Origin of the sequence: Actinoplanes utahensis (assembly GCF_016862455.1) — a bacterium.
GTDB classification, from domain to species: domain Bacteria; phylum Actinomycetota; class Actinomycetes; order Mycobacteriales; family Micromonosporaceae; genus Actinoplanes; species Actinoplanes utahensis.
This window is the reverse complement of sequence record NZ_BOMZ01000035.1, coordinates 55,820-160,088: the sequence shown is the minus strand read 5'-3', so window position 1 is coordinate 160,088 and position 104,269 is coordinate 55,820. Positions and strand designations below refer to the sequence as shown.

The window sequence follows — 104,269 nt, the reverse complement described above, 5'->3', positions numbered from 1 at the left end:
CCGGTGGTGGCGTCTCCGGGCGGCTGAAGGGGTCAGCCGGTGGTGGCGTCTCCGGGCGGCTGAAGGGGTCAGCCGGTGGTGGCGTCTCCGGGGCCGCCGAAAGGGTCAGCCGGTGGTGGCGGCGAAGCGCCGGATGGTGATCGCGGCAGCGATCGCCGACAGCAGGAACAGCAGGAACGCCATCCAGCGGGCCATCGGCACCGCGGTCGCCGCGGGTTCCGGCCCGGGCGCGGCCCAGCCGCCGGTGTTGCCGCCCGGCACCTTCGCCGGGACACGGTCCGGCTGCACGCTCTCCGTCGGCGCCGACTGTGCCTGACCGGCGGCCGGCGCGCTGCCGAACCGGGCCACCCCCGGCGGCGGGGTGTTGTCGAGCGGGTTGGTCTCGATGTACGGCACATCCGCGGTGAGAGCCGCGACCGGGTCGATCTGGCCGAAGCCGAACTCGGCGTCCCGGCCCGGCTCGCCCCGGTCCTGCGCGGTCTTGATGATCCGGTTGACCACCTCGCCGGCCGGCATGTCCGGCCACCGGGACCGGATCAGCGCCGCGGTGGCCGACACCATGGGCGCCGCGAAGCTGGTGCCCTGGACCCGCCAGTAACCGTCCGGCCGGGCGCCGACCAGATCGGTCGCGGGCGCGGTCACCACGGTCTCCCGTCCGCGGATGGAGCCGCTCCACAGCCCTTCGCCGTCGCGTTGCATGCCGCCGACCGCGATCACGCCCGGCTCCCGCGCGGGGTACCACACGCCGACCTTCGACGTGGTCGTGGTGGAGGTGCCGGCCGCGTTGCCGGTACAGGCGACCACCACCACGTCCTTGGCGAAGGCGTAGTCGATGGCGGCGGCGAGCGCCGGGCTGGAACCGCTGCCGCCGAGCGACAGGTTCACCACCTTGGCGCCGTGGTCGACGGCCCAGCGCACGCCCTTGGCGACGATCAGGGCGTCGTCGTAGCGGTTCTCCTCGTCGAGCACCCGGATCGGCAGGATCCTGGCTCTGGGGGCGATGCCCACGACCCCGTTCTGGTCGTCGGCGCGACCGGCGATGATCGCGGACACCGTGGTGCCGTGGCCGACCGGGTCGGTGGTGCCGTCACCGTCGCCGCCGACCAGGTCGATGCCGGGGAGCACCTGGCCCTGCAGGTCGACGTGGCTCGCGTCGACCCCGGAGTCGACGACCGCGACCGTGACCCCGGCGCCCTCCGAGTAACCCCAGGCATCCGGCAGGGCGAGCGCTTGGAGATGCCACTGGTCGTTGCGGACCGAATCGCCGCTGAGGCTGATCGGCTCGGCGGGTGCGGCCGCGGCCGCCGTCGCCGGCGTCCCGATGGCGATCATGCCGGCCAGCGCGGCCGCTCCCACGGATGCCGCCCATCGCCGCCGGTCAGGCCCGGTCTGGATGCTCATACTGCTCACGGATGGCGTCGCCATTCTCCAGGCGGATCAGTCGATGCGGTCAGTCGATGGAGGGAGATTACTCCTGCCACCGGCGTGTCGCTGCGGTCTCGAGCCCCTAATCGCACCGGGTGTCTGTTCATTCTCCGCTAATGCTCGAAGGGCGGCTGATGCGCCAACTGGATCATGCGAACTCCCTCACGGCGAGTGACCAGGCGGCCGCGCCCCGGTGGCATCGGGATCGGTTTGACGTTGCCGACGAGCGCCCCCTCGTCCGGTGATCCGGACAGCACCAGACCGGCCGCCGAGTCGTTCTTCAGCTGCTGGAGGATCCCCCGGTACATCGACGAGCTGGCGCCCGCGGTCCGGCGGGTCACGATCAGGTGCAGGCCGATGTCCCGGGCGAAGGTCAGGTACTCCATCAGCGGCTCCAGCGGGTTGGTGGCTCCGCTGGACACCACGTCGTAGTCGTCGACCAGGATGAACAACTCCGGCCCGGACCACCACGAGCGGTCCCGCCGCTGCTGGACCGTGACACTCGGCCCGGGCTTGCGCTCGGCCATGTACGCCGCCACCGACCGCATCAGCTTCTCGGTGTGCCCGTGCTCCATGCCGTACCCGATCCGATGGTCGGACTCGGGCAGGTCGAGCAGGCTGTTCCGGTAGTCGACGAGCATGATCCGGGCCTGATCCGGGCGGAACCGGCTGGTCAGCGTGGTGGCGATGGACCGCAGCAACGACGTCTTGCCGGACTCCAGGTCGCCGTAGACCACCAGGTTCGGCTCGGTGGCGAAGTCGATCTCGACCGGCTTGAGGTCCGCCTCGTTGATGCCGATCGGGATGCGCAGGCCGTGACCGCGCTCGGCGTGCAGATCGGCGTACGGCACCAGCATGGGCAGCAGCCGCACCCGCGGGGCCGGCGCGCCGTCCCAGACCGCCGCGACCGCCTTGACCAGGCCGGCGGTGTCCCCGAGGGTGCTCACCTCGGGCCGGACCGTCAGCAGGTGCAGGCCCTTGTTCCGGTCGGTCGGGTGCTGGACCATGCCACGGCCGGGCTTGCCCTCCGGCACGTCCAGAGCGGCCCGGCGGCCCGCGACCGACTCGCTCGGGTCACCGAGCCGCAGCTCCAGCCGGGAACCGAACAGGTCGCGCACCGCGGCCCGGAAGTCCAGCCAGCGGGAGGTCGCGGCGACCAGATGGATGCCGTACGACAGACCACGGGTGGCCACGTCGGTCAGGATCGGCTCCAGCTCCTCGAACTCCTTGCGCAGCGTCCCCCACCCGTCGACCACGATGAACACGTCACCGAACGGGTCGTTGGCCGGCCGGCGGCTCCGGTACGACGCCATCGAGTCCACACCCAGATCGGCGAACCGGGCCTCCCGCTCGGTGAGCAGGGTGGTGATCTCGCCGACCGTACGCCGAACCCCCGCGGTGTCCAGACGCCCGAACACCCCGCCCACGTGCGGCAGATCCCGCAGCGTGCCGAGCGACCCGCCACCGAAGTCCAGGCAGTAGACCTGCACCTCGGCCGGGGTGTGGGTGAGCGCCAGCCCGCAGATCAGCGTCCGCAGCGCCGTCGACTTGCCGCTCAGCGTGCCGCCGACCACCGCCAGGTGACCGGCCGCCCCGGCCAGGTTCAGCCACATCACGTCCCGCAGCTGCTCCCGCGGCTTGTCGATGATCGCGATCGGCACCTGCAACCGGGCCCGGATCGACGGGTTGGTGAAGGTCAGGCCGCGGCCCGGGACCACGGCGACCGGGCCCACCAGCTCGTCCAGCATCGCCGACTCGTCCAGCGGGGGCAGCCACACCTGGTGCGCCGGCGGGCCCTGCCCGACCAGCTTCTCGATGACCACGTCGGCCAGCTTCGGCCCGTCCTCCTGCTCCGGCGCCGGCTGTGGCTCGGGCGCGGCGACCGGGGCCGCCACGTACCGCGTCGACCAGGCCTGCACCCGGGGACCGTCGTGCCGGGCCGACCCGCGGGAGCGCCCGGCCCGGCGGACCGTCCCGCCCACGTAGGCGGCCTTAAACCGGGACATCGGCTCGGTGCCGAACTTCAGATAGCCGTTACCGGGGGCCTTGGGCAGCTCGTACGCGTCCGGCACACCGAGCACCGCCCGGGACTCCAGCGCCGAGAACGTCCGCAGACCGATCCGGTACGACAGGTGCGTGTCCAGACCCCGCAGCCGGCCGTCCTCGAGCCGCTGGCTGGCCAGCAGCAGGTGCACGCCGAGCGACCGGCCGAGCCGCCCGATCTGCAGGAAGATCTCGATGAAGTCCTGCTTCTCCTTGAGCATCTCGGTGAACTCGTCACAGACGATGAACAGCGTCGGCAGCGGGGCCAGCGGGGCGCCGCCGGCCCGGGCCCGCTCGTAGTCGTACAGGCTGGCGTAGTTGCCCGCCTTGGCCAGCAGCTCCTGCCGCCGCGACATCTCACCCTCGAGCGCGTCGGCCATCCGGTCCACCAGCGGCAGCGCGTTCTCCAGGTTGGTGACCACGGCCGCGGTGTGCGGCAGCTGATCCATCGACGCGAAGGCCGCGCCGCCCTTGAAGTCGATCAGGATGAAGTTGAGCTGCTCCGACGAGTGGGTCGCGGCGAGCGCCAGCACCAGGGTCCGCAGCAGCTCCGACTTACCCGAACCGGTCGCGCCGATGAGCAGGCCGTGCGGGCCCATGCCGTCCTGCGCCGACTCTTTGATGTCCAACTCGACCGGCAGCCCGTCGGAGCTCACCCCGATCGGCACCCGCAGCCGGTCCCGGTCCGGCCGGGCCGGCCAGCCGTGCGTCACCGAGAAGTTCTCCACGTCGCCGATGCCGAGCAGCTCGGGCAGGCCCGCCTCGGTCTGGGTCGGCGTCCCGCTGACCGGGTCGACCGTGGTGGCCAGCCGCAGCGGCGCCAGCCGCCGGGCCACCGCCTCGGCCTCCGCGACGGTCAGGCCGTCGGCCCGGCCCGCCTCGCTCTCGTGATCCATCGTCCAGGTGCCGAGCACCCCGTCCGCCCGCACCTGCAGGACCAGCGTCGACCGGTCCAGCAGCCGGGGTGGGACGGTGTCCAGGTCGAGCACGGTCAGCCCGTCCAGCGCGTCGTCGAGCCGGGTGTTGGCCGGCTCCGCGCCGTCGATGACGACCAGCACGTGCGGGGTGCTGCCGGCGCTCTCACCGGGATGGAACCGGGGCCGGTTGCCCAGCACGTCCTCGAGCATCCGGGCCAGCTCCAGCTCGTCCTCGGCGACCAGCCGGACCGCGCCGAGCGCGTCGGTGCGGGACGGGTGCCGAGCGTGCGGCAGCCACTTGACCCACTCCCAGTGCGCCCGGGCGTCCTGCCCCGCGCAGACCGCGATCACCAGGTCCTCCGGGGCGTGGAAGACCGCCAGCTGGGTCAGCACCGCGCGGACCAGCGCACGCGGCCCCTCCGCGCCGGGCGCCTCACCACGCAGGAAGATCCGGGAGAAGCCGCGCAGCGACATCGCCACCGGCAGATCGGGAACCACCGAATACGCGTCCAGGAACCGGCGCAGGGCGCCCGCGGTCATCGGCTCCAGCTCGTCCAGCGGCCGGGTCACCGGTGGGATCAGCGGGGTGGCGAGCGTCTGCGGGCCGAGGCCGACACGAACCACACCGAAGTCCGGATCGGCCGCGCGCCGCTCCCACACCCGGTGGCTGTCCACGGTGGACCAGAGCCGCTCCGGATCGGGGTGCCGGTAGATCAGGCCGGTCCGCTGCAGCCGCGCCGTCTCCCGGACCCGCTTGCGCAGCGAGGCGAGATGGCGCAGGTACTCCCGGCGGGCGGCCATCATCTCGGCCTTGCGCGGGCCGCCCGAGGCGCCGAACGAGGTCACCAGCATGGCCAGCGAGGAGATCCCGAAAAGACCACCGATCACGTACGAGAAAGCGCCGCGCTGCCCCTGGCCCATCATCATCGCCATGGCCATCGTGCCGCCCAGCATCGGCAGCGCCATCAGCCACTGCTGCCAGCGGCCGGTCACCTGCTCCGGAATCTCCGGCGGCGCCTCCACCACCAACTGGTCGGACGGGATCTCCGGGGCAGGCCGACGGGCTGCCCGCTTGATCACCACGGTGCCCATCCCGCCTCCTGAAAAATGTCCGGCTCGGCAAGCCCCGCGGATCTCGGGACTTCACGACCGGCCCATGCTAGGTAAAGTTCCGTCGATCCCGCAGCCTCGCCCCCGCCGGATGTGGACAACACCCGGGTCCAGGTTGTGGACGGACGGAAGGATTTATTGGTGAGCGTCGGTCTGGCCCGCGTGACTATCAGCGCGCCGCAACGTCGGGTCGACGTGGCCCTGCCCGAACAGGTGCCCCTGGCCGAGTTGCTGCCGGAGGTGCTGCGTTACGCCGGCGAGGGTCTCGCCGACGAGGGCGAGCGCCACGGCGGGTGGGTGCTGCGGCGTGGCGACGGCCTTCTGCTGGCCACCGGCCAGGGCTTACACCCCCAGGGGGTACGCGACGGCGAGGTGCTCCACCTCGTTCCCGCCGGAGAGGCGTGGCCCGAACTCGAATACGACGACGTGGTCGAGGCGATCGCCGAGGGCGCCCGTCGTCGCGGCGGCGTGTGGACCCCCGCCGCCAGCCGTACCGCGACCCTGGCCGCCGCCGCCGTGCCGCTCGCGCTCGGGCTGCCGGCCCTGCTCTCGACCGGCGCGAAAGGCCACTATCCGGGCTTCGCCGGTCTCGCCGTTGCGATCCTTCTCACCCTGGTCGCCACGGTCGCGTCCCGCGCGTTCGGTGACGGCCGCGCCGGTGTCGCCCTCGGCGGCTACGCGCTGCCCTACGCCTTCGCCGGCGGCGCCACCCTGATCACCTCCTACGGCGACGACGGCGTGCTGGCGCCGGTGCGCTGGCTGGGCGGGCCGGAGCTGCTCGCCGGCTCGGTCGCGATCCTGCTGGTCTCGGCGATCGCCGGGGCCGGTGTGGCGGCCGGGGCCCGGATCTTCACCGCCGGCGTCACGGTCGGTCTGCTGGGCGCGGTCGCCGCCGCCACCGGGCTGTTCACCGACGCGGCCGGCGGTGCCGCGGTGCTGATCTCGGTGCTGGTCTGCGGGATCGGGGTGCTGCCGCTGCTCGCGGTGCGGTTCGGGCGGACCCCGCTGCCCCCGGTCAGCCTGCCGCCCGGCACCGACACCCCGTCCAGCGGGGACGCCACCCGCCCGGCCGTCGACGCGGTGCGCAAACTGCCCGAGCGAGCCGCCGTCTTCGCCGCCGTGACCCGTACCGATGAACTGCTCGCCGGCATGCTGCTGGGCTGGGCCGTGCTGGCCGTCGGCGCGTTCGCGGTGCTCGCCACCGACGGCTCGCTGGCGTCCCGAATCCTGATCGCCGTCAGCGGGGCCGCGCTGCTGCTGCGCTCGCGTCTGTTCGTCACCCGCCGCCACCGGGCGCCGGTGCTCGCCGCCGGACTGGCCGGCGGCGCCGCCCTCGGCGCCGACCTGCTCACCGGCGCGGGCGGTGCGCTGCCCGCGGTGATCGCGGGCGCGTTGGTGATCGCCCTGCTCACGGTTCTTGCCGGAGCGCGGTACGCGGACAAGCCGCCCTCGCCCTACCTCGGCCGTGCCGCCGACATCATGGACGCGCTGATCGTCGTCTCGGTCATCCCGGTCGCCTGCGCGGTGACCGGTCTCTACAGCGCCGTCTCGGGCATCGGCTGATCCAGGATCCTGTGACCTATCTCTCCTTCGGGCGAGTCCGCAAACGACCGCACCTGCGAGGCGTGAGCCCCGCAGGTGCGGTCGTCAGCGGTTCGCTTTTCGGTTCGCTCTCGGTCTCGCTGCCGGCTTCGCCTCGGCTTCGATCCGCCTCGGTCTCGCCAGAACGTGCGCTCAGTGCTCGTGCTCTCCCTCGGCCTGCGCGGCCTCTTCACGCTTGAACGAGGCACGGATCTCGGCCTCCGCCTCGATCCGGCCGGTCCAGGTCGCGCCCTCGACCGACTTGCCCGGCTCCAGGTCCTTGTAGACCTGGAAGAAGTGCTGGATCTCCAGCCGGTCGAACTCGCCCAGGTGGTGGATGTCGCGCAGGTGCTCCTGGCGCGGGTCCTCGAACGGCACGCAGATGACCTTGTCGTCGCGGCCCTTCTCGTCGGTCATCCGGTACATGCCGATCGCGCGGGCGCGAACCAGACAGCCGGGGAAGGTCGGCTCCTGAATCAGCACCAGGGCGTCCAGCGGGTCGCCGTCCTGGCCCAGGGTGCCCTCGATGAAGCCGTAGTCCGCGGGATACTGTGTCGCGGTGAAGAGGGTCCGGTCCAGCCGGATACGTCCGGTCTTGTGGTCCACCTCGTACTTGTTGCGCTGCCCCTTGGGGATCTCAACCAGAACGTCGAAATCCATTATTCGCTCCCCTTTTGCTTGCCCGCTGGAATAGACCGGTCCGCCGGGCAGGGAAGTGGGGCTTGGAAGCAGGGCCCGCAGGATCCGCGCGCGACGGTGTGCCGGATGTCGCTAGTCTCCCCTAAGTCTGACGCCACGGGCGAGGAGGGGCGTGTGACGAGGCAAGATTCACATGACGGTCCGAAGGAACACGGCGTGTCGAGTTCGCAACCCGGCACGGAAAAGGGTAAGTCGGCCATGCAGTCGTCGGCCGCATCTTCCGCGTACCCTCACAATCCGGTCATCCCGGAATCCGCACCCCCGGGTGACCCGCGGCTGCCGTTCCCCTGGCAGGCGGACGATCCCGCATCTCCACCGTCGGGCGTCCCCTCCGGTGGATCGCCCCAACCCACGTCCGCGTCTTCACCGGCGCAGCCGAGCGCGAGGACGGTCGAGCCCAACCCGGATTCCAGCCCGGCCCCGCCGTCGGTCGGCCAGCCCTCCGCCGGCCGCCCCATTCCGGCATCGGCCCCACCTGCCTCGGTGCCCCCGGCGGCTTCGCAGGGATCTCAGCCCTCGCCTTCCACGCCTCCCACCCGGCCGGACAGCTTGGCGACCGCGCCCTCTCCGGTCGGCCCCAAGCGCGGGGGCATGCCGGTCACCGGTGGCAGGCCGGTCACGCCGACAGCCCAGGGACAGGCCGCTTCGACCACAGGCAAACCCTCGGTGCCCGGAAACGATCAATCGGGAGCGAGCCGTCCGTCCACGTCGCCGGGCCAGCCGATCACGCCGCGATTCGCCCCCGCTCCGCCCGAAGCTTCCGGACAGGCGCCGCCCGCCGGCCCCACCCTGCCAGGTTCCTCCGCTGGGCAGAGCCGTCCGGTGCCGCCGACGCCCTCAGGCGCCCCGCGGACTGCTGGAGCCGGTCAGGACCCGGGTTCTCAGCAGTTCGGACCTGGCCAGGCATCCGTCCCGCCCGAATCCGGACCGGGTGCCGGCCGAGCTGTGCCGACGTCCGGAGAGGTCGTGCAGACCTCCGCTCCTGGAAAGGGAGACGGCTCTCGTGGGCCGAGCGCTGCCGGGCCGAACGCCGCACAGCCGAAAAATCCGCAGGTGACAGCTCCGAACCAGGGCAGCGCCTCGTCGTCTGCCTCCGGCCAATCGGCCCCGCGTCCGCCGGCTCCACGCCAGGCCCCGGCTTCCGGCCAGCCGGCTGGGGAGGCTCCTGCCGCCGGGCAACCGAGTACGCAGGTTCCAACTACCGGACGACAGGGTGGGCAGGCTCCTGCTGCCGGCCAACCGAGTACGCAGATTCCCACTACCGGACGACAGGATGGGCAGGTTCCGATCGGCGGGCAGCAGAATGTGCAAGCTCATGCGGCTGGGCAGGCCGGGGGGCGTGCCGCTGTTCCGCAGCAGAGCGGAGCGCATGCGCCCGTTCCAGGCCGGCCTGAAACGCATCTTCCCGATCAGGGGCATGCGGCTGTTCCAGAGCAGCAGCCTGTTGTCGGGCGGTCGGCTCCGCCGAGGCAGAACGCCGGTGTGGGGCGCGTGAGCATGCCGGGCGCAGACGAGCAAGCCACGTCGATTGCTGTGGGCGATTCCGGCGAAACGAAGTCATCGGGCCGTACCACCGCGCAGCCGGAACCGTTCCCGGGCCATGCCGGTGGACGACCCGCGGAAGCACCTCGATTCGGTGTTCCGGCTTCGGACCAGACGCTGCCGACTTTCGCTGGTCCCTCCGGCGGCCCCGGAGCGGCAGTTCGCGCCGATGTTCCGGCCGGTGACTACCCGCCGAGCGGTCCGGGACCGATCGGGAACTGGCCGGGAACGCATCTCGGCCAGCCCTCCGCGCGCGGTTCTCAACCGGCTGGGCCTTCCGACCCGACCGGCGTACCGATGGCTGCTTCCGACGCGGCTCGTCCTTCCGACAGCGGTGATGCATCCGACGCGGCTCGTCCTTCCGATGCCGGTCGCCCGGCCGGTGGCGGCCCCAGCGCTGATCCGAGTCGATCGGCAGACCCGGACCGCACTGCCAACTTGGGGGTGGTGTCCGGCCGCTCGCCTGATGCCGGGGCGGACCCCGATCGAACGGCCAACTTCGGCACTGTTCAACGCCGTGCGGCCGACCGTGGCGCGGACCGGGGTCACCAGGGCGACGCGGGAGCGGACCCTGACCGCACCACGAACTTCGGGGCGGTACCCGATCGCCCGGCTGGCGCCGGGGCGGCGCCAGCTCGTTCGGCTGATGCCGGGGTGGGCCCGGATCGAACGGCCGATTTCGGGACCGTTCCCCACCGTGCGGCCGATCGCGGCACGGACCCAGGCCGCCAAGGCAGCACGGGAGCGGACCCTGATCGCACCGCGAACTTCGGGGCGGGTCCCGACCGGACGGCCAACCTCGGGGCTCTCTCGGACCGGGCTGGTGGTTTCGGGGCGCCTGCGGGAACCGTGAGCGGCACCGCTGGGTCGGCCGGGGTTCCTGTCGCCGGTTCGGCGTCGGGTGGGGGGCGCCCTGCTGATCGAGGACAGGCCGCGAGCAGTGGCGGTGGTTCCGGGGCGGCTGCCGGCCGTACCCCCGATCAGAACCCTGCCGCCAACCTGGACCGGACCGCAGACCTCGGCCGCGCGGCCGACCCGGACCGGACGGCCGTTCTGGGGAAGTCCGCGAGCGGCCGCCCGCCCGGAAGACCGTCGGCGGGCAGCAACTCAGCCGGAGGACCGGCTACGGGTAGTGCGTCGGTCGGTGGGTCGGCTACGGGTAGTGCGTCGGTCGGCGGCTCGGCTACGGGTATCGCGTCGGCGGGGAAGGCTGCGCTGGGACCGCTGGGGATGGCCAGGGCTGGACAGCTGGGCGGGCCCGGAGCTGTACAGACGGGTTCGGAGCCGAGGGACGGCGGCTCGTCGGGACGGGCGTCGGTGCCGGTCGGCGCCGCGCGCGCGGCGGTTCCGCAGGCGCCTCCGGCGGCTCCGGTGGCGCGGCCCGGGACTGCCGAACCTCCGGTGGAGGTGGGAACGCGTCGGAAGACCCGTACCAAGGTGGTCTCCGCAGTCGTGGTCTTGATCTTGTTGGCGATGGTCGCGGTGGTGGGCGTCGTGGTCCGCCCGGGACCGGTCGACGGCTGGCTGGACGCGCTGAGCGGGAAACCCGACGCGACGCCGACACCTGCCGCGACCACGCCGGAGCCGACCCCGACGCCGGTTCTGGCGGCCGCGGGATCGGATGGTTCCGCGCCTGACCCGGCGACCGTCAAGAAGGCACTGGATCCGCTGGTGGGCGCGGCCGCGCTCGGCACGACGGTGCACATCCAGGTGGTCGACGTGGCAAGCGACACGGTTCTCTACGAGCGCAACGCCGACAGGATGAACACCCCGGCCTCGACGACGAAGGTGCTGACCGCGGCGACCGTGCTGGCCGCCCGTGGCCCGGCGCACCGGTTGGAGACGCGGGTGGTGGCCGGCAGCAGGCCGGGCGAGGTGGTGATCATCGGCGGTGGTGACGCCTCGCTGGCGGTGGAGGAGGACGACAAGGACCTCTTCCCGGGCGCGGCCCGCCTGGACGATCTGGCGGCGCAGGTGAAGAAGGCGCTGGGCGGTACCAAGGCGACCCGGGTGGTCGTCGACACCTCGCTGTTCAAGGGGCCGGAGACGGCGAACGGCTGGAGCGCCTGGGACGTCTCGCCGGGTGGGCAGGTGGCCCGGATCCAGTCGCTGATGACGAACGCGGGCCGGGTCGAGCCGGTGCACAACGAGTTCGGCGGGGATCCGCGGTACTCGGATCCGGCGCTGTCGGCCGGGAAGCTGTTCGCCGAGATGATCGGCGTGTCCGGTACCGCGGTGAGGAAGGGCACGGCCCCGGCCGCCGGGAACGCCGCGACCCCGGCCGCGTCGGCGCCCGCGGGGACGGCGTGGACACCGGGTGCGGAGCTCGGCAAGGTGCAGTCGCCGCCGCTGGTGCAGATCGTCGACTGGATGCTGCAGCAGAGCGACAACGTGCTGGCTGAGGCGCTGGCGCGGCAGGTGGCGCTGGCGGCCGGCCAGGAGGCGAGTTTCGCCGGTGCGGCCGCGGCGATGAACGCCAAGCTGACCGAGTTGGGCCTGCCCGGCGACCAGGCCCGGCTGAACGACGCCAGCGGGCTCTCCAACCGGAACGGCATCACCCCGGATCTGCTGGTCGAGACGTTGAAGCTGGCGGCCGGCGGTCAGCACCCGGAGCTCAGCAACATCTTCAATGGGCTGCCGGTGGCGGGCTGGTCGGGGACCCTGGAGACACGGTTCGCGACGCCGAGCGCCAACGAGACCGCGCAGGGCATCGTCCGGGCCAAGACCGGCTCGCTGAGCGGGGTGAACACGCTGGCCGGGGTGCTGGTCACCAAGGAGCGGCAGGTGCTCGCCTTCGCGATCATGGCGAAGGGCGGGGCGGACTCGATCACCGCCCGGCAGGCCCTGGACAAGATCGCTGCTCGGCTGGTGGCCTGCGGCTGCTGAGCCCGCACTCCGGGGTTTCACCTGAGTGTGGGCTGGAGCCGCGCGGGTACGGTGGGCTGCATGGCGCAGTTCGTTGACTGGGATCTGGCCGCCGCGACCGCGGGCGCGCTGTCGAAATCGGGGCCCGCGGTGACCTACGAGGAGGCCACCCAGGTGGTCTCCGAGTTGCGGGCGCTGACCGATGAGGCGGCCGGGCACGTGGCCGCCTACACCGGCTTGAGTTCGCAGGTGGAGGTGCCACCGGTCCGTGTCGTCGACCGCCGCGACTGGGCGAAGGTGAACATCGCCGGTCTGCAGCGCGTCATCGGCCCGCTGGTGTCCCGGCTCTCCGGTGACAAGGAGCCGAGCCCGTGGGCCGACGCGATCGGCTCCCGGGTGACCGGGGTGCAGGCCGGCACGGTGCTGGCTTATCTCTCCGGCCGTGTCCTGGGGCAGTACGAGGTGTTCTCCAGCGAGCCCGGACAGCTGCTGCTGAACGCGCCGAACATCGTCGAGGTCGAGCGCAAGATCGATGCCGACCCGCGGGATTTCCGGCTCTGGGTCTGCCTGCACGAGGTGACCCACCGCACCCAGTTCACCGCCGTCCCCTGGATGCGCGGCTATTTCCTCGGTGAGGTGCAGGCGTTCGTCGACGCCTCGCAGGGTGGGGAGCACGTTCTGGAGCGGCTGCGCCGCGGGGTGGCGACGCTGTCCGACGCTCTGCGTGACGAGGAGAGCCGCGTCTCGGTGCTGGACATCGTGCAGACGCCCGCCCAGCGTGCCGTGCTGGACCGGCTGACCGCCCTGATGACCCTGCTCGAGGGGCACGCCGAGTTCGTGATGGACGGGGTCGGCCCCGAGGTGATCCCGTCGGTCGAGTCGATCCGGGCCAAGTTCAACCGGCGCCGCGAGGGCGGTAACCCGCTGGAGAAGGCGGTGCGCCGGGTTCTCGGCATCGAGGTCAAGATGCGGCAGTACGCGGAGGGCCGCAAGTTCGTCCACGGCGTGCACGAGCGGGTCGGCATGGACGGCTTCAACAAGATCTTCGAGTCTCCGCTGACCCTGCCGCGCCTGGACGAGCTCGGTGACCCGGACGCCTGGGTGACGAGGGTGCACCACTGACCATGGCCAAGATCCCGCCGCCGGTGGCGGCAGTGCGCATGGCGGTGCGCCGGGGTCTGGCCGATCTGCCCGAGGACGCCCTGGTGCTGGTGGCGTGTTCGGGCGGGGCTGACTCGCTGGCACTGGCCTCCGCGGCCCGGTTCTCCGGCCGCCGGGTGGGGCTGGTCACCGTCGACCACGGTCTGCAGGAGGGTTCCGAGCGGCGTGCCCGTTCGGTGGCCGCGTGGGCCCGGGATGCCGGGTTCGACCCGGTCCGCATCGAGACGGTCTCGGTCGCCGGGCTGCCCGGTGGTCCCGAGGCGGCCGCCCGCACGGCCCGTTACGCGGCTCTCGCCTCGGCTGCCACGGAGCTCGGGGCGTCCGCGGTGGTGCTCGGCCACACCCGGGACGATCAGGCGGAGACGGTGCTGCTGGCGCTGGCCCGTGGCGGCGGCCCGCGCGGGCTGTCCGGGATGCCGTGGCGGCGTGGGATGTTCCGCCGGCCGCTGCTGGACGTGGCCCGGGCCGACACCCGTAAGGCGTGTGCCGCGCTGGGCCTGGCGCCCTGGGAGGATCCGCACAACACCGATCCGGCGTACGCCCGATCCCGCGTCCGTGCCTCGGTCCTGCCGGTGCTCGTCGACGCGCTCGGCACCGGTGTTCTGGCCAACCTGTCCCGCACGGCCACGCTGGTGGCCGCCGACAACGCGGCCCTGGACGAGTTGTCCGCCGCCGCCCTGGAGTCGGTCCGTTCGGCGGCCGGGCTGTCGGTGCCGGCGCTGGCCGGGCTGTTGCCGGCGATCCGCAGCCGGGTGCTGCACCGTTGGGCGCGTGAGCTGGGCGCTCCGGGCGGCGCTCTGGCCTTCGGGCATGTGACAACGCTGGAGGCCCTGGTGTCCGGTTGGCGGGGTCAGGGGCCGGCTCATCTGCCGGGTGGGATCCTGGTGGCCCGCCGATCGGATGACCTCGTACGAGTGGATCCGGCCTTTATCAGTTGAGCTTTCCGGTTCGGAATCCGGCCCCGTTCGCCGAACGGTAACTTCCATGCGGCAGGCTTAGTGCCATGGCTGATGGCTCTTGGTACGACGCCGACATCGACCACGTGATCATCTCGGAGCAACAGATCCGGGACAAGATCGACGAACTTGCCAAGCAGGTGTCCGCGGACCACGCTGACGCCGAGGACGGCATCCTCTTGGTCTGTGTGCTGAAGGGCGCGGTCATGTTCATGGCCGATTTCGCCCGTTCGCTGGGCCGGCACGGTCCCTCGACCGAGATGGAGTTCATGGCCGTCTCGTCGTACGGGCAGGGGACGACCTCCTCGGGCGTGGTGCGGATCCTGAAGGATCTGGACCGGGACATCGCCGGCCGGCACGTGCTCGTCGTCGAGGACATCGTGGATTCCGGACTGACCCTCTCCTGGCTGATGAAGTACCTGGAGTCGCGGGGGCCCGCGAGCGTCGAGGTGGTGGCGCTGTTCCGCAAGCCGGACGCGGTCAAGGTGCAGGTTCCGGTGCGTTACGTGGGCTTCGACATCCCGAACGAGTTCGTGGTCGGTTACGGCCTGGACTTCGCCGAGCGGTACCGGGAAGTGCCGTACGTCGGTGTTCTCAAGCCTGAGGTGTACGCCCGTAGCTGAACCGCTTTCTCAGCGTGTTCTCAGTATTGGTTCATTATGTGCGTTTTTGCACCTGTACCGCCGAGATTTAACGGCCCGTACGCGTAGTTCGCCCTGCGGGCTCACGGGTTCGTAAGCGGCACCTACGGTGTACGGTCGAGTGACCGATGGCGTGGTGTCACGAGCGCTGGAGGGGCTGGGACCCGGTTCATCGCCCGAAAAGGGGGGTAACGGTTCCCGGCAGCCGCCGGTGGGCGGTTGACGTTGAGGTGACCAGGACGCCGATCAGGAGGGTCCGGGCGCTTGGCGCCCGACAACAGTATGGAACGTACGCGTTTCTTCCGCCGCCCGGTGGTCTGGATCATTCTGGTGATCATCGGCGTAGTCGCGCTGAGCTCAGTCTTCACCAGTGGTCCGAGCTACCAGAGGGTAGACACTTCACTCGCGCTTGACCGTCTGAACCAGCCCGGTATCGAGAAGGTCGTCCAGAAGGACAAGGAGCAGACGCTCCAGATCGATCTCGCGAACGCCGAGCAGTTCGGTGACAACAAGGCGACCAAACAGATCGAGACCCAGTACCCGTACGAGCTCACCGATGAGATCTGGGCTCAGGTCGACCAGGCCAAGAAGCAGAACCGGATCTCCGGCACGGTCGATGCCACCGTCTCCGGTGACAACATCCTGCTGAGCATCCTGATCAACCTGCTGCCGATCGCGATCCTCGTGGTCCTCCTGCTGCTGTTCATGTCGCAGATGCAGGGTGGCGGGTCGCGGGTGCTCAACTTCGGCAAGTCCAAGGCGAAGATGATCACCAAGGACACGCCGAAGACGACGTTCGCCGACGTGGCGGGCTCGGACGAGGCGGTCGAGGAGCTCCAGGAGATCAAGGACTTCCTGCAGAACCCGACCAAGTACCAGGCGCTCGGCGCGAAGATCCCGAAGGGTGTCCTGCTCTTCGGCTCTCCGGGTACCGGCAAGACGCTGCTGGCCCGCGCCGTCGCCGGCGAGGCCGGGGTGCCGTTCTACTCCATCTCCGGTTCCGACTTCGTCGAGATGTTCGTCGGTGTCGGCGCCAGCCGGGTCCGCGACCTCTTCGAGCAGGCCAAGTCGAACGCTCCGGCGATCGTCTTCGTCGACGAGATCGACGCGGTCGGCCGGCACCGTGGCGCCGGCATGGGCGGTGGCCACGACGAGCGCGAGCAGACGCTCAACCAGCTGCTCGTCGAGATGGACGGCTTCGACACCAAGGGCGGCGTGATCCTGATCGCGGCCACCAACCGGCCCGACATCCTCGACCCGGCGCTGCTGCGCCCGGGCCGTTTCGACCGGCAGATCCCGGTGGACAACCCGGACATGGAAGGCCGCAAGGCGATCCTGCGGGTGCACGCCAAGGGCAAGCCGTTCACGCCCGACGTCGACCTCGACTCGGTGGCCCGCCGCACGCCCGGCTTCTCCGGCGCCGACCTGGCCAACGTGATCAACGAGGCCGCGCTGCTGACCGCGCGTAACGAGAAGCGCGCGATCTCCAACGAGTTCCTCGAAGAGGCGATCGACCGGGTCATCGCCGGCCCGGAGCGCAAGACCCGGGCGATGAGCGACAAGGAAAAGAAGATCACCGCGTACCACGAGGGTGGACACGCGCTGGTCGCCTACGCCCTGCCGCACTCCGCCCCGGTGCACAAGGTGACGATCCTGCCGCGTGGCCGATCGCTGGGCCACACGCTGGTGCTGCCGACCGAGGACAAGTACACCCAGACCCGCGCCGAGATGATCGACACCTTGGCGTACGCGCTGGGTGGCCGGGCCGCCGAGGAGCTCGTCTTCCACGAGCCCACCACCGGCGCCGGCAACGACATCGAGAAGGCGACCGGCCTGGCCAAGGCCATGGTCACGCAGTACGGCATGAGCTCCAAGCTGGGCGCCGTGAAGTACGGCAGCACCGGTGACGAGCCGTTCATGGGCCGCAGCATGGGGCACGAGAAGTCGTACTCGGACGCCGTCGCCGCCGACATCGACGCCGAGGTCCGCGCGCTGATCGAGCTCGCCCACGACGAAGCGTGGGAGATCCTCGTCGAATACCGCGACGTGCTCGACAACATGGTGCTTGAGTTGATGGAGAAGGAGACCATCACTCAGGACGACATGAACCGGATCTGCGCCCGGGTGGCCAAGCGCCCGCCGATGTCGCCTTTCAACGGCTTCGGCAAGCGGCTCCCCTCCGAGGCGCCGCCGGTCCTCACCCCCGCCGAGCGTGACAAGCTCAAGGCGCAGGCCGAGGCGGACGGGCAGATCGCGGTCGGGCACAACCCGAACGCGAACGGTGCGGAAGGCAGCAACTTCAATCAGTAAGTCAGACGAACTCGACTACCTCGCCGCCCGGCTGGTCGACGGCAAGCTCACCGGTACCCCGGTCGAGCAGGCCGTCGACCTCGGGCGGATCGAGAAAGCGGTCCGGGAGATCCTCATCGCCGTCGGCGAGGACCCGGACCGCGACGGCCTGGTCCGCACCCCGGCCCGGGTCGCACGGGCCTACGCGGAGCTGTTCGCCGGCCTTCGCGTCGACCCGGCCACCGTGCTCACCACCAGCTTCGAAGCCGACCACGAGGAACTCGTCCTGGTCCGCGACATCGAGTTGCAGAGCATGTGCGAGCACCACCTGCTGCCGTTCAAGGGCGTGGCGCACATCGGCTACATCCCCGGCACCGACGGGCGCATCACCGGCCTGTCGAAACTGGCCCGGCTCGTCGAGGTCTTCGCCCGCCGCCCGCAGGTCCAGGAGCGGCTCACCTCACAGATCGCCGACCTGCTGATGGCGCAGCTCGGCGCCCGCGGCGCGATAGTCGTCCTGGAGTGCGAGCACCTCTGCATGGAGATGCGCGGCATCCGCAAGGCCGGCGCCCGCACGGTCACCTCCGCCGTCCGCGGCGGCTTCCAGACCGACGGGAAGGTCCGCGCCGAGGCGATGGCGTTGATAAACGCCCGCTAGACGTCAGCTCCGGCCGGCTGCCGGTGCTGTCCCGCGAGCTGCGAGACGGCACCGACAGCCGGCCGGAGCTTTTTCAGATCATGCTGCGGAACTGGTTCGCCGAGTCGACAGCCGCATGAGTGAGCTGCACCGCCTCGTCCAACCGGGTCCGCGCCTGCTCCAGATGCGCGATCGCGGCGGCCGCCGCCGGATGGAACGAACCCACCGCCGTCACCCGCATCCGCGCCAGCGCCTGATCGAGCTCGTTGGCGGCGGCCTGGATCCCGGCGATGGTGCGCTGGGCGCCGTCCACCGTGGCCGCCACGTTGACCTTGACCTCTTCGACGTTCGCCATCGGGTCTCCCTCAGCTGAGAAGTTTCTCCAGGCCGGTCCACGCGCAAGTGAGAAGGACCGGCGTCAGGCAGACGATGAGGCCCGCCACCGGGGTACGGTCCGCCTTCGCGTCCTCGTCGCCGTAGACGAACCCGATCGTCGCCCAGCCCAGCCCGAACGCCAGCAGAGGCATGCCGAGCCCGCAGAGCAGCATCAGATTCGACGTCGAACCCGGCTCCGCCACCAGGAACAGCAGCACCTGCACCAGCAGCACCGCGATCGCGAACGGCCCGTACACCACCAGGTTGCGCGTCACCGGCCGATTCGGTCCGCCCGGACCGGGCCCGATGAAGGCGGCGTCCGCGGCGTCCGCGGTGGCCCTGGCCTCCCGCAGCGCCGCCAGCACGGCAGGCGGCCCACCGGCGACCCGCTCCATCGCGACGGCCTGATCGGCCGGCTGCGGCAGCAGTTCGCTCTCCGGGACCCGGAAGTCGCGGGTCAGCCTCGCCCGCTGCGGGGAGAGCCGGGCCCGTACCGAGGAGAGCTCCTGCCGGGCGGACGCCACCGTCGCCGCATGCTCGCCCGCCATCATGCTCGCCGCCCGGCGCACCGCGTCCAACTGCTGCGCGGCGGCCAGATAGTCGTCCCACGGTCCCGGCGCCGGCGGTCCGCCCTGCCCCGGGATGACTCCATGGTGTTCGGCCTGCTCGGTCACGGCTCGTCACGCTCCGCGGGATCGACAAAGGGCACCACCGTCACGGTGCGGTCGGTGTGCCGGTCGTGCAGCAGCGCCCGGTTCGCCCGGGGCTGCCAGTCCACCGGCCGGCCCAGCATCAGCGACACGTCGGACTGCGGCACGTTCAGGAACATCAGGCCGGCGACATCCTCCCGGCCCATGCTGCCGCCGATCTCCTCGCTGAACCGGCGCACGCCACGCCACCAGGACAGCAGGTGCGCCCCACGGCCCGGACCGTCGCGCAGCAGCTGCCGCAGACCGGTCAGCGTGCCCGCCGGGGCCGCGTCCATCCCGAACACCACCCGGTAGCCGGGCCGCTCCGGATCCAGCTCAGCGGCCAGCCCGGCGGCGTCGACGAGCTCCACGTCCTGCCGGCGCCCGATCTCGGCGGCCAGCGCGGCCGCCACCGCGTCGCCCTCGGCGACCAGTGAGGCGATCACGAACCGGGCCGTCCGTGGCGCGTGGCAGGCCGCCAAGCTCCGGGCCGCCGCGTCCAGCACCTCGGCGCCGACCGGCTGCGAGCCCAGGATCGCCAGGTGCCGGCCGGGCGACGAGTCGAGCGGGAAGGTCGCCGTCGACAGCGCCACGTCGATCACCCGGCCCACCAGCGCGGCCGGCCGGCCCAACCGGCCCGCCAGGGCCGCCCGATAGGTCGGGTCGTCGGCCAGATGCTGCTCCGCGTAACCGGCGAAGACCAGCGGCTGCTGCGCCTCCGGGTCGCGGGCGCCCCACAGCCGGTGCCGCAGGTCGCTCAGCAGCGTCTGGTCGGCGTGCGGGTCGGGGAACCGGACCACCCGCTCGTGCCCGCGGGTCGCCCCGCGCGGCCCGCCCAGACCGCCCGCCGTGTTCACCACCGCACTGCCGATCGGCAGGCCGGCTGCCGAATCGTTGGTGGGCTCCAGCACGTCACCGCCGCCGGGCAGCGCGATCCGCACCGGGAACTGGCCGAAGATCGAATCCCGTTTCGCGTAGAGCGCCTCCACGCCGAGCACGGTCTGACTGGCCAGGACCAGGTGGATACCGTACGACCGGCCCTTGCGTGCCAGCGACTCCAGCAGCGCCACCGCCTCGGCGGCCATCGGATCGTTGCCGGCGAGCAGCACCTGGAACTCGTCGATCACGCACAGGACGCGGGGCAGCGGACTGTCCCGCCCCTCCTCGGCCGCGACCGCCCGCAGATCGGCGAAACGCGACACACCGGCCCGCTTGTACGCCAGCGAACGGCGGCCCATCTCGGCATCGAGCTCACGCAGGACGGCCAGACCGTACTCCCGGTCGGACTCGACGCCGACGGCCCGCGCATGCGGCAGCCACGTCCGGTCCCGCTGAGTCGGGACGAACTCGGCGAACGACACGCCCTCCTTGAAGTCCAGCAGGTAGAGGGCCAGCTGATCAGGACCGTAGCGGGCGCCCAGCCCGTACAGCACGTTGATCAGGAAGGCGGTCTTGCCGCCGCCGGACCGCCCGCCCAACATCCAGTGCGGGGTCAGGTCGTTGAACCGCAGCACCAGAGGCACATCACCGTGATGCCCCACCACGGTCTCCACCCCGGCCGCCGCGTCCTGCGACCACAGCTCCTCGGCCGGCTCGGGCAGCAGATCGGCCAGCGTGACCCGGGACGCCTCGGCGGAGTCGGCGGCCAGCTCCCGGCAGACCGCGTCGATCAGGTGCGGCGGCGGATCCTCGTCGAGGAAGACCGGCGCGTTCAGCCACATCGTCTCCGGCGCCGCACCGAACGTGCCACCTGGCGGGTCGCCGACGATCGCGTACGGGTTTCGCACCGACAGGGCGGTCGTCCGCGGCAGCGGCGCCTGGGTCGTCTCCGCGGTCAGCGGAGGCGGCGGCCAGCCGGCCACGATCAGATGCAGGCCCGAATCCGGGCCCTGCTGGGCCAGCGCGGCGATCCGCCGCAACTCTTCGCCCTCGGTCATCTCCGGCAGGCTGGCGATCACCACGAGCAGGCTGCGGTCACGCTGGGCCCGCCGGCCCGAACTCGTCCCCGCCCGCGCCGGGCGCAGCCATTTCTCCGCCTCGGACAGCACGTCACGCAGGCCCTGCCGATCGGTGGCCGGCGGCGACATCAGCCCGGCGTCGGCCAGCTCCTCGAACGGCGCGAACACCGCGCCGCCGCCCACCCCGTCCACCGCCCGCACCAGCAGCGTCCCCGGCGGGGAAGCCGCCAGCAGCCGCAGCAGCAGCGACCGCAGCAGACCGAACACCCGCCGATCGGTCGCCGTCGCGTCGACTGTCAGATGGCCGGCGCCGAGCAGCGGCACCACCGCCGGGAACCGCACGTCGTCGAGCGGCTGCGCCAAACCCACCCGGACGAACCGCGGCGGCACCGTGCCACCGAGCGGCGCGACCGGCGACAAAGCGTCGAGGGTCGCACCAAGCCAGCCGGGCGCCAACTGGGCTGCCGCAGCCCGCAACCGGTCGGCGAGACGATGCTGCTCGCGAGGGTCGGCAGCGGCCGGCGCGAACGCCTCCAAAGCGACAGCGGCCGCATCCGCCGTCGCCACCGCCTGCCGGTGCAAAGCAGCGGCCTGCCGGACCCGCAGAGTCGAATCCGCCACTGCCGTCACCTCCTGTCCGCGGAATAAAACCTATCCCAGACCTGTGCGGTCGCCGCGTTGCGTCCCCGGTCCGACTTTCGTGCCGCATCCGTCCAATCTCGACCACATCGAGAACGCACCGTGTCGGTTTGAACTCGAAGCGTGCAACAGCGGTATTCGCACGCACAGGGATCCACACGATGGGAGGCCGAGGTGGACGTTCACCCCGAGCATGAACGATCCCCCCGGGAGACGGATTACATCGCCTCCACGGGTGAAGGCGCCGACGGGCTGGTCCGCATCGAACTCGACGGCGCCGGCCGCCTGTGGGACGTCGTCCTCGATCCACAGGTCACCGCACTGCCTGTGGACGAACTCCGTACCGCTCTCTTCGACGCGATCACCGAAGCCCAGACCGGCCTTCCCGCCCAGGGCGCCTTCGAGGCCGCGGTCACCGAGGCGACAAGCGCGGCGCAACGCCGCTTCGGCGAGATCTCCGAGGCCTTGCAGGATCTCTCACGGCAGGCGGGAGCGCGGCGATGACAAACCCGGCTGCGGTACGGCTCAAGCTCGACCCCGACTCGGTTGCAGCCTGCGGGCGTGCCCTGGCCGGGGTGGCGCAGCAGATGGCCGACGACGTGACGGCACTGGAATCCACGGTGGCCGGCCCGGACAACCCGTGGGGTGGTGACGAGAGCGGAAGCGTCTTCGCCCTGGCCTATCAAGGGGTGCTGGGGCACGCGCTGCAGGCGCTCGGATCGTACGTCCAGGAAATGGGGGAAGCCGCCCTCACCCTGACCGCCCAGGCCCGGGCCATCGCCGCCACCGACACCTTCTCCGCCGCCTCCCTCGCCTCTCCCGCCCTCACCTCCGAACCCGCCGCCTCCCTGGCCTCTCCCGCCCTCACCTCCGAACCCGCCGCCTCCCTGACCTCTCCCGTCCTCGCCTCCGACGGCTCGGAGTCCGCCGCTTCCCTGGCCGATCCTGCTCCTGCCGCCGCCACGTTCGACGGCTCCGATTCCGCTGCCGTGCCGGCCTTCCCGGGAGGCACGACATGACGATCGAACTGCCCGCGGAACTCACCGAGCCGCTGGAATGGATCGGTTTCACCTGGCCCCAGGCCGACGAGGACCGGCTGTACGCCGACGGCCGCGCCTGGATCGAACACGGCACCCGCCTGCGCCGCCACGCAGCCGTTGCCGACGCCGCCGCCCGCCGGGTGTGGCTGGAGAACGAAGGCGCCTCCGTCGAAGCCTTCGAACGCTGGTGGAACGGGCCAGACGGCCCCGGCCGGCACCTCGACGACGCCGCCACCGCCGTCGAACTGATCGGCGCCGGCCTGATCGCGATGGCCGCGGTCACCGTCGCCACCAAGACCGCCTACCTCGCCCAGCTGGCCCTGCTCGCCTTCCAGGTCGGCCAGGCCATCGCCACCGCCACCGTCACCGCCGGCGCCACCCTCACCGAGATCCCGATCTTCATCGGGGCCACCCGGATCGCCTGCCGCCAGATCCTGCACCGGGCTCTGCAGCAGGTCGAAGGCGAAATCGCCCAGATGTTCAAACAGGCCGCCGACCTGCTGCGCACCGCCGGCACCAAGACCGCCGCCCGCCACGCCGGCGACCTGGCCAAACACTTCGGCCAGAACTCCGAGTTCCACCGCCTGATGCGCGAAGTCGAAAAAGCCGACATCCGCAGCCCCACCAACGGCGCCAACTTCTACTCCGGCAAAACCGACGACAAGATCCCGATGCGGGTCTTCGCGGAGAAACACACCGACGGCGTCACCAGAGTGACGATCGAGCAGACACCCGGCGGACGCCGATTCGACGACATGCTGCTCTTCGAGGACGGGTCACCGATCCGGACCGGGCAGGCCGAGGACGTATGGAAACGACTCTCCGGAAGGTACGCCGAAGGGGCGCAAGGGGAGGTGACGGCGTGGTCGCACAATCCGCGCACCGACGGCATCTGGAACACGGTCGAACGGCCGGCCTTGGAACGGAACCCGGCAGTGACGAGAATCAACGTCATCGACCCGGACGCATGACAGGCAGGTGAGGGCGGAAAATGGGTGTTCACCAGATCAAGAGTCAGTCGGCGCGAACCGACACCGGGGTGACCCTGTCGAGCGTCGACCGGGAGACGATGCGGGCCGACTACCGCGGACGCCGCATGATCGTGCCGGTGGACCGGGGACTGCGAAGCTACGGGGTCTACCTGGGCCGGGTGCCGGTCTGGGACGACGGCGAGCCGATCACCGCCGAAGACCTTGCGGTCGTCAAGAACGGCATGGCAGAGGTTCTCAGGCACTGGGGCAAGGACACCGAGTTCGTCGTCCCGGACGGCGCGGACGGGTGAGGTCGATGCCGAATGGATGCTGAGAAGGGGCGGACTCCGGAGACGCTCGCAGCTCCTGATCATGGAAAACGCGTCGAACGAACTACTGTCGTACACATGGGACCGCAACCGCCTGAAACCGAAGCCGGCAGCCAGCCCGCGACGCCCCCACCCGGCGGCGGAAACTCGGCTGCTCCCGGACCGTCGGTGACTCTGCCGGGCAGCCGGCGGAGGCGCTTCCAGAGCCGTCGCGCTCGCCTTGTTTTGGCCCTCACCGGCGGCATCCTCACCATGCTGTGCCTCGGTGGCGTCGGCGCCTTCACCCTTCTCTACGACGAGGCCACCGCTATTCAGCGGACCGCCCCGGACGCCGTCGTGAACGAATTCCTAGGTGCCTACCTCAGGAATGAGGACGATGCTTCGGCCTCGCTATATCAGTGTGGTTCTGGTGGGGATTTCACCCAGATCGCTGCTTTCAGGAACGACACCCGTGACCGGGAGACGAGGTTCTCTACCGGTATATCGGTTGCCTGGTCGATCGTCGGAATGGAAGTATCTGGCACAACAGGTCATATCGACGTCAATGTTAATCGGACTCTGTCCAGCGGTGTCGGTCGGGACGGCAGCAAATGGAGGATCGCCGTCGTGGATCAGGACGGTTGGCGGGTGTGCGGAGCGATGAGGACGGCCTGATTCGCTATTCGACCCAGATCAGATGTGCGGGAACCTCGAGGGTTCGAGGTAATTTGCCACTCCACGCCCACCTGTACCAATCGAGCTCCTGAGCGACCCGCACAGCGACAGTGCCGTCTTCGCTCACGTGCGATTCGGTGACCGCACGCAGACCGCGTCGCTCTGCACCGTCGGCCATAATCTGCGTTACCCGGCGTCCGGTCAGGGAGTCGGCATCGATGGCGGCGACCGGCGGCCGCCGAGGTGGCTCGTCGAGTGAGACCAACTGGTTGACCTTCGCTCCAGGTGTGCTCGTCCCGGCGAATCCCAGTTCCTCGACCCAGACCCGTTCCACCGGAACCAGCGCCGCGAACACTTCGGTCCGTTCGGCCTCGGCCCGGTACCATTCCGCCTCGGGCATCACCGGAACGTAAGTCCGACTGCCCTGTACAACTTTCTCATCGGCCCGGAGATCGCCACGCCAGCCGAACCCGGGAAGCCCGACGAGAACACGGCGTCCGCGCAATTCGCCGGCCATCGTCGCAGGCGTCGGTACTATAGGGCGCGGCGACTCCAGCGCACTCTCGCTGCGGCCGCTGAACGGGTCGGGCATCATTCCGCCGCTCATTCTTCTCTACCCAGCGGTGCACCCGTCTTCTGCATGAACTGAACCGGGTCCACCGCGCCATGGCGCGATCGGTCGTTGTTGAGATGCACCTCGAAGTGCAGGTGGGGGCCGGACGAGTTGCCGCTGCTGCCAACCCGGCCGATCATCTCACCGGCGGCGACCTGCTGGTTCTCGCGCACGAGCGGTCGTTGCACCAGGTGACAGTAACGCGTCATGACGTTGCCCGCATGGATGATCTCCACCATCCACCCGCAGCCGCCCTTACCCGGGTAGCCGTCCACATTGCAGGTCTGCCGCCCCCGGAAGTCCTCGTCGCATTTCACCATCGACACCACACCGCTTGCGGCTGCGAGGATCGGCCGGTGCTTCTCGACGCTCAGGTCGACACCCTGATGAGTGGGACGTGATGCGGTGCGGAAACCGGAGCCGACCGGCGCCTTGAGCGGGACGGTCCATCCGGATGCCGCGACCTTCCCCGCGGATGCGCATTCCATGCTCAGCGAGTCGCCCACCGCGTTGGCGGCGCCGTCTGCCAACTGGTTGACGATCTGGGTGGCTATCGGCTCGTGCTTTGCGTACGCGTCGGGATAAGCGCTGATCTGCACCTTCTGCGCGGCCCGGGTCAGCGGAAGCTTGTCCCAGCCCTTGATCGTCCTCAGCTTCTGGTAGAACTTGGTGCTCGAGTACACCGGGTCCCGTACCTGCGCCGGGGTACCCCATCCGGAACTGGGCCGCTGCTGGAACATGCCTTGCGAGTCGTGGTCGTTCTTCTTGCCGAGGTGACCGAGATTGGTGAGCTGTGACTCCTGCATCGCGGTAGCCACGGCGATCACCCAGGCTCGCGGCGGCATCTTCAGGCTCTTGCCCACATTGATGATGATGGCCGCGTTGCGGATCTGCTCCGCACTGTATTGCTGGATTCGCGGCAACTCGGCGTCCGGATCAACCGGGCCACCCTGACCGCAGTTGAACGAGGTGCTGATGAGTTGTTCGCCCTCGTCGTCAGCCCTGTTCAGCAAGAGGACGGTGACGCCGCCGCAGCAGCACAGAAGCAGTAGCGAGACGACGGAGGCGACCAGGACGACGATCTTCCGAGGACGCGACATGCTCACGCCGGCTCCCAGTCGATGCCGTCGACCAGCCATTTGCCGTCGGGCGCCACGAGCCGAAGAACGAGTTCGCCGGAATCCATCGTGACGTTCGCGTTGACCAGAGTGGAGTTGATCGTGACCAGGGTCGGCCTTCCGACCACCCGTTCTGCCGGCACCCCGGCAGGATCGACATCGTGCAACTGGTCAGCGAGGCTCTTGGTCGCATTGGGCTGGAGCCGGCTCAGCCACTTCTTGGCGGTGATGCCGTCGTTGCCCACCCAGGCCGACGCGAACGCGTAGGCCACCGCCTCCGGCTGCGCTCCTCCGGGGCTGGTCCGAGGAGTCGGCGGCGGCTCGGACGAGAGCACACTGTCGTCATCCGAGGGATCAATGCTGATCGCGGGTATCGGCTTGCTGTTGCCCAGAGGCGGGTCTGTTCGCCCGTCGGAGAAGAGCCGCCCGATGCCGACCACCGCCAAGACGATGGCGCCGATGACGAGGGCGATACCCCAGCGGGAGCGAAAAATTCCGTTAAGGCCGCGTTCGATCAATCGAGGCATCGCTCACCGAGCCTCAGAACGTACCCGCGGGCTGGCCGGCTCCTCGACGGTCGAGCGAGTCTCCGGCCGATAGATCGAATACGACGCAGGCCGTTCCGCGACGTCCGGCTCCACCCAATCGGAACTGGTGCGTGCACGTGCCGGGGCGTGACGGTCCGGCCGCGGCCGCGGCGGCGCAGTCGGCGAATCGTCGTCCGTGCCGCTGATCTCCTTGCCGTCCGGCCGAGTCGGCGAGCCGGCAGGAAGGAGATTTGTGTTCGGAGTGCGGGATGTAGCAGCGTGTGCGGGATCCTCCAGCCGAGCCTCCGGACGAAGGTTCCGTTGTTCCAAAGGCCGGTTGCCCCTGCCGAACACCGGTTGTTGAATATTTCCGTCCTCGGCGGCGTCAAGCCGGGATGCCTCACGCATGTCTCGGAAGAATCGACGATGCCAAGACCCACCAGTAGCGATAGCGGCTGCACCGTCCTTACCGCCGAGTTGTGTGATCCGGCGGTAAGGACGCAGAAGCAACCAGCCGACGACGCCGCACAAGCCCACCAGAACCACCTGCAACCAGCCCGCCAGGCTGCCGGTGTTCATGATCAGATCTACGGCGAACAGATAGATGGCTGCGCCGGTGCCGAAGATGGCGATGTTGAACAGTGCGGCAACGACGGCGTTCCCCAGCCGTCGGATGCCTCCACTCGCGGGCCGCAGGAGACCGATGGTGCCCAGGATGGGTGCTGCAATGACAGCCCATCGGAACACTAGGAAGCCAAGTAGGACAAGGAGTGACGCGGTGATATCGAACAGCCCATACATGAAAGCGGCGAGCATCGCGATGAACCCGGCGCCGATTCGTTCCATTCCTTTGGCGCCCTGAAGGTATTCGTACGCCTCGGGGTCCTCGGACTTGATCTGCTCCGCGACCTTCATCCACTGCTTATTCTTAAGGTCTAAGGTGCCGTCCCGTGTCGCCGGGAACTGGCGAATCTGTTGCACTTCTTCCCACTTCAGAGAACGTGCGTCGTACAGCGCTTCGCCGTACTTCTTAGCCGTCACGCTGTCTGCGGAACCGAGAATGCCGCGCAGCCAGTTCCGATAGAGCAAGGTCTCGGTTGCGGTGTCGCTGGCCCGCACCGCAGGAGGGCGCTTATCGGCGCATGCATCGGGTCCGAGCGGACACTCCCCGGCCTGCTGTTTGGGCTGCGGTCCCACGGCGTCGTGGACTACTCCGAGCGAACTGATGAGGGTCTGGTCAGCCATCTTCGCGGATTGCACCGGCCATGCGGCGATCGCTGTGACGACGACCATGATGAAGATTGCCCAACCCGCTGTAGTCGTCGCCGCACCCATCTCCGCCTGACGCGACCGCCAGAGCAGGTAGAGGCCGACCACCGCGAGGGTCACGACACCGAAAACGCTGAAGACCTTCTCGTAAACAGCCTTGGTGGCTTGGTCCACCAAGGGGTCGGCCCAGCCCCAGAGCGTCGCCGGGTCCCAAGCCCTTTCCCTAAGCGCGTTCGATGCCCCAACGACCGCCGTAGCGATCATGAACTCGCCGTTGGCGATGGTGTTCTCGAATTTCTGGTCGGCATCGACGACTGTGGCCGCGCAGCCATTCTCGGAGTCGTAGATCGTATAGCTGTAGCCGGCGTATCCGTAGTCGCTGTAGAGGCCAGGGAAACTGTCGTTGGTCGAGGAGGAAGGGCGTTCGGCGAACCACCCGGCGAGGCCGGAGTCTGGAGTGTTCGGAATAGGAGGGTCGAGGCAGTCCGCGCGCTGGCCAACGACATCCGTGAGACGGTCGACGCAGGCTTTGAAGTCCTGCTGCCACTCCTCGACGCTGCAGGCGCCGCCGGGGGCTTGGGCAGGTGGGGCGGCGGACGCGCTGGACGGTGTGGCCACGGCCCAGGCTATCGAAGCCACGACCAGCACGAACAATGTCGTGAGGAATGCCAACCCCCGCCGCACCATCTCAAACCTCCAGGTCGGACGGGAGAGGCACAACCGTCGGTGGCGCCACCCCCGGTGTCGTGTCCAGGTGTTCGAGCAGTCCGTCGACGTACGAGACGTCGACGCGCACTTTCTGAACCCGCCCGTCCACGTCCCGCATCACGAACTCACGGAACCCGAGGCGGTGCTGGGAGGCGCTGTCGACCTGGGAGAGGGAGGCGAGTGTCGCCTCGTACCCGTCGTGGACGGGCACCCGTAGGAGCCGCAGCGCTTCGGAGGCGATCTCCTGGTCTTCGGCGATCCGGCCGACGAAGACGGTGGAGACGAGGTTCTGCACGTCCAGGCCGAGGATGTCGCGCGGGTTCTGGGAGGCGACGAGGGCGGCGAGGTTCCATTTGCGGGAGTCGCGGGCGAGGCGGACCAGGAACGACCGGCCGGAGCGCCAGCCTTCCATGAAGTGGGCCTCGTCCAGGCCGACCATCTTGCGGGATGACATCGAGCCGCCGTAGCAGCGCCGGACCGCGAGCCGGTGTGCGGTGTGCAGCATCGGCAGGGCGAGGGATTCCTCGGCGGACCAGTACTCCCGTTCGATCTTGAGGTCGGGCAGGCGGAGGCCGGCCATCGTGATCACGGTGAGGGCCGCGTCGGCGCCGAGCAGGTGCTGCGGCGGGTGGCCGAAGAAGAGCAGGGCGAGTGGCATCTCGGCGGTGTCGAGGAGCAGGTTGGCGAGCTCCTTGCCCTCGTCGTCGTCGAGACCTTGGAGGGTACGGACGACGTCGTCGAGCGTCGATGTCTCCTCGGCGGGCACCTGCCGCACGGCGTGCCGTAGCAGGGTCGCGGTGGATGCTTCCTTGGCGACCTGGGGCGGCACCAGCATCGAGCAGATGTCCTGGACGAGCATCCGTCGTTCGGCGCGGGCGTTGGAGACGGCGATCTCGTATTCGCGGTCGCCGGCCGGCCCGGTCGGGAACTCACCGCGGACCGGTGTCGGGATCAGCGAGTACGGCGCGAGCGTCCCCTGTTCCGATCCGGTCAGGTTGAGGACCCGGCTGTACGGCCGTAGTTCCGGCATCTGGCACAGCCGGGCGAGTGGCCCGGACGGGTCGAGCAGGGTCACCTGGACACCGCGCCGGGCGTTGAGGTAGCCGAGGGCGCCCATCAGCGTCGACTTGCCACCGCCGGGTTCGGCCACGAACACGCCGAGCCCGGAGCGTTCCCGTACCTCCATCGGGAAGTGCAGGTCGAGGAAGACGGGCCGGCGGCATGTGCCGGCCGTCCGCCCGATCAGGTCGCCGCGCCGGTCGCCGACCGTGGACGCCGCCTGGGGCAGGGCCGCGGCCAGCAGTTTGACCGGCATCCGCCGCACGTAGCCGGTGTTGGCGATCGGCTCGCCGGGGATGAACTCGCGGGCCAGCTGGTCCTGGTTCTTCGGGTGTTGCAGGGAGATCCGCAGTTCCCGGGAGTAGAGCTGGATCAGCCGCCGGGCACGTTCCAGGCATTCCTCGCGGGTGGCGCCGCCGACCGCGATCCGGTGCCAGCCGTGCGCCCGGGCGGAGTCGGTGGGCAGTCCGGTGGTCATCTCGTCGCCGATGTGGAGTGCCCGTTTGGCGAGCCGTTCCAGTTCGGGCGGGGCGTCGATGCCGTGTTCGGCGTAGTCGAGCTGCTGGGACCGGATCATCCGGAGCCGGTGCTCGAGGTTCTTGAACGAGCTGTTGGAGCCGAGGATGTCGATCCGGGAGGAGAGCTCCATCGGCCAGGGGAGCCGCTCGTGGAAGTGCATCCACGGCTCGTGTTTCTCCGGGATCTCCAGCGGCTCCATCCGGCCGACGGAGAGGACGGCGACGTGGCGTTCCTCCCCGGACATCCGGTTGACGAGTTTGACGGTGGAGCCGTACGGCGTCCGGTACCGCTCGACCGCCTCGGTGAGGGCGAGCAGGTCGCCGGTCTCCCAGTGTCCGTTGGTGATCGGGGAGAGCAGCCCGGGCGGGGCCATGCACAGCGCCACCGACCGGTAGAGCAGCCATTCCAGCTCTTGCGGGGTGACCCGCCGGCCACGCATGCCGAACGCGTTGAGCACCTCGTCGAACTGTTCGACGGTCCGGCCGAGCTTGCGGCGCTCGTTCTCGCTGGTGCCGCGGCCGAAGGCGCGCAGGATCCGTTCGGAGAAGGTGTCGCCGAGCGAGCGCCGGGCGAACGTCACGCCCAGGTACGTCTGTCCTTCGGCGTGGTTCACCGAGAGCAGGTGCCGCTGGGCCGCGACGAGGTGGTCGGACCAGGAGGTGCCGCCGTGCACGTCGGGCAGCGGTTTGGTGGTGAACGAGTCGACGGTGCGGGCCCACTCGTCGGCCGGGAAGGGGCGGGTGGTCCGGCGCAGGTGCAGCCGGAACCCGGCAAGCCCGGCGTACTGCTCGGAGATGGCGCTGAGCAGCGCCTCGCGTTCCGCGTCGGGCCGGAAGGCCCAGCGCACCTCGGGCAGGTAGTACCAGGCCGTCACGGTGCTCTGGGTGAACGTCAGGTGCCCGGCGATCTCGCTGATGGCGAGCTCGATGGACGGGTCCCGGTCCTTGAACTTGAGCTTCTGCGGCCGCAGCGGGGCCGGTCGCGGCTCCTTGCGTTCCTTCCGCTTGGCCGGCGCCCGGTCCTCGCGACGGACGGGCGCCGTCTCCGGCGCCGGAGACGGAACCGGCACCGGCAGGGGAGTGGGCGGAACAGCGGGCGCGGGGGTTTCCCAGCGCGGGACCGGGGTGGTGCGGCCGGCCTGTGGCGGCCAGTCGTCGAAGTCGGTCCACTCGTCGTCGGCGGCGGGCGCTGCGGCGTGGCCGTTCTCCTGGAAGAAGTCCGGTTCGGGGCCGACGGGCGCCCGGGTGAAGGGAGCACCGTTCCATCCGGTGGCGGGCGGCCCGGAGTCCAGCGGCAGCGCAATCGGCGCGGCGGCCGGCGGCGGAGAGGCCGGGACGGCCGGCGGCGGAGAGATCGGGGCGGCCGGCCGGGAGATCGGAGTGGCCGGCCGGGAGATCGGAGTGGCCGGTGAGGAGACTGGGGAGACCGGTGAGATCGGGGCCGCGGCCGGAGGTGTGGATACCGGCGCGGTGGGCACAGACTGGAAAGGATCACTCGTTCGGGGAGCCGGAGCGCCACCGAAGAGGTCCAGGAAGGGTGAGTCGATGTCGAGGTTCGTGTCCACGTCGGTGGCCCGCGGGCGCACCGGCTGAGGCGCCTGGAAGACGCCGACTCCGCCGTGGCCCGGCGCGGTGACGAACTCTTCGGCATCGTCGAGCGGATCGGGCGATGAGTAGTGGTCCGAACGCACACCGTTACTCTGCCTGTCCCGGGACGAGGCGTCCGCTCGGGGATGCCCGTGCGGATGGGTTCCGCTCATCCGTGGACCTCGAACACGCGGACGACCTGGCAACTGGTCATACCAACTCCTCCCGGACCCGGATGCGAGTGGCGACAAGCCGAGGATCGCGCTGTTCCACGGCGGGCTCGCGGGTGCGGCGCCAATCGGTGAGCGCGGTGCGGATGACCACCCGGGCCGGCCGGTCGGGGTCGACGTGCCGGAACACGTAGGACGTCGACACCATGGCCAGGGCGATCTCCCAGGCCGGGAACGGGTCGAACTCCAGCGTGATCAGGTAGTGGATGGCCATGAAGAGCGGCACGAGGACGACGAACATGCCGTACTGCGCGTACGGCAGGTGCACGGGCAGGGTGTAGCCGGGCGGGCCGAGATAGACCAGGCGCGCCCGGTAGATGTCGTCGTCGGTCCGGAGCCGCATCTCAGTTGAAGATCAGGTCGATGATGTTTTCGCCGACGAAGAACAGCGTGGCCGCTCCGGCGATGAACGCCAGGCCCACGATTGCGATCGCCGAGCTGGTGAGCACCTTGGAGATCTCACCCTTGCTCGCGCGACCGATGAAGATCACGCCGAGGACCGCGAGCAGGATCGGTGCGACATTGCTCGCGAAGAAGGTGACGATGCCTTCGGTGTTGATGGTGCCTGCTGGCTCGGCCGCCAGGATGACGAGCTCGGTGGCGATCATCGGTAAACCTCCCCGTGTCCGGTATGGGGGGTACGGACACGCTGCAGTTGTGAAGCCGTACGGCAACGCCCATATGGTGCTACCTCTGACTCACCGCGTCGAGTGAGTCGTTCGGGCACTGCCATGCTCGTCTCTGCCTTCTTCGGTCACTTCATGATGCCCAGATCCGAAGAGTACGGCCCGTACTTGCGAGCAACAAGCGCCCGTTTCGTTACCCAAGGTGAAGGACTGCGTGAATCACAGTCACCATCCATCGTACGTCTGTGCTAGACAGTGCTGCCCCGTACTCTTCACCTGTGTCCAATTCGCCGACAGACGCCCAGCTCACAGGGGCTGAACTGCTTCGCCGGGATCACCCGGTGGTGATGGGTGTCCTGAACGTCACGCCGGATTCGTTCTCTGACGGTGGTAGATACACCGACCTCGAAGCCGCGGTTCGACACGGCGTGTGTCTTTTTCGAGAAGGTGCCCACGTCATCGACGTCGGCGGCGAGTCCACCAGGCCGGGAGCCGGGCGGGTGGACGCGGAGACCGAGATCGCCCGGGTGGTGCCGGTGATCGAGCGGCTGTTCGCCCAGGGCGTACCGGTCAGTATCGACACCACGCGTGCCGCGGTCGCCGAAGCGGCGCTCACCGCGGGCGCCGTGGCGATCAACGACGTCTCCGGCGGCCTCGCCGATCCGGACATGGCACGGGTCGCGGCCGCCGCCGGCTGCCCGTGGATCCTGATGCACTGGCGCGGCCACTCCCGCGACATGCAGAAGCTCGCCGTCTACCAGGACGTGGTCGCCGAGGTCCGCGACGAGCTGCGGGCCCGTGCGGACGAGGCGATCGCCGCCGGCGTGGACCCCGCCATGATCGTCCTCGACCCCGGCCTCGGTTTCGCCAAGCTCGCCGAGCACAACTGGGCTCTCAGCGCCGATCTCGGCGCGCTCGTCGCCCTGGGCTTCCCGGTCCTCTTCGCGGCCAGCCGCAAGACCTACCTGGGACGGCTGCTGGCCGACCCGGACGGCACGCCCCGCCCGGTCGGCGGCCGCGAGGCGGCCACCCTCGCCACCTCTCTACTGGCGGTCGCCTCCGGCGCCTGGGGCGTGCGGGTGCACGAGGTGCGTGCGACCGCCGACGCGCTCGCGGTCTGGCGCGCCACCGGCTCACCCCGTTTCGGCGGTACGCCGTGAGCGCCCCGATCCCACCAAGAGCCGTGAGCGCCCCGACTCCACAAAAGCCGTGGGTGTTCCGATTCCACCAAGAGCCGTGAGCGTTCCCATTCCACCGAGAGCCGTGAGCGCCCCGCCGCCAAGAGCCGCGGGCCTCCCGACTCCATCTGAAGCCGCGGGCCTCCCGCTCCCACGACAAGGGGAGAAGAAATGACCGGACGCATCACACTCACCGGCCTGCGTGCCCGTGGCCATCACGGCGTCTACGACTTCGAGCGCGAGCAGGGTCAGGACTTCGTCGTCGACGTGACCCTGGACCTCGACCTGGGGCCGGCCGCCGCCAGTGACGACGTGACGGACACCGTCCACTACGGCGAGCTCGCCGGCCGCCTGGTCGCCGTTCTCACCGGCGAACCGGTCAATCTGCTGGAACGGCTCGCCGACCGGCTCCTGGACGTCTGCCTCGCCGACGAACGTGTCACGTCCGCCGAGGTGACCGTGCACAAACCGCAGGCCCCGATCCCGCACGAGTTCGCCGACGTGGCGGTCACCCTGCGCCGGAGCCACTCGTGACCCGGGCGCTCCTGTCCATCGGGGGCAACCTCGGTGACCGTCTCGCGTACCTGCGCGCCGCCGTCGCGCGGCTGGGCACGAGTGTCGTACGCGTCTCCGGGGTCTATGAGACACCTCCCTGGGGCGACAGCGCGCAGCCGCCGTACCTCAATGCCGTGGTCCTGGTGGACGATCCCACCGTGACCGCCCGGGAATGGCTGACCCGTGCCCAGGCGTGCGAATCGGCCGAGGGGCGGGTCCGCGACCCGGAGCGCCGTTTCGGGCCGCGCACCCTGGACGTCGACGTGATCGCGGTGTGGGACGGCGAACCGGTGGTCAGCGACGACCCCGAGCTGACGCTGCCGCATCCGCGCGCCCACCTGCGCGCCTTCGTGCTGGTGCCGTGGCACGAGATGCAGCCGGACGCCGATCTACCCGGGCACGGATCGGTCGCCGCCCTGCTCGGCACGCCGGAGGTGGCGGCGGACATCGCCGGGGTGAGCCCGCGCCCGGACCTGTCGTTAGAGTCGATGGCGTGAGCGCTGACCATGGAAACCCGCATCCCTCGCTGCGGCCGACGAGCGCCTCGTCGCTGGTGGTGGCCGCGTTGGCGGCGGCCGCCGTGGGCTGGCTGCTGATCTCCACCAACGACCTGTTCTACAAGATCTCCCCGCTGCCGTGGACCGGCGCGGGCGTGCTGGCCGTGCTCGCCATCGCCGAGGCCTATCTGGCGCAGAACACCAGTGCCCGCATCCAGCGCAAACCCGGTGCGCCGCCGGTGCAGCCGCTCGCCGTGGCCCGGTTCGCGGCGCTGGCCAAGGCGTCCTCTCTGGTCGGCGCGCTCTCCGGTGGCTTCTCCGCGGGGTTGCTCGTCTGGCTGCTGCTGGAGCCGACCGACGAGGCCGCCAACGGGGTGCCGGTGGCCGGCGCCACCCTCGTCGCCGCGGTCGCGCTGATCGCCGCCGCGCTCTGGCTGGAGCGGGCCTGCCGGGTGCCGGAGCGGGACGACCGGGAGGACGACGACTCGGGCCGGCCGAACACCCGGCGGTGACCATCTGTTGATGAACATCGAACAGATTTACGCTCTGAACTGTGTCCTTCTCGTATCCGTATGCTTAACGGCGGGCGGGTCACAGCCGGAGTAGCGTGCGTCTCGAACCGCTCGTGGAGGCGTAAGGAGGCGCGGACCATGTCGTACGACGAGACCACCTTCCGCCGGCCCGGTGACGAGACGACCGAGACCGATCCGGCCGCCTACCGGCGCCGCGTGCAGTACGACGACACCGCCGGTAACACGCTCGACCAGTCCCTGCGCAACCCGGTGACCACCACCGGCGCCCTCCCGGCCGCCGAGGAGGACGGGCGCGACCGGCTCGGCATCCACCTCGGCTGGGAGGTCATGCTGCTGGTCGCCGCGGGCGTCATCGGCTTCCTGCTGTTCCGCGAGGACGCGGCGGCCCTGCAGCGCCCCGGCCTCGACACGCTGCTGGTCACCGGCGCCGCGATCGGCCTGCTCGCGCTCGGCGCCGGCCTCACCCTGCGGGCCGGCGTCCCCAATCTCGCGGTCGGCTCGATCGCCCTGGCCGCCGCCCTGCACTACGCGGAGAACGGCGACGAGGGCCTGGCTCAGGCGCTCCTGCCGGGCCTGATCATCGCGGGGGCCGGTGGACTGACCCTCGCGGTCGTGGTGCTCCTGCTGCACGTACCCGCCTGGACGGCGAGCCTGGCCGGCGCGCTCGGCGTCATCGTCTACATCCAACTGCGGCCCGCACCGGTCGAGGTGCAGGGCGACTGGGACCCGACCGGCAAGGCGTTCCTGCTGTTCGGCGGGTTCGTGCTGTTGGCGATCCTCGGTGCGGTGCTGGGCGCGGTCCCGCCGGTGCGCCGCTTCGTCGGCCGGATGCGCCCGGTCACCGACCCGGCCCGTCGCCGGGGTGCCGCCGCCGCGGTCCCGGCCGTGCTCGCGCTGTTGTTCTCCACGATCTTCGCGGCCGGCGCGGGGGTGCTGATCGCCGCCCAGTCGGCCGGCCCGATCGCCCCGGCGACCGGCCTGGAGTGGACCGGCATCGCGTTCGGTCTGGCCCTGCTCGGTGGCACCAGCGCGTACGGACGTCGCGGCGGGATCTTCGGCACCCTGTTCGCGGTCACCGCCGTGACCCTCTTCCTGCGATACGAGGAGCTTCGCGGCCTGGACATCGCGCTGTTCGCCATCGCCGCCGCCCTGTGCGCCGCCGGCTTGGTGGTGACCCGGTTCGTCGAGTCGTACGGCAGCCCGTACACCCCCGGAGCCGGCGAGGAGTGGAACGCCGCCGCCTCCACCGCCGCCGCGAACTGGTCGCCCACCCTGCCGGAGACCTGGAACACGCCCGCCACCCCCGCGCCGCGCAGCGACCGTTGGGACGATGGCCCGTGGGGCGTCAACCGCTGATCTATGCTTTCCGGCATGACCTCGCCCAGCTTTGCCGAACTGGACGCCCTGCCCACCGAGTCGCTGCGGGAGCAGGCCTTCGCCAAGGCCCGGGCCAACCGCGACGTCGCCTTCTTCTGGTCGGTGCTGCGGCACCTGCCGGACGCCGGGGACGCCGCCTCCCTCGACGGCGCGCCCAACTCGATCGGGCCGACGGTGGACGAGGCGGTCGCCCTGTGGCGTGAGTTCGAGGGCCGCGACCTCGGCGCCCAGGAGCCGTTGCTGCGCGCCGCCTTCATCGACTACCTGAGCAGGTAGTGACGCGCGTCGTTTGAGGAGCCGGCCTCGCTGGGAAATCAGCGGGCATGGCTCTCGGCAACCGTTACAAATCGGCTCCCGGCTCGGGCACTCTCGCCGCGCTCATACTCGTTCTCGTCTTCGGCAGCCCGTGGTACGCGGACTGGGCCCAGGACAACACCAACCCGAACTCCGCCGGAGGCTGGTGGCTGCGGCTGCTGTCCTGGCCACGCTGGAGCTTCGACACCGACGACTCGCTGCGTGACGTCGTCGTCGGCGACCTCAAGGCGATCCTGGTCGTCGTGCTGACGATGCTCTTCCTCTACCTGCTGCCCGGTTCGCAGTTGGCCCGGGCCCGCGGCACCATCAGCCAGTTCCTGGCCGGCTGGGCCGCGTACATCTTCGCGGGCGCGTTCGCCGCCCTGTTCGCCACCCTCTTCCTCACCAACCCGTCGCTGCTCGGCGCGTTCAACGCGGCCGGCTCCGGCGCCGGGTACGGCTTCTTCGTCGGCTGGATCGTCGGCCTCGCCTCCCTCGGCGGCTGGCGCGGCACCCGCTGACCGCGTGCCGGTGTGTGGATTCGGGGTGTGACGTGCCGCCTCGGATCCACACACGGATCCCGCCGTACGCCGTTGCCTCCCGACAGGTGAGACCGCGGCACGAATCGGCCGGATCCTGACCGAACGTGCCGTCTCATGCACGGCGGTTTTGCCGGGGACGTGCTCTCGGTAACATCTGCGCCCATGCCGGAACGGGACACCCAAGCGGGACACAGCGCGACGCTGCTCCGCGGACTCGTCTGGGCGGGCGTCGTGCTCGCCCCGATCGCGGCCGCTGTCGTGCTGATCGGCTCGGCCAGCTTCGCTGTGGTGCTGATAGCCGTGAGCGTGGTGCTGATCGGCGCCTCGGTGCTGATCCGCAGCGATCCGGTGCTGCTGCGGATGGACGTCGAGGACCGGGTCGCCGAAGAGGTGGAGACGCTCCGGCGGGAGCTGCGGGCGGAGTTCGCGACCGCGGCCGCCGCGCCGGAAGCGCCCCGGCCGCCGCTGCCGATGCGCAACCCCGGCGGGCGGGCCCAGGTCGGCGCGCAGCAGGTTCCGGCGCAGGGGTACGGCTTCGAGCCCGACTTCGTACCCCAGTCGGACTTCGCCCAGCCGGACTTCGTACCCCAGTCGGACTTCGCCCAGCCGGACTTCGCTCCGCAGCAGGACTTCCCGGCGCATCAGGACTTCCCGGCGCACCAGGAGTTCGTGTCGAACACGCAGTTCGTCTCCCAGCCGGAACCGGCGGTCTACGGGGCGCAGCCGCAGTTCCCCGAGGAGACGGCGCCCGGTTACGGCTACGAGGACGACGACTACCAGTACGCCGAGCAGGCCGCCGGCTACGACGACGAGTACCAGGACCACGGCTACTCGCAGGAGATCCCGCCCCGGACGGGTGGCGGTGGCCGTGCCTCGGTGCCGAGCGGTGGCCGTGCCTCGGTGCCCGGCGGCGGTCGTGCCTCGGTTCCCGGCATCGTCCAGCCGGTCTCACCCGCTCATGATCCGACCCCGGCGCCGGTGATGCCGGCCGGCCGCGCCAGCGCCCCGGTGCCGCCCGCCGGAGGAGTCCCGGTGGCCCGAGCCGCAGCGGCGGCCGCCGTGCCGGTCCCCGGCCCGGCACCGGCCCCGCCCACCGCCGCCCCGGTGCCCCGCCCACGCGCCGCGGCCTCGGTGCCCCCACCACCCGGCCCCAACGGCATGATGGCCCCGCCCGCCGCCCGGGCCGCGGCCAGCGTCCGGCCCGGCGGCGCCCGGTACGGCCGCCCGGACGCCCCGGACGGCGGCTACGCCGGGCCGGCGGAGAGCGCGACCACCGGCTACGCCGCGGCGCCCGCCAGTCCCGCCGACGGTTACCCCGGACATGCCGAGAACCACGGCGGATACCCGGGGGAGTACGGCGACGCGGAGAACAGCGCCGAGTACAAGGCCCGCCGGCACCGCCCCTCGGCCAACGACACGAACGTGGGAACCCTCGCCGACTTCGCGAACTACCCCGGTTACAGCGCGGCCGGCGACGACTGGTGACCGGCTACTTGTCGATGTCCCCGACGACGAAGAACATCGAGCCCAGGATCGCGATCAGGTCCGGGACCAGGCAGCCGGGGATCAGCGTGGCGAGCGCCTGCACGTTGGCGTAGGAGGCGGTCCGCAGTTTGAGCCGCCACGGCGTCTTCTCACCCCGGGACACCAGGTAGTAGCCGTTGACCCCGAGCGGGTTCTCGGTCCACGCGTAGGTGTGTCCCTCGGGCGCCTTCACCACCTTCGGCAGGCGCACGTTGACCGGGCCGCCGGTACGGTCCACCCGGTCCAGGCACTCGTCGATCAAGTCGAGGGACACGAACACCTGCTCGAGCAGCACCTCGAAACGGGCGTGACAGTCGCCTGCCGTCCGGGTCACCACCGGCACGTCGATCTGGTCGTAGTAGAGGTAGGGCTCGTCACGGCGTACATCGAAATCAAGACCGCTCGCCCGGGCGACCGGACCCGAAGCGCCATAGGCCGCGGCGTCAGCCGCGCTGAGCACCCCGACGCCGACCGTCCGCGCCATGAAGATGTCGTTCCTGCGGATGACGTTGTCGATGTCCGGCATCCGCCGCCGGACCGCCGCGACCGCCTGCCGCGCCCGTTTCGTCCAGCCCGCCGGGATCTCCTCCTTCAGACCGCCGACCCGGTTGAACATGTAGTGGATCCGACCGCCGGAGACCTCCTCCATGACCGCCTGCAGCGTCTCCCGCTCCCGGAACGCGTAGAACATCGGCGTGATCGCGCCGATCTCGAGGGGGTAGGAGCCGAGGAACATCAGGTGGTTGAGCACCCGGTTCAGCTCGGCCAGGGCCATCCGCAGCCAGGTGGCCCGCTCCGGCACCTCGATGCCCATCAGCCGTTCGACCGCGAGGACCACGCCCAGCTCGTTGGAGAACGCGGACAGCCAGTCGTGCCGGTTCGCCAGCATGATGATCTGCCGGTAGTCGCGCACCTCGAACAGTTTCTCGGCGCCGCGGTGCATGTATCCGACGATCGGCTCGCAGGTGACGACCCGCTCCCCGTCCAGGGTGAGCTTGAGCCGGAGAACGCCGTGCGTGGAGGGGTGTTGCGGGCCGATGTTGAGCACCATGTCGGCCGTGTCGAGCCCGGCGCCGGTGCCGACCGTCATCTCCCGCAGCTTGTCCGTCACCCGAGCATCGTGCCACGGTCGTCGAGGCCGACGCTGTGCCAGAGCCACCAGTGGCCGCCGAGTCCGGCCGGATCGGTCAGTTCGGCGGCGGCCCCGGCGGTTCCGAGAGCACGCAGGTATCCGGCGGGATCGGTACGGGCGAGATCCAGCGACGGCCGGGAGCCGTCCACACCGAGCGCCCGCAGCGCCTCCCGCTGCCGAACCATCGAGAAGGGCACCCCGGCCGCGCATGCCACGGCGTCCATCGCCACATGAGCGGTGACGTCGCAGCTCCCGTCCGGCACCGGCTGCACCTGGCGCCCGTCCCGATACCCGGTCAACGTCCCGAACGCCGGCCGCTCCGCCTTGACATGCCCGTAGTCCACACACAGCGCCACCCCGCGCCGCACCGCGCCGACCGCCTCCGCCCACGCCGCGTCCCGGGAGGATCCGACCTCGATCCGTCCCGCGTCCGGCCACCACCGGCTGGTCCAGAAGAGATCAGCGGGATCCGCCGGGGCGCCGAGCGTTTCCGCTCCGGTGGCCCGGTCCACGAGCACCTTGCGCAGCCGTCCGTCCTCGTCGGTCTCGAGCACGTCGAGCGGCACGTTGTCGAGCCACTCCGTCGCCACCAGCAGCCCGGTGATCTCCGACGGCACGTCGTGGCGCCACCGTACCGACGGGTGCAGACCTGGTGGCCGCGACGCGACCTCGACCGCGACCGGCCGGATCCGCCCGGCCAGATCCGCGGGCAGCAGCGTGAGCAGGGCGGTGATCAGCTCCCCGCGTCCCGCCCCCACGTCCACCAGATCGAAGACCTCGGGATGCCCGAGCGCGGCGTCGACCCGTTCGATCAGCCGCCCGAGCGCGCCGGCGAACAACGGTGACGCGTGCACACTCGTCCGAAAGTGATCAGACGGCCCGGTGCTCTCCCGGACGAAGAACCCGTCACTGCCGTACAGCCCCGCCTGCATCGCCAGCCGCCACCCGACACTCATCCCGCCACCCTAAGCAACCCCCACCCCTTTCCGGGTACGCCGTGAGCCGCCCCGGCACCCCGCCTCAGCGGTTCTCAGCAACCGTGATGGCCGGCCTGCCCGCCGGTCGCTGTGCCGCTTGTTCGTGTGGTCACCTGTGGTCCGGTCCGTGCCGTGGTTCTCCACGCAGCCCTTGCCGGGGGCAGCCCGCCCGGTTGCCGTCCGGTGTCTGGGCGGTGTGCGTGGGCGCGGGGTGGAGGTGGGGCTCAGGTGGGTGGGGAGGTGGCCGATCGAGAGGGAGTGCCGCTCGGCCACATCGATGGCGGTGCGGTTGTTCACACGTGGTTGCTACGAGCGTGTCAAGACGGCGCATACTGGCGCTCGACCGGTACCCCTACACGAGGACTGGATCCACGGATGAACGCTTTGACCGTCGGCGTCGTCGGCGCCGGCCGGGTCGGTGCGGTGCTGGGCGCCGCGCTGAACGCCGCCGGCCACCGCGTGGTCGCCGCCGCCGCCGTCTCCGCCGCCTCCCGCGAGCGGGCCGCCCGCCTGCTGCCCGGCGCGGTGATCCTCCCCGCTGACGAGGTGGCCCGGGCGGCCGCCGATCTGCTGCTGCTCGCCGTTCCGGACGACCATCTGGCCGCCGTGGTCGCCGGCCTGGACCGGACCGGCGCGCTGCGCCGGGGCCAGGTCGTGGCGCACACCTCAGGGGCTCACGGACTGGCCGTTCTGGGCGATGTGAACGGCATGGCCCTGCATCCCGCGATGACTTTCACCGGCGCGGACACCGACCTGGACCGGCTGCCCGGCATCGCCTGGGGGGTGACCAGCCCGGATCGGGTCTTCGCCACCCGCCTGGTGGCCGACCTCGGCGGGGTCCCGGAGTGGATCGCCGAGGAGTCCCGGCCGGTTTACCACGCGGCTCTGGCGCACGGGGCGAACCATCTGGTCACCCTGGTCAACGAGGCCGCCGACGTGCTGCGGGCGGCCGGTGTCGGCCGGCCCGGCCGGGTGCTGGCGCCGCTGCTGACCGCGGCCCTGGACAACGCGCTGCGGATGGGCGACGCCGCGCTGACCGGCCCGGTCTCCCGCGGTGACGCCGGCACGGTCGGCAAACACCTGGACCGGCTGCCGGCCGAGGCGCTTCCCACCTACCTGGCGATGGCCCGGCGCACCGCGGACCGGGCGATCGCTTCCGGCCGTCTGCGCTCGCAGGACGCCACCGCCCTGATGGATGTCCTGGCCCGCGCCGAGGTGGGGAGCACAGCGTGACCGACTGCACCGCAGCGAAGCAAGGGCCGGGAGGGCACGCGAAATGAAGTCCAGCACGACGACTCTGGTGCACACCCGCGCCGATCTGGCGGCCGCCCTGGACGCCGCCGACGGTGAGATCGCCGTCGTGATGACGATGGGCGCGCTGCACGAGGGGCACCGGCAGTTGATGCGGGTGGCCCGGGAGCGGTCCGCCTTCGTGGTGGTGACGGTCTTCGTGAACCCGTTGCAGTTCGGGCCGAACGAGGACTACGAGAAGTACCCACGGACCCTCGACGACGATCTCGTGGCGTGCCGGGCGGAGGGCGTCGACCTGGTCTTCGCGCCGGGCCGGGACGACGTCTACCCGCACGGGGCGCCGTCGATCACCATGCATCCGGGTGAGCTCGGCGAGATCCTGGAGGGCGCGAGCCGTCCCGGCCACTTCTCCGGGATGCTCACCGTGGTGGAGAAGCTGCTCCTGCTCACCCGGGCGGACGTGGCCTACTTCGGCGAGAAGGACTTCCAGCAGCTCGCGCTGATCCGCCGGATGGCCCGTGACCTGGAGTTGCCGGTCGAGATCGTGGGCGTTCCGACCGTACGGGAGAAGGATGGTCTGGCCCTGTCCAGCCGCAACCGCTATCTCTCGCCGGAGGAGCGCCTCGCCGCGCTCGCGTTGTCTCGCGCTCTGCGCGAGGGCGCCGCGCACCGTGACGCCGACGCGGTCCTGGCGGCCGCTCACAAGATCCTTGCCGAGGAGCCGGGGGTACGCGTCGACTACCTCGCTCTGACCGGCGCGGACCTCGGCCCCGCTCCGCAGGAGGGCCCGGCCCGCCTGCTGGTGGCTGCCAAGGTCGGCACCACCCGCTTGATCGACAACGTTTCGCTCACCCTGCAGAGAGGCGCCTGATGCTCCGGACCATGCTCAAGTCGAAGATCCACCGGGCCACCGTGACGCAGGCCGACCTGCACTACGTCGGTTCGGTCACCGTCGATCTCGATCTGCTCGAGGCGGCCGATCTGATCCCCGGCGAGCAGGTGGCGATCGTCGACGTGACGAACGGGGCGCGCCTGGAGACCTACGTGATCCCGGGCGAGCGGGGCAGCGGCGTGATCGGCATCAACGGCGCGGCCGCGCATCTGGTGCACCCCGGTGATCTGGTCATTCTGATCTCTTACGGTCAGATGGACTCGGCTGAGGCCCGCGCCTACCAGCCGCGGATCGTGCATGTGGACGCCGACAACAAGATCATTGAGTTGGGTACGGACCCGGCCGAGGCCGCCGAGGGGATGGCCGGCGATCTGGTTCGCGGCGACCTGACGTTGGCGGTCGGCTGACGGTCGCTTCCCGGGTGTGGAGTTCGCGCATCTGACCGCCGAACTCCATGCCCGGAACTTTCGCCGATCCACCTCGCGCCCTTCCGATAAGCCCATATAGTCGGCGAATCGGAAACGGCTGGGAGGCACGGCTCATGCGATACCGCCGATGGGGGGCGGCTGCCGCTGTGGCCGCGCTGCTCGCCGCGGCGGGTTGCGGCAGCGGCGGGGACGTCGACGGCGACCTGACCAACGACTGGGGCCCGATGGCGCCGGCCACCGGGTTCGTCCCCGAGGCCGCCACCTGCCATCTCTCCAACTTCGCCGCCTCCGGGCCACGCGCCACCTACGAGAAGGTGGACTGCGCCGTCGAACACCGCACCGAGACCGTCTTCGTCGGTGAGTACACCGCGCCGGCCGCGGACGCCGCCGAACCACCGGTCGGCTCCTCCGCCGGGGCACGCGCCGCCTACCGGACCTGTGACGCGAAGGCCACCGCCTATGTCGGCGGCCCGTGGCGTACCGCCCGGTTGTGGATCGGCGTCACCCACCCGTCGCCGGCGGCGTGGAGCGGCGGCTCCCGCTGGTTCCGCTGCGAGGTGGTGGAACTCGACTCCATCGAGGACGACGGCGCCCTGCTGCGGCGGGACGGCAGCCTGCGCGGCGCGCTCGCCGCCAAGGACTCCGATCTCCTGCTGACCTGTTACGCCATCGACCTGGACGACGCGGGCGCCATCTCCACCATGCCGCAGATCGGGTGCGCGCAGAAGCACAACGCCGAGTTCACCGGCATCTGGACCGCTCCGGCCACGGCCTCCTACCCGAAGGGCGACACCGCCTGGGAGCAGTTCCACGACGGCTGCCGCACGGTGACCGCGAAGTACACCGGGGTGCCCGACGACGGTGACCTCCAGTACCGCACCGGTGTCGTCTCCCTGCCTGGCAACGCCGACGTCTGGGCGCAGGGCGACCGCGGGGTGCGCTGCTATCTGTGGCTGGACGGCGCGGAGCTGACCGGCTCGCTCAAGGGCAAGGGGACCAGGGCCCTTCCGGTCCAGTACAAGTAACCATGACCACTGACGGTGCCCCCGCCGCGACGGATTCGTAGAGGCGGAGTGTACTGAACCACATGTCACCTCTCGCGGATCTCCCGGCGCTGCCGCGCCGGCTTGCCGCCGCCGAGCCCGGCTGGACCGAGACCACCGACGTGCTGGTGGTCGGCTCCGGCATCGCCGGTCTCACCGCGGCTCTCTACCTGCGGGAACAGGGCCTGCACGTCACCGTCGTGACCAAAGTGAACATCGACGACGGTTCCACCCGCTGGGCACAGGGCGGCATCGCGGCGGTGCTCGACCCGCTGGACACCCCGCAGGCCCACGCGTACGACACCGAGATCGCCGGCGTCGGCCTCTGCGACCCGGCGGCGGTGCGGGTGCTCGTCGAGGAGGGCCCGGCCCGGATCCGTGAGCTGATCCGCCGGGGCGCCGAGTTCGACCGCAACCCGGACGGCTCGCTGATGCTGACCCGCGAGGGCGGCCACCGCGCCGACCGGATCGTGCACGCCGGCGGCGACGCGACCGGCGCCGAGGTGCAGCGCGCCCTGCACGAGGCGGTCCGCCGCGACCCGTGGATCCGCCTGGTCGAGCACGCGCTCGTGCTGGACCTGCTGCGCTCGGCCGACGGGCGGGCCTGTGGGATCACCCTGCACGTGCTCGGCGAGGGCTCCGAGGACGGCGTGGGCGCCGTGCTGGCCCGGGCCGTGGTGCTCGCCACCGGCGGGATGGGGCAGATCTTCGCGTCCACCACGAACCCGTCGGTCTCCACCGGCGACGGGGTGGCGCTGGCGCTGCGGGCCGGCGCCGAGGTGACCGACGTCGAGTTCGTGCAGTTCCACCCCACCTCGTTCGTCTCCGGCGGGGCCGCCCCCCGTGGCGACGATGCGGGATCTCCGTCGGTGGACCCGGTGCAGCGGCCGCTGATCAGTGAGGCGCTGCGCGGCGAGGGCGCGTACCTGGTCGACGAGACCGGCACCCGGTTCATGCTCGGGCAGCACGAGCAGGCCGAGCTGGCGCCCCGCGACGTCGTCGCCAAGGGGATCTATCGGGTGCTCCGGGCCACCGGCGCCGACCACGTCTATCTGGACGCGCGGCACCTCGGCAAGGACTTCCTGGAGAGCCGGTTCCCGACCATCATGGCGTCCACCCGGGCCGCCGGGGTCGATCCCGCCACCGATCTGATCCCGGTCGCGCCGGCCGCCCACTACGCCTCCGGCGGGGTCCGCACCGACCTGCACGGCCGCACCAGCATCGACGGGCTGTACGCGTGCGGCGAGGTCGCCTGCACCGGCGTCCACGGCGCCAACCGGCTCGCCAGCAACTCCCTGCTGGAGGGCCTGGTCTTCGCCCGCCGGATCGCCGACGACATCGCCCGCGAGCTGCCCCCGCAGGCCGAACCGGCCCGCACCCCGGCCGGGCCGGCCTGGGTCGTCGACCCGGCGATCCGCCCCGAGTTGCAGCGCGCCATGACCCGCGGCGCCGGCGTGCTCCGTTCGGCCGACTCGCTGGCCGGCGCGGCCAAGGAACTAGCCCGGCTGTCCGAGCAGCGGTCCCGGCCGTACACCGCGGCGTGGGAGGTCACCAACCTGCTCACCGTCGCCGCCACGCTGGTGGCCTCGGCCGGCAGCCGCCGGGAGACGCGCGGCTGCCACTGGCGTGAGGACCACCCGACCGCTGCCGACGAGTGGCGCGGCCACCTGCTGAACGCTCTCGCCCCCGACGGCGCCCTCACCCAGGACTTCCAGGAGATGGCGTGATCGACTGCACCGCAGCGAAGCAAGGGCCGGGAGAGCGCGCCCGAGGAGGCACTGCGTGAGCGACCCGAGGAGGCACTGCGTGATCGACTGCACCGCATCGAAGCAAGGGCCGGAAGCGAATGCCCAGGGAGGCACAGCATGACTATTCCCGATGGCGGAACCCTCTCCCCCGGCGAGCCTCTGCCGGAGGAGCGTCCCGGTGTGGCCGATCTGGGTCTGGACCTCGGCGAGGTGCAGCGCATCGTCCTGACCGCGCTCACCGAGGATCTCGGCACCCCACCACGTGACGTGACCAGTGAGTCCACCATCCCGGCCGGCCAGATCGACACCGCCGAGCTGGTGGCCCGTGCCGACGGCGTGGTGGCCGGCCTGCTGGTGGCCGCGGAGGTCTTCGCGGCCACCAGTGCGGGAACGGCGACGTTCCAGGCGGTGGCCACCGACGGCGACCGGGTGCGGCGCGGTGACGTGCTCGCCGTGATCACCGGGCCGACCCGGGCGCTGCTGACCGCCGAGCGGACCGCCCTGAACCTGATCTGCCGGATGTCCGGCGTCGCCACGCACACCCGGAAGTGGGCCGACCTGCTGGCCGGCAGCGGCGCCACGGTGCTGGACACCCGCAAGACCACGCCGGGCCTGCGGATGCTGGAGAAGTACGCGGTCCGGGCCGGCGGCGGCACCAACAAGCGCATGGGCCTCTACGACGTCGCCATGATCAAGGACAATCACAAGCTCGCCGCGGGCAGCATCACCGCCGCGTACACGCTGGTCCGGCAGACGTTCCCGGATGTGGTGGTGCAGGTCGAGGTGACCACCCTGGCCGAGGCGCAGGAGGCGGTCGAGGCCGGCGCGGATTTCCTGCTCTGCGACAACATGACCCCGGAGGCGCTGGCCGAGGTGGTGCGGGTGGTCGGGGACCGGGTGGAGCTGGAGGCGACCGGGAACCTGACGCTGGAGACGGCGGCGGCCTACGCCAACACCGGTGTGGACTATCTGTCGGTGGGCGGGCTGACCCATTCGTCGCCGATTCTCGACATCGCGCTGGACCTGCGTCCCCGCTGAACGAGGGGCGGGGCGGTGGCCGTACAAAAGAGGGGTCTTGATTTTGATTCTTAGGGGCCTCCGTGCTGCTCTGTATTGACATCGGTAACACCAACACCGTGCTGGCGACCTTCGACGGCGACAAGCTGGTGCACAACTGGCGGATCAAGACCGACGCCGCCTCCACCGCCGACGAGCTGGGCCTGAAGATCCGGGGCCTGCTCGCCGGCGACGCCGTGGAGATCTCCGGGGTGGCCGCCTGTTCGACGGTGCCCGCCGCGCTGCGCAACCTGCGCACCATGCTGAAGCGCTACTACGACGACGTGCCGAGCGTGATCGTCGAGCCGGGCGTGAAGACCGGTGTGCAGCTCGCCATCGACAATCCCAAGGAGGTGGGCGCCGACCGGGTGGTGAACACGCTCGCCGCGCACACCCTCTACGGCGGTCCGTCGATCGTGGTCGACTTCGGCACCACCACCAACTTCGACGTGATCAGCGCGAAGGGCGAGTTCCTCGGCGGCGCGTTCGCGCCGGGCATCGAGATCTCCTTCGACGCGCTCGCCGCCCGCGCCGCCCAGCTGCGCAAGGTGGAGCCGACCAAGCCGCGGTCGGTGATCGGCAAGAACACCGTGGAGTGCCTGCAGGCCGGGCTCTACTTCGGGTTCGGCGGCCAGGTGGACCGGATCGTCGAGCGGATGATCGAGGAGATCGGCCCGGTCCGTGCGGTGATCGCCACCGGCGGCCTGTCCTGGCTGGTGAAGGACGAGTGCCGGACCCTCACCGCGCACGAGCCGATGATCACGCTGATCGGGCTGCGGATGGTATATGAGCGGAACGTCTGAGGCCGTCTGAGTAGGCTTTCGGGGTCCCAGCACCGAGAAGGAAGTCTTGCCGTGACCGAGCAGAACACGCCAGCGATCGACCCCGCCGAGGACCTTCCCGAGCAGATGCGGGTCCGCCGGTCGAAGCGGGACCGGTTGCTCGCCGAGGGCGTGCCGCCCTACCCGGTCGAGGTCCCGCGGACCGCCGAGCTCGCCGAGATCCGCGAGCGTTACGCGGATCTGCCCACCGACACCGCATCCGGCGACAAGGTGTCGGTCACCGGCCGGGTGATCTTCGTGCGCAACGGCGGCAAGCTGTGCTTCACCACGCTGCGGGCCGGTGACGGCACCGAGCTCCAGGCGATGTTCTCGCTCGACAAGGTCGGCGAGAAGTCTCTCGCCGACTGGAAGAGCGTGGTGGACCTCGGCGACCTGGTCTCGGTCACCGGTGAGGTGATCACCAGCCGGCGTGGTGAGCTGTCCGTTCTCGCCGATTCCTGGGCGATGAGTGCGAAGGCGCTGCGGCCCCTTCCGGTCGCGCACAAGCCGCTTTCCGAGGAGACCCGGGTGCGGCAGCGTTATGTCGACCTCATCGTGCGGCCGCAGGCGCGCGACGTCGTTCGGACCCGTGCGACAGTGGTCCGCAGCCTCCGTGAGTCGCTGTTCCGCCGGAATTATCTCGAGGTGGAAACGCCGATGTTGCAGTTGCTGCACGGTGGCGCCGCGGCGCGCCCGTTTGTGACGCACAGCAACGCACTGGACATGGATCTTTATCTGCGCATCGCGCCGGAACTGTTTTTGAAGCGTGCCGTGGTCGGCGGCATCGAGCGGGTCTTCGAGATCAACCGCAACTTCAGGAATGAGGGCATGGACTCCACGCACTCTCCGGAGTTCGCCATGCTCGAGGCGTATCAGGCGTATGCCGACTACAACGTGATGCAGGCGCAGGTCCGGGACTGGATCCAGGAGGCCGCGACCGCGGTGTCCGGGTCCCATGTGGTCACTCACCAGGACGGCACCGAGATCGACCTGGGCGGCGAGTGGGCGCAGATCACCCTCTTCGGCGCCATCTCCGAGGCGCTCGGCGAGGAGGTCACCATCGACACCGATCTCGCCCAGCTTCAGCGGTACGCCGAGAAGGTCCAGCTCTCCGTCGATCCCAAGTGGGGTCCGGGGAAGCTTGCCGAGGAACTGTTCGAGCATCTGGTGACCGACAGCCTCCAGGCGCCCACCTTCGTCCGGGACTTCCCGGAGGAGACCGCCCCGCTGACCGCGCCGCACCGGACCATCCCCGGCCTGACCGAGAAGTGGGACCTCTACGTCGCCGGATTCGAGCTCGCCACCGCCTATTCCGAGTTGGTGGATCCGGTGATCCAGCGCGAGCGGTTCCACGCCCAGTCGCTGCTCGCGGCCGGTGGGGACCCCGAGGCCATGCAGCTGGACGAGGATTTCCTGCGGGCCATGGAGTACGGAATGCCGCCGTCCGGCGGCATGGGAATGGGAATCGACCGGCTGTTGATGGCGCTCACCGGCCTGGGCATTCGGGAAACGATCCTCTTCCCGTTGGTCCGGCCGGAGTAACAATTATCCACCCCTCCATTGACGGGCGATGCGCCCCTGGCGTTATTGTCTTCCCATTGCTGGGGAGAGAACCTGTGTTCGGGAGGATAACGGCGCGTGGCCAAGCAGATCATTCACAAGCTGGTCGATGACATCGATGGTGTCGACGCCGACGAGACCGTGAAGTTCGCGCTCGACGGTATTCAGTACGAGATCGACCTCTCGGAGAAGAACGCCGCGAAATTGCGGGAGGTCTTCGAGCCCTACCTGCAGGCCGGGACGAAGGTGGCCCGGGGTGGTGTGGTGGTGGGTGGCCGCGCGGCGCGCGGTCGTGGCGGCGCCACCGCCGACCGGGAACAGAACAAGGCGATCCGCGAGTGGGCCAAGAAGTCGGGGAAGGACATCTCCGACCGGGGCCGCATCCCGCAGGAGATCGTCGACGAGTTCCACGCCAAGGGTCCCGGCCGGGCCTGATTTCCCGGTTCGGCCTCGGAGAGGGCGCCCCGACTTCCCGTCGGCGGCGCCCTCTCCGCGTTTACCCACCTGCGCAGACACCGGGTCACTACGGTTATCCACAGGAGCGGACCGAGTTGTCCACAGGCTGTGGACCGGCAGGATTTCGCTGTACGCGTACACGTTCGGGTGGGGGAACAGCCGCTGAGCGTGCGAAGTTGGCTAAATCAACGTTGCGGATCGTTCCGAGGGGCCGCGAGAACCCAGCGGAGGCCGCCAGCGGCGATAGAGTTACAGCACGGGCATCACCGATGCCCGTGCGCTGGCCCCGCCAGCTGTTGAGACAGGCTCAGCATTGGCGCACGGCACGTGAGGAGCACGAGGGCATGTTCGAGCGGTTCACCGACCGAGCGCGACGGGTTGTCGTCCTGGCCCAAGAAGAGGCCCGGATGCTCAACCACAACTACATCGGGACAGAGCACATCCTGCTCGGCCTGATCCACGAGGGCGAGGGCGTCGCCGCCAAGGCTCTGGAGAGCCTGGGCATCTCCCTCGAGGGGGTCCGCCAGCAGGTCGAGGAGATCATCGGCCAGGGGCAGCAGGCGCCGAGCGGGCACATCCCGTTCACGCCGCGCGCCAAGAAGGTTCTGGAGCTCTCCCTGCGGGAGGCGCTGCAGCTCGGCCACAACTACATCGGCACCGAGCACATCCTGCTCGGCCTGATCCGCGAGGGCGAGGGCGTCGCCGCCCAGGTGCTGGTCAAGCTCGGCGCCGACCTCAACCGGGTCCGTCAGCAGGTCATCCAGCTGCTCTCCGGCTACCAGGGCGGCAAGGAGACGGCCGCCGCGGGCACCGCGACCGGTGAGGCCGCGCCGTCCACGTCGCTCGTTCTCGACCAGTTCGGACGCAACCTGACGCAGGCCGCCCGCGAGGGCAAGCTCGACCCGGTCATCGGCCGGGAGAAGGAAATCGAGCGGGTCATGCAGGTGCTCTCCCGGCGCACCAAGAACAACCCGGTGCTGATCGGCGAGCCCGGCGTCGGCAAGACGGCGGTCGTCGAGGGCCTGTCGCAGTCCATCGTCAAGGGCGAGGTGCCCGAGACGCTGAAGGACAAGCAGCTGTACACGCTGGACCTGGGCGCCCTGGTCGCCGGTTCGCGTTACCGCGGTGACTTCGAGGAGCGCCTGAAGAAGGTGCTCAAGGAGATCCGCACCCGCGGCGACATCATCCTGTTCATCGACGAGATTCACACCCTGGTCGGCGCCGGCGCCGCCGAGGGCGCGATCGACGCGGCGAGCATCCTCAAGCCGATGCTGGCCCGCGGTGAGCTCCAGACCATCGGCGCGACCACTCTGGACGAGTACCGCAAGCACCTGGAGAAGGATGCCGCGCTCGAGCGCCGCTTCCAGCCGATCCAGGTCGGCGAGCCGTCGCTGGCGCACACCATCGAGATCCTCAAGGGCCTGCGCGACCGTTACGAGGCGCACCACCGGATCAGCATCACCGACGCGGCCCTGGTCGCGGCCGCGACGCTGGCCGACCGCTACATCTCCGACCGGTTCCTGCCGGACAAGGCGATCGACCTGATCGACGAGGCCGGCGCACGGATGCGCATCCGCCGGATGACCGCGCCGCCGGACCTCCGTGACTTCGACGAGCGCATCGCCCAGGTACGCCGCGACAAGGAGTCCGCGATCGACGCGCAGGACTTCGAGCGTGCCGCTCAGCTCCGCGACAAGGAGAAGACCCTGCTGGGCCAGAAGGCGCAGCGGGAGAAGGAGTGGAAGGCCGGCGACCTGGACGTGGTGTCCGAGGTCGACGACGAGCAGATCGCCGAGGTCCTGGGCAACTGGACCGGCATCCCGGTCTACAAGCTCACCGAGGAGGAGACCTCCCGCCTGCTGCGCATGGAGGACGAGCTGCACAAGCGCGTCATCGGCCAGGAGGACGCGGTTCAGGCCGTCTCCAAGGCGATCCGGCGGACCCGTGCCGGTCTGAAGGACCCGAAGCGCCCGAGCGGCTCGTTCATCTTCGCCGGCCCGTCCGGTGTCGGTAAGACCGAGCTCTCCAAGGCGCTCGCGGAGTTCCTCTTCGGCTCCGAGGACGCGCTGATCCAGCTCGACATGTCCGAGTTCCACGACCGCTACACGGTGTCCCGCCTGGTCGGCGCCCCTCCCGGTTACGTCGGTTACGACGAGGGCGGCCAGCTGACCGAGAAGGTGCGCCGCAAGCCGTTCTCGGTGGTCCTCTTCGACGAGATCGAGAAGGCCCACCCGGACGTCTTCAACACGCTCCTGCAGATCCTGGAGGACGGGCGCCTGACCGACGGTCAGGGCCGGATCGTGGACTTCAAGAACACGGTCATCATCCTCACCACCAACCTGGGCACGCGTGACGTGGCCAAGGCGGTGTCGCTGGGCTTCCAGGCCTCCGAGGCCGAGGAGTCGAGCTACGAGCGGATGAAGATCAAGGTCAACGACGAGCTGAAGCAGCACTTCCGCCCCGAGTTCCTGAACCGTATCGACGACACGATCGTCTTCCACCAGCTGCGTGAGAAGGAGATCCTCCAGATCGTCGACATCTTCACCGCCCGCATCGAGGGCCAGCTCAAGAACAAGGACATGGGTCTGGAGCTGACCGACAACGCCAAGCGCTACCTGGCGGCCAAGGGCTTCGACCCGGTCCTCGGCGCCCGGCCGCTGCGCCGGACCATCCAGCGCGAGCTGGAGGACACGCTGTCCGAGCAGATCCTCTTCAACGAGCTGCGCCCCGGCCAGATCGTCGTGGTGGATTGCGAGGGCGACCCGGCCAAGTTCGAGAAGGCGAAGCTGGTCTTCAAGGGCGCGGAGAAGGGTGTGACGGTGCCCGACGCGGTGCCGGCCGACCTCGCGGTGCCGACCACCGACGAGTAAGGATCCATCGAGAGGCCCGGTCGCTGATGCGGCCGGGCCTTTCGCATATTCGATCGCGGCCCGCGGGGGAAAGCCCGATCATCGGGGCCATGCCACATCAGATCAGGGCGGTGTACGACGACCGCACCGTCACCGTCTATCAGGCGTACCGCCCGGAGATCGCCGATCCGGCGGTGCGTGCCGGCCGGTTCGTCGCACCGTTCAAACGGGACCGGATGACCTGGGTCAAGCCGTCGTTCCTGTGGATGATGTACCGCTGCGGCTGGGCCACCAAGCCCGGCCAGGAGCGCGTGCTCGCCGTCTCGATCACCCGGGAGGGGCTGGAGTGGGCGCTCGCCAACGCGGTCCTCAGCCACTACGTACGCGGTGTGCACCCGGACCGGGCGACCTGGCAGCGGCAACTCAAGCAGGCGCCGATCCGCGTCCAGTGGGATCCGGAACGCGACCTGCGCCTGCGGCAGCTGCCGTACCGGTCGCTCCAGCTCGGCATCGGCGCCGCCGCGGTGGACCGGTACGTCGACGAGTGGGTCACCGGGATCACCGACGTGACCCCGCTGGTACGGGAGATCCGTGGCCTCCTCGACGCCGGTGACGAGGAGGCCGCCGCGGCCCTCCTGCCACCGGAGAAGCCACTAGAGGGCCTGCACCTCCCCTGACGGCGCGTCCCCCGCCAGGACGAAGTCGTCGCCACCCAGCGGCTGGATCAGGCCGTCCTCGACCAGGCCGGCCAGAGCCCGGGCGCGCTGCACCTCGTCCTGCCAGACCATGTCGAGCCGCTGCCGCGGGACCGGGCCGGTGGCGTGCCGCAGCACCTCCAGCAGCAGGCCGCGGACCTGGCGGTCGGTGCCGGCGTACCGTTGTGGTTTCCGGCTGGGCCCTTCGGGCAGCGGCAGCCCACTCAGCCGCCAGGCGCAGACCTGGTTGAACGGGCAGTCGACGCACTTCGGCGCCCGTGCGGTGCAGACGATCGCGCCGAGTTCCATGAACGCGATGCTCGCCCGGGCAGCCGTCGCCTCATCGGGCGGGAGCAGAGCCTCCATGGCGGTCAGGTCGGCGGCGGTCGTCGCCGGCCCGGCGTCCGGTTTGCCTTCGACGGCACGGCACACCACCCGCCGTACGTTCGTGTCCACCACCGGATGCCGCTGCCCGTACGCGAACGTCGCCACCGCCCGCCCGGTGTACGTCCCCACCCCCGGCAGCGCGAGCAGCTGCTCCAACGAGGACGGGACCTGCCCACCGTGCCGTTCCACGATCGCGACCGCGCAGGCGTGCAACCGCATCGCCCGGCGCGGATATCCGAGTCGTCCCCACATCCGGATCGCCTCCGACGGCGGATCGTCGGCGAGCGCGGCCGGGGTGGGCCAGCGGGTCATCCAGGAGCGCCAGGCGGGCTCCACCCGGACGACCGGGGTCTGCTGCAGCATCACCTCGCTGACCAGAACTCCCCAGGGTGTGGTGTCGGGTTGCCGCCAGGGCAGATCCCGGGCGTTCGCGGCATACCAGGTGATGGCGTCGTCTGCGAGAGTCATATCCCGTTTACTGTAAGCGGGTGCACGAGCTCGCCATCACCGTCATCGGGCCGGACCGTACCGGCATCGTGGCCGACGTCTCCGAAGCCCTCGCCGCGGTCGGCGCCAACCTGACCGACTCGACGATGACCCGGCTGCGCGGTCATTTCGCGATGACCCTGATCTGCACCGGGCCGGCCGAGGCCGAGGCCGTGCAGGCGCTGCGGCGGGTCGGCGGGGTGCTGGCCACGGTCCGCCCGGTCGAGCCGGAGACCGGGACGGCGGCGGCCGGTGAGCCGTACCAGCTCAGCGTGCACGGCGCGGACCGGCTCGGCATCGTCGCTGCGGTGGCCAGGGTGGTCGCGGCGGTCGGCGCCAACATCACCGACCTGACCACCCGCCTGAGCGGCCCGCTCTACGTGCTGGTCGCCGAGGTGGACGTCCCGGCCGGCGCCGGTGACGAGCTGGCCGAGCGGCTGGCGGTGGCCGCCGCCGAGCTGGACGTGGACGTGACGCTGCGCCGCGCCGAGTCGGAGATCCTGTGAGGAAGGTCGTCACCGCTCCCGCGAGCGTGCTCAGCAGGCCTGCCGCGGAGGTCGACCCGGCCGATCCGGAGATCGTCCGCCTGGCCGAGGACCTGGTCGCCGTCATGCGGGCGTCACCCGGATGTGTCGGCCTGGCCGCCCCGCAGGTGGGCGTGAGCGCGCGGGTCTTCTGTGTGGACGTGACCGGGCATCCGAAGGCGGCGACCACGCACGGCACGTTCGTGTTGTGCAACGCGACGATCCTGGAGGCCGGCCGGTGGCGTCCCGGGCGGGAGGGCTGCATGTCGGTGCCCGACCTGACCGGCGACGTGAAACGCGCTGCCCGGATCGTGGTCGAGGGTCTGCGGCCGGGCACCGGCGAGAAGATCACGATCACCACCGACGCGTTCGAGGCGCGTGCCGTGCAACACGAGATCGATCACTGTGCCGGAAAACTCTTCCTCGATCGGGTGGCCGGGGCGCACGCCGTCTACCAGCGGAAGATTTATCTCTAACGACGATGGCGTGAGTTGGTGTCGCAGAACCGGCGCGTCGTTCACATAGCGATGGGTGTGCGGGTTTACGGTGGGCGGCATCATGCGTGCGACGGTTGGTCCCCTTCCACCCGCGGTCTACTGGCGGCGGCGTGCGGTCGTGCTGGGCGCGGTGCTGCTCGGCGTCATCGTCCTGTTCATGTCCTGCAATCCGGGGGACGAACCCGATCCCAAGAAGACGTCCGCCGAGCAGCCGGCGCTGCCGCCGACCGGCGCGCAGGACCCGTCGGCGTCCGCGTCGGCGACCCCCTCGTTCGAGGAGAGCCCCCCGGCCGGGGGAAACCCGTTCCCCGATCCGCAGCAGACCTCGCCCGCCGAGACCCTGCCGCCGCCGGCGAACACCGGCGCCCCCGTCGTCGGGGCCGGAGAGGCCTGCGCCGACGGCGAGATCACCGTGACCCCGGTCCCGGCCACCCAGTCGCCGCAGCGTGGCACCCCGCTGCGGATCCAGCTGAAGATCAAGAACTCGAGTGCCCGCGCCTGTACGCGTGACCTGGGCGCCAGCGCGCAGGAGCTCTACATCGAGCAGGGCGCCACCAAGTTCTGGTCGTCCGACCAGTGCAACTCCGTCAAGGGCAACCAGGTCGAGACGCTGGCGGCAGGCGCCGAGCGGATCTACGAGGTCACCTGGAACGGCCGGCAGTCCACCGCGTGCACCGACAACGTGGCGTCCGGGCCGGTCCCGGCGGCGGGCGCCTACACGCTGCGCGGTCGCCTGGACGGTCGGGTCAGCGAAGCGGTCGGTCTGACGATCGTCGGCTGACCTTGGTCGCGGCACTCGAGCTCTACCTGGACACCGACACGACCCGCCGGGTCCGCACACTCTGGCGCGCGCTGGACGACGAGGGCATCCCGTCGCTCGGCTCCCTGCACCAGAAACACCGCCCGCACGTCTCGCTGGCGGCCGCCCACCGGATCGACCCGCACGCGGTCGCCGCCGCCCTCGGCGACTTCCCGGTCGGCCACGGCCTGACCTTCGGCATCGACTTCGTCGGCCAGTTCGTCGGCCGTGTCCTGTGGCTGGGCGTCACCATGACCCCCGAACTGCTCAGCCACCACCAAGCCGTCCACGAACGCCTCACCGCGGGCGGCGTCGAGGTCTGGGAACACTACCGGCCGGGTCGCTGGGTGCCGCACTGCACGATCTCGCTGCGCGTGCCCAACCCGGTCATGGCGCCCGCCATCCGCCGCTGCCTGGAATACCTCCCGATCCGCGCGACCGTCACCGGCGCCGCGGTAGCCGACCACGCCAACGACATCAGCCACCCCCTGTAGCGCCCGCCTCCCGGCCCTTCGGGCTCGAGGTCCGGCCGCGCCTTCGGCCTTTCCCGAGAAACCCCGGCTGGCTCCCGGTACTGTCTCCGCCGCCTGAAACAACACTGACAATCAGTCGGACCTTTCTGTTGTACGCACGTCGCCGCTCCCGCCCAACGTGACCCGTCCCGCCTGCTCCGCGCGAGGGGATCCCGGGTCAAGGCCGCAGCGCGGCCACCGGGCCGAATGCGGTGGTCACCGGACCGAGCCCCGTGCGTATTCCAGCCCCTGTGCGCGCCCGTAGTGCACGCGCCAGCGGACGTGACCGGTGGCCGTGGCCCGATTCGTTTGGGTGTGTCGTCCGGCCACTGCGCGCCCGTAGTACGCACGCCGGCGGAGGTGACCGGGTGCCGTGGTCGATTCGTTCGTGGGTGCGTAGTAGTTCGGCCACTGTGCGCGCCCGTAGCGCACGCGCCGGCGAATGTGACCGGGTGCCGTGGCCGATTTGTTTATGGTGTGTAGTTCGGCCGCTATGCGCCCCGGCCGTACACACGCCGGGGGCAGCTTCGCGAGCGGTGTGCTTCGTTCGCCCGCTATGCACGCCTCAGATTCACACGCGGTCTGTGGCGGTCCGCACCCACTACATTGAGTGACATCGTCCTCGTCAACGGTCGGAGATTCAGCGCCCGATCGACTGAGTTGTGACGCGGATCACGAAGAGCGAGGGGCGGTGACTAGACGTACCGCTCCAGGATCGAAGCCTCCGCCAGCCGGGACAGGCCCTCGCGCACGCCGCGGGCCCGCGCGTCGCCGACACCCTCGACCGCCTGCAGATCCTCGACCGTGGCGCCCAGCAGACGCTGCAGACTGCCGAAGTGGTCGACCAGCCGGTCCACGATCTGGGCCGGGAGCCGTGGCACCTTGGCGAGCAGCCGGAACCCGCGCGGCGACACGGCCGCATCAAGCGAATCCGAGGCGCCCGGATAGCCGATCGCCTTGGCCACCGCGACCAGGTCGATCATTTCGGTGGCGGTCAGCAGGTCCAGCTCGACCAGGGCCTCGTCCAGCGTGCGGGCCTTGCGGCCGGACGGCAGGTAGTCGCGGATGACCAGGGTGCGATCGGCGTCGACGCCGGCCATCAGCTCGTCCAGCTGGAGGGCGAGCAGCCGGCCGTCGGTGCCGAGCTCCACCACGTAACCGGAGATCTCGTCGGCGATCCGGCGGACCATCTCGAGCCGCTGCACCACGGCGACGGCGTCGCGGACGGTCACCAGATCCTCGATCTCGAGGGCGGAGAGGGTGCCGGACACCTCGTCGAGGCGCAGTTTGTACCGCTCCAGGGTGGCGAGCGCCTGGTTGGCCCGGGACAGGATGGCGGCCGAGTCGTCCAGGACGTGCCGCTGACCGTTCACGTAAAGCCCGATGATGTGCATCGACTGGCTGACCGAGATGACCGGGTAGCCGGACTGTTTCGCCACCCGCTCGGCGGTGCGGTGCCGGGTGCCGGACTCCTCGGACGGGATCGCCGGGTCGGGCATCAGGTGCACGGCGGCCCGGACGATGCGGGTGCCGTCGCTGGAGAGCACCACCGCGCCGTCCATCTTGCACAGCTCCCGCAGCCGGGTGGCGGAGAACTCCACATCGAGCGGGAAGCCGCCGGTGCAGATGGCCTCCACGACCGCGTCGTAACCGAGGACGATGAGCGCGCCGGTGCGGCCCCGCAGAATGCGCTCCAGACCGTCGCGCAGCGCGGTGCCGGGGGCCATCAGGGCCAGGTTGGCCCGGAGCGGATCGCTCGCGCCGCCGGTCAGGCCCGCCCCGGCGGCCGGTGTCATCGCACGATGCCCCGCGCCGTTGACGCCGGGACGCGGCGTTGAACTGGCGGCGGGCTTGGAACCATCGCGGTCGAGCGGCACCCGGACATTCTACGGACTGTCATCCACACCTAACGAGGCAAGGTTCAATGAATGCTCCGTAGCGTGATGAAACGTGACTGACGGTGACCTGAAGGCGGTCTGTCATCGTCGTCCGTGATCGGCGGCGACCCGTGCCGCGCTCTGCAACGCCGCCTGCACGTTGCCGACCTCGATGACCTCCATGCCCTTGGGCGTCCCGTCGGCGCCGTCGGGACCGCAGCCGGGTGGGACGAGCGCCACCTTGAAACCGAGCCGGGCCGCCTCGGCGAGCCGTCGGCCGACCGCGCCGACCCGCCGGATCTCACCGGTCAGCCCGACCTCGCCGATCGCCACCAGATGCGGGGCCATCGCCAGATCGAGGCCGCCGGACGCGACCGCGAGCGCCATCGCCAGGTCGGCGGACGGCTCGATCAGGCGGATGCCGCCCACCGTGGCCGCGAAGACCTCCCGGTTGTAGAGCTTGAGCTGCTTGGTGCGGCGCTCCAGCACGGCCAGCACCATCGCCAGGCGGGCGTGGTCGAGCCCGGACACCGTGCGCCGCGGCGAGCCCTGCACCTCGGCCCCGATCAGCGCCTGCACCTCGGTGACGAGCGCCCGCCGGCCCTCCATGGCCACCGTCACGCAGGTGCCGGGGACCGGCTCCAGATAGCGGGTGAGGAAGAGGCCGGACGGGTCGGGCAGGCTGCTGATGCCGCCCTCGTGCATCTCGAAGCAGCCCACCTCGTCGGCGGCGCCGAACCGATTCTTCACCCCGCGGACCAGGCGCAGCGACGAGTGCTTGTCGCCCTCGAAGTGCAGCACCACGTCGACCAGGTGCTCCAGCACGCGCGGGCCGGCGACCTGCCCGTCCTTCGTGACGTGACCGACCAGGACGGTGGCGATGCCGCGCTCCTTGGCGATCGAGACGAGCGCGGCGGTGACCGCCCGCACCTGGGTGACACCGCCGGGGACGCCCTCGGTGCCGGGCGCCGAGACGGTCTGCACCGAGTCGAGGATCAGCAGGCCCGGCTTGACCGCGTCGAGGTGGCCGATCACCGTGCCGAGATCATTCTCCGAGGCCAGGTAGAGGCGGTCGTGCAGGGCGCCGAGCCGCTCGGCCCGCAACCGCACCTGGCTGACCGACTCCTCGCCGCTGACCACCAGCGACGGACTGCCGGCTCCGGCCGCCCACTGCTGGGCCACGTCGAGCAGCAGGGTCGACTTGCCCACGCCCGGCTCGCCGGCGAGCAGCACCACCGCGCCGGGCACCAGGCCGCCGCCGAGCACCCGGTCGAGCTCACCGACACCGGTCGCCACGGCCCGGGCCGGAGACGCGCTGATCTGCGCGATCGGGCGGGCCGGCTCGGCCGGCATGCGGGAGCTGACCACCCGGCCGGAGACGCCGACGGTGACCGAGGACTCGATGACCGAGCCCCACTCGCCGCACTCCGGGCACCGGCCCAGCCATTTCGGCGGGTTGTGCCCGCAGGCGTCACAGACGTAGGAGGCCTTGGGTGCCTTGGCCGAGGAGCGGGAGGTCGTCACCCCGCCAAGCTAGCTCGCGGGTACGACAAACTCAGTGACCGCCGCCCTCGGTCTCGGTCTGCTCGTGGATCTCGGCGGAGCCGCGGGGCGCCGGGGTCAGCGGGCTCGCGACCGGAGCCTGCACCTCGAGCTCCTCCGCGGAGTCGCTGAACGCGAACTTCAGAGCGACGGACAGGCCCGGCGTGAGCTTCTCCTTCAAGCCGATGACCTGGAGCACCTTGGTGTCGGTCGGGCGGAACAGAGCCGAGCCCTGCGGGCCGATCTGGATCCGCGCGGCCTCGACCGTGACACCCGGCTCGGCCGGAGCGCCGGCACCCGGCTGGGCGGGCACGCCGGCGCTCGGGGCGCCGGACGGCGCGACCGGGGCCGAGGAGGTGACCTCACCCGGCGTGGTGACGGTCGCGGTGCTCACGAAGCCGACGTTCGCCGCGGCGATGACCTGCGGCCGGGTCGGCTCGGCGACGCTGATCGTGACGGTGACCGCCTCGTTGGTCTGGTTGTAGAGGCTCAGCTCGAGCGGGGCGTTCTCCTGCGCGGCGTAGCCCTCGGTGCCGTTGTACTCCACCTGCAGGTTGCGGATGAGCACGCTGCCGCTCTTGGACTGGGTGTTCACGCCGGCGATCGGCGTGTCCAGGATGGCGGTTTCGGCGACCTGGCCGGCCGAGCATCCGCTCAGCGCCAGGGCAGCGACCGTGGCGGCACCCGCGACCAGAGCTGCGCGACGGGTTCCCAGCGAGCGCATCACGATCCTCCAAATAGAGACACCAAGGTGTGAGATCAGCGTAGTGGGCGACGATCGGGCGCGTGCGGGGACCCATCCATCAGGCTCTGGAGATCACGTCACCCGGCCGCTGAGGACGAGCAGCAGGACGTCGATCAGGGCCACCACGATCACCGCGCGGAACAGGGCGACCGGGCGCCCGTCGGCGCGGCGGGCGGCGTACCACCCCCAGGGCAGCACCACGACGGCGGCCGCGCCCGCCGCCAACCCGGACCACGACGGCGGCCCCGGCGGGCCGAGGACCAGCGTGAGCGTCGCGCCCAGCAGCAGCCCCGCGGCGGCCAGCTGCGAGCCGGCGGCGCCGATCCGGTGCGGCAGGCCACGTACCCCGGTGGCCTCGTCGTCGGCCAGATCGGGCAGCACGTTGGCGAAATGCGCTCCCCCGCCGAGCAGGGCCCCGGCGGCGACCAGCCAGACCGGCGGCGCCGGGCGGCCCGGCAGGGCCAACACCACGAAGGCAGGCAGCAGACCGAAAGCGATCAGGTACGGCAGGACCGAGAACGCGGTGTTCTTCAGCGGCCAGTCGTAGAGCAGCGCGAACCCGGTGGCCACCGTGATCGCGGTGGCCGCGGGCAGGCCGAGCGGCAGGGCGAGGGCCGGAACCGCCAGCGCCGCGACCAGGCCGGCGACGCCGACGGCACGCGCCGAGATCGCCCCCGACGCCACCGGTTTGTCTCGTCGCCCGCTGGTCCGGTCGCGGTCGGCGTCCAGCCGGTCGTTGACCCAGCCGACCGCGAGCTGACTGGCCGCCACCACCAGGGCGACCGTCGCCAGCCGCCAGCCGCGGTGCCCGGCCCCGGCGGCCAGCAGGGTCATCGCCAGGGTGACCGCCCCGCCCGGTTCCGGATGGGACGATCTGAGCAGCGCGAGAGCACGGGACATGTTCGCCAAGTGTGGTGGTGTCGGCGTCCGCGTGCCAGTCTCGATCACATGCGGTCGATGCCACGCAATGACCCCCGCCAATACGACGATCTGGTCACCGAGTGGTGGCGTCCCGCCGGCACCTTCGCCATCCTGCACTGGCTCGCCGCCGCCCGGGCCGCCCTGATCCCGCCCGCCTCCGGCCCCGGCCGGGTCCTCGTCGACGCCGGCTGCGGCGGCGGGCTGCTCGCCCCGCACCTGCGCGGCAAGGGTTACCGGCACATCGGCGTCGACCTGCGGCACGCCGGGCTGCGGCAGGCCGCCCCACGCGGCATGACCGCGGTCAACGGTGACGTGACGGCGCTGCCGCTGGCCGCCCGCAGCGCCGACGTGGTGGTCGCCGGGGAGATCCTGGAGCACGTCACCGACCTGCCGGGCACGGTCGCCGAGCTGTGCCGGGTGCTGCGCCCGGGCGGCCTCGTGGTGCTCGACACGATCAACGACACGGCGCTGGCCCGGCTGATCACGGTGACGCTGGGCGAGCGGTTCGGCGTCGCCCCGGTGGGATTGCACGATCCGGCGCTGTTCGTGCCGCCCCGGCGGCTGGTGGCCGAGTTCGCCCGGCACGGCGTGACGCTGAAGGTGCGCGGGGTGCGCCCGAGCATGCGAGGGCTGTTCCGCTGGCTGGCGCTGCGCCGGGAGGTGTCCGGCCGGCCGATCGTCCCGGCTCCATCGACCGCGGTGCTCTACCAAGGCATCGGATCGAAATCCCTGGGTATCGAAGGGCGTGACCGGTACACGAGGGAGCGACATGCGGGATGAGGCACGGCGGTTGACGCCCCGGTTCACGGCGCGGGCGGCGGACCATGACCGGGAGGGCGCCTTCCCCGAGGCCGACTTCGCCGACCTGCGGGAGGCGGGCTTCTTCGGGCTGATGGTTCCGGCCCGGCTGGGCGGCGCCGGGGCGGGCTTCGCGGAGTACGCCGAGGTCGCCTACGAACTGGCCCGCGGCAACGGCGCGACCGCCCTGATCTTCAACATGCACGCTGCGGTGACCGGGGCGCTGAGCGGTGTCAGCGACGAGCTGGCCGAGGCCCTCGGACTGCCGCGGGAGGCGCTCGAAGCTCGCGACGAACACCTGAAGGCGGCTGCGGGCGGCAGTTGGTACGCGGTGGCGATGAGCGAACGCGGCGTGGGCTCCCGGCTGTCCCGGATGGCCACCACCTATCAGCCGGTGGACGGCGGCTACCGGATCACGGGCGCGAAGACGTTCTGCTCGGGAGCCGGGCACGCCGACGCGTACCTGATCGCCGCCCGCAGCGCCGCCGATCCCACGCAGGTCTCCCAGTTCCTGGTCCCGGCCGGCGACGGCCTGACGGTCGAGCCCACCTGGGACGCCCTCGGCATGCGCGCCACCGCCTCCCACGACCTGCACATCGACGTCACCGTCCCGGCGTCCGCGCTGCTCGGCGGGATGGAGGGACTGGCCCTGGCGGTGGCCCAGATGGCCCCGCACTGGATGGTGGCCAGTTACGCCGCCGTCTACGTGGGTGTGGCCCGGGCCGCCGTCGACGCAGCGATCGAGCACGTCAAGGCGCGCGGGCTGGATGCCCTGCCGGCCGTGCGGGCCCGGATCGGCCGGGCCGACGCCGCGGTCGCCGCCGCCCACCTGACCGTTCGGGAGGCGGCCCGCCGGGTCGACGAGGCGCCCGGCGACCCGGACACCAACCGCTGGGTCTGGCGGGCCAAACTGCTGGCCGGCACGACCGCCGCCGACGTCGCAGCGTCGATGCTGGAGGCGGCCGGCACGTCCGCGATGCGGCGCGGCCATCCGCTGGAACGCCTCTACCGGGACGCCCGGGCCGGCTCGTTGCAGCCGGCCACCAGTGACGTCTGCGCCGACTGGCTCGGTGTGGACGCGCTGGGTGGCGACCCGGACGCCGACGGCGTGGCGCCGCGCTGGTGAGCGGCCCGCTGATGAACCCGGTGATCACCGGCCTCGGGGTCGCGCTGCCGCCCTCGGCCACCCAGGACGCCCTCTGGGAGGGCTACTTCGACAAGCATTACGCGGGCCCGCGCAACGGCCTGGCCCGGCGGATCTTCGCCAACTCCGGCGTGCGTACCCGGCAGGCGGTGGTCAGCCCCCTGCTGGAGGACGTGTCCGGCTGGTCCACCGAGCGCCGGATGCGCCGTTACCAGGCCGAGGCGGCGCCGCTCGGCAAGGCCGCGGTCAGCCGGGCGCTGGCCGACGCCGGCCTGGCCGCCGGCGACCTGGGCCTCTTCGCGGTCTGCTCGTGCACCGGGTACGCCACGCCCGGCCTGGACATCCTGCTCGCCCGCGACCTGGGCATGTCACCCAACGTGCAACGGCTCTTCGTCGGCCACATGGGCTGTTACGCGGCGTTACCGGGGCTCGGGTCCGTGACCGACTTCGTGGCCGCCCGGGGACGACCCGGACTGCTGCTCTGCGCCGAGCTCACCAGCCTGCACCTGCAGCCGCCCGCGGCGCGGACGGACATCCAGCAGATCGTCTCGCATGCGCTCTTCTCGGACGCTGCGGCTGCCGTCGTGGTCACTCCGGGCAATGCCGCGGGGTACGCCGTACGCGAGGTCGCCGCGATCACCGACACCTCCACCGCCGACCACATGACCTGGGAGGTCACCGACCTGGGGTTCCGGATGGGCCTGTCCCCGCAGGTCCCGACGGTGCTCGCGCGGCACGTCCGCGGTCTGGTCGACGACGTCCTGGCCCGTCACGGCCGGACCGTCGCCGACGTCGGCGGCTGGGCCGTGCACCCCGGCGGTCCCAAGATCCTCGACGTGGTGCAGGAGCGGCTCGACCTGGACGACAGTGCGCTGGCCGAGTCCCGAGGAGTGCTCGCCGCGTACGGCAACTGCTCGTCCCCGACGGTCCTGCTCGTCCTCGACGAGCTCCGCCGCCGCCCGGCCCCACCGGAATCGATCATCATGCTCGCGTTCGGCCCCGGACTCACGCTCTATGTCACTCTTCTGGAGGGCTCTACTCTCGCAGCGTGAGCGGCGAACGGGGACGCGGCTTGGTGCTGCATGCACTGGCCGCACTGATCTTGGCGGGTGGCGTGGTGTGGTGGTGGCGCGCCGCGCCGAGCCAGGCCGTCGACGACCGGTTGCTCGGCTGGCGGCGCGCCGCCGAACAGTTGCTCCCCGAGGTCGGTGGACTGGAACTGTCGAACACCATCGCCCTCGAACCCGGCCCTGGTCACGAGGAGGTCGTCGGCGTCGAACCGGGCGACTTCCTGATCTCCGCGGTGTGCGCCGGGGCGGAGGGCAGCCGGGTCCGGATCAGCCTCGGCTCCGGTGAGTCCGGCCGTGGCCTGCCGTGCTCCGGTTTCCGGACTCCGCAGGTCTTCAGTGTCGGACTCGCCGGCGAACTCCACATGCTGCTCCGGGCCGAGACGTCCGGCCCGGTCATCTTCCGGTACACGCTGCAGCGCGCGATCGGGTGATTCGCCCGGCTGGTCGTGGGTGCTGGCTCGCGGCCCGCGAGGCAGCCCCCACGACCAGCCGGATCTGTTCCGCCCCGAGGCGCGTGCCGGTGCCGGACCGGCGGCTTCGTGGGCCCGTCACGCCTGTGGAGCGAGCTCCGGCGTCGGCCGGAGGCCCGTCACCCTCCGCGGTACGCGGCTGAATCCGATGGGGCCGCCACGCCCGTGCGGCGCGTTTCGGTCCGGTGGCGGGAGGCCTCGCGCTCGCCTCATGGGTGCGGTGGTGATTGGGCGGGAACTGCCTGGTCCGTACCAGAAAAGGGGTTTGGTCGTTATAAGCGGGCCAGGTCGGGACGGATCGTCTCGATCGAGGCGGTGCGGGGATGGATCCGGACGATGTCGCCGAGGCGGTTGACGAGGACGACCGCGGCGGTGCCGTCGGGGGGACCCAGGCGCAGATGGGCGCGCAGCGTGTCGGTCGGGTCCTGCAGGAGCGTGACGGATTTGCCGTCCGCCCGCGGGGCGCGGGAGGTCGGCAGGAGCGGGGTGGCCACCGGGCTCGCCGAGGCGCGGGCGGTGGTCACGGCCAGCACCTTCACGCCGGGGTCGACGGCGGCGACCGTGTCGGCCAGCAGGGTGGCGCAGTCGCAACCCTCGGTGAGCAGCAGGACGGCCGGCAGGTTGCCGCGGACCGCCACCATGTGACCGTCGGTGCCGACCAGATCGAGGGCGGGCAGCGAGTCGGCGGTGGTGTCGGTGCTCCCGGAGGTGCGCTGGGTGACCGGCTGGCGGGCCGGGCCGGGCCACGCGGAGGCGAAGAGGCTGGCCACGGTGACCAGCACGGCCACCGCGATGATCAGGGCGGGGGCGCGCACCAGGAGAGCGCTGAGACGGCGCAGCCGGCGCACCGCGGGCCGTCGGGTGAGGCGCTGCCACCCGTCGAGGGGTGCGTCGGTGTGCAGCTCGGCACGCACGGCCTCGACCTCGTCGGCGAGCTCGGAGAGGTCGTCGGGAATGACGATGACTCCCCACTCCTCGGGGAGGTCCGGGAGGTCGTCAGGGGACTCGCCCCCGGGCGGCCTGCCGCCGTTGTCGCTTGCGCCAGCCATGCATCAACCTCCCCCCTGGCCGACCAGATCCTGCTTCGGTCGGGGAACTCCCGTCCAGCCTCCCGCACGTGGGGCCGCATCGCCAGTGGCGCACTGATGCGGACCTTAGCGATAAGCTTGATCTCACAAAGCCATCAGGTCCGGAATTCCCGACTTGGTTGGGGCGGTCGTCCCGGTGTCAGCCGTGACGATCCTGTCACTTTGCGTTACTTAGGCAGCTTCTAGCGTGGCTGTCAAGCGGTAGAAAGCCCCGTCACAGGCCCTCTGAGCTGCACTAACAGTGACCGTCAGGGCGAGACACCGCCGCCTGAGCGTGTTACCCTAGACACAGCGAAAGGGGTTTCGAACCTATGGTTTTCAGTGTCGGCGAGACCGTTGTTTACCCCCACCACGGGGCCGCACTCATCGAGGCAATCGAGACTAGGGTCATCAAGGGCGTTGAAAGGCAGTATCTCGTTCTGCGTGTCGCCCAGGGCGATCTGACTGTTCGAGTGCCCGCTGAGAACGCCGAAGAAGTCGGCGTGCGCGAAGTGGTTGGCGAGGAAGGCCTGGGCAAGGTCTTCGACGTCCTCCGCGCTCCGCACACCGAGGAGCCGACCAACTGGTCGCGGCGCTACAAGGCCAACCTGGAGAAGCTCGCTTCCGGGAACCCGCTCAAGGTCGCGGAAGTTGTTCGTGACCTTTGGCGTCGTGAGCGTGAGCGTGGCCTGTCGGCGGGTGAGAAGCGGATGCTCGCCAAGGCTCGTGACATTCTGGTCGGCGAGGTCGCCCTCGCTGAGAAGAGCACCAAGGATGAGGCCGAGGTCCTGCTCGACAAGGTCCTCACCGAGGCCTGATTCGACCGACGTCATCCCTCTTCACTGTGTCTGACTCACGCTGTGTTTGATGCGAATCGTGTGTCCGGCGACGGCGACGTGACCGCGCAGCTCAATGCTCGCGGTGACGTCGCCGTCGTCGTTCCGGCAGCCGGCGCCGGAGTGCGACTCGGGCCCGGCGCCCCCAAAGCGTTGCGGCTGCTCGACGGAGAGCCGCTGCTCGTGCACGCGGTTCGGCGGGCGGCGGCGGCGCCATCGGTGCGGGTCATCGTGGTGGCGGCGCCGGCTGCCGAGGTCGAGTCCGTGCGGGTCCTGCTCGCCCCGATCGCGCCGGTCACGGTGGTGGCCGGTGGGGCGGAGCGGCAGGATTCGGTCGCTGCGGCGCTCGACGTGGTGCCGGACGACGTCGGCATCGTGCTGGTGCACGACGCGGCCCGGTGCCTGGCTCCGGCGGATCTGTTCGAGAGTGTCGCCGCGGCGGTCCGGGACGGGGCCGACGCGGTCATCCCGGCGCTTCCGGTGGTCGACACGATCAAGCAGGTCGCCACGGACGGGACGGTTCTCGGCACGGTCGACCGGTCGGTGCTGCGGGCCGTGCAGACACCGCAGGGTTTCCGGCTGCCGGTGCTGCGGGCAGCCCACGCCGCGGCCGCCGACCTGCACACCGACGACGCCGGCGCGGTCGAGAAACTCGGGCGGCCGGTGGTGTGTGTGCCCGGGTCCGACTTTGCTTTGAAGATCACGCGCCCGCTCGATCTGGCTCTCGCCACCCATCTCCTGACGCTCGCCTGAGCACGCTCCTGACGCTTGTCTGAGCGCGCCACTTTTCGTGGGGCAGGCCGGCACGAGAGCTGTGACGGCGGGCTTCGCGGCCTCGGCGATTAGGGTGAGCGGGTGATCATTCCGCGGGTTGGGGTCGGGACCGATGTGCACGCCTTCGACGAGGAGCGGGACTGCTGGGTCGCGGGGCTGCACTGGCCCGGCGAGCCGGGCCTGGCCGGGCATTCCGACGCTGACGTGGCGGCGCACGCGGCCTGCGACGCCCTGCTGTCCGCGGCCGGCCTCGGCGACCTGGGCGGCAACTTCGGCACGAGCCGCCCGGAGTGGGCCGGTGCCTCCGGAGTGACCCTGCTGACCGAGACGGCCCGCCGGGTGCGAGCGGCCGGCTTCGAGATCGGCAACGTCTCGATCCAGGTGATCGGGAACCGCCCGAAGATCGGCAAGCGACGCGCCGAAGCCGAGGAGATCCTGTCCAAGGCGGTCGGGGCGCCGGTCACGGTGGCCGGAACCACCACCGACGGACTGGGACTGACCGGCCGCGGCGAAGGTCTGGCCGGGACCGCGGCGGCGCTGGTGTACCCGGTGGGTGGCGATCGTCACGAGAGGACCGAGCCGTCACATCGGGCATGATCACTCCCATGACCGTCGCGCTTCCCGATGTGGCAAGGAAACTGATCGACAACCCCACCTACGCGGTGTTGACCACGATCAACGAGGACGGCAGCCCGCAGTCGACCGTGATCTGGGTCAAGCGGGACGGCGACGACGTGCTGTTCTCGACCACGCGGGGACGGGTGAAGACGCGGAACATGGAGCGCGAGCCGCGGGTGTCGATCTGTGGGTACGACCCGGCGCAGCCGTACTCCTACTTCACCGTCCAGGGCACCGTTGCGCTCAGTGACGATCCGGACGACCTGATCAGTGAGTTGAGTTTCAAGTACGCGAACGAGCCGTGGACAGCCGACGCGCCGGGCACCGTGCGGGTGGTCTGCCGGCTCACCCCGACTCACGTGATCACCAGGTAGACCGCCTACGCTCGGCAGCGTGCCCGCCCCCTTGGAGCCTGACACCACACCGGAGGAGTACCGCCAGCGTGCCCTCCTGCTCGCCGACCTCGGACGCTATGACGAGGCCGCCGACGAGATCGCGGCCGGACTGACCGCTGATCCGCGAGAGGTCAATCTGCTCGCCACGCTCGCCCGCATCCACCTGGCGGCCGAGCAGCCGGCCGAGGCCCTCGCGGCGGCCGACCGGGCCGCCACCGCCGATCCGGGTGCGCTGCCGGTTCTGGTGGTGCGGGCGATGGCTCTGATCGACAGCCGGCGCTACTCCGATGCCGCCGGGGTGGCTGCCGGGATCCTGCGGGACTGGCCGGAGGACCCGTACGCGCAGCGCACCGGCGCCGCCCTGCTCAGCGAGTCGCGAAACGGCCAGGAGGCGCTCAACGCCGCCTGGAACGGTGTGAAGGTCGCGCCCCGGGAGGCCGAAGCGCACCTGGTGCTGGCTGTCGTCGCGGCCCGGTTGCGGCTGTTCGATCTGGCACAGCGGGCGTACGCGGAGGCGCTGGAACTCGATCCCGCGATCGGGGACGCGGGCCGGACCACCGGCGTGGTCCGGTTCGAGCGCCGCCGGTGGGCCCGGGCGATCGAGGATCTGGCGGAGGAGGCGTCGCTGGGAACCCCGGCGTCGCCGGAAACCCCGGAGGCGTCGGCGGCTGCGGCGACGCCGGAACCGATGCCGGTCAGCCGGCCGGTCAAACCGGTCCTGGACATCTCGGAGGAGTCCGTCCAGGCGGTGCGGGAGACCACCCGGTACAGCGCGGGCGGCACGATCGTAGCCGCGGCGCTGGCGGCCGCCATGACCACGATCAGCCCGGGTATCTCCCGCGCGTGGTCCGGCCTGATCGCCGTGTTGATCTTCTGCGCGGTGATCTTCTGGTTCCGTGGCCGCCTGCCCGAGCCGGCCGGTGTCGTGTTGCCGAGGTTGCGGTCCGGTGCCCGGCGGCTCGCCGTCGCGGTCTATCTGACCTTCGCCGCGCCGCTGTTCCTGCTGGCGTACGCGCTGGTCGGTGGCCCGGCGCCGCTGGTGGCCGGGATGGTGGTGGCGGTGGTGGCCGAGGTGCTCGTGGTGCTGGACCGCCGCGCTTCCTGACATTCGTGGCTGTCCGTTTCCCGCGGCGTCCGTTAGGTTCGGAATCGTGGCGACGATGGTGCCTCCGCTGTATGCCGGGCTGATCGATGACGCCTCCCTGCTGCCGCCGAGCCCCATCGGCTTGGCCGACGCGGTGGCGAAACACCACGAGCATGCCGCCTCGTGGTACCGGAACCTGCTCGGTTCCCTGCTGGTGCCGGCGTCGATCGTCGGGACTGAACCGATGCCACGGCTCACCGCCGGGCTGATCGGTGACGTGCCGGCCGCCGTCCTGCCGGTCACGGTGGACAAGTTGCGTGCCGCCGGCGTTCAGGTGCTGCATGTCGAGGCGGCGGTGGCCCGCCGGGGCGAGGATCCGCAGCCCGGACTCGCCGCGCTCCGGTCGCTGGCCGAGACTCAGGCCGGCCTGCCGCTCTATGCCGAGATCCCGCTGAGCTGGGGTCTGCTCGGCGCTCTCGACACGGTCGCCGAGGCGCGCGGCAGCGGCCTGGCGATCGCGCCGAAGTTCCGGGTCGGCGGGCTGGCGGCCGAGCTGTTCCCCACGCCGGTCGAGCTGGCCGCGGTGATCTGCGCCTGCCGGGACCGGGGGTTGCCGTTCAAGCTGGCCGCCGGGCTGCGGCACGCCACCCGGCACACCGATCCGGAGACCGGCTTCACCCACCATGGCTTCCTCAACGTGCTGGTCGCCACGGTCGTCGCGGCCCAGGGCGGTGAGGTGGCGGAGGTGGCCGAGTCGCTGGCCGCAACCCATCCGGTCCCGCTCGTCGAACCGGCCCGGACCCACCGTGACGGCCCCCGGCCGCTGTTCCTCGGCTTCGGCGCCGCCAACGTGGTCGAACCGCTGACCGAACTCGTCCGCCTGGGCCTGATCAACGGCGGTTACGAGTAGCTTCCCGGTGCCGTGACGGGCGAACACCGGCTGGTTCTCACGGTTGTCTCGCGGGCGTTGAGACAGCCGTGAGAACCAGCCGGGTCTGCTTCTCTCACGCCAGGAGGGGGAGCAGCGCGGACCAGGCCTCCTCGGCGGCGCCGGCGATCGGGCCCTCGTCGTCGGGCAGGGCGGCCGCCAGTACCGGGGGCGGGGCCGGCCGGTGGATCAGCATGAGGCCGTCCAGGTAAGCGGCGTGGATCGTCTCCGGGACCGCGGCCAGCAGGTCGGGTCCGATCCCGCCGAGCGTGACCAGGTCGGCGTCGAGGGCGTTGACCAGGCCCGCAATGCCCCGGCCGAGCGCGGCGCCGACCGCCCGGACGGCTTCGACGGCCGCGTCCGGGTCGGTGTCCGGCCCGGCCTCGCCCGAGCTGTAGGGACTGACCACCTCGCCGCGCGGCGGAGAGCCGGGTGCGGTGCTGGCGACCGACGTTCGGAGGCCGGCCCGTCCTTCGCCCGCTTCCCAGCTCGGGGTTACGTCGTGGGGTGCGGGTTCGGTGGGTGGGTGCCGGTGGGTGGGCTGGGAGGTACGGGCGCGGGTGGCGGTGGCGATCACGCGGCGGGCGTAGGTGACGGGGTCGCGGGGTGGGGGGTCGCCGAGGAGGCGGGCCATGGCGGTGCCGCTGACTGCCGTACCCCAGCAGCCGTGGGCGCCGCAGGCGCAGGCGATCGTGGGGTCGCCGAACGGCATGTGACCGAACTCGCCCGCGGCGTTGCGGGCGCCGATGACCGGGCGGCCGTTCTCGACGACGGCGCCGCCCAGGCCGTCTTCGATGCGCAGGTGCAGGGCGACGGTGGCGCCGGCCGCGGCGCCCCGGCGGTGCTCGGCGGTGGCGGCGAGGGTGGCGTCGTTGCCGGCCACGAGCAGGCCGGCTTCCGGCCACAGTCCGGTCAGGTCGATGTCGTGCCAGTCGGACTTGAACGCTTCCAGGCGCAGGCTGCGGGACACCGGTCCGGGGACGGAGATGCCGATGGCGCGCAGCCGGTCCCCGTACCGGGCGAGAAGGTCCTTGATCGCGGCCGCGACGGAATCGCGGACCTCGGCCCACCGCGCGTGGTGGTGCCGGTCGGACCGCGAGGCGAGGGTGGCTCCGCCCAGTTCGACCACGTCGAGACGCCAGGCCTCTTGGGTGATCGCCAGCGCGAGCACGAGTGGTCCGCCGGGGTGCGGCAGCAGGACGGTGGTGGGACGGCCGCGGGCACCGCTGGGCGCGGCGGGCGCCTGGGTGAGCAGGGCGGCCCGGCTGAGCTTGGTGACGAGCTCGGTGGCCGCGCCGGTGCCGATGCCGAGCAGCCGGGCGGCGTCGGCGCGGGTGACGCCGGGGTGCCGGTGCACCACCCGGAGCAGTTCGGTCGAGCGCGTCGTCACCAGGATTCCTCCTTCTTATGCTCTATCGCGGAGTTTATTGTGTGGGGGTGAAGCTCAACCGCCCGGCGCTCGTCGTCCTCGGCACCTCCACCTTCTGCTACGTCGCCGCCGAAACCCTGCCCGTCGGTCTCCTGCCGGAGATCGCCGCCGACCTCGACGTCACCGAGGCACAGGTCGGCCTGTTGCTGACCAGTTATGCCGTGGTCGCCGCCCTGAGCACCATCCCGCTCACCGCGCTGACCATGCGGGTGCCCCGGCACACGCTGATCGCCGTCACGGTAGCGGTGTTCGCCGTCTCGCAGGCGGCCGCCGCGATCGCGCCCACCTTCGCCATCCTGATGCTGTCCCGGCTCATCTGCGCCCTGGCGCACGGGGTGTTCTGGTCGGTGATCGCGCCGATCATCCTCCGGCTCGCGCCACCCGGTCAGGGCGGACGCGCCACCGCCATGGTCTTCGTCGGGAACTCGCTGGCCATCGTGCTGGGCGTGCCGGCCGGCACCGCGCTCGGCCAGTGGCTCGGCTGGCGGACCGCGGTCGGGTTCTTCGCCGTCGCCGGGGCGATCTGTGTGGCGCTGCTGCTGGCCGTGCTGCCAAAACTGCCGGCCCTGCCCCGGGACCTGGAGACCCGGACCGGGCAGCGGATGCGCAACGCGATCACGATTCTGCGTAACGGCTCGGTGGCCCGGCTCTGCCTGGTCACGATGGTGCTGGTGGTGGGGCACTTCGCGGCGTACACGTACATCGCGCCGCTGGTCCGCCGGGATGCCGGGCTCGACGGAGCGGCGCTGAGCGCGCTGCTGCTCGGGTACGGCGCGGTCGGCCTGGCCGCCAACTTCGTGGTGCGGCGTTTCGTGGACCACCGTCCCGGCCCGCTGGTGATCGGCCTGGCCGCGACCGTGGCCCTCGCCGTGGTGATGCTGGCGCCGGTGCTCGGCCCGATCCCGACGATCGTGTGCACCCTGCTCTGGGGCGGCGCCTTCACCGCGATCCCGGTGTTCCTGTCGACCGCCGCGCTGCGGGTCGCGCCGGCCGCCCGCGACGCCGCCTCGGCCGTTTACGTGGTGGCGTTCCAGATCGGCATCGGCGGCGGCGCCTTCCTGGGCGAACGCCTCGTCACCACCGGCCACCTCGGCACTCTCCCGCTGCTGGCCGGCGGCATGGCACTGGCCGCGACCGTGATCATCGCGCTGTCCCCGGCGGTCTTCCCACACCGGATCAGCGCCGAGGACCACGATCGGCTCGAGAAAGCGGCGGCCGCCTGACCGGCTCCGGTGGGGGCCGGCCGACGGCGTACCGGGAAAGGGTTCAGGCCAGAGCCGCCTCGGCGGCCTGAAGGAAGAGGTCGTTCTCCTCGGGGGTGCCGATGGTGACGCGGGCGCCCTCGGGGTGGAAGGCGCGGACGATCACGCCCCGGTTCTCGCAGGCGGAGGCGAACGCGGCGGTCTTCTCGCCGAGCGGCAGCCAGACGAAGTTGGCCTGGCTGTCCGGCACGTCGACGGCGAGCTTGCGCAGCGCCTCGGTGACCCGGTCCCGCTCGGCGACCACCAGGGCGCAGCGGCGGCGGACCTCCTCCTCGGCGTCGAGGGCGGCGAGCGCCGCCGCCTGCGCGACCAGGCTGGTGGAGAACGGGGTGACGACCTTGCGGACGGCGGCGGCGACCTCGGGCTGGGCGACCAGGTAACCCATCCGCAGCCCGGCCAGGCCCCACGCCTTGCTCATGGTGCGCAGCACCACGACGTTGGGCCGGTCGCCGTAGACGGCCAGACCGTCCGGGACGGTCTCGTCGGTGACGAACTCCCGGTACGCCTCGTCGAGCACCACCAGCACATCCGACGGCACCTCGGCGAGGAACCGGTCCAGCTCGGCCTTGCGCAGGAACGTGCCGGTCGGGTTGTTCGGGTTGCAGACGAAGACCAGCCGGGTCCGGTCGGTGATCGCCTCGGCGATGGCGGTCAGGTCGTGCCCGTGCGCCGCGGTGTTCGGCACCCGGACGCTGGTGGCGCCGGCTCCGGCGGCGATGATCGGGTACGCCTCGAAGGACCGCCACGAGTAGACCACCTCGTCGCCGGGCAGGCAGGTGGCCTTGACCAGGATCTCGGCGAGCGCCACCGACCCGCAGCCGGTCACCACCCGGGCCGGGTCCACGCCGAGCCAGGCGCCGATCCGGTCGCGCAGCTCGGTCACGCCCATGTCGGGGTACCGGTGGACGGCCCGGACCGCCTCGGTGACCGCCTCGACCACGCCGGGGAGCGGACCGTACGGCACCTCGTTGCTGGCCAGCTTGACCGCCTCGGCGATGCCCAGTTCGCGGACGAGGTCGGCGACACTGCGGCCGGGTACGTAGTTGGGCAGCGCGTCCAGGTCGGCGCGGGTCAGCCGGGTCATTGCGGTCCTCCGGGGTTGTCGCCGCGGGTGGCGGTCTCGACGGTCGGTTTCGTGCCGGGCGGCACGGCGACCACGACGGTGCCGGCCGCCTTGTCGTGCCAGGCCTGTCGCAGGCGGGAGTCGAACAGGGGCGACAACGAGTACAGGAACTGGACGATCAGGCCCACGCAGCACCACCAGAAGAGGGTCCACATGCCGAGCCGGGCCCAGCGGGTGAACGCCCGGGCGAAGCCGAGCTCGCCGGTCCGTTCCATCGCGACGACCTTGATACCCATGATCCGTTTGCCGAGGGTCTGTCCGCTGCCGGCGATCGACGGCGCCTCGTAGACCAGCCAGAGCAGCGTGGCGATCATGACGATCGCGACCGACAGCGTCGACATCCGCGGGGTGCCCTGCTGCATGACCGGCTGGGTGCTGCCGGCCATGGCCTGCTCCCAGGCCGCGGTGAAGATCGGCCAGAAGTCCTGCAGATACAGGTACACGAAGTAGCCGTTGACGACCACGTTGAGCAGCAGCACGGCGGCGATGTCGATGAGCCGGGCGGTGAGCCGGCGGCCCAGCCCGGCCAGCGCCATGCCGTGCGGCCGGGCCTCGGGCATCGGCATCGGGTACGGATAGGGGTGGGCGTGCATGGGCTGCGCGCCGGGCGCCGGCTGCCAGCCGGGGGGCGGCTGCAGGCCGGACGGTGGTTGCCACCCGGGGGGCGGTTGCATGCCGGGCGGGGGTTGCCAGCCGGGCGGCGGCGGGGGCTGCGGGGCCCAGCCCGGCGGCGGGCCGGCCGGGACGGGAGCGGGCTGAGGCGCCGGAACGGGGGGAGCGGCCTCGGCGGCGGGGGGTTCGGGCTCGGCCGGGGGAGGGCCGTCCGGTGGCACGGCGTCCGCCGGGATGGCCTTGCCCACCCAGCCCTCACCGTCCCAGTAACGCTGGGTACTGGTGTCGGCCGGGTCCTTGTACCAACCCGCGGAAACGGAACTCATGTGCAAACCTTTACCACGACAGCCTGACACTTCCCTGATCACAGTGTCACAGGTGGCAACAGTCGTGTCATCGGCCGGGCACCCTGCGCAATCAGTGTGATACAGAAGGCCCATGGGTGAGCAGACTGTCCAGCTGGATCCGCTCGACGCGCGGTTGATCTCGATGCTCGCGGCCGAGCCGCGGATCGGTGTGCTGGAGCTCTCCCGGCGGCTGGCGGTGGCGCGCGGCACGGTCCAGGCGCGGCTGGACAAGCTGATCGCGCGGGGCGCGATCAAGGGTTTCGGGCCCGAGGTTCAGCCTGCCGCGATCGGTTTCGGGGTCACCAGCTTCGTGACTTTGGAGATCATTCAACGGTACGGCCACGACGCCGTCGCCGGGCACCTCGCGGAGATTCCCGAGGTCCTGGAGGCGCACACGATCACCGGCGGCGGGGACATCATGTGCCGGATCGTGGCCCGGTCCAACGCCGACCTGCAGCGGGTGATCGATCAGATCGTGGGCTACGAGGGGATCGGCCGGGCGCACACCATCATCGCGCTGGCGGAGCTCATCCCGTACCGCACGGTGCCCCTGGTCCGCTCGGCAAGTCGCCCATAAACCCCCGACACGGACTTTCCGCCCTGGGCGCTTCCGTTATCGAAGGTCATTACCCTGCCCGCATGGCCTCCGGAGGCGGTTCCTGGAAAGGATTCACGCTGGTCGCCGCCACCGCGGTCGTGATCACCGTGCTGGCCACGACCAACGTGTGGAACCCGTTTCCCCAGCTCTGGTCATGGATCAACGCGAGCGGGCCGATCGCGCCGAACACCCGGTGGCAGCAGTCCCTCGGCGGGTCGCCGCAGAGTGTCGCCATCGCCGGGGACGCGGTGATCGTCGAATACCGGACCTCGGTCGAGGCGTACGGCCTGACCGCCGCCGTGAAACTGTGGTCGTCGGACGCCGACTGGGCCGCCGTCGCCGGCAAGGGCGCCAACGCCGTCGTGGTCACCGGCCGCCTGCTGACCAAGGGCTATCAGGTCCTCGACCCGGCCACCGGCGCGGTCCGGCGGGCCGACACCGGCGCCTCGGCGGTCTGGACGTACCAGGACGCGATCGTCGACCTGTCCTGCTCGGGCGGGGACGAGTGCCGGCTCACCGCCTGGGACCCGCGCTCCGGCAAGCAGCTGTGGACCGTCAGCGCCGGCAGTCTCGGATTCGTCCTGGACGCGGCCAACCCCGACCTCCCGGACACCCGCCGGCTCATCTCCGGGGACGTGGACGACGACGTGGCCGGGCCGCCGGCGCTGCCCGGACTGCTCGGGCTCCCGCACGACGGCGAGATCCGGGTGATCGACACGGCCGGCGGGCGGCTGGTGCAGACCATCCGGCCGGCCCGGGACCAGCGGGTCGCGGTGGTCGGCGGGCGGGTCCTCACGGTCACCGGCACGGCCGAGGACGGCACCTGCTACTACGGCGTGACCGGTGGCGACCCGGTGGGCGGCCGGGTGGTGTGGCGGCGCGACGGGCTCAACCTGCGGACCGCCGACAACGGGTCCAACTGCGAGCAGGAACACGACCCGGCCGGTGGCTACAACGTGGTGCTCGGCGTCGACCCGTACGGGCGGGAGGTGCTGATCAACGGGTACGACGGGCGCAACCTCTGGTACGGCGACAAGGAGTCGTCGGTGCTGACGGTCGACGACACGTACGCCGTGATCCGTAAGGGTGATTCGGTCCGGGGGTACTCGTTCACCAAGGACAAGGTGGTGTGGCGGCAGGACGGCCGGGCGGAGGCGGGGGCGGCGCTCACCCCGTACGCCGCGATCGTGGCCTCGAAGGGCCGGGTGACCGCGCTCGCGCCCGGGTCCGGGGCGGTCCGTGCCGATGTGCGTACCGAAGCGAAGGTCTTCGCCGTGGGCCCGGACGGCATGATCCTCGTCGTCGGCCGTGAGATGGCCTACGTGCCGTTCGCCTGAAAGGCGCGGCACCGGGGAGGGGTTCGCATCCCGCCGCTCGGCTGGCCTAGGCTTTCCGCTCATGAGCTCCAGCGCCGATTTCAGGTACTCGCCGCTCCTCCCGACCGGCGAGGACCAGACCGAGTACCGGCTGGTCACGGACGAGGGTGTGGATGTCGTCGAGGGCCCGGGCGGGCGGCGGTTCCTGACCGTCGAGCCGGCCGCGCTCACCCAGCTCACGGCTGAGGCGATGCACGACATCGCGCACTACCTGCGGCCCGCCCACCTGGCTCAGCTGCGCTCGATCATCGACGACCCGAAGGCGTCGCCGAACGACCGGTTCGTCGCGCTGGACCTGCTGCGCAACGCGAACATCGCGGCCGGCGGGGTGCTGCCGATGTGCCAGGACACCGGCACCGCGATCGTGATGGGCAAGCGCGGGCGGCACGTGCTGACCGACGGCGCCGACGAGGCGGCCATCGCGCTCGGCGTCTACCAGGCGTACACCCGGCTCAACCTGCGGTATTCGCAGCTCGCCCCGATCACCATGTGGGATGAGAAGAACACCGGCACCAACCTGCCGGCGCAGATCGAGCTCTACGCCGAGGACCCGGGTGGTCACCCGGACGCGTACAAGTTCCTCTTCATGGCCAAGGGCGGCGGCTCGGCCAACAAGTCGTACCTCTACCAGGAGACGAAGGCGCTGCTGAACCCGCAGCGGATGATGCAGTTCCTGGACGAGAAGCTGCGCCTGATCGGCACGTCCGCCTGTCCGCCGTACCACCTGGCCGTGGTGATCGGCGGCACCAGCGCCGAGCACGCGCTGAAGACCGCGAAGCTGGCCTCCGCGAAGTACCTGGACAACCTGCCCACCTCGGGCAGCATGCTGGCGCACGGCTTCCGCGACCTGGAGCTGGAGGCCGCGGTGCTGGAGCTGACCCGGGACTTCGGCATCGGCGCCCAGTTCGGCGGGCGGTACTTCTGCCACGACGTGCGGGTGGTCCGCCTGCCCCGGCACGGCGCGTCCTGCCCGGTCGCGATCGCGGTCTCCTGCTCGGCGGACCGCCAGGCGGTCGCCAAGATCACCCCATCCGGCGTGTGGCTGGAGCGGCTGGAGACCGACCCGGCCCGCTACCTGCCCGACGTGACCGACGAGCACCTGGAGTCCGAGCAGGTGGTCCGGGTCGACCTGAACCGGCCGATGGCCGAGATCCGCGCGGAGCTGTCGAAGTACCCGGTGAAGACCCGGCTGTCGCTGACCGGGCCGCTGGTGGTGGCCCGGGACATCGCGCACGCCAAGATCGCGGAGCGGATCGACGCCGGCCAGCCGATGCCGCAGTACATGCGCGACCACGCGGTCTACTACGCCGGCCCGGCCAAGACCCCGGAGGGGTACGCGTCCGGCTCGTTCGGCCCGACCACGGCCGGCCGGATGGACTCGTACGTGGAGAAGTTCCAGGCGGCCGGCGGCTCGATGGTGATGCTCGCCAAGGGCAACCGGTCGAAGCAGGTCACCGACGCCTGCCAGACCTACGGCGGCTTCTACCTGGGCTCGATCGGCGGCCCGGCGGCCCGGCTCGCCCAGGACTGCATCCGTCACGTCGAGGTGCTCGAGTTCCCCGAGCTCGGCATGGAGGCGGTCTGGAAGATCGAGGTCGAGGACTTCCCGGCCTTCATCGTGGTCGACGACAAGGGCAACGACTTCTTCGCCGAGGTGATCAAGCCCAAGAGCGTCTTCCAGATCGCCGCCAAGCCGTGAGTCCCGGCCTCGTCATGAGGCCGGGACCGGTTTCGGCCTTTCTATGAGGCCGGGACCGGTTTCGGCCTTTCTATGAGGCCAGGCTGGCGGACGGGGCGACGCTGACGGAGCCGGACGGGGCCGGTGTGGTCGCGTCCGGCAGGGCCGGCACCGTGCCGCAGTAGCCCGACACCGGGGCGAGCCACGCGTTGATCTGCTCCTTCAGCGGGGTGTTCAGATCCTTGGTGGTCTTGACCGACTCGAGGTAGTCGCGGTTCTTCGCGCTCGCCTCGATCTTCGCCGCGGTGGCCACGGCGGCCTGCTTGAGCTGCGGGTCCTTCGCCGCCGCGGCTTCCTTGCGGATCTTGGTGGCGACGGTCTTGAGCGCTGTCGCGGCGGCGGTCTCGGCCTTCTCCGCGTCGGCGGTCTGCTTCGCCTCCTTGTTGGCGATCATCTTGCCCAGGGCGGCCCCGAAGTCGCCGAAGCTGATCGTGGTGTCGAGGCGCTTGCAGACTTTGTTGTTGTCCGCCGTGTAGTCGAACGACGGGGAGACCGAGGCCGACGGGACGACCGACTCGGTCGGGGCGGAGGCGGCGGTGGTGGCCGGACCGGCGAACTGGGCCGGTTTCGGGTCGTCTCCGCAGGCGCCGGCGGTCAGCAGCGTGCCGCCCGCGAACACGGCCAGAATCACGCGTCGCATCACAGGATCCTCTTCGTCGGGGGGTCGTCTCGTGCGGGGGGTCGTTCGAACCCCGACGACGGTACGTAACGAATCCAGTCCCGTCCAACTTCGTGTGAGCCCGGGAAATACGAACAGCCCGCTCGCGGGTGAGAGCGAGCGGGCTGTACCTCCCCCGTTGAGAGCCTGGCCGCCCCGCCGACCGGCTGGGGGCGCTCTTTGGAAGCATTGGTGACGAGGCGGCGATGGCGCAGACATTGCCGTAGGTCGCTATCGATTCTCTGTCGTTCCGCTCTTGCCGGCCCGGCCGCGCCGGTCCGGCTGCGTCCGCGCGGGGGTCGAGAGAGGATGGTCGGGTGACGACTGACGAGAACGGCTTCCGGATCGAACGCGACACCATGGGCGAGGTACGAGTGCCGGCCGCGGCGCTCTGGCGGGCCCAGACACAGCGAGCGGTGGAGAACTTCCCGATCTCCGGCCGCGGCCTGGAGCCGACCCACATCCGGGCGCTGGCCCGGATCAAGGGTGCGGCGGCCAGGGTCAACGCGAACCTCGGCGTCCTGGAGAAGGACCTGGCCGAGTCGATCGCGACCGCCGCCGCGCACGTGGCCGACGGCGGCTATGACGACCAGTTCCCGGTCGACGTGTTCCAGACCGGCTCCGGCACCTCGTCGAACATGAACGCCAACGAGGTCATCGCCACCCTGGCCGGTCGCGACCTGGGCCGCCCGGTGCACCCGAACGATCACGTCAACGCCTCGCAGTCGTCGAACGACGTCTTCCCGTCCTCGATCCATCTGGCCGCCACCGAGGCGGTCACCCACGACCTGATCCCGGCCCTGGCGCATCTCGCGTCGGTGCTGAGCGCCAAGTCCGCCGACTTCGCCGAGATCGTCAAGAGCGGGCGGACCCATTTGATGGACGCCACGCCGGTCACCCTGGGTCAGGAGTTCTCCGGGTACGCCCGTCAGGTCACCACCGGCGTCGAGCGCCTCCAGGCCACCCTGCCCCGGCTCGGTGAGCTGCCCCTCGGCGGTACCGCGGTCGGCACCGGGGTGAACACGCCGCCCGGTTTCGCCCCGGCGGTGATCCGGCTGCTGGCCGAGGAGACCGGGCTGCCGCTGACCGAGGCCCGCGACCACTTCGAGGCGCAGGGTGCCCGGGACGCCCTGGTCGAGGTGTCCGGCCAGCTCCGGGTGGTGGCCGCCGGGCTCTACAAGATCGCCAACGACATCCGCTGGATGGGTTCCGGGCCCCGGGCCGGCCTGCGCGAGCTGCGCCTGCCCGATCTCCAGCCGGGCTCGTCGATCATGCCGGGCAAGGTGAACCCGGTGGTGCCCGAGGCGGTCCGCCAGGTCGCCGCCCAGGTCATCGGCAACGACGCGACAGTGGCGTTCGCCGGCACCCAGGGTGACTTCGAGCTCAACGTGATGCTGCCGGTGATGGCCCGCAACGTGCTGGAGTCGATCCGGCTGCTGGCCGCGGTGTCCCGGCTGTTCGCCGACCGGTGCGTGGCCGGACTGGAGGCGGACGAGGAGATCACCCGGGGGTACGCGGAGGGCTCGCCGTCGATCGTCACCCCGCTCAACCGCTACCTGGGGTACGACGAGGCCGCCGCGATCGCGAAGCAGGCCCTCGCCTCCGGCCGCTCGATCCGCGAGGTGGTGATCGATCGCGGTCACGTCGCCTCCGGCAAACTCACCGAGGAGCAGCTGGACACCGCGCTCGATGTGCTCCGTATGACACGGCCATAGACTGTTTCGGATGATTACCCCGGGATGTAAATAGACCGTCATTGACCTTGTCTTGGGCGAAGATTCTCGATGGGATGCCTCCTAGTCACTTCGGGAGGAGCGCATTCCATGAGAAGACGCCTCATCGCCGGGGCTGTCGCCACCGCGACGGGTCTGGCTTTCTTGGCCGCGCCACCCGGTTCCGCCGTTGCGGAGCCAGGTAGCGCGGCCGACTACACGGTCGTGGCCGAGGAGGGGGTCTCCGCGGCGGAGGCGGCGGCCGCCATCAAGGCCGCCGGCGGCACGATCGTCAGCGGCAACGACGCGGTCGGCGTCTACCGGGTCAGTTCGTCCGACGCCCGCTTCCAGGCGAAGGCCACGGCCTCCGCCGATCTGATCGGCGCGAGCGAGCGCAAGGCCGTCGGTCACGCGCCCAAGGGCATCGAGAAGCTGGACCTCACCGGGCCGCGTGGCGGCTCGGGCGGCAAGGGCGGCCCGGCGAAGCTGGACCCGCTCGACGCCAAGCTCTGGGGCCTCGCGATGATCCGTGCCGACAAGGCGCGCAAGATCGAGTCCGGTGACCGCGGTGTCACCGTCGGCATCCTGGACACCGGCCTGGACGCCTCGAACCCGGACCTCGCGCCGCACTTCAGCGCGCGGCTGTCCCGCAACTTCGCGCCGGACATGACCGACGTCGACGGCCCGTGCGAGGTGGCCGGCTGCCTCGACCCGGTCGGTACCGACGACAACGGGCACGGCACCCACGTCGCCGGCACGATCGGCGCCGCGGTCAACGGCGTCGGTGTCTCCGGTGTCGCGCCGGACGTCACGCTGGTCGAGCTCAAGGGTGGCCAGGACTCCGGCTACTTCTTCCTGGACCCGGTGGTCAACGCCCTGACCCACGCGGCCGACGCCGGACTGGACGTCGTCAACATGTCCTTCTACGTCGACCCGTGGCTCTACAACTGCACGGCCAACCCGGCCGACAGCGCCGAGGACCAGGCCGAACAGCGGGCCATCATCGCCGGTCTGAAGCGGGCCCTGGTGTACGCGCACCGTAAGGGCGTCACGCTGGTCGGCGCGCTCGGCAACAACCACGAGGACCTGGGCAAGCCGCGGACCGACATCTCCAGCCCGGACTACGGCGCCGATCCGTACCCGCGGCCGATCGACAACAAGACCTGCTGGGACCTGCCCGCCGAGGGCCCGCACGTCATCGGCGTCTCGTCGATCGGGCCGTCGAAGCGCAAGTCCGACTTCTCCAACTACGGCCTGGAGCAGATCTCGGTCGCCGCGCCGGGTGGCTTCGCCCGGGACTACTTCGGCACGCCGGACTACAACAGCCCGGCCAACCGGATCCTGTCCACCTATCCGCTGAAGGTGCTGCAGGAGCAGAACCTGGTGGACGCGGCCGGCAACATCCTCCCGGCCGGCGAGGGCACCGTGTTCAAGGACTGCACCGCGGCCGGCAAGTGCGGCTACTACACGTACCTGCAGGGCACCTCGATGGCGGCCCCGCACGCGTCCGGTGTCGCCGCGCTGATCGTCAGCCGGTACGGCTACCCCGACTTCCGCCGGGGCGGCACGACCCTGTCCCCGGACGTGGTCGAGAGGCAGCTCTACCGGACCGCGGCCGAGCAGGCCTGCCCGGAGCCGCGTCTGGTGAGCTACGCCAACGAGGGCCGTCCGGCGGAGTTCGACGCGCTCTGTGAGGGTTCGAAGCAGTTCAACGGCTTCTACGGGTACGGCATCGTCGACGCCTACGCGGCGGTCGGCGGCCGCTGATCCCCGGCCGCCCCGCCCGTGTCCCACGGGCGGGGCGGCCATCCCGTCACCGCAGTCGGTACCCTTGTACGGTGACTCTGCGCTTGTACGACACCGCGACCCGATCGGTCCGGGACTTCGTCCCGATGACGCCCGGTCTGGTGGGGATCTACCTGTGTGGTGTCACCGTGCAGTCTTCCCCTCATATCGGTCACCTCCGCTCCGCCGTGAACTATGACGTGCTGCGCCGCTGGCTGCTGCACACCGGGCTGGAGGTGACGTTCGTCCGCAACGTCACGGACGTGGACGACAAGATCCTGGCGAAATCGCTGGACCAGAAGAAGCCGTGGTGGGCGATCGCCTACGAGAACCGGCTCCTGCTGGACCGGGACTACGCCGCGCTCAACGTGCTGCCGCCCACCTACGAGCCGCTGGCGACCGGGCACATCACCGAGATGCACGAGCTGATCCAGGACCTGATCGAACGTGGACACGCCTACCCGGGCGGCGGCGACTGCGCCGATGTGTACTTCGACGTCCGCTCCTACTCCGGCTACGGCGCGCTCTCCGGTCAGAAACCGGATGACATGCGCGACCCGGGCGACGCCCCGGTCCGGGACAAGCGCGACCACCGTGACTTCGCGCTGTGGAAAGGCGTGAAGGCGGACGAGCCGCAGGACGCCTACTGGCCGTCGCCGTGGGGCCGGGGCCGGCCCGGCTGGCACATCGAGTGCTCCGCGATGGCCCGGCGCTACCTGGGCGACGAGTTCGACATCCACGGCGGCGGGCTCGACCTCACCTTCCCGCACCACGAGAACGAGGTGGCCCAGTCGAAAGCGGCCGGTCTCGGCTTCGCCCGGTTCTGGGTGCACCACGCCCTGCTCAACCTGGGCGACTCCAAGATGAGCAAGTCGCTGGGCAACGTGATCGACCTGAACTCGCTGGTCGAGTCCGGGATCCGGCCGGTGGAGCTGCGCTATTACCTGGGCAGCCCGCACTACCGCTCCCGGATCGACTACTCCGACGAGGCGCTGCGCGAGGCCGCCGTGGCGTACCGGCGGATCGAGGGCTTCGTGCAGCGGGCCGCCGAGGTGGTCGGCCCCGGCCGGCCCAAGCAGGTGCCGCCGGCCTTCGCCGACGCGATGAACGACGACCTGAACACCTCGGCCGCGCTGGCGATCGTGCACGACACCGTGCGGGAGGGCAACACCGCCCTGGCCGCCGGCGACGAGCCGGCCATCCGGGGCGCGCTGACGGCGGTCCGGGCCATGCTCGGAGTGCTCGGCGTCGACCCGTTCGACGCGAAATGGGACGCCGGCGAGGGCGGCAACGACCTGAAGCCGGTCGTCGACTCGCTTGTCGCGCTGGCACTGGAACAGCGGGCGCAAGCCCGCGCACGTAAGGACTGGGCGGCCGCCGACTCGGTGCGCGACCAGCTCAAGAACGCGGGTATTCAGGTGGAGGACACTCCGGCCGGGCCGCGATGGACGGTAGGAGAACAGCACTGATGCCGGGCAATTCATTCAACGTGAGCAAGCGTTCGACCTCCAAGAAGGGCGCCCCGGCCGGTTCCGGCGGCAAGAACAAGGCCGGACTCAAGGGGCGTGGCAAGACCCTGCCGGCCGACGAACGCCCGTGGCACAAGGGTTACTCGGGCACCGAGAAACTGCCCGAGAAGACCGCGCGGAAGCAGGACAAGGAGCGCCGCGCCGCGGCCGCCGAGGGCCGCGCGCCCAAGGTCGGCCAGCCCGGCACCAAGGACACCACCTGGGGCCGGGGCGGTGGCCGGGCTCCCGGGATGACCCGCACCCAGGGCGCCACCCGCGGCGTCCGTGGTGGCGGCCCGCGCGGTCCCCGGATCGCACCGGGGCGCCGGTCCAACCCCACCAAGGAAGGTCCCGAGCTGCTGCTCGGCCGTAACCCGGTGGTCGAGGCGCTGCGCGCGCTGGTGCCCGCCACGGCGCTCTACATAGCGCAGGGCATCGACATCGACGAGCGGATCACCGAGATCGTCCGGACCTCGGGCGACCGGGGTATCCCGATCCTGGAGATCAGCCGCAACGAGCTCGACCGGATGACCGGCGGGGTCCTGCACCAGGGTGTGGGTCTTCAGGTCCCGCCGTTCGCGTACGAGGACTTCGACGACCTTCTCAGCGCCGCGCTGGAGCAGACCGCTCCGCTGCTGGTCGCGCTCGACGGCATCACCGACCCGCGCAACGTGGGCGCGGTGATCCGGTCGGTGGCCGCCTTCGGCGGGCACGGCGTCTTCATGACCGAGCGCCGGGCCGCCGGCATCACCGCGACCGCATGGCGGACCAGCGCCGGCGCGGCCGCCCGGGTGCCGGTCTCCCAGGTGGTCAACCTGACCCGGGCGATCAAGCAGGCGCAGAAGGCCGGTTTCACCGCGATCGGCCTGGACGCCGACGGCGAGACCGACCTCTACCAGTTGGAAGCCGCGATCGGGCCGCTGATCGTGGTGGTCGGCTCGGAGGGCCGCGGCCTGTCCCGGCTCGTCGGTGAGACCTGTGATCTGCGGGTCGGCATCCCGATGGCGTCCGACGTCGAGTCGCTGAACGCCAGCGTGGCGGCCGCGGTCACCCTCGCCGAGGTGAGCCGCCGCCGCCTGCACGGCTGACCCTTTCAGTAATACGCCCGCAGACGGTTGCCGTCGGTCAGGAACAACCGGCCGTCGGCGACCGTGGGCGGATAGTTCTCGCTGCTCGGCATCCCGCCCTGGACCGCCCTGCCGGTCGCGGCGTCGACGATCGACAGCGGATGGTCGAGACCGGACGGGCTGTACAACAGCCCGCCGGCCCGGACCGGCTGGCCGGCCGTCTCCGACAGATGCACCGACCAGAGCCGCTTGCCGGTCCTCGCGTCCAGGCAGACGACGGTGCGCTGCCGCGGGTAATAGACGCGTTCGCCGTCGGCGGTGACCGTCGGCGACGGCCAGGGCGACACCCAGGCGATGTTGCCGTTCGCCGAGTCGATGGCGGTCAGGCCGCCGTGGCGCCCGCCGACGTAGAACCGTGAGCCGGACGGGTTGCTGCCCACCGCGTACCAGTCCGCCCGGGTGCTCCAGAGCGTGCCGCCGGTCTTGATGTCGACCGCCCGGGAGCCCTCCCCCTCGGTCCTTAGCAGCAGCCGGCCCTGTGCCGAGAGCAACCCGTCGCCGCGGGTTCCGAACAGCTTCCACATCCGGGCGCCGGTGGTCAGCCGGTGCGCGACGGTGGACGCCTCGAAGTCGGGACGGCCGTCCACCACGACCACACCCCGGTCCACGATCATGTCCTGGGACGGCACGCTCAGCGGCACCTCCCAGATCCGGGCGCCGGTGGTGGCGTTGAACGCGGTCAGGAAGCTGTGCTGACCGTCGCAGGCGTAGGTGAGGATCACCAGGACGCCGTCGGCCAGCGCCATCCGGGTGACGCCGCGGCGGTCCAGTGCGGCATGCCAGCGCCGGTCGCCGGTCGCCGGGTCGTACGCGCCGACGCCCCCGGGATCACTGGTGTAGACGAAGCCGTACCCGACCAACGGCTCCCGGCCGACCTCGCACTCCGGAGCGCCGTGCGTCGTGATCTCCCATCGGCGGCTGATCCTGCCGACCGTTCCGGCGGTCAGCCGGGTCTCGTCCGGGTTGTAGAAGGTCAGGCCGGGCCCGTACCCGGTCTGGGTCCACTGCGAAGCCGGGACCGGGGCGGGCGGGATCGGCAGACCGAGCAGCGCCGTCAACGCGATTATCAGGAAGGAATTCACGCAAGATCAACGAGTGGAGCCCCCGGTCGGGATCGAACCGACGACCTCCCGTTTACAAGACGGGTGCTCTGGCCAGCTGAGCTACAGGGGCGAACGGCCCCCAGCATAACGTCCCGTTATCCGATCGCCATCTTGGCAGGGCGACAGAAAACAAATACGGTGGCGACGCAGTTCCTTCTACTCGGATCGTCCGGCACGTTCCTGCCGGTGGAAAGGAAGTCGTTTCACCATGGCTACCGTCACTTATGACAAGGCATCCCGGATCTACCCGGGCTCCGAGCGCCCCGCGGTCAACGAGCTCCAGCTCGAGATCGGCGACGGAGAGTTCCTGGTCCTGGTCGGCCCCTCCGGTTGTGGCAAGTCCACCAGCCTGCGCATGCTCGCCGGCCTGGAGGACGTGGACCGCGGCCGCATCCTCATCAACGACAAGGACGTCACGCACCTCCCGCCGAAGTCCCGTTACATCGCGATGGTGTTCCAGAACTACGCTCTCTACCCGCACATGACGGTGTACGAGAACATGGCGTTCGCCCTGAAGCTGCGCAAGACCCCGAAGGCGGAGATCGACCGCGCCGTCAAGGAGGCCGCCGGTCTTCTCCAGCTGGAGGAATACCTCAGCCGCAAGCCGAAGGCGCTCTCCGGTGGTCAGCGTCAGCGTGTCGCCATGGGCCGCGCCATCGTGCGTCAGCCGCAGGTGTTCCTCATGGACGAGCCGCTGTCGAACCTCGACGCCAAGCTCCGCGTCCAGACCCGTTCGCAGATCGCCTCGCTGCAGGCCAAGCTGGGCGTCACCACCGTCTACGTCACCCACGACCAGGTCGAGGCCATGACCATGGGTCACCGGGTGGCGGTCATGCTGGACGGCGTGCTCCAGCAGGTGGACACCCCGCGGGCGCTGTACGACACCCCCGGCAACGTCTTCGTCGCCGGCTTCATGGGCTCCCCGGCCATGAACATCAAGACCGTTCCGCTGAACGAGGCGGGCGCCCACTTCGGCGCGCTGAACCTGCCGCTCACCCGTGAGCAGGTCGCCGCGGCGAGCGAGGGTGGCAACGGCAAGGTCACCATCGGTTTCCGTCCGGAGGCCGCCGAGGTCGTCACCGAGTCCGCCGGCGCGCTGCCGATCGTCGTCGACCTGGTCGAGGACCTCGGATCGGACGCCAACGTCTACGGCCACGCCGAGGTCGACGGCGGCCAGGAGCGGTTCGTGGTCCGGACCGAGCGTCGTTACATGCCGCAGATGGGCGAGACGGTCTACATCAAGCCGCAGACCAGCGCGCTGCACGTCTTCAACGCCGGCAGCGGCATCCGTATCTGAAGCTGAACCGAAGCGGCCCCTCTTCCACGGAAGGGGGGCCGCTTCGTCAGTCCGCGAACGAGTAGACGACGTACTTCTCGCCGGTCGCGCAGGCCAGCACCGCGGTGTTCCAGGCGCAGGTGCCCGATCGGACGTCGCGCATCAGGCTCAACTCGACCGGCTTGTCGCCGAGGTGCACACCGGACAGGGACTGGTCGCCCACCGAACCGGTCAGCGGGGAGGCGAACCGGAGCACGTTGGCGGCGTCCAGCCGGACCGCCACGCCCGGCCAGGTCCAGGCCGGTTCGCCGTCCAGGAACAGGGTGCTGTCCTCGTCGGTGTTGGCGAGCACGCCCCGGTCGCCGACGGCGACGAGACTGTCCACGTTCGGGGCGTCGGCGTTCCAGGTTCCTTCGCCGCCGACCGCGTACACCTTGGCAATCTTCCTGTCGTACCCCGGCTTCTGGATGAAGCAGAGCAGCTTGCCGCACGGGACGAGCCCGTCGATGTCGTCGGTCGAGGCGGCGCTGTGCACGGTGCCCGGGTTGGCGGCGAGGTTCGCCAGGTCGTACTCGAAGATCCGTTTGGTGGTCCCGACCTCCAGCACGAACAGCCGCCCGTCGTAGGCGACGGTCTTCTCGCTGGTGGAGGCCACGTCCGTGCGTTCCTGCAGGATGTTGCCGGAGTCGATGTCGCGGACCTTGACGGTCCGGTCGCTGTCGAACTGGACGATCCGTTCGTCGTCGGCCAGATCCGGCGCGAAGAGCCGCCCCGCGGTGCCGGCCGGCCCGGCCAGGTCCTTCGCGGTCAGCACCGGGCGGACCACGGTGCCGTCCGGGTCGACGTCCTGCCATTTCTCCGCACCGTCGGTGAGCCCGAGGCCGACGAGCCGCTCGCCCGCCCGATCCGACCAGACCGCGGTCTCGGCGCCGAGCAGCACCTCGTCGTAGTAGTCGAGCGGCTTCTCCCAGAGGAGATCGCCGTCCGCGGCGTCCAGCACCACGATCTTCTTGGTCCCGGTGGTGGAGTCCATCCCGGAGAAGAGCGCCACCACCGACGGGGTCACCGCCATCGACTCCCAGAGTTTCGCCTTTCCGGCGCTCTTCTCCCACAGCGCCTTGTCGCCGCGGCCGGTGTCGGCGGCGACCACGTGCAGTTCGTCCTGGTCGTCGGCGCTGGCGAAGTAGGCCCGGTCCCCGAGGACCTCGGCGTCGACGAAGGCCGAGGTGATCGGCGTCCGCGGGGTGATCGCCTTGATCTGCTCGACGGTGTGGAAGTCGAGGGCCGGGTAGCGTGGCCAGAAATACACCGTCGCCGCGACGGCGACCGCGGCCACGAGCAGGCCGGCGATGCCGGCGGTCACCATGCGGCGGGTCCGCCGGGGCGGCTCCGGCTCCTCCGCGGTGGGTTCGGTGGCGCCGAGCACGGTCCAGGTGGCGCCGGGAGTGGACGGGGGCGCCTCGAAACTGGGTTTTCCGCCGGCGGCGATCGCGGCGGCCTCGGCGACGGCCCACGGGTCGACCGGCGTCGCGTACTGATGAACCTCCACCCGGGCGGTCGGCTCCTGCCCGGGATCGACGTCGGCCGGGGGCTGCGGCACGGTCGCCGGGGTCGGTGTCGGCGTGGCCGCCTCGGACACTCCCGGCGCGAAACGGGCGGGCTCCTGCTCGGTCTCGTCGCCCGGATCCGCCATGTCCCCGCCTCTCTCCGCCGCCACGGCCCGTCATGCTACCGAGTCACCCGTCGATGATCAGTCCGCCGAGCGGGTCGACGCGGTCGCCGAAAACCAGTGGTGAGTCGCGATACGTCCCTGGTTATCGTGGCGTCATGCGCATCGAACGGGTAACCGCCGAAGCCGAGGTCCACCGGGCTGCGGATCTCTTCGACACCCCACCCCTCGAGGCGGCGACCCGGCGTTTCCTCACCGACCCCACCCACCACCTGCTGCTCGCCTACGACGACGCGGACCGCCCGATCGGCATGGTCACCGGCGTGGAGACCACCCACCCGGACAAGGGCACCGAGATGTTCCTGTACGAGCTCGGGGTGGCGCCGGTCGCCCGGCTCCAGGGCGTCGGCGCGGCGCTGGTCGAGGCCCTGGCCACGCTGGCCCGTGAGAAGGGGTGCTACGGCATGTGGGTGGCGACCGACGCGGACAACGAGGCGGCCCTCGCCACCTACCGCCGGGCCGGCGCTGCTGAGGAGATGTCCTTCACCATGCTTTCCTGGAACTTCTGAAACCCTTTTCTGGTACGCCGTGCGCAGCCCCCGACCGCAACCATCCCGTCCCGTCTACTCCACGCGAGGCAGGCGACACCGACGACCGAAACGCGGCCGCCGGGCCGAGGCGGCGCTTACGGTCCGTGCTTTTCGTGTGGGCGGTTTCGGCCGTCGAACGCGCCCGAACCACCCACGCGGCCGGTCAGGACGGGACGAGAGTCGGGGGTCGGTCGGAGGCGGGCCACACGTACGGCAGATCGTCGGGGACGTCGTCACCGAACACCGGACGGTAGAAGGCCGGGTCCTTGCGAACCAGCGCCGACCGGTGGCTCAGGTGCAGGGCCGGATCGCCGAGCCAGGGCGGGAGATGGCCGGCCTCCCCGAGCGCCTGCTGGGAGCGGATCACTTCGATGCCGGCCGTCGTCCGTACGTCCGCGCGCAGCGTGTCCGCGCAGGTGTCGGCGTTGCCGGCGTCGACCCAGACCGCGCACATGTCCAGGCCGTAACGGACCAGGGCCTCCTCGTACCCGTGCCACATCTTGACCGCGGGATGGTGCCGCCAGCCGTACCCCGCCACCGTCAGCCCGCGCAGCACCTGAATCGTCTCGACCCGCTGCTTGCCGAGCCGCTTGGTGTCCAGCGCCCGCGCGCTGGCCAGGAAATCCGGATCCGGCAGAAATGTCTGCATCCCTGAATTCTCCGCGCCCCCGCCGTCGCCGGCCACGGAATCACCCACCCCGGACGTGCGAGAGCGCGCGCCGTGTGGACGTCACGGCGCGCGCTCCCGGCAGGAACGGCTACTGCTTGGCGCGGTTCACGAAACCGTCGACGGGCTCCTCGTGCAGGCGCGGGTCGTCGACGCCGGCCGCGAAGCCGCCGGGCGCGGACGGCTGGGTGGACGGGACCAGGGTGGCGCTGCCGGAGGTGGTCGCCGGGGTGGACGGAGCATCGGTGACCGGGCTGTCAGCCGCCGGGCCGTCAGCCGTCGGCCCGTCGGTGGCTGGAGCGTCCGTGGCCGGGGCGCCGGTGGCGGGTTCGCCGGTCATCGGGGCGTCGGTGGCCGGGGCCGGGGCGTCCGGGGCCGGGGAGGCCGGGGCCGAGGCCGCCGGGATGGCGCCGTCGTCCGGGGTGGGCTCGGCGGAACGGGCCGCCCACACGGGTTCGCCGCCCATCGGCATGCCGGAGAACTCGCTCTGCACGTCGGCGACCTGGCGGGGGATCACCGGCAGGGCGCCGGCGAGACCGCCGAGCAGCGGGTAGTCGGACTGTCGGTTCTCCAGCCGCGGGGCGATCGGGCGCTCGTCCGGCGACGGCGTACGGGTCCCCGGTGCGCCGGCCGGGGCGACGGGCACGAACCCGCCCGTGGACGAGCCGGACGGGGTGAGCCCGCTGAGCCGGCCGACGAGCCCGTCCACCGGCACGTTCACCACCCGCATGTCCTGGCCGGCGAGCGGCATCGGCACGCCGTGGACCGGTACGCCGCCGAGCGGGCCGGCCGGTGCCTGGGCGCTGCGCGGGACGGTGCGGATCACGTCGGCGGCGGGCATGAGCGGCCGGTCGGTGGCCTTGCCGCCCTTGGTCTTCCCGGTGCCGGTGTGCTCCTGGACCACGGTGCCGTTGCGGACCACGTCGTTGCGCCGGCCGACCTGGAGCAGGGCCCGGTCCCGGCCGGGTTCGACCTGCAGGACCGGACCGGCGCCCAGCGGCTGGCCGCTGAGCGGGTCGGAGGCGAGCGGGGTTCCCAGCCGCCAGTCGTTCGTCGGCTCGAACGCGTATCCGAGGGCGGTGCTGAGGGCGCCCGGGGCCTTTCCGGGTGCGGGTTCGACGTCCGCCTGAGCGGGCGCCGCAGTGAGGAGCAGGACTCCGCCGGCGATTGCTCCGGCACACCACAACTTGCGCACTGATCTTCTCCTGGCCACATCGGACGATGGGTTCGGTCGATACCCACCAAGTCGGACATAAGGTGTCGGATGGGGCAACGAGCGTTCCCACGAGGCGGTTTCGGTTGACTACGATTCGTGAACGTGAGTGCCGTGCCGATCGAAAAGATCCACAACCGTGCAGAGTCCGATGAGGACAGTCGGCCTCACCTGGTGTTGTGCGGCGCCGATGCGCTGGTCTTCACCCTCGCCGAGGAACTCGCCAACTCCCGGCACCGGATCCGCATCACGGTGATCACTCCGCACCGGATCCGGCCCGACGTGCCCGACATCGCGTCCCTCGCCGATCGGGGCGTGGCGTGGCGCAAAGCCGACCGGCTGGACGAGCGGACCTTCCGCGAGGCCGGCCTGGACGGGGCCACCGCGCTCGCCCTGGTGATGCCGGACGACGTGGTCAACCTGCACGCCGCGCTCTGCGCCCGCGAGGTCGAGGCGGAACTGCGCGTGGTGGTGCGGATGTTCAACACGGCCCTCGGCAAGAGTGTGGCCCGGCTCTTCCCGGACTGTGCGGTGCTGTCGGACGCCGAGATGGCCGCACCCGCCTTCGTCGCGGCGGCACTCGGTGAGGTCGCGCCGACCCACTTCCGGCACTCCGGCCGTACCCTCTATGTCGCCCACCGCAAGGACGTCCCCGAGGGACTGGTGGTCGCCACCCTGACCACCGCCGGCGCGGACGGTGAGGTGAACGTCCTGCCCGCCGAACCGGGGAAGGCGCAGGCGTCGCCGTCCGACCTGGTGCTCGCCGAGGCAGCCGGGCGCCCCGCGAACGAGGACGTGACCCGCCGCCTGCTCGCCCGGGCCGGTCGCCGCCGTCACCCGCTGCGCGCGATCGGGCGGGCGGTGCGGGCCGCGCTCAACCGCAAACTCGGCATCGCGGTGCTGATCACGCTGGCCACCACCCTGCTCGCCGGCCTGGTGCTCGCCCGGTTCGACGAGGGCGGACACGGGCTCTGGGAGTCGATCTACATGACGCTGCTGACCGCGGTCGGCTCGTCCGATGTGGAGGTGGATCGCAACCCGGTCGCTCAGGCGGCGCAACTCGTGCTGACCATCGCCGGGCTGGCGCTGATCCCGCTGATCACCGCCGCAGTGGTGGACGGCATGGTGAACGCGCGGCTGGCGCTGAACCAGGGCCGGATCGCCGGGGTGCTGCGTGACCACATCGTGCTGGTCGGGCTCGGCAACGTCGGCACGCAGGTGCTGCGCCAGCTCACCGACCTGGGGCTGCGGGTCGTCGCGATCGACCGCGTCGCCGACGCCCTCGGTGTGAAGACCGCCCGGAAGCGCGGTGTGCCGGTGATCGTGGGCGACGCCTCGGCGCCGCAGACGCTGCAGGCCGCCTCGATCGACACGTGCCGTGCACTGGTCGTGCTCTCCACCGACGACCGGGTCAACCTGCAGGCGGCCCTGCAGTCCCGGGTCACCCACGACGACCTGCGGGTGGTGCTGCGGCTCTTCGACGACGACTTCGCGCAGCGCGTCGAGTCGGCCTTCCAGATCAACACGTCGCGCAGCGTGTCCCGGATCTGCGCCCCGGTGTTCGCGGCCGCCGTGCTGGAACGCGACGTGCACGCCACCATCCCGGTGGACCGGCACTCGGTGCTGGTCGCCACGGTCACCGTCTCGCCACTGTCCCCCCTGGACGGCGCGCCGCTGGAGCACGCCGACCATCCGGGCGAGGCGCGGGTGATCGGCATGTCGACGGCGGGCGAGGAGTGGGTCGACTGGGGCCCGGACCCGCGCCGGGTGCTCGCCGAGGGCGACCGGGTCCTGGTGGTGGCCCGCCGGGAAGGGCTGCGGGTGCTGGCCGAGCTGTCCAGCCCGCCGCTAGATCGTCCCGCTGAGTGAGTCCGCCTCGACGCCCAGCACGGCCTGCTCGTCCGGCTTGTTGACCAGCACGTCGTCGAGGTAACTCTTCACGGCCGGGCCCATCCCGACGTCGCGGCCGGCCTTCTCGGAGAGCAGCCACTTGTGCTGGATGATCTGGGAGAAGATCTCCTGCGGCTCCAGCTTGCGGCGCATGTTGGCCGGGACCGCCCGGACCACCGGCTCGAAGACCTCGGTCAGCCAGCGGTGCGCGGCCTGCTGCTCGTCCTTCAGGTGGCTCTCCGCCCGGTACGCGTCGAGGTCGTTGAGCAGCTGCCGGGCCTGGTTCTCCTCGGCGTCCAGGCCGGTCAGCCGCATCAGCCGGCGAGTGTGGTAACCGGCGTCGACGACCTTCGGGCGTACCAGATATCCGCCGTCGTCCGACGTGGACATGCTCACCTCGGCCACGTCGAAGCCGAGCTCGTTGAGCCGCCGGATCCGCCGCTCGATGTGGTGCCGGGAGTCCCGCGACACCTCCTGCTCGTAGGTGACCTCGTGCCAGAGCCGTTCGTACCGCGCCACGATGTCGTCGACCACCGCCTCCGGGTCGATCGACTCGTGCAGCAGCTCGGCGGCCTGCAGGTCCAGGCACTCGCCGAAGATGTTCAGCCGCAGGATCTCGATGTCCTCACTGCGCTGGCCCTCGGACAGTTTCGGATGGAGGTTGCCGGTCTCGGCGTCCACCAGATAGGCGGCGAAGGCGCCCGCGTCCCGCCGGAACAGCGTGTTCGACAGCGAGCAGTCGCCCCAGGAGAAGCCGGTCAGGTGCATCCGCACGACCAGGGCGGCGAGAGCGTCGAGCAGCCGGTTCATCGTCTCCGGCCGCAGCACCCGGGAGAACAGCGCCCGATAGGGCAGCGAGAACTGCAGGTGCCGGGTCACCAGCACGGTCTCCAGCGGCTCACCCTCCGGGGTGAGCCGGTCGGTGGCGATGGCGACCGCCTGCACGGCCGGGAAGTCGATCCGCTCGAGGGCGCGGAGCAGGTTGTACTCCCTCTCGGCGATCCGCTCGCGGGTCTCCTTCATCGCGTAGACGACGCCGTTGAGCCTGACGAACCGGACGATGTGCCGCGAGATGCCCTGGGGCAGCGCGACCAGATGATCGGCCGGCCAGTCCTCCAGCGGGATGTGCCACGGCAGGTCCAGCAGCGCGGGGTCGATGAGGGCGGAGGTGATGCGCACGGACTCAAGTGTGCCGGGTTCTTCGGCGCGTCGTGGCCGGAGGTGGCTCGTTACACAGGTGCGAAACGGCCCACGACGTACGGGAGTGGCATGCGACGCAAGACAGGCATCGTCATCGGAACGTGCGCCGCGCTGGCCCTGGCCGGTGTGGCCGGGGTGGTGGCGTCGGCGGGTACCGATGACGGCGCGGCCGAAACCGCCCGGCCGGCGGCGGCTCCGGTCGCGCGGACCCCGGTCACCGAACACGGGGTCGCCTCGACGGCGCCCGCCGCGCGCCGTGCCGCCCCTCGGACCACGGCAGCCTCACCGGCACCGTCGATCACCCCCGCCTCGATCTCCCCGTCCGCCCCGCAGTCCGCAACGGATGCCCGACCGGGCGTAACGGGCGGCACGGCCGCCACGGGCGAGACGGCGAGGACCCGGCCGCTCGAGTCGGCGACCACCCGCGGTACCGGACGCGAGCGGATCGGCCGGCTGTTCGAGGTCGACAAGCTGCTCGGATACCTCGCGGGACCGCAGCGGCAGGAGTTCGCCTACCCCGGCGCGTCCTATGTGAAGCTGCACTTCGACCGGCTCACCATGCTGCCCGGCGACTACGTGACCGTGTCGAACCCGGCGGGCACCGAGTCGTACCGCTACGAGAGCGACGCCGACGGCCGCTGGGCCATGTCGATCACCGGTGACACCGCCGTCGTCGAGGTGCACCGCAAGGTCAACCCGCTGGGCGCCGGTGACGTCCTCGGCGGGTTGGGGGTGGGCGTGGACAAGGTCGCCCGCGGCGACCGGCGGGAGACGCTGGAGACGCGACGGGAGTCGGCGAAGCGGCTCCCGGCCGGGCCCGGCCGGGAGGAGTCGGTCTGCGGCAGCGACACCTCCACCGACGCGGTCTGCTACGAGTCGAGCGATCCGGCCGCCTACACCAAGTCGAAAGCGATCGCCCGGCTCCTGATCAACGGCACCGAGCTGTGCACCGGCTGGCGGGTCGGCGCCAAGAACCGCATGATCACCAACAACCACTGCCTGACCACCTCCGACGAGGCGTACGACACCGAGGTCTGGTTCAACTACCAGTGCGCCAAGTGCGGCGGGTTCGACGTCTTCAAGCCCACCAAGGTGTGGGGTGACCAGGTGCTCAGCACCGACAAGACGTACGACTACACGCTCTTCACCGTCGACGGCTTCGAGTCGGTGCAGAAGTTCGGGTACCTCACCCTGGACACCGCCCGCCCGCGCCGGGGTCAGACGCTGTACGTGCCGCAGCACCCCGCCGGCGAACCGGCCCGGATCGCCGGCAGCCAGGGCGAGGCGGCCGGCAACTGCGCGGTCGACAACCCCGACTACACGGGGTACGCGGCCCACTCCGACGTCTCGTACTTCTGTGACACCGCGGGCGGGTCGTCCGGATCGCCGGTCATCTCCCGGGCCACCAACAAGGTGGTGGCGTTGCACCACTTCGGCGGCTGTCCCAACTCCGGGGTCCGCGGTGATCTGCTGGCGAACAGGTTGCGCGCGTACCTCTAGTTTTGTAGGGGTGAGCAACAAGATCGCCCGAAGCTGGTGGCCCGATGCGGCGGCGCTTGCCGCGTTCGTGGCCCTGACCGTGGCGCTGGCCCGTGGCCACCTGCTGGACTTCGACCGGCGGGTGGCCGCATGGGCGCTGACACAGCACGACTCGGCCGGGCCGGTCTACTGGACCGCGCGGGTGTTCAACTATCTGGGGCAGGGCGGCTCGCTCCTGATGCCGGTGACGATCCTGCTGACCGGGCTGCTGTTCTGGCGTACCCGGTCGGTCCGGGCCGTTCTGCCGTTCGCGGCCACCTTCGTGCTGACCTACTTCACCATCGGCCCGGCGAAGATCTTCTTCGACCGGGCCGCGCCGAGATTCGAGGGCCCGGACCCGACGATGCTGTTCAACCCGCACGCGTCGGGCACGCTGGCGATGAGCTACCCGTCCGGGCATGTGGCCAACTCGATCGTCTGGTTCGGGACGATCGCGCTGCTGCTGAGCATGCTGCGGGGCCGGGACCTGTCCCGCCGGGAGTGGATCCCGCTGCGCGTGCTGCCGGTGGTGATCGTCTTCGTGACCACGGTCTACACCGGGTTCCACTGGGTCACCGACTCGGTCGCGGCCCTGTTCCTCGGCCTGATCCTGACCCGGCTGCTGGCCCGGATCCCGTTCGCGTCGATTCCGCTGCCCCGCGCGGCGCAGCGCTGGGACCGCCCGGCCCACCGCTGAACCCACGGGCCGCATACGCGGGTCTCAGAGCCAGGTGCCGGCGTGCAGCACCCGCCGCAGCGAGAGGTCGGGGGAGAGGGCGACCGCGTCGGCGCGCAGCCCCGGGGCCAGGGCGCCGAGCCGGTCGGACAGGCCCAGGAGGCGCGCCGGGGTGGTCGAGGCCATCCGGGCCGCCCCGACCAGCGGCAGGCCCGCGGCGACCGCGTTGCGCAGCGCCACGTCCATGGTCAGCGTGCTGCCCGCGATCGAGCCGTTGACCGCCAGCCGGGCCACCCGGTCGGCGACCACGACCTCCTGACCGCCCAGCTCGTACCGGCCGTCGGCCATGCCGGTGGCGTCGATCGCGTCGGTGATCAGCACCGACCGGTCCGGTCCGGCGCTGCCGGCCGCGAACGCCAGCATGCCCGGGTGCAGGTGGATGTTGTCGGCGATCAGCTCGCAGGCGACGGTCGAGGAGAGCAGGCCGACGACCGGTCCGGGTTCGCGGTGGTGCGGCGGGCGCATGCCGTTGAACAGGTGGGTGGCGACGCTCGCGCCGGCTGCCACACCGGCGTGGGTCTGGTCGTACGTCGCATCGGTGTGCCCGATCGCCGCCAGCACCCCGTGACCGTTCAGGTAGGCGATCGCCTCCAGCGCGCCGGGCAGTTCCGGAGCGACGGTCATCATCCGTACCGTCCCCGCACCGGCCTCGATCAGCTCGGAGATCTCGGCCATCACCGGGTCCCGCAGGAAGTCCGGGTTCTGCGCCCCGCACCGGGCATGCGACAGGTACGGCCCCTCGAAGTGGATCCCGGCCAGCACCCCCGCCTCGACCAGCGGCCGGAAACCGCTGACCGCCGAGAGCATCAGCTCGAACGGCGAACTGACCAGGCTCGCCAGCAGCGTCGTCGTCCCGTGGCCCAGGTGGAAGGCGGCCGCGCCGCAGGCCGCGTCCACGTCACCGGTGGTGAAGGTGTGCCCGCCGCCGCCGTGGCAGTGCAGGTCGACGAAGCCGGGTACGAGCACGTCGTCGCCCACGCCGTCGTCCGGCACGATCGCCGCGATGGTGTCGCCGTCGAGGTCGAGGTGGCCGGGGACGACCGCGTCCGGAGTGACGATCCGGCCGGAGAAGGCACGTGTCACGAGGAGCCTTTCAAGCTGTCCAGGGCGAGCAGGGCGGAGCCCAGGCAGCCGGCGGCGTCGCCCAGCTCGGCCCGGACGATCTCGGGGGTGCGGTGGAAGGTGACCCGGGCGTCCACCGCGGCCCGGACCGGCAGCAGCAGGTCGTCCCCGGCCTCGGCCAGTCCGCCGCCGAGCACCACCACGCCGGGGTCGTACAGCGCCTGTGCGGTGAGCAGGCCGTCGGCGAGGGCCTCGACCGCCTCCTGCCACACCCGGCGGGCCAGGTCGTCGCCCCGGGCGGCGCGGGTGGCCACGTCGAAGGCGGTCGCGCGGGGGTCGCCGGACAGTTCCGCGTAGCGCCGGCCGACCGCACGGGCCGAGGCCAGCGCCTCCAGGCAGCCGCGCAGCCCGCAGCCGCACGCCGGCCCGTCCGGGCGGACCACGACATGCCCCAGCTCACCGGCTGCGCCGTGCGCGCCGGGATAACCGGTTCCGTCGATCACCAGCCCGCCGGCGATGCCGGTGCCGATCGCCACGAACAGCACGTGCCGCCGCCCCCGCCCGGCGCCGAGCCGGGCCTCGGCGAGAGCGCCGACCCGAACGTCGTGGCCGAGCGCGGCGGGCAAACCCAGCCGCTTCGCGGCGAGATCACGCAACGGTACGTCCCGGAAGCCGACGTTCGCCGACCACACCGCGACGCCGTTCACCTCGTCGACGACACCGGGCACCGCGATGCCGCACGCGACGGGGGTGAGCCCGTCCGTGCGGGCTCGTTCGGCCAGCGACTCGGCGACCGACAGGATCTTCTCGGTGACCGCCTCGGGCCCGCGATCGGCCCGGGTCGGGTGCCGTTCCTCGTGGTGGACGGTGCCGTCCGGGCGCACCAGGGCGCATTTCATCCCGGTGCCGCCCACGTCGAGGGCGATCACCGCGGTGGGTGCCGAGGTCACGTCAGGACTACGGAACGGCTGAGGTGGCGCGGGTTGTCCGGGTCCAGGCCCTGGGTGGTGGCCAGGGCAAGAGCGACCCGCTGGGCCAGGATCAGGTCGGCCATCGGGTCGAGCGGGGCGCGCTTGCCGACCCAGCGGCCGATCGAGCCGTACCCGCCGTGGTGTTTGGCGTGCACGAACGCGGCGCCGGTCCGCTCCACCTCCTCGGCCAGCCCGGCCGGGACGTCACCGAAGGCCCACACCACCCGGCGCGGCCCGGCGATCGAGATGGGCCCGTGCCGGTAGTCCATCGCGGGGTACGACTCGGTCCAGAACCCGGCGGTCTCCCGGCACTTGAGCGCGGCCTCCTCGGCGAGCCCGACGGTCCAGCCCCGGCCGAGGAAGGTGATCTGGTCGGTGAGCGCCGGGTGCACCGGCAGCGGCAGCCGGACCGCGACCTCGGCGTCCGCGGCGGCGGTCTCGATGTCGTGGCCCAGGTGGGCGCGCAGGGTGGCGAGCACGCTGGTGGCGAACCGGGTCTGCACGACCGACTTCTCGTCGGCGAAGTCGAGGACCACGGCGTCGGTGGCCAGCTCGGTGGCCGGTTGCGCGGCGTCGGCGGTGAAGAGCGTGACCGGGGTGTGCTCGCGGACCTCGCGCATCACGTCGACGGTCTCGGTGGTGGTGCCGGACCGGGTGATCGCGACGAGCCGGTCGTAGCGGCGGCCTAACGGGAAGTCGGAGGCCTGGAAGGCGTCGGTCTCACCGTGGCCGCTCTGCTCGCGCAGGGCCGCGTACGCCTTGGCCATGAACCAGGAGGTCCCGCACCCGACTACGGCGACCCGTTCCCCGTGGGCCGGAAGTCCCGGCGCTTCGGCTAGTTTCGCCGCCTGCCGCCAACACTCCGGTTGCGTGGCGATCTCCGCTTTGACATGGCTCATGGCTGTTCCTCACCGGTAGATGCTGCGCATTCGCGCTCGGTTCCCGGGACTTTCGCGCGTTATTGTGCTCACGAGGCCGCCGCCGGGGCAAGCGCCAAAGGTCCTTCGCGCATCGGATCTCTTTGCTTCCAGGCCTTTCGCGCACTAATGTGCACACACTTATCATGGAACGTGCATCGGGGAGTGGTGGGTGGACCGGTACGCGCGGTGGAATGCCCTGCTTGAGCTACTGACGGAGAGCGGCAGGGTGACCGTTGAGGAGGCCTCCGAGCGTCTCGACGTGTCCCAGGCCACCATCCGCCGCGACTTCGACCAGCTCGCCCAGCAGCAGATGATCACCCGGACCCGGGGCGGCGCGGTCGCCAACGGCGTCTCCTACGACCTGCCGTTGCGGTACAAGAGCGCCAAGCACTCGGCGGAGAAACAGCGTATCGGCGAGGCCGCCGCCCGCCTGGTCACCCCCGGCACGGTCGTCGGGCTCAACGGCGGCACCACGATCACCGAGGTGGCCCGGGCCCTGGCGGTCCGGCCGGACCTCAACGCCGGCGGCGAGGGCTCCCAGCTGACCGTCGTCACCAACGCCCTGAACATCGCCAACGAACTGCTGCTGCGCTCCCGGATGAAGATCGTGGTGGCCGGCGGCGTGGTCCGCCCCCAGTCGTTCGAGGTGGTCGGCCCGCTCGGCGGCGCCCTCCTCAAGGAGGTCACCCTCGACATCGTGCTGCTCGGCGTCGACGCCCTGGACGTGGAACTGGGCGCGGCCTCCCACCACGAGGGCGAGGCGTCGATGAACAGCCTGATGGTGGCCCGCGCCAAACGGGTCGTGGTGATCGCCGACTCGTCCAAGCTGGGCGGCCACGCCTTCGCCCGGATCTGCCCGATCAGCAAGGTCGAGACCCTGGTCACCGACTCCGGCGCGCCCGCCTCGACGATCGCGGCGTTCCGTGAAGCGGGCGTCGACGTCATCACCGCCTGAAATAATGTGGACGTTCGGTAGTCGCTCGACCGCATGGGGTAGCGTCTGCGGGGATCTTCGGCGCGCCCTATGCTGAGGATCCCTCGTGAAGTGGTCACCGATGCCGTCTGGGAGCGCCATGCAGCCCGCCGCCGAACCGACCGGGGAACACCAGCCGGCCGAGGAGCAGCAGCACATCCCCGCCCCGCGTGCGGCCGAGCCGGCCACCCCGCCGGCCGCCGGGCCGCTCACCGAGCGGGAACTGGAGATCCTCGCCTTCGAGGGCAAGTGGTGGAAGCACGCCGGGGCCAAGGAACAGGCCATCCGGGACACCTTCGGCCTGTCCTCGACCCGTTACTACCAGCTCCTCAACGCTCTGCTCGACAATCCCGCCGCCCTGGAGAAGGACCCGATCCTGATCGGCCGGCTCCGCCGGCTCCGCTCGGCCCGGGCCCGCACCCGCCGCCGCTGAGAGCGGCCGGACCCCGCACGCCGGATCTCAGGGCTGGTGGTTCTCGGCGTAAGCGGCGAGCCACGCCACCTGGGCCGGATCCAGGGAGGCGCGGATCCGGGCACGCGCGGCCGCCACGTTCGCCGCGGTGACCGTCGTCGCCTCCAGCGACTCGCGCATCGCGGCCAGCGCCGACTCCCGGATCAGCGCGGCACAGTCGGCCGCCGAGAAACCCTCCAGCTCCGCACCGAGCGCGGCCAGGTCGACCGCGTCGTCCAGCGGAACCGATTTCGACGACGCGCGCAGGATCGCGGTCCGCGCCTCGGCGTCCGGCGGCGGCACGAACACCAGCCGTTCCAGCCGGCCGGGCCGCAGCAGCGCCGGATCGATCAGGTCCGGCCGGTTGGTCGCCCCGATCACCACCACGTTGCGCAGATCCTCGACCCCGTCCAACTCGGTCAGCAGGGCGGCCACCACCCGGTCGGTCACACCGCCGTCGGTGCCCTGACCGCGGGCCGGGGCCAGCGCGTCCACCTCGTCCAGGAAGACCAGGGTGGGCGCGGCCTCCCGGGCCCGGCGGAACAGCTCCCGCACCGACTTCTCGCTGTCACCCACCCACTTGCTGAGCAGCTCGGCGCCCTTCACCGACAGCACGTTCGCCTTGCCGGTCCCGGCGATCGCCTTGACCAGGTACGTCTTGCCGCACCCGGGCGGGCCGTAGAGCAGCACCCCGCGCGGCGGCGAGACACCGAGCCGGGCGAACGTGTCCGGATAGGTCAGCGGCCACAGCACCGACTCGGTGAGCACCTGCTTGACCTCGACCATGTCACCGACGTCGTCCAGCGTCACCGCGGCGACCTCCAGGGTGGACTCGGCCATCGAGGTGGGCCGGACCACCTCCAGGGCGGCCTCGAAGTCGGCCATCGTCACGATCGGCGGGGCCTCGGCGTCCCCGTCCGGGCCGACCAGGCGAAGCTCGGTGCGGTCGGTACCGACGAGACGGAGGGCCGCCCGGACACCGGCCTCCCGGGCCAGCGCGCCGAGGTCGGCGGCGACGAAACCGGGGGTGCGCCCGGCGACCTCGTCCAGCCGCACGTCCTCGGCCAGTGGCATCCCTCGGGTCAGCGCGCCGAGCT

At 71.0% G+C, this 104,269-nt stretch carries 94 protein-coding genes and 1 tRNA gene (1 of these 95 only partly in view); 60 read left to right on the top strand and 35 right to left on the bottom strand.

The window, feature by feature from the left end:
- Positions 1-105 precede the first annotated feature (105 nt).
- Together mycP and Aut01nite_RS12450 are read right to left on the bottom strand one after the other, a co-directional pair.
- The gene (mycP, locus tag Aut01nite_RS12455) at positions 106-1,401 is read right to left on the bottom strand and encodes a type VII secretion-associated serine protease mycosin (RefSeq protein WP_052164589.1); all 1,296 of its coding nucleotides are present in this window, start codon (positions 1,399-1,401) and stop codon (positions 106-108) included.
- 137 nt (positions 1,402-1,538) lie between these two features.
- Entirely contained in the window at positions 1,539-5,477 is a 3,939-nt protein-coding gene (locus tag Aut01nite_RS12450; RefSeq protein ID WP_043533070.1) for a type VII secretion protein EccC, read from the bottom strand.
- A 159-nt stretch (positions 5,478-5,636) separates the two neighbouring features.
- Here Aut01nite_RS12450 and eccD point away from each other — a divergent pair, with 159 nt between their 5' ends.
- A complete protein-coding gene (eccD, locus tag Aut01nite_RS12445; protein WP_043533071.1) occupies positions 5,637-7,058 on the top strand; it encodes a type VII secretion integral membrane protein EccD in 1,422 nt (473 codons plus the stop codon).
- A 171-nt stretch (positions 7,059-7,229) separates the two neighbouring features.
- Here eccD and Aut01nite_RS12440 read toward each other — a convergent pair whose 3' ends face one another.
- Complete coding sequence (locus tag Aut01nite_RS12440) at positions 7,230-7,736, bottom strand: inorganic diphosphatase (RefSeq protein ID WP_043533072.1); 507 nt, start codon at positions 7,734-7,736, stop codon at positions 7,230-7,232.
- A gap of 3,054 nt (positions 7,737-10,790) precedes the next feature.
- Here Aut01nite_RS12440 and dacB point away from each other — a divergent pair.
- From dacB to folE, 6 genes are all read left to right on the top strand, one after another.
- Positions 10,791-12,203 (top strand): D-alanyl-D-alanine carboxypeptidase/D-alanyl-D-alanine endopeptidase, encoded by a 1,413-nt coding sequence (dacB, locus tag Aut01nite_RS43395; protein WP_373871478.1) that lies wholly within the window; start codon positions 10,791-10,793, stop codon positions 12,201-12,203.
- Positions 12,204-12,263: 60 nt separating this feature from the next.
- Positions 12,264-13,304 carry an Rv3626c family coenzyme F420 biosynthesis-associated protein gene (locus tag Aut01nite_RS12430; RefSeq protein WP_043533074.1) on the top strand — a complete coding sequence of 347 codons (1,041 nt, stop codon included), beginning with the start codon at positions 12,264-12,266 and terminating at the stop codon, positions 13,302-13,304.
- Positions 13,305-13,306: 2 nt separating this feature from the next.
- The gene (tilS, locus tag Aut01nite_RS12425) at positions 13,307-14,281 is read left to right on the top strand and encodes a tRNA lysidine(34) synthetase TilS (RefSeq protein ID WP_043533075.1); all 975 of its coding nucleotides are present in this window, start codon (positions 13,307-13,309) and stop codon (positions 14,279-14,281) included.
- A gap of 65 nt (positions 14,282-14,346) precedes the next feature.
- Complete coding sequence (hpt, locus tag Aut01nite_RS12420) at positions 14,347-14,922, top strand: hypoxanthine phosphoribosyltransferase (RefSeq protein WP_043533076.1); 576 nt, start codon at positions 14,347-14,349, stop codon at positions 14,920-14,922.
- A 300-nt stretch (positions 14,923-15,222) separates the two neighbouring features.
- Positions 15,223-17,250 carry an ATP-dependent zinc metalloprotease FtsH gene (gene ftsH, locus Aut01nite_RS12415; protein WP_043533077.1) on the top strand — a complete coding sequence of 676 codons (2,028 nt, stop codon included), beginning with the start codon at positions 15,223-15,225 and terminating at the stop codon, positions 17,248-17,250.
- Positions 17,222-17,887 carry a GTP cyclohydrolase I FolE gene (folE, locus tag Aut01nite_RS12410; protein ID WP_052164590.1) on the top strand — a complete coding sequence of 222 codons (666 nt, stop codon included), beginning with the start codon at positions 17,222-17,224 and terminating at the stop codon, positions 17,885-17,887. The genes ftsH and folE overlap by 29 nt, the downstream gene beginning before the upstream one ends.
- Positions 17,888-17,960: 73 nt before the next feature.
- Here the strand turns inward: folE and Aut01nite_RS12405 are convergent, their stop codons facing one another.
- From Aut01nite_RS12405 to Aut01nite_RS12395, 3 genes are read right to left on the bottom strand one after another with little or no spacing between them, the layout of a single operon-like run.
- Complete coding sequence (locus Aut01nite_RS12405; RefSeq protein ID WP_043533078.1) at positions 17,961-18,221, bottom strand: hypothetical protein; 261 nt, start codon at positions 18,219-18,221, stop codon at positions 17,961-17,963.
- A 10-nt stretch (positions 18,222-18,231) separates the two neighbouring features.
- On the bottom strand, positions 18,232-18,915 hold the full coding sequence (locus Aut01nite_RS12400; protein WP_043533079.1) for a hypothetical protein: 684 nt from the start codon (positions 18,913-18,915) through the stop codon (positions 18,232-18,234).
- A complete protein-coding gene (locus Aut01nite_RS12395) occupies positions 18,912-21,518 on the bottom strand; it encodes an FtsK/SpoIIIE domain-containing protein (protein ID WP_052164591.1) in 2,607 nt (868 codons plus the stop codon). Before Aut01nite_RS12395 ends, Aut01nite_RS12400 begins: the two co-directional genes overlap by 4 nt.
- A gap of 183 nt (positions 21,519-21,701) precedes the next feature.
- Between Aut01nite_RS12395 and Aut01nite_RS12390 the strand changes: the two genes are divergently transcribed.
- From Aut01nite_RS12390 to Aut01nite_RS12370, 5 genes are all read left to right on the top strand, one after another.
- Positions 21,702-22,031, top strand: coding sequence for a hypothetical protein (locus Aut01nite_RS12390; protein ID WP_043533081.1), 330 nt, complete (start codon positions 21,702-21,704; stop codon positions 22,029-22,031).
- Positions 22,028-22,546, top strand: coding sequence for a WXG100 family type VII secretion target (locus tag Aut01nite_RS12385; protein ID WP_161790762.1), 519 nt, complete (start codon positions 22,028-22,030; stop codon positions 22,544-22,546). The genes Aut01nite_RS12390 and Aut01nite_RS12385 overlap by 4 nt, the downstream gene beginning before the upstream one ends.
- On the top strand, positions 22,543-23,538 hold the full coding sequence (locus Aut01nite_RS44265) for a WXG100-like domain-containing protein (protein WP_043533083.1): 996 nt from the start codon (positions 22,543-22,545) through the stop codon (positions 23,536-23,538). The genes Aut01nite_RS12385 and Aut01nite_RS44265 overlap by 4 nt, the downstream gene beginning before the upstream one ends.
- 20 nt (positions 23,539-23,558) lie before the next feature.
- Positions 23,559-23,849, top strand: coding sequence for a hypothetical protein (locus Aut01nite_RS12375; RefSeq protein ID WP_043533084.1), 291 nt, complete (start codon positions 23,559-23,561; stop codon positions 23,847-23,849).
- Between the two features lie 96 nt (positions 23,850-23,945).
- On the top strand, positions 23,946-24,521 hold the full coding sequence (locus Aut01nite_RS12370) for a hypothetical protein (protein ID WP_236643178.1): 576 nt from the start codon (positions 23,946-23,948) through the stop codon (positions 24,519-24,521).
- Between the two features lie 4 nt (positions 24,522-24,525).
- On the opposite strand, the gene Aut01nite_RS12365 is transcribed toward Aut01nite_RS12370, so the two are convergent.
- From Aut01nite_RS12365 to Aut01nite_RS12335, 7 genes are read right to left on the bottom strand one after another with little or no spacing between them, the layout of a single operon-like run.
- Entirely contained in the window at positions 24,526-25,113 is a 588-nt protein-coding gene (locus tag Aut01nite_RS12365; RefSeq protein WP_236643202.1) for a hypothetical protein, read from the bottom strand.
- Between the two features lie 11 nt (positions 25,114-25,124).
- A complete protein-coding gene (locus tag Aut01nite_RS12360) occupies positions 25,125-26,240 on the bottom strand; it encodes a M23 family metallopeptidase (protein WP_152629123.1) in 1,116 nt (371 codons plus the stop codon).
- Positions 26,237-26,779 carry a hypothetical protein gene (locus Aut01nite_RS12355; protein WP_043533087.1) on the bottom strand — a complete coding sequence of 181 codons (543 nt, stop codon included), beginning with the start codon at positions 26,777-26,779 and terminating at the stop codon, positions 26,237-26,239. The genes Aut01nite_RS12360 and Aut01nite_RS12355 overlap by 4 nt, the downstream gene beginning before the upstream one ends.
- A gap of 3 nt (positions 26,780-26,782) precedes the next feature.
- The gene (locus Aut01nite_RS12350; RefSeq protein ID WP_043533088.1) at positions 26,783-28,735 is read right to left on the bottom strand and encodes a hypothetical protein; all 1,953 of its coding nucleotides are present in this window, start codon (positions 28,733-28,735) and stop codon (positions 26,783-26,785) included.
- Between the two features lies 1 nt (position 28,736).
- Positions 28,737-32,093 carry an ATP-binding protein gene (locus Aut01nite_RS12345; RefSeq protein ID WP_043533089.1) on the bottom strand — a complete coding sequence of 1,119 codons (3,357 nt, stop codon included), beginning with the start codon at positions 32,091-32,093 and terminating at the stop codon, positions 28,737-28,739.
- 37 nt (positions 32,094-32,130) lie between these two features.
- Complete coding sequence (locus tag Aut01nite_RS12340; RefSeq protein ID WP_043533090.1) at positions 32,131-32,493, bottom strand: hypothetical protein; 363 nt, start codon at positions 32,491-32,493, stop codon at positions 32,131-32,133.
- A gap of 1 nt (position 32,494) precedes the next feature.
- Positions 32,495-32,758 carry a hypothetical protein gene (locus Aut01nite_RS12335; RefSeq protein ID WP_043533091.1) on the bottom strand — a complete coding sequence of 88 codons (264 nt, stop codon included), beginning with the start codon at positions 32,756-32,758 and terminating at the stop codon, positions 32,495-32,497.
- Positions 32,759-33,123: 365 nt separating this feature from the next.
- Between Aut01nite_RS12335 and folP the strand changes: the two genes are divergently transcribed.
- From folP to Aut01nite_RS12295, 8 genes are all read left to right on the top strand, one after another.
- Positions 33,124-33,936: a dihydropteroate synthase gene (gene folP, locus Aut01nite_RS12330; protein WP_084000087.1), complete on the top strand. Its 813-nt coding sequence runs from the start codon at positions 33,124-33,126 to the stop codon at positions 33,934-33,936.
- A gap of 189 nt (positions 33,937-34,125) precedes the next feature.
- On the top strand, positions 34,126-34,488 hold the full coding sequence (gene folB, locus Aut01nite_RS12325) for a dihydroneopterin aldolase (RefSeq protein ID WP_043533092.1): 363 nt from the start codon (positions 34,126-34,128) through the stop codon (positions 34,486-34,488).
- On the top strand, positions 34,485-35,006 hold the full coding sequence (gene folK, locus Aut01nite_RS12320; protein WP_043533093.1) for a 2-amino-4-hydroxy-6-hydroxymethyldihydropteridine diphosphokinase: 522 nt from the start codon (positions 34,485-34,487) through the stop codon (positions 35,004-35,006). Before folB ends, folK begins: the two co-directional genes overlap by 4 nt.
- Positions 35,003-35,518 carry a DUF3180 domain-containing protein gene (locus Aut01nite_RS12315; protein WP_043533094.1) on the top strand — a complete coding sequence of 172 codons (516 nt, stop codon included), beginning with the start codon at positions 35,003-35,005 and terminating at the stop codon, positions 35,516-35,518. Before folK ends, Aut01nite_RS12315 begins: the two co-directional genes overlap by 4 nt.
- A gap of 138 nt (positions 35,519-35,656) precedes the next feature.
- Positions 35,657-36,895, top strand: coding sequence for an ABC transporter permease (locus Aut01nite_RS12310; protein WP_043533095.1), 1,239 nt, complete (start codon positions 35,657-35,659; stop codon positions 36,893-36,895).
- 3 nt (positions 36,896-36,898) lie between these two features.
- Entirely contained in the window at positions 36,899-37,192 is a 294-nt protein-coding gene (locus Aut01nite_RS12305; RefSeq protein ID WP_043533096.1) for a hypothetical protein, read from the top strand.
- Between the two features lie 47 nt (positions 37,193-37,239).
- Positions 37,240-37,731 carry a hypothetical protein gene (locus Aut01nite_RS12300; protein WP_043533097.1) on the top strand — a complete coding sequence of 164 codons (492 nt, stop codon included), beginning with the start codon at positions 37,240-37,242 and terminating at the stop codon, positions 37,729-37,731.
- A 183-nt stretch (positions 37,732-37,914) separates the two neighbouring features.
- Positions 37,915-39,237 carry a hypothetical protein gene (locus Aut01nite_RS12295; protein WP_043533098.1) on the top strand — a complete coding sequence of 441 codons (1,323 nt, stop codon included), beginning with the start codon at positions 37,915-37,917 and terminating at the stop codon, positions 39,235-39,237.
- Positions 39,238-39,241: 4 nt separating this feature from the next.
- On the opposite strand, the gene Aut01nite_RS12290 is transcribed toward Aut01nite_RS12295, so the two are convergent.
- Positions 39,242-40,366 (bottom strand): NADH-quinone oxidoreductase subunit D, encoded by a 1,125-nt coding sequence (locus tag Aut01nite_RS12290; protein ID WP_043533534.1) that lies wholly within the window; start codon positions 40,364-40,366, stop codon positions 39,242-39,244.
- A 17-nt stretch (positions 40,367-40,383) separates the two neighbouring features.
- Positions 40,384-41,364 (bottom strand): SAM-dependent methyltransferase, encoded by a 981-nt coding sequence (locus Aut01nite_RS12285; protein ID WP_043533099.1) that lies wholly within the window; start codon positions 41,362-41,364, stop codon positions 40,384-40,386.
- Between the two features lie 396 nt (positions 41,365-41,760).
- Between Aut01nite_RS12285 and Aut01nite_RS12280 the strand changes: the two genes are divergently transcribed.
- The 11 genes from Aut01nite_RS12280 (at position 41,761) to Aut01nite_RS12230 (ending at position 54,166) form a co-directional block, all read left to right on the top strand.
- Positions 41,761-42,618 carry a Rossmann-like and DUF2520 domain-containing protein gene (locus Aut01nite_RS12280; protein ID WP_043533100.1) on the top strand — a complete coding sequence of 286 codons (858 nt, stop codon included), beginning with the start codon at positions 41,761-41,763 and terminating at the stop codon, positions 42,616-42,618.
- A gap of 43 nt (positions 42,619-42,661) precedes the next feature.
- Positions 42,662-43,507, top strand: a complete 846-nt coding sequence (gene panC, locus Aut01nite_RS12275) for a pantoate--beta-alanine ligase (RefSeq protein WP_204037521.1) — start codon at positions 42,662-42,664, stop codon at positions 43,505-43,507.
- The gene (panD, locus tag Aut01nite_RS12270; RefSeq protein ID WP_043533101.1) at positions 43,507-43,935 is read left to right on the top strand and encodes an aspartate 1-decarboxylase; all 429 of its coding nucleotides are present in this window, start codon (positions 43,507-43,509) and stop codon (positions 43,933-43,935) included. The genes panC and panD overlap by 1 nt, the downstream gene beginning before the upstream one ends.
- A gap of 134 nt (positions 43,936-44,069) precedes the next feature.
- Complete coding sequence (locus Aut01nite_RS12265; protein ID WP_043533102.1) at positions 44,070-44,981, top strand: septum formation family protein; 912 nt, start codon at positions 44,070-44,072, stop codon at positions 44,979-44,981.
- A 62-nt stretch (positions 44,982-45,043) separates the two neighbouring features.
- Positions 45,044-46,726 (top strand): L-aspartate oxidase, encoded by a 1,683-nt coding sequence (locus Aut01nite_RS12260; protein WP_043533103.1) that lies wholly within the window; start codon positions 45,044-45,046, stop codon positions 46,724-46,726.
- 138 nt (positions 46,727-46,864) lie between these two features.
- Positions 46,865-47,785 carry a carboxylating nicotinate-nucleotide diphosphorylase gene (gene nadC / locus Aut01nite_RS12255; protein WP_084000089.1) on the top strand — a complete coding sequence of 307 codons (921 nt, stop codon included), beginning with the start codon at positions 46,865-46,867 and terminating at the stop codon, positions 47,783-47,785.
- A gap of 62 nt (positions 47,786-47,847) precedes the next feature.
- A complete protein-coding gene (locus Aut01nite_RS12250) occupies positions 47,848-48,606 on the top strand; it encodes a type III pantothenate kinase (protein ID WP_043533104.1) in 759 nt (252 codons plus the stop codon).
- A 51-nt stretch (positions 48,607-48,657) separates the two neighbouring features.
- Positions 48,658-50,166, top strand: coding sequence for a lysine--tRNA ligase (gene lysS, locus Aut01nite_RS12245; protein WP_043533105.1), 1,509 nt, complete (start codon positions 48,658-48,660; stop codon positions 50,164-50,166).
- A 96-nt stretch (positions 50,167-50,262) separates the two neighbouring features.
- On the top strand, positions 50,263-50,619 hold the full coding sequence (locus tag Aut01nite_RS12240) for a histone-like nucleoid-structuring protein Lsr2 (protein WP_043533106.1): 357 nt from the start codon (positions 50,263-50,265) through the stop codon (positions 50,617-50,619).
- A gap of 365 nt (positions 50,620-50,984) precedes the next feature.
- Positions 50,985-53,510, top strand: coding sequence for an ATP-dependent Clp protease ATP-binding subunit (locus Aut01nite_RS12235; protein WP_043533107.1), 2,526 nt, complete (start codon positions 50,985-50,987; stop codon positions 53,508-53,510).
- Between the two features lie 89 nt (positions 53,511-53,599).
- Positions 53,600-54,166, top strand: coding sequence for a DUF4291 domain-containing protein (locus Aut01nite_RS12230; protein ID WP_043533108.1), 567 nt, complete (start codon positions 53,600-53,602; stop codon positions 54,164-54,166).
- Here the strand turns inward: Aut01nite_RS12230 and Aut01nite_RS12225 are convergent.
- Positions 54,143-55,039 (bottom strand): HhH-GPD family protein, encoded by an 897-nt coding sequence (locus Aut01nite_RS12225; RefSeq protein ID WP_043533109.1) that lies wholly within the window; start codon positions 55,037-55,039, stop codon positions 54,143-54,145. The genes Aut01nite_RS12230 and Aut01nite_RS12225 overlap by 24 nt on opposite strands.
- A 20-nt stretch (positions 55,040-55,059) precedes the next feature.
- On the opposite strand from Aut01nite_RS12225, the gene Aut01nite_RS12220 reads away from it, so the two are divergent.
- The 4 genes from Aut01nite_RS12220 to Aut01nite_RS12205 all read left to right on the top strand — a co-directional run bounded on the left by Aut01nite_RS12220 (position 55,060) and on the right by Aut01nite_RS12205 (position 57,371).
- Positions 55,060-55,563, top strand: a complete 504-nt coding sequence (locus Aut01nite_RS12220) for a glycine cleavage system transcriptional repressor (RefSeq protein WP_043533110.1) — start codon at positions 55,060-55,062, stop codon at positions 55,561-55,563.
- Positions 55,560-56,057, top strand: coding sequence for a peptide deformylase (def, locus tag Aut01nite_RS12215; protein WP_043533111.1), 498 nt, complete (start codon positions 55,560-55,562; stop codon positions 56,055-56,057). The genes Aut01nite_RS12220 and def overlap by 4 nt, the downstream gene beginning before the upstream one ends.
- 82 nt (positions 56,058-56,139) lie before the next feature.
- Positions 56,140-56,859 carry a hypothetical protein gene (locus Aut01nite_RS12210; RefSeq protein WP_043533536.1) on the top strand — a complete coding sequence of 240 codons (720 nt, stop codon included), beginning with the start codon at positions 56,140-56,142 and terminating at the stop codon, positions 56,857-56,859.
- Positions 56,860-56,861: 2 nt separating this feature from the next.
- Positions 56,862-57,371, top strand: a complete 510-nt coding sequence (locus Aut01nite_RS12205) for a 2'-5' RNA ligase family protein (protein ID WP_043533112.1) — start codon at positions 56,862-56,864, stop codon at positions 57,369-57,371.
- 713 nt (positions 57,372-58,084) lie between these two features.
- Here Aut01nite_RS12205 and disA read toward each other — a convergent pair.
- The 4 genes from disA to Aut01nite_RS12185 form a co-directional block, all read right to left on the bottom strand.
- Positions 58,085-59,266, bottom strand: a complete 1,182-nt coding sequence (gene disA / locus Aut01nite_RS12200; protein ID WP_043533113.1) for a DNA integrity scanning diadenylate cyclase DisA — start codon at positions 59,264-59,266, stop codon at positions 58,085-58,087.
- A 102-nt stretch (positions 59,267-59,368) separates the two neighbouring features.
- The gene (radA, locus tag Aut01nite_RS12195; RefSeq protein WP_043533114.1) at positions 59,369-60,790 is read right to left on the bottom strand and encodes a DNA repair protein RadA; all 1,422 of its coding nucleotides are present in this window, start codon (positions 60,788-60,790) and stop codon (positions 59,369-59,371) included.
- Positions 60,791-60,821: 31 nt separating this feature from the next.
- A complete protein-coding gene (locus tag Aut01nite_RS12190) occupies positions 60,822-61,532 on the bottom strand; it encodes a hypothetical protein (RefSeq protein WP_043533115.1) in 711 nt (236 codons plus the stop codon).
- Positions 61,533-61,625: 93 nt separating this feature from the next.
- On the bottom strand, positions 61,626-62,453 hold the full coding sequence (locus Aut01nite_RS12185) for a UbiA family prenyltransferase (RefSeq protein WP_043533116.1): 828 nt from the start codon (positions 62,451-62,453) through the stop codon (positions 61,626-61,628).
- A gap of 48 nt (positions 62,454-62,501) precedes the next feature.
- Between Aut01nite_RS12185 and Aut01nite_RS12180 the strand changes: the two genes are divergently transcribed.
- The 4 genes from Aut01nite_RS12180 to Aut01nite_RS12165 are packed head-to-tail and all read left to right on the top strand — an operon-like array spanning position 62,502 to position 65,917.
- Positions 62,502-63,254, top strand: a complete 753-nt coding sequence (locus tag Aut01nite_RS12180; RefSeq protein ID WP_043533117.1) for a methyltransferase domain-containing protein — start codon at positions 62,502-62,504, stop codon at positions 63,252-63,254.
- Complete coding sequence (locus tag Aut01nite_RS12175) at positions 63,244-64,398, top strand: acyl-CoA dehydrogenase family protein (RefSeq protein WP_043533118.1); 1,155 nt, start codon at positions 63,244-63,246, stop codon at positions 64,396-64,398. Before Aut01nite_RS12180 ends, Aut01nite_RS12175 begins: the two co-directional genes overlap by 11 nt.
- Before the next feature lie 11 nt (positions 64,399-64,409).
- Positions 64,410-65,468, top strand: coding sequence for a type III polyketide synthase (locus Aut01nite_RS12170; RefSeq protein WP_043533537.1), 1,059 nt, complete (start codon positions 64,410-64,412; stop codon positions 65,466-65,468).
- Positions 65,465-65,917: a DUF6023 family protein gene (locus Aut01nite_RS12165; protein WP_043533119.1), complete on the top strand. Its 453-nt coding sequence runs from the start codon at positions 65,465-65,467 to the stop codon at positions 65,915-65,917. Before Aut01nite_RS12170 ends, Aut01nite_RS12165 begins: the two co-directional genes overlap by 4 nt.
- A 311-nt stretch (positions 65,918-66,228) precedes the next feature.
- Here Aut01nite_RS12165 and Aut01nite_RS12160 read toward each other — a convergent pair whose 3' ends face one another.
- The gene (locus Aut01nite_RS12160) at positions 66,229-67,005 is read right to left on the bottom strand and encodes a hypothetical protein (RefSeq protein ID WP_043533120.1); all 777 of its coding nucleotides are present in this window, start codon (positions 67,003-67,005) and stop codon (positions 66,229-66,231) included.
- Between the two features lie 350 nt (positions 67,006-67,355).
- Here Aut01nite_RS12160 and Aut01nite_RS12155 point away from each other — a divergent pair, with 350 nt between their 5' ends.
- The 6 genes from Aut01nite_RS12155 (at position 67,356) to Aut01nite_RS12130 (ending at position 71,640) form a co-directional block, all read left to right on the top strand.
- Positions 67,356-67,841 carry a CarD family transcriptional regulator gene (locus Aut01nite_RS12155; RefSeq protein WP_014447856.1) on the top strand — a complete coding sequence of 162 codons (486 nt, stop codon included), beginning with the start codon at positions 67,356-67,358 and terminating at the stop codon, positions 67,839-67,841.
- Between the two features lie 78 nt (positions 67,842-67,919).
- Positions 67,920-68,612 (top strand): 2-C-methyl-D-erythritol 4-phosphate cytidylyltransferase, encoded by a 693-nt coding sequence (ispD, locus tag Aut01nite_RS12150; RefSeq protein ID WP_043533538.1) that lies wholly within the window; start codon positions 67,920-67,922, stop codon positions 68,610-68,612.
- Between the two features lie 102 nt (positions 68,613-68,714).
- Positions 68,715-69,230 (top strand): 2-C-methyl-D-erythritol 2,4-cyclodiphosphate synthase, encoded by a 516-nt coding sequence (gene ispF, locus Aut01nite_RS12145; RefSeq protein WP_043533121.1) that lies wholly within the window; start codon positions 68,715-68,717, stop codon positions 69,228-69,230.
- Positions 69,231-69,238: 8 nt separating this feature from the next.
- Positions 69,239-69,625, top strand: coding sequence for a PPOX class F420-dependent oxidoreductase (locus Aut01nite_RS12140; protein ID WP_043533122.1), 387 nt, complete (start codon positions 69,239-69,241; stop codon positions 69,623-69,625).
- A gap of 19 nt (positions 69,626-69,644) precedes the next feature.
- A complete protein-coding gene (locus Aut01nite_RS12135) occupies positions 69,645-70,751 on the top strand; it encodes a tetratricopeptide repeat protein (RefSeq protein WP_043533123.1) in 1,107 nt (368 codons plus the stop codon).
- A 46-nt stretch (positions 70,752-70,797) separates the two neighbouring features.
- Entirely contained in the window at positions 70,798-71,640 is an 843-nt protein-coding gene (locus Aut01nite_RS12130) for a hypothetical protein (protein ID WP_173476754.1), read from the top strand.
- A 94-nt stretch (positions 71,641-71,734) separates the two neighbouring features.
- On the opposite strand, the gene Aut01nite_RS12125 is transcribed toward Aut01nite_RS12130, so the two are convergent.
- Positions 71,735-73,048 carry an ROK family transcriptional regulator gene (locus tag Aut01nite_RS12125; RefSeq protein ID WP_043533124.1) on the bottom strand — a complete coding sequence of 438 codons (1,314 nt, stop codon included), beginning with the start codon at positions 73,046-73,048 and terminating at the stop codon, positions 71,735-71,737.
- Positions 73,049-73,095: 47 nt separating this feature from the next.
- On the opposite strand from Aut01nite_RS12125, the gene Aut01nite_RS12120 reads away from it, so the two are divergent.
- Entirely contained in the window at positions 73,096-74,310 is a 1,215-nt protein-coding gene (locus tag Aut01nite_RS12120; protein WP_236643179.1) for an MFS transporter, read from the top strand.
- Between the two features lie 43 nt (positions 74,311-74,353).
- Here Aut01nite_RS12120 and hisC read toward each other — a convergent pair whose 3' ends face one another.
- Both hisC and Aut01nite_RS12110 read right to left on the bottom strand, forming a co-directional pair.
- Positions 74,354-75,433: a histidinol-phosphate transaminase gene (gene hisC / locus Aut01nite_RS12115; protein ID WP_043533125.1), complete on the bottom strand. Its 1,080-nt coding sequence runs from the start codon at positions 75,431-75,433 to the stop codon at positions 74,354-74,356.
- Entirely contained in the window at positions 75,430-76,410 is a 981-nt protein-coding gene (locus Aut01nite_RS12110) for an RDD family protein (protein WP_043533126.1), read from the bottom strand. Before Aut01nite_RS12110 ends, hisC begins: the two co-directional genes overlap by 4 nt.
- A 112-nt stretch (positions 76,411-76,522) precedes the next feature.
- Between Aut01nite_RS12110 and Aut01nite_RS12105 the strand changes: the two genes are divergently transcribed.
- The 3 genes from Aut01nite_RS12105 (at position 76,523) to Aut01nite_RS12095 (ending at position 80,104) form a co-directional block, all read left to right on the top strand.
- Positions 76,523-77,008 carry an Lrp/AsnC family transcriptional regulator gene (locus Aut01nite_RS12105; RefSeq protein ID WP_043533127.1) on the top strand — a complete coding sequence of 162 codons (486 nt, stop codon included), beginning with the start codon at positions 76,523-76,525 and terminating at the stop codon, positions 77,006-77,008.
- Positions 77,009-77,070: 62 nt separating this feature from the next.
- Positions 77,071-78,366, top strand: a complete 1,296-nt coding sequence (locus tag Aut01nite_RS12100; protein ID WP_052164594.1) for a PQQ-binding-like beta-propeller repeat protein — start codon at positions 77,071-77,073, stop codon at positions 78,364-78,366.
- Between the two features lie 61 nt (positions 78,367-78,427).
- The gene (locus Aut01nite_RS12095; RefSeq protein ID WP_043533128.1) at positions 78,428-80,104 is read left to right on the top strand and encodes a fumarate hydratase; all 1,677 of its coding nucleotides are present in this window, start codon (positions 78,428-78,430) and stop codon (positions 80,102-80,104) included.
- Between the two features lie 70 nt (positions 80,105-80,174).
- Here the strand turns inward: Aut01nite_RS12095 and Aut01nite_RS12090 are convergent, their stop codons facing one another.
- The gene (locus Aut01nite_RS12090) at positions 80,175-80,783 is read right to left on the bottom strand and encodes a hypothetical protein (protein WP_063958892.1); all 609 of its coding nucleotides are present in this window, start codon (positions 80,781-80,783) and stop codon (positions 80,175-80,177) included.
- 335 nt (positions 80,784-81,118) lie between these two features.
- On the opposite strand from Aut01nite_RS12090, the gene Aut01nite_RS12085 reads away from it, so the two are divergent.
- From Aut01nite_RS12085 to rlmB, 4 genes are all read left to right on the top strand, one after another.
- Positions 81,119-82,516, top strand: coding sequence for a class II fumarate hydratase (locus Aut01nite_RS12085; RefSeq protein ID WP_043533129.1), 1,398 nt, complete (start codon positions 81,119-81,121; stop codon positions 82,514-82,516).
- Between the two features lie 108 nt (positions 82,517-82,624).
- Entirely contained in the window at positions 82,625-84,280 is a 1,656-nt protein-coding gene (locus Aut01nite_RS12080; RefSeq protein WP_043533130.1) for a S8 family serine peptidase, read from the top strand.
- Between the two features lie 71 nt (positions 84,281-84,351).
- A complete protein-coding gene (gene cysS, locus Aut01nite_RS12075) occupies positions 84,352-85,767 on the top strand; it encodes a cysteine--tRNA ligase (protein ID WP_043533131.1) in 1,416 nt (471 codons plus the stop codon).
- On the top strand, positions 85,767-86,894 hold the full coding sequence (gene rlmB / locus Aut01nite_RS12070) for a 23S rRNA (guanosine(2251)-2'-O)-methyltransferase RlmB (RefSeq protein WP_043533132.1): 1,128 nt from the start codon (positions 85,767-85,769) through the stop codon (positions 86,892-86,894). Before cysS ends, rlmB begins: the two co-directional genes overlap by 1 nt.
- Positions 86,895-86,899: 5 nt before the next feature.
- Here rlmB and Aut01nite_RS12065 read toward each other — a convergent pair whose 3' ends face one another.
- Together Aut01nite_RS12065 and Aut01nite_RS12060 are read right to left on the bottom strand one after the other, a co-directional pair.
- On the bottom strand, positions 86,900-88,015 hold the full coding sequence (locus Aut01nite_RS12065; protein ID WP_084000097.1) for a PQQ-binding-like beta-propeller repeat protein: 1,116 nt from the start codon (positions 88,013-88,015) through the stop codon (positions 86,900-86,902).
- 14 nt (positions 88,016-88,029) lie between these two features.
- A tRNA-Thr gene (locus tag Aut01nite_RS12060) sits at positions 88,030-88,106 on the bottom strand.
- A 138-nt stretch (positions 88,107-88,244) separates the two neighbouring features.
- On the opposite strand from Aut01nite_RS12060, the gene Aut01nite_RS12055 reads away from it, so the two are divergent.
- Positions 88,245-89,333, top strand: a complete 1,089-nt coding sequence (locus Aut01nite_RS12055) for an ABC transporter ATP-binding protein (RefSeq protein WP_204037518.1) — start codon at positions 88,245-88,247, stop codon at positions 89,331-89,333.
- Positions 89,334-89,379: 46 nt separating this feature from the next.
- Here the strand turns inward: Aut01nite_RS12055 and Aut01nite_RS12050 are convergent, their stop codons facing one another.
- Positions 89,380-91,029, bottom strand: a complete 1,650-nt coding sequence (locus Aut01nite_RS12050) for a PQQ-binding-like beta-propeller repeat protein (RefSeq protein ID WP_152629124.1) — start codon at positions 91,027-91,029, stop codon at positions 89,380-89,382.
- 110 nt (positions 91,030-91,139) lie between these two features.
- On the opposite strand from Aut01nite_RS12050, the gene Aut01nite_RS12045 reads away from it, so the two are divergent.
- Positions 91,140-91,550: a GNAT family N-acetyltransferase gene (locus Aut01nite_RS12045; protein ID WP_043533136.1), complete on the top strand. Its 411-nt coding sequence runs from the start codon at positions 91,140-91,142 to the stop codon at positions 91,548-91,550.
- A gap of 184 nt (positions 91,551-91,734) precedes the next feature.
- Here Aut01nite_RS12045 and Aut01nite_RS12040 read toward each other — a convergent pair whose 3' ends face one another.
- On the bottom strand, positions 91,735-92,220 hold the full coding sequence (locus Aut01nite_RS12040; protein WP_043533137.1) for an MSMEG_6728 family protein: 486 nt from the start codon (positions 92,218-92,220) through the stop codon (positions 91,735-91,737).
- A 109-nt stretch (positions 92,221-92,329) separates the two neighbouring features.
- Positions 92,330-93,433, bottom strand: coding sequence for a hypothetical protein (locus Aut01nite_RS12035; RefSeq protein WP_052164595.1), 1,104 nt, complete (start codon positions 93,431-93,433; stop codon positions 92,330-92,332).
- Between the two features lie 123 nt (positions 93,434-93,556).
- Between Aut01nite_RS12035 and Aut01nite_RS12030 the strand changes: the two genes are divergently transcribed.
- Entirely contained in the window at positions 93,557-95,320 is a 1,764-nt protein-coding gene (locus Aut01nite_RS12030) for an NAD-binding protein (protein WP_236643180.1), read from the top strand.
- Here Aut01nite_RS12030 and Aut01nite_RS12025 read toward each other — a convergent pair.
- On the bottom strand, positions 95,300-96,520 hold the full coding sequence (locus Aut01nite_RS12025) for a DUF4032 domain-containing protein (RefSeq protein WP_043533138.1): 1,221 nt from the start codon (positions 96,518-96,520) through the stop codon (positions 95,300-95,302). The genes Aut01nite_RS12030 and Aut01nite_RS12025 overlap by 21 nt on opposite strands.
- A 90-nt stretch (positions 96,521-96,610) precedes the next feature.
- Between Aut01nite_RS12025 and Aut01nite_RS12020 the strand changes: the two genes are divergently transcribed.
- Together Aut01nite_RS12020 and Aut01nite_RS12015 are read left to right on the top strand one after the other, a co-directional pair.
- A complete protein-coding gene (locus tag Aut01nite_RS12020; protein ID WP_043533139.1) occupies positions 96,611-98,041 on the top strand; it encodes a trypsin-like serine peptidase in 1,431 nt (476 codons plus the stop codon).
- Between the two features lie 10 nt (positions 98,042-98,051).
- A complete protein-coding gene (locus Aut01nite_RS12015; RefSeq protein WP_043533140.1) occupies positions 98,052-98,756 on the top strand; it encodes a phosphatase PAP2 family protein in 705 nt (234 codons plus the stop codon).
- 24 nt (positions 98,757-98,780) lie between these two features.
- Here Aut01nite_RS12015 and nagA read toward each other — a convergent pair whose 3' ends face one another.
- Genes nagA through Aut01nite_RS43385 form a run of 3 tightly spaced genes read right to left on the bottom strand, consistent with a single transcriptional unit; the run spans position 98,781 to position 101,727 of the window.
- Entirely contained in the window at positions 98,781-99,878 is a 1,098-nt protein-coding gene (gene nagA / locus Aut01nite_RS12010) for an N-acetylglucosamine-6-phosphate deacetylase (RefSeq protein WP_043533141.1), read from the bottom strand.
- Complete coding sequence (locus Aut01nite_RS12005) at positions 99,875-100,807, bottom strand: ROK family protein (RefSeq protein WP_043533142.1); 933 nt, start codon at positions 100,805-100,807, stop codon at positions 99,875-99,877. The genes nagA and Aut01nite_RS12005 overlap by 4 nt, the downstream gene beginning before the upstream one ends.
- Complete coding sequence (locus tag Aut01nite_RS43385) at positions 100,804-101,727, bottom strand: SIS domain-containing protein (protein ID WP_043533143.1); 924 nt, start codon at positions 101,725-101,727, stop codon at positions 100,804-100,806. Before Aut01nite_RS43385 ends, Aut01nite_RS12005 begins: the two co-directional genes overlap by 4 nt.
- 190 nt (positions 101,728-101,917) lie before the next feature.
- Here Aut01nite_RS43385 and Aut01nite_RS12000 point away from each other — a divergent pair, with 190 nt between their 5' ends.
- Positions 101,918-102,703, top strand: coding sequence for a DeoR/GlpR family DNA-binding transcription regulator (locus tag Aut01nite_RS12000; protein WP_043533144.1), 786 nt, complete (start codon positions 101,918-101,920; stop codon positions 102,701-102,703).
- A gap of 85 nt (positions 102,704-102,788) precedes the next feature.
- Entirely contained in the window at positions 102,789-103,154 is a 366-nt protein-coding gene (locus Aut01nite_RS11995; protein WP_373871477.1) for a DUF3263 domain-containing protein, read from the top strand.
- A gap of 27 nt (positions 103,155-103,181) precedes the next feature.
- Here the strand turns inward: Aut01nite_RS11995 and Aut01nite_RS11990 are convergent, their stop codons facing one another.
- Positions 103,182-104,269, bottom strand: partial view of an AAA family ATPase gene (locus Aut01nite_RS11990; protein ID WP_043533147.1) — the final stretch only. Its footprint extends 1,186 nt past the window's final position; 1,088 of the gene's 2,274 nt are visible here — the last part of the coding sequence; its start codon lies off the right edge, out of view — the gene reads right to left on this strand; its stop codon occupies positions 103,182-103,184.

Bases quoted from the DNA above. Each gene is read 5' to 3' on its own strand.
- hpt (WP_043533076.1), top strand. From the start codon at position 14,347: ATGGCTGATGGCTCTTGGTACGACGCCGACATCGACCACGTGATCATC.
- hisC (WP_043533125.1), bottom strand. From the start codon at position 75,433: ATGACCCGGCTGACCCGCGCCGACCTGGACGCGCTGCCCAACTACGTA.
- Aut01nite_RS12090 (WP_063958892.1), bottom strand. From the start codon at position 80,783: ATGCGACGCGTGATTCTGGCCGTGTTCGCGGGCGGCACGCTGCTGACC.
- Aut01nite_RS12235 (WP_043533107.1), top strand. From the start codon at position 50,985: ATGTTCGAGCGGTTCACCGACCGAGCGCGACGGGTTGTCGTCCTGGCC.
- Aut01nite_RS12020 (WP_043533139.1), top strand. From the start codon at position 96,611: ATGCGACGCAAGACAGGCATCGTCATCGGAACGTGCGCCGCGCTGGCC.
- Aut01nite_RS12175 (WP_043533118.1), top strand. From the start codon at position 63,244: ATGCGGGATGAGGCACGGCGGTTGACGCCCCGGTTCACGGCGCGGGCG.
- Aut01nite_RS12340 (WP_043533090.1), bottom strand. From the start codon at position 32,493: ATGCGGCTCCGGACCGACGACGACATCTACCGGGCGCGCCTGGTCTAT.
- nadC (WP_084000089.1), top strand. From the start codon at position 46,865: ATGACTATTCCCGATGGCGGAACCCTCTCCCCCGGCGAGCCTCTGCCG.
- Aut01nite_RS44265 (WP_043533083.1), top strand. From the start codon at position 22,543: ATGACGATCGAACTGCCCGCGGAACTCACCGAGCCGCTGGAATGGATC.
- Aut01nite_RS12370 (WP_236643178.1), top strand. From the start codon at position 23,946: ATGGGACCGCAACCGCCTGAAACCGAAGCCGGCAGCCAGCCCGCGACG.
- Aut01nite_RS12180 (WP_043533117.1), top strand. From the start codon at position 62,502: ATGCGGTCGATGCCACGCAATGACCCCCGCCAATACGACGATCTGGTC.
- Aut01nite_RS12305 (WP_043533096.1), top strand. From the start codon at position 36,899: ATGCTTTCCGGCATGACCTCGCCCAGCTTTGCCGAACTGGACGCCCTG.
- Aut01nite_RS12110 (WP_043533126.1), bottom strand. From the start codon at position 76,410: ATGAGTTCCGTTTCCGCGGGTTGGTACAAGGACCCGGCCGACACCAGT.
- Aut01nite_RS12045 (WP_043533136.1), top strand. From the start codon at position 91,140: ATGCGCATCGAACGGGTAACCGCCGAAGCCGAGGTCCACCGGGCTGCG.
- Aut01nite_RS12350 (WP_043533088.1), bottom strand. From the start codon at position 28,735: ATGGTGCGGCGGGGGTTGGCATTCCTCACGACATTGTTCGTGCTGGTC.
- mycP (WP_052164589.1), bottom strand. From the start codon at position 1,401: ATGAGCATCCAGACCGGGCCTGACCGGCGGCGATGGGCGGCATCCGTG.
- Aut01nite_RS12285 (WP_043533099.1), bottom strand. From the start codon at position 41,364: ATGAGTGTCGGGTGGCGGCTGGCGATGCAGGCGGGGCTGTACGGCAGT.
- Aut01nite_RS12080 (WP_043533130.1), top strand. From the start codon at position 82,625: ATGAGAAGACGCCTCATCGCCGGGGCTGTCGCCACCGCGACGGGTCTG.
- Aut01nite_RS12430 (WP_043533074.1), top strand. From the start codon at position 12,264: ATGGCGCAGTTCGTTGACTGGGATCTGGCCGCCGCGACCGCGGGCGCG.
- rlmB (WP_043533132.1), top strand. From the start codon at position 85,767: ATGCCGGGCAATTCATTCAACGTGAGCAAGCGTTCGACCTCCAAGAAG.
- Aut01nite_RS12225 (WP_043533109.1), bottom strand. From the start codon at position 55,039: ATGACTCTCGCAGACGACGCCATCACCTGGTATGCCGCGAACGCCCGG.
- Aut01nite_RS12345 (WP_043533089.1), bottom strand. From the start codon at position 32,093: ATGAGCGGAACCCATCCGCACGGGCATCCCCGAGCGGACGCCTCGTCC.
- Aut01nite_RS12385 (WP_161790762.1), top strand. From the start codon at position 22,028: ATGACAAACCCGGCTGCGGTACGGCTCAAGCTCGACCCCGACTCGGTT.
- Aut01nite_RS12300 (WP_043533097.1), top strand. From the start codon at position 37,240: ATGGCTCTCGGCAACCGTTACAAATCGGCTCCCGGCTCGGGCACTCTC.
- Aut01nite_RS12105 (WP_043533127.1), top strand. From the start codon at position 76,523: ATGGGTGAGCAGACTGTCCAGCTGGATCCGCTCGACGCGCGGTTGATC.
- panD (WP_043533101.1), top strand. From the start codon at position 43,507: ATGCTCCGGACCATGCTCAAGTCGAAGATCCACCGGGCCACCGTGACG.
- folB (WP_043533092.1), top strand. From the start codon at position 34,126: ATGACCGGACGCATCACACTCACCGGCCTGCGTGCCCGTGGCCATCAC.
- Aut01nite_RS12190 (WP_043533115.1), bottom strand. From the start codon at position 61,532: ATGCGCTCGCTGGGAACCCGTCGCGCAGCTCTGGTCGCGGGTGCCGCC.
- Aut01nite_RS12160 (WP_043533120.1), bottom strand. From the start codon at position 67,005: ATGGCTGGCGCAAGCGACAACGGCGGCAGGCCGCCCGGGGGCGAGTCC.
- Aut01nite_RS12185 (WP_043533116.1), bottom strand. From the start codon at position 62,453: ATGTCCCGTGCTCTCGCGCTGCTCAGATCGTCCCATCCGGAACCGGGC.
- Aut01nite_RS43385 (WP_043533143.1), bottom strand. From the start codon at position 101,727: ATGAGCCATGTCAAAGCGGAGATCGCCACGCAACCGGAGTGTTGGCGG.
- Aut01nite_RS12155 (WP_014447856.1), top strand. From the start codon at position 67,356: ATGGTTTTCAGTGTCGGCGAGACCGTTGTTTACCCCCACCACGGGGCC.
- Aut01nite_RS12140 (WP_043533122.1), top strand. From the start codon at position 69,239: ATGACCGTCGCGCTTCCCGATGTGGCAAGGAAACTGATCGACAACCCC.
- Aut01nite_RS12095 (WP_043533128.1), top strand. From the start codon at position 78,428: ATGAGCTCCAGCGCCGATTTCAGGTACTCGCCGCTCCTCCCGACCGGC.
- Aut01nite_RS12295 (WP_043533098.1), top strand. From the start codon at position 37,915: ATGCCGGAACGGGACACCCAAGCGGGACACAGCGCGACGCTGCTCCGC.
- Aut01nite_RS12265 (WP_043533102.1), top strand. From the start codon at position 44,070: ATGCGATACCGCCGATGGGGGGCGGCTGCCGCTGTGGCCGCGCTGCTC.
- Aut01nite_RS12260 (WP_043533103.1), top strand. From the start codon at position 45,044: ATGTCACCTCTCGCGGATCTCCCGGCGCTGCCGCGCCGGCTTGCCGCC.
- Aut01nite_RS12440 (WP_043533072.1), bottom strand. From the start codon at position 7,736: ATGGATTTCGACGTTCTGGTTGAGATCCCCAAGGGGCAGCGCAACAAG.
- tilS (WP_043533075.1), top strand. From the start codon at position 13,307: ATGGCCAAGATCCCGCCGCCGGTGGCGGCAGTGCGCATGGCGGTGCGC.
- Aut01nite_RS12365 (WP_236643202.1), bottom strand. From the start codon at position 25,113: ATGCCCGACCCGTTCAGCGGCCGCAGCGAGAGTGCGCTGGAGTCGCCG.
- folP (WP_084000087.1), top strand. From the start codon at position 33,124: ATGGGTGTCCTGAACGTCACGCCGGATTCGTTCTCTGACGGTGGTAGA.
- Aut01nite_RS12055 (WP_204037518.1), top strand. From the start codon at position 88,245: ATGGCTACCGTCACTTATGACAAGGCATCCCGGATCTACCCGGGCTCC.
- dacB (WP_373871478.1), top strand. From the start codon at position 10,791: ATGGTCGCGGTGGTGGGCGTCGTGGTCCGCCCGGGACCGGTCGACGGC.
- Aut01nite_RS12310 (WP_043533095.1), top strand. From the start codon at position 35,657: ATGTCGTACGACGAGACCACCTTCCGCCGGCCCGGTGACGAGACGACC.
- Aut01nite_RS12210 (WP_043533536.1), top strand. From the start codon at position 56,140: ATGCGTGCGACGGTTGGTCCCCTTCCACCCGCGGTCTACTGGCGGCGG.
- Aut01nite_RS12040 (WP_043533137.1), bottom strand. From the start codon at position 92,220: ATGCAGACATTTCTGCCGGATCCGGATTTCCTGGCCAGCGCGCGGGCG.
- Aut01nite_RS12230 (WP_043533108.1), top strand. From the start codon at position 53,600: ATGCCACATCAGATCAGGGCGGTGTACGACGACCGCACCGTCACCGTC.
- Aut01nite_RS12450 (WP_043533070.1), bottom strand. From the start codon at position 5,477: ATGGGCACCGTGGTGATCAAGCGGGCAGCCCGTCGGCCTGCCCCGGAG.
- Aut01nite_RS12335 (WP_043533091.1), bottom strand. From the start codon at position 32,758: ATGATCGCCACCGAGCTCGTCATCCTGGCGGCCGAGCCAGCAGGCACC.
- panC (WP_204037521.1), top strand. From the start codon at position 42,662: ATGAAGTCCAGCACGACGACTCTGGTGCACACCCGCGCCGATCTGGCG.
- ftsH (WP_043533077.1), top strand. From the start codon at position 15,223: ATGGAACGTACGCGTTTCTTCCGCCGCCCGGTGGTCTGGATCATTCTG.
- Aut01nite_RS12355 (WP_043533087.1), bottom strand. From the start codon at position 26,779: ATGCCTCGATTGATCGAACGCGGCCTTAACGGAATTTTTCGCTCCCGC.
- Aut01nite_RS12100 (WP_052164594.1), top strand. From the start codon at position 77,071: ATGGCCTCCGGAGGCGGTTCCTGGAAAGGATTCACGCTGGTCGCCGCC.
- Aut01nite_RS12375 (WP_043533084.1), top strand. From the start codon at position 23,559: ATGGGTGTTCACCAGATCAAGAGTCAGTCGGCGCGAACCGACACCGGG.
- Aut01nite_RS12290 (WP_043533534.1), bottom strand. From the start codon at position 40,366: ATGACGGTCGGCACCGGCGCCGGGCTCGACACGGCCGACATGGTGCTC.
- Aut01nite_RS12170 (WP_043533537.1), top strand. From the start codon at position 64,410: ATGAACCCGGTGATCACCGGCCTCGGGGTCGCGCTGCCGCCCTCGGCC.
- Aut01nite_RS12280 (WP_043533100.1), top strand. From the start codon at position 41,761: ATGAACGCTTTGACCGTCGGCGTCGTCGGCGCCGGCCGGGTCGGTGCG.
- Aut01nite_RS12405 (WP_043533078.1), bottom strand. From the start codon at position 18,221: ATGGCGAACGTCGAAGAGGTCAAGGTCAACGTGGCGGCCACGGTGGAC.